Origin of the sequence: Streptococcus sp. 27098_8_75 (assembly GCF_041432475.1) — a bacterium.
GTDB lineage: Bacteria > Bacillota > Bacilli > Lactobacillales > Streptococcaceae > Streptococcus > Streptococcus gordonii.
Window position 1 is genome coordinate 57,672 of record NZ_JAPVZR010000002.1, and the last position, 115,343, is coordinate 173,014.

The 115,343-nt window shown below is 39.2% G+C and carries 113 protein-coding genes, 6 pseudogenes and 1 other annotated feature (2 of these 120 cut by a window edge); of the genes and pseudogenes, 8 read left to right on the top strand and 111 right to left on the bottom strand.

All coding sequences use genetic code 11. The annotated features are described in order from the left end of the window. The 34 genes and pseudogenes from O3640_RS03490 to O3640_RS03655 form a co-directional block, all read right to left on the bottom strand. Window positions 1-1,682: the 5' portion of an ABC-F family ATP-binding cassette domain-containing protein gene (locus O3640_RS03490; protein WP_195321699.1), read on the bottom strand. The gene continues 184 nt to the left of window position 1, outside the view; only the first 1,682 of its 1,866 coding nucleotides appear in the window; it begins with the start codon at window positions 1,680-1,682; its stop codon lies beyond the left edge, outside the window. Then, window positions 1,679-2,878, bottom strand: a complete 1,200-nt coding sequence (locus O3640_RS03495; RefSeq protein WP_008808691.1) for a CCA tRNA nucleotidyltransferase — start codon at window positions 2,876-2,878, stop codon at window positions 1,679-1,681. The genes O3640_RS03490 and O3640_RS03495 overlap by 4 nt, the downstream gene beginning before the upstream one ends. Further along, window positions 2,875-3,642 carry a 4-hydroxy-tetrahydrodipicolinate reductase gene (gene dapB, locus O3640_RS03500; protein ID WP_195321700.1) on the bottom strand — a complete coding sequence of 256 codons (768 nt, stop codon included), beginning with the start codon at window positions 3,640-3,642 and terminating at the stop codon, window positions 2,875-2,877. The genes O3640_RS03495 and dapB overlap by 4 nt, the downstream gene beginning before the upstream one ends. Window positions 3,643-3,672: 30 nt before the next feature. After that, window positions 3,673-4,524 carry a DegV family protein gene (locus O3640_RS03505; protein ID WP_008808693.1) on the bottom strand — a complete coding sequence of 284 codons (852 nt, stop codon included), beginning with the start codon at window positions 4,522-4,524 and terminating at the stop codon, window positions 3,673-3,675. Beyond that, on the bottom strand, window positions 4,525-4,899 hold the full coding sequence (locus O3640_RS03510) for a DUF1149 family protein (RefSeq protein WP_008808694.1): 375 nt from the start codon (window positions 4,897-4,899) through the stop codon (window positions 4,525-4,527). It lies immediately after the preceding gene. Window positions 4,900-5,050: 151 nt separating this feature from the next. Then, complete coding sequence (locus tag O3640_RS03515) at window positions 5,051-7,012, bottom strand: fructose-specific PTS transporter subunit EIIC (protein WP_008808695.1); 1,962 nt, start codon at window positions 7,010-7,012, stop codon at window positions 5,051-5,053. Next, complete coding sequence (gene pfkB / locus O3640_RS03520; RefSeq protein ID WP_195321702.1) at window positions 7,009-7,920, bottom strand: 1-phosphofructokinase; 912 nt, start codon at window positions 7,918-7,920, stop codon at window positions 7,009-7,011. Before pfkB ends, O3640_RS03515 begins: the two co-directional genes overlap by 4 nt. Beyond that, on the bottom strand, window positions 7,917-8,660 hold the full coding sequence (locus tag O3640_RS03525) for a DeoR/GlpR family DNA-binding transcription regulator (protein ID WP_060970480.1): 744 nt from the start codon (window positions 8,658-8,660) through the stop codon (window positions 7,917-7,919). The genes pfkB and O3640_RS03525 overlap by 4 nt, the downstream gene beginning before the upstream one ends. A 137-nt stretch (window positions 8,661-8,797) precedes the next feature. Beyond that, window positions 8,798-11,053: a CAP domain-containing protein gene (locus O3640_RS03530; protein ID WP_060970481.1), complete on the bottom strand. Its 2,256-nt coding sequence runs from the start codon at window positions 11,051-11,053 to the stop codon at window positions 8,798-8,800. A gap of 212 nt (window positions 11,054-11,265) precedes the next feature. Further along, on the bottom strand, window positions 11,266-12,186 hold the full coding sequence (locus tag O3640_RS03535) for an aspartate carbamoyltransferase catalytic subunit (protein ID WP_008808699.1): 921 nt from the start codon (window positions 12,184-12,186) through the stop codon (window positions 11,266-11,268). 103 nt (window positions 12,187-12,289) lie between these two features. Then, a complete protein-coding gene (locus tag O3640_RS03540; RefSeq protein ID WP_060970482.1) occupies window positions 12,290-13,573 on the bottom strand; it encodes a uracil-xanthine permease family protein in 1,284 nt (427 codons plus the stop codon). An 8-nt stretch (window positions 13,574-13,581) separates the two neighbouring features. Then, window positions 13,582-14,103, bottom strand: coding sequence for a bifunctional pyr operon transcriptional regulator/uracil phosphoribosyltransferase PyrR (pyrR, locus tag O3640_RS03545; RefSeq protein ID WP_046165616.1), 522 nt, complete (start codon window positions 14,101-14,103; stop codon window positions 13,582-13,584). Between the two features lie 885 nt (window positions 14,104-14,988). Further along, window positions 14,989-18,168, bottom strand: a complete 3,180-nt coding sequence (carB, locus tag O3640_RS03550) for a carbamoyl-phosphate synthase large subunit (protein WP_195321712.1) — start codon at window positions 18,166-18,168, stop codon at window positions 14,989-14,991. 23 nt (window positions 18,169-18,191) lie between these two features. After that, window positions 18,192-19,268 carry a carbamoyl phosphate synthase small subunit gene (locus O3640_RS03555; RefSeq protein WP_306552663.1) on the bottom strand — a complete coding sequence of 359 codons (1,077 nt, stop codon included), beginning with the start codon at window positions 19,266-19,268 and terminating at the stop codon, window positions 18,192-18,194. Between the two features lie 156 nt (window positions 19,269-19,424). Further along, window positions 19,425-19,589, bottom strand: a pseudogene (locus O3640_RS03560) (bifunctional pyr operon transcriptional regulator/uracil phosphoribosyltransferase); the annotation flags it as partial. Window positions 19,590-19,849: 260 nt separating this feature from the next. Then, window positions 19,850-20,482 (bottom strand): Pr6Pr family membrane protein, encoded by a 633-nt coding sequence (locus tag O3640_RS03565; RefSeq protein ID WP_195321717.1) that lies wholly within the window; start codon window positions 20,480-20,482, stop codon window positions 19,850-19,852. 7 nt (window positions 20,483-20,489) lie between these two features. Beyond that, the gene (locus O3640_RS03570) at window positions 20,490-20,828 is read right to left on the bottom strand and encodes a zinc ribbon domain-containing protein YjdM (protein WP_371586697.1); all 339 of its coding nucleotides are present in this window, start codon (window positions 20,826-20,828) and stop codon (window positions 20,490-20,492) included. Between the two features lie 64 nt (window positions 20,829-20,892). Beyond that, the gene (gene proC / locus O3640_RS03575) at window positions 20,893-21,699 is read right to left on the bottom strand and encodes a pyrroline-5-carboxylate reductase (RefSeq protein ID WP_195321719.1); all 807 of its coding nucleotides are present in this window, start codon (window positions 21,697-21,699) and stop codon (window positions 20,893-20,895) included. A gap of 2 nt (window positions 21,700-21,701) precedes the next feature. After that, window positions 21,702-22,964: a glutamate-5-semialdehyde dehydrogenase gene (locus O3640_RS03580; protein ID WP_195321725.1), complete on the bottom strand. Its 1,263-nt coding sequence runs from the start codon at window positions 22,962-22,964 to the stop codon at window positions 21,702-21,704. A gap of 21 nt (window positions 22,965-22,985) precedes the next feature. Beyond that, window positions 22,986-24,095 carry a glutamate 5-kinase gene (gene proB, locus O3640_RS03585; protein WP_195321727.1) on the bottom strand — a complete coding sequence of 370 codons (1,110 nt, stop codon included), beginning with the start codon at window positions 24,093-24,095 and terminating at the stop codon, window positions 22,986-22,988. Window positions 24,096-24,351: 256 nt separating this feature from the next. Continuing rightward, window positions 24,352-25,116 (bottom strand): (S)-acetoin forming diacetyl reductase, encoded by a 765-nt coding sequence (locus tag O3640_RS03590; protein WP_082307656.1) that lies wholly within the window; start codon window positions 25,114-25,116, stop codon window positions 24,352-24,354. Window positions 25,117-25,573: 457 nt separating this feature from the next. Beyond that, complete coding sequence (locus O3640_RS03595; RefSeq protein ID WP_008808712.1) at window positions 25,574-26,464, bottom strand: RluA family pseudouridine synthase; 891 nt, start codon at window positions 26,462-26,464, stop codon at window positions 25,574-25,576. After that, complete coding sequence (gene lspA, locus O3640_RS03600) at window positions 26,448-26,915, bottom strand: signal peptidase II (protein ID WP_045634858.1); 468 nt, start codon at window positions 26,913-26,915, stop codon at window positions 26,448-26,450. Before lspA ends, O3640_RS03595 begins: the two co-directional genes overlap by 17 nt. Further along, complete coding sequence (locus O3640_RS03605; protein WP_048779550.1) at window positions 26,912-27,820, bottom strand: LysR family transcriptional regulator; 909 nt, start codon at window positions 27,818-27,820, stop codon at window positions 26,912-26,914. Before O3640_RS03605 ends, lspA begins: the two co-directional genes overlap by 4 nt. Before the next feature lie 94 nt (window positions 27,821-27,914). Beyond that, window positions 27,915-28,838: a TDT family transporter gene (locus O3640_RS03610; protein WP_195321729.1), complete on the bottom strand. Its 924-nt coding sequence runs from the start codon at window positions 28,836-28,838 to the stop codon at window positions 27,915-27,917. Between the two features lie 45 nt (window positions 28,839-28,883). Further along, window positions 28,884-29,750, bottom strand: a complete 867-nt coding sequence (locus tag O3640_RS03615; protein WP_195321731.1) for a GNAT family N-acetyltransferase — start codon at window positions 29,748-29,750, stop codon at window positions 28,884-28,886. Between the two features lie 94 nt (window positions 29,751-29,844). Continuing rightward, window positions 29,845-30,801: an ABC transporter permease gene (locus O3640_RS03620; RefSeq protein ID WP_060970494.1), complete on the bottom strand. Its 957-nt coding sequence runs from the start codon at window positions 30,799-30,801 to the stop codon at window positions 29,845-29,847. 1 nt (window position 30,802) lies between these two features. After that, on the bottom strand, window positions 30,803-31,861 hold the full coding sequence (locus O3640_RS03625; protein ID WP_008808718.1) for an ABC transporter permease: 1,059 nt from the start codon (window positions 31,859-31,861) through the stop codon (window positions 30,803-30,805). After that, window positions 31,854-33,389 (bottom strand): ABC transporter ATP-binding protein, encoded by a 1,536-nt coding sequence (locus O3640_RS03630; RefSeq protein ID WP_008808719.1) that lies wholly within the window; start codon window positions 33,387-33,389, stop codon window positions 31,854-31,856. Before O3640_RS03630 ends, O3640_RS03625 begins: the two co-directional genes overlap by 8 nt. 139 nt (window positions 33,390-33,528) lie before the next feature. After that, complete coding sequence (locus O3640_RS03635) at window positions 33,529-34,587, bottom strand: BMP family protein (RefSeq protein WP_020992636.1); 1,059 nt, start codon at window positions 34,585-34,587, stop codon at window positions 33,529-33,531. A 70-nt stretch (window positions 34,588-34,657) separates the two neighbouring features. Beyond that, window positions 34,658-35,047 (bottom strand): cytidine deaminase, encoded by a 390-nt coding sequence (locus O3640_RS03640; RefSeq protein ID WP_008808721.1) that lies wholly within the window; start codon window positions 35,045-35,047, stop codon window positions 34,658-34,660. Continuing rightward, window positions 35,034-35,696: a deoxyribose-phosphate aldolase gene (gene deoC / locus O3640_RS03645; protein WP_008808722.1), complete on the bottom strand. Its 663-nt coding sequence runs from the start codon at window positions 35,694-35,696 to the stop codon at window positions 35,034-35,036. Before deoC ends, O3640_RS03640 begins: the two co-directional genes overlap by 14 nt. A gap of 17 nt (window positions 35,697-35,713) precedes the next feature. Further along, on the bottom strand, window positions 35,714-36,991 hold the full coding sequence (locus tag O3640_RS03650; protein ID WP_008808723.1) for a pyrimidine-nucleoside phosphorylase: 1,278 nt from the start codon (window positions 36,989-36,991) through the stop codon (window positions 35,714-35,716). Next, entirely contained in the window at window positions 36,988-37,581 is a 594-nt protein-coding gene (locus O3640_RS03655) for a class I SAM-dependent methyltransferase (RefSeq protein WP_008808724.1), read from the bottom strand. Before O3640_RS03655 ends, O3640_RS03650 begins: the two co-directional genes overlap by 4 nt. Window positions 37,582-37,686: 105 nt before the next feature. On the opposite strand from O3640_RS03655, the gene coaA reads away from it, so the two are divergent. The 3 genes from coaA (at window position 37,687) to O3640_RS03670 (ending at window position 40,634) form a co-directional block, all read left to right on the top strand. Then, window positions 37,687-38,607: a type I pantothenate kinase gene (gene coaA / locus O3640_RS03660; RefSeq protein WP_008808725.1), complete on the top strand. Its 921-nt coding sequence runs from the start codon at window positions 37,687-37,689 to the stop codon at window positions 38,605-38,607. 96 nt (window positions 38,608-38,703) lie between these two features. Continuing rightward, window positions 38,704-38,952 (top strand): 30S ribosomal protein S20, encoded by a 249-nt coding sequence (gene rpsT, locus O3640_RS03665; protein ID WP_008808726.1) that lies wholly within the window; start codon window positions 38,704-38,706, stop codon window positions 38,950-38,952. 230 nt (window positions 38,953-39,182) lie between these two features. After that, a complete protein-coding gene (locus O3640_RS03670) occupies window positions 39,183-40,634 on the top strand; it encodes an alpha-amylase (protein WP_371586705.1) in 1,452 nt (483 codons plus the stop codon). Window positions 40,635-40,781: 147 nt separating this feature from the next. Here the strand turns inward: O3640_RS03670 and O3640_RS03675 are convergent, their stop codons facing one another. The 28 genes from O3640_RS03675 to O3640_RS03810 form a co-directional block, all read right to left on the bottom strand. Beyond that, the gene (locus O3640_RS03675; protein ID WP_045502826.1) at window positions 40,782-42,188 is read right to left on the bottom strand and encodes a cell wall metabolism sensor histidine kinase WalK; all 1,407 of its coding nucleotides are present in this window, start codon (window positions 42,186-42,188) and stop codon (window positions 40,782-40,784) included. Then, window positions 42,178-42,852 carry a response regulator transcription factor gene (locus O3640_RS03680; protein ID WP_008808730.1) on the bottom strand — a complete coding sequence of 225 codons (675 nt, stop codon included), beginning with the start codon at window positions 42,850-42,852 and terminating at the stop codon, window positions 42,178-42,180. Before O3640_RS03680 ends, O3640_RS03675 begins: the two co-directional genes overlap by 11 nt. Window positions 42,853-42,982: 130 nt before the next feature. Continuing rightward, window positions 42,983-43,438 carry a hypothetical protein gene (locus tag O3640_RS03685; RefSeq protein WP_008808731.1) on the bottom strand — a complete coding sequence of 152 codons (456 nt, stop codon included), beginning with the start codon at window positions 43,436-43,438 and terminating at the stop codon, window positions 42,983-42,985. A 183-nt stretch (window positions 43,439-43,621) separates the two neighbouring features. Further along, a complete protein-coding gene (locus O3640_RS03690) occupies window positions 43,622-44,425 on the bottom strand; it encodes an SDR family oxidoreductase (protein WP_008808732.1) in 804 nt (267 codons plus the stop codon). Between the two features lie 14 nt (window positions 44,426-44,439). Next, window positions 44,440-44,766, bottom strand: a complete 327-nt coding sequence (locus O3640_RS03695; RefSeq protein ID WP_008808733.1) for a multidrug efflux SMR transporter — start codon at window positions 44,764-44,766, stop codon at window positions 44,440-44,442. A gap of 50 nt (window positions 44,767-44,816) precedes the next feature. Then, the gene (locus O3640_RS03700) at window positions 44,817-45,101 is read right to left on the bottom strand and encodes a helix-turn-helix domain-containing protein (RefSeq protein WP_020992641.1); all 285 of its coding nucleotides are present in this window, start codon (window positions 45,099-45,101) and stop codon (window positions 44,817-44,819) included. A gap of 182 nt (window positions 45,102-45,283) precedes the next feature. Beyond that, window positions 45,284-47,827, bottom strand: coding sequence for a M1 family metallopeptidase (locus tag O3640_RS03705; RefSeq protein WP_227221538.1), 2,544 nt, complete (start codon window positions 47,825-47,827; stop codon window positions 45,284-45,286). Window positions 47,828-47,938: 111 nt separating this feature from the next. Beyond that, entirely contained in the window at window positions 47,939-48,286 is a 348-nt protein-coding gene (locus O3640_RS03710; RefSeq protein ID WP_046165641.1) for a hypothetical protein, read from the bottom strand. Window positions 48,287-48,294: 8 nt separating this feature from the next. After that, window positions 48,295-48,591 carry a hypothetical protein gene (locus tag O3640_RS03715; RefSeq protein ID WP_002934030.1) on the bottom strand — a complete coding sequence of 99 codons (297 nt, stop codon included), beginning with the start codon at window positions 48,589-48,591 and terminating at the stop codon, window positions 48,295-48,297. A 10-nt stretch (window positions 48,592-48,601) separates the two neighbouring features. Beyond that, entirely contained in the window at window positions 48,602-50,008 is a 1,407-nt protein-coding gene (locus O3640_RS03720; RefSeq protein WP_045502803.1) for a hypothetical protein, read from the bottom strand. A gap of 1 nt (window position 50,009) precedes the next feature. Further along, complete coding sequence (locus tag O3640_RS03725; protein ID WP_045502800.1) at window positions 50,010-50,603, bottom strand: hypothetical protein; 594 nt, start codon at window positions 50,601-50,603, stop codon at window positions 50,010-50,012. Window positions 50,604-50,728: 125 nt separating this feature from the next. Further along, complete coding sequence (locus O3640_RS03730; RefSeq protein WP_080889729.1) at window positions 50,729-51,364, bottom strand: hypothetical protein; 636 nt, start codon at window positions 51,362-51,364, stop codon at window positions 50,729-50,731. A 78-nt stretch (window positions 51,365-51,442) separates the two neighbouring features. After that, window positions 51,443-52,063, bottom strand: coding sequence for a hypothetical protein (locus O3640_RS03735; RefSeq protein ID WP_268723199.1), 621 nt, complete (start codon window positions 52,061-52,063; stop codon window positions 51,443-51,445). A gap of 55 nt (window positions 52,064-52,118) precedes the next feature. Further along, the gene (locus O3640_RS03740) at window positions 52,119-52,739 is read right to left on the bottom strand and encodes a hypothetical protein (RefSeq protein WP_223344006.1); all 621 of its coding nucleotides are present in this window, start codon (window positions 52,737-52,739) and stop codon (window positions 52,119-52,121) included. A gap of 154 nt (window positions 52,740-52,893) precedes the next feature. Continuing rightward, a complete protein-coding gene (gene phoU / locus O3640_RS03745) occupies window positions 52,894-53,547 on the bottom strand; it encodes a phosphate signaling complex protein PhoU (protein WP_223344007.1) in 654 nt (217 codons plus the stop codon). Between the two features lie 21 nt (window positions 53,548-53,568). After that, entirely contained in the window at window positions 53,569-54,327 is a 759-nt protein-coding gene (gene pstB / locus O3640_RS03750) for a phosphate ABC transporter ATP-binding protein PstB (protein ID WP_008808746.1), read from the bottom strand. Between the two features lie 50 nt (window positions 54,328-54,377). Next, complete coding sequence (pstB, locus tag O3640_RS03755) at window positions 54,378-55,181, bottom strand: phosphate ABC transporter ATP-binding protein PstB (RefSeq protein WP_008808747.1); 804 nt, start codon at window positions 55,179-55,181, stop codon at window positions 54,378-54,380. Window positions 55,182-55,191: 10 nt separating this feature from the next. Then, on the bottom strand, window positions 55,192-56,076 hold the full coding sequence (gene pstA, locus O3640_RS03760; RefSeq protein WP_223344008.1) for a phosphate ABC transporter permease PstA: 885 nt from the start codon (window positions 56,074-56,076) through the stop codon (window positions 55,192-55,194). Next, window positions 56,066-56,983: a phosphate ABC transporter permease subunit PstC gene (pstC, locus tag O3640_RS03765; protein WP_008808749.1), complete on the bottom strand. Its 918-nt coding sequence runs from the start codon at window positions 56,981-56,983 to the stop codon at window positions 56,066-56,068. Before pstC ends, pstA begins: the two co-directional genes overlap by 11 nt. Continuing rightward, the gene (locus O3640_RS03770; protein ID WP_012000468.1) at window positions 56,980-57,861 is read right to left on the bottom strand and encodes a phosphate ABC transporter substrate-binding protein PstS family protein; all 882 of its coding nucleotides are present in this window, start codon (window positions 57,859-57,861) and stop codon (window positions 56,980-56,982) included. Before O3640_RS03770 ends, pstC begins: the two co-directional genes overlap by 4 nt. A 96-nt stretch (window positions 57,862-57,957) precedes the next feature. Beyond that, the gene (locus O3640_RS03775; protein WP_223344009.1) at window positions 57,958-59,262 is read right to left on the bottom strand and encodes an RsmF rRNA methyltransferase first C-terminal domain-containing protein; all 1,305 of its coding nucleotides are present in this window, start codon (window positions 59,260-59,262) and stop codon (window positions 57,958-57,960) included. Continuing rightward, entirely contained in the window at window positions 59,263-60,036 is a 774-nt protein-coding gene (locus O3640_RS03780) for an inositol monophosphatase family protein (protein WP_223344010.1), read from the bottom strand. After that, window positions 60,026-60,304, bottom strand: a complete 279-nt coding sequence (locus O3640_RS03785; protein WP_061601958.1) for a UPF0223 family protein — start codon at window positions 60,302-60,304, stop codon at window positions 60,026-60,028. Before O3640_RS03785 ends, O3640_RS03780 begins: the two co-directional genes overlap by 11 nt. 3 nt (window positions 60,305-60,307) lie before the next feature. Beyond that, a complete protein-coding gene (locus O3640_RS03790; protein ID WP_012000464.1) occupies window positions 60,308-60,709 on the bottom strand; it encodes a Spx/MgsR family RNA polymerase-binding regulatory protein in 402 nt (133 codons plus the stop codon). A gap of 89 nt (window positions 60,710-60,798) precedes the next feature. Continuing rightward, window positions 60,799-61,716: a bifunctional riboflavin kinase/FAD synthetase gene (locus O3640_RS03795; RefSeq protein WP_195321897.1), complete on the bottom strand. Its 918-nt coding sequence runs from the start codon at window positions 61,714-61,716 to the stop codon at window positions 60,799-60,801. A 22-nt stretch (window positions 61,717-61,738) separates the two neighbouring features. Continuing rightward, window positions 61,739-62,617: a tRNA pseudouridine(55) synthase TruB gene (gene truB, locus O3640_RS03800; RefSeq protein ID WP_061600353.1), complete on the bottom strand. Its 879-nt coding sequence runs from the start codon at window positions 62,615-62,617 to the stop codon at window positions 61,739-61,741. Window positions 62,618-62,639: 22 nt separating this feature from the next. Continuing rightward, window positions 62,640-63,893, bottom strand: a complete 1,254-nt coding sequence (locus O3640_RS03805; RefSeq protein ID WP_227221533.1) for a glutamyl-tRNA amidotransferase — start codon at window positions 63,891-63,893, stop codon at window positions 62,640-62,642. A gap of 25 nt (window positions 63,894-63,918) precedes the next feature. Continuing rightward, window positions 63,919-65,193: a DUF2130 domain-containing protein gene (locus tag O3640_RS03810; protein ID WP_061600349.1), complete on the bottom strand. Its 1,275-nt coding sequence runs from the start codon at window positions 65,191-65,193 to the stop codon at window positions 63,919-63,921. A 160-nt stretch (window positions 65,194-65,353) separates the two neighbouring features. Between O3640_RS03810 and O3640_RS03815 the strand changes: the two are divergent. After that, window positions 65,354-65,880: pseudogene (locus O3640_RS03815) on the top strand (hypothetical protein). Between the two features lie 38 nt (window positions 65,881-65,918). Further along, the gene (locus O3640_RS03820; protein WP_012000458.1) at window positions 65,919-66,431 is read left to right on the top strand and encodes a transcription repressor NadR; all 513 of its coding nucleotides are present in this window, start codon (window positions 65,919-65,921) and stop codon (window positions 66,429-66,431) included. A gap of 41 nt (window positions 66,432-66,472) precedes the next feature. On the opposite strand, the gene O3640_RS03825 is transcribed toward O3640_RS03820, so the two are convergent. The 7 genes and pseudogenes from O3640_RS03825 to uvrB all read right to left on the bottom strand — a co-directional run bounded on the left by O3640_RS03825 (window position 66,473) and on the right by uvrB (window position 71,895). Continuing rightward, on the bottom strand, window positions 66,473-66,940 hold the full coding sequence (locus O3640_RS03825) for an 8-oxo-dGTP diphosphatase (protein ID WP_195321862.1): 468 nt from the start codon (window positions 66,938-66,940) through the stop codon (window positions 66,473-66,475). A gap of 23 nt (window positions 66,941-66,963) precedes the next feature. Further along, window positions 66,964-67,407: a hypothetical protein gene (locus O3640_RS03830; RefSeq protein WP_061600346.1), complete on the bottom strand. Its 444-nt coding sequence runs from the start codon at window positions 67,405-67,407 to the stop codon at window positions 66,964-66,966. Then, a pseudogene (locus tag O3640_RS03835) lies at window positions 67,385-67,922 on the bottom strand (hypothetical protein). Before O3640_RS03835 ends, O3640_RS03830 begins: the two are co-directional and overlap by 23 nt. Next, window positions 67,912-68,457: pseudogene (locus O3640_RS03840) on the bottom strand (DUF1697 domain-containing protein). Before O3640_RS03840 ends, O3640_RS03835 begins: the two co-directional pseudogenes overlap by 11 nt. A 36-nt stretch (window positions 68,458-68,493) precedes the next feature. Then, window positions 68,494-68,991, bottom strand: a complete 498-nt coding sequence (locus tag O3640_RS03845; protein ID WP_061600342.1) for a GNAT family N-acetyltransferase — start codon at window positions 68,989-68,991, stop codon at window positions 68,494-68,496. Window positions 68,992-69,022: 31 nt separating this feature from the next. Beyond that, window positions 69,023-69,799 carry a hypothetical protein gene (locus tag O3640_RS03850; RefSeq protein WP_061600340.1) on the bottom strand — a complete coding sequence of 259 codons (777 nt, stop codon included), beginning with the start codon at window positions 69,797-69,799 and terminating at the stop codon, window positions 69,023-69,025. A gap of 107 nt (window positions 69,800-69,906) precedes the next feature. Next, on the bottom strand, window positions 69,907-71,895 hold the full coding sequence (gene uvrB / locus O3640_RS03855) for an excinuclease ABC subunit UvrB (RefSeq protein WP_002904675.1): 1,989 nt from the start codon (window positions 71,893-71,895) through the stop codon (window positions 69,907-69,909). Window positions 71,896-72,347: 452 nt separating this feature from the next. Here uvrB and O3640_RS03860 point away from each other — a divergent pair. Both O3640_RS03860 and O3640_RS03865 read left to right on the top strand, forming a co-directional pair. Continuing rightward, a pseudogene (locus O3640_RS03860) lies at window positions 72,348-73,733 on the top strand (amino acid ABC transporter substrate-binding protein/permease); the annotation flags it as partial. Further along, complete coding sequence (locus O3640_RS03865; protein WP_195321858.1) at window positions 73,733-74,473, top strand: amino acid ABC transporter ATP-binding protein; 741 nt, start codon at window positions 73,733-73,735, stop codon at window positions 74,471-74,473. The pseudogene O3640_RS03860 and the gene O3640_RS03865, both read left to right, overlap by 1 nt. Window positions 74,474-74,538: 65 nt before the next feature. Here the strand turns inward: O3640_RS03865 and O3640_RS03870 are convergent, their stop codons facing one another. The 6 genes from O3640_RS03870 to O3640_RS03895 form a co-directional block, all read right to left on the bottom strand. Continuing rightward, entirely contained in the window at window positions 74,539-74,919 is a 381-nt protein-coding gene (locus tag O3640_RS03870; protein ID WP_045634900.1) for a VOC family protein, read from the bottom strand. 134 nt (window positions 74,920-75,053) lie between these two features. Then, complete coding sequence (gene rplT / locus O3640_RS03875; RefSeq protein ID WP_000124830.1) at window positions 75,054-75,413, bottom strand: 50S ribosomal protein L20; 360 nt, start codon at window positions 75,411-75,413, stop codon at window positions 75,054-75,056. A gap of 50 nt (window positions 75,414-75,463) precedes the next feature. Beyond that, window positions 75,464-75,664 carry a 50S ribosomal protein L35 gene (rpmI, locus tag O3640_RS03880; protein ID WP_001125942.1) on the bottom strand — a complete coding sequence of 67 codons (201 nt, stop codon included), beginning with the start codon at window positions 75,662-75,664 and terminating at the stop codon, window positions 75,464-75,466. A gap of 34 nt (window positions 75,665-75,698) precedes the next feature. Beyond that, window positions 75,699-76,229, bottom strand: coding sequence for a translation initiation factor IF-3 (infC, locus tag O3640_RS03885; RefSeq protein WP_008808772.1), 531 nt, complete (start codon window positions 76,227-76,229; stop codon window positions 75,699-75,701). 115 nt (window positions 76,230-76,344) lie between these two features. Then, window positions 76,345-76,474, bottom strand: a sequence feature (ribosomal protein L20 leader region). Between the two features lie 26 nt (window positions 76,475-76,500). Then, a complete protein-coding gene (gene cmk, locus O3640_RS03890; protein ID WP_012000447.1) occupies window positions 76,501-77,178 on the bottom strand; it encodes a (d)CMP kinase in 678 nt (225 codons plus the stop codon). 9 nt (window positions 77,179-77,187) lie between these two features. Then, on the bottom strand, window positions 77,188-77,637 hold the full coding sequence (locus tag O3640_RS03895) for an SAG1386/EF1546 family surface-associated protein (protein WP_012000446.1): 450 nt from the start codon (window positions 77,635-77,637) through the stop codon (window positions 77,188-77,190). A 45-nt stretch (window positions 77,638-77,682) separates the two neighbouring features. Between O3640_RS03895 and O3640_RS03900 the strand changes: the two genes are divergently transcribed. Beyond that, window positions 77,683-77,880, top strand: a complete 198-nt coding sequence (locus O3640_RS03900) for a ferredoxin (RefSeq protein WP_282187224.1) — start codon at window positions 77,683-77,685, stop codon at window positions 77,878-77,880. Here O3640_RS03900 and O3640_RS03905 read toward each other — a convergent pair. From O3640_RS03905 to O3640_RS04080, 36 genes and pseudogenes are all read right to left on the bottom strand, one after another. Further along, complete coding sequence (locus O3640_RS03905) at window positions 77,877-78,365, bottom strand: EbsA family protein (protein WP_008808776.1); 489 nt, start codon at window positions 78,363-78,365, stop codon at window positions 77,877-77,879. The two genes, O3640_RS03900 and O3640_RS03905, sit on opposite strands and share 4 nt — an antisense overlap. A 149-nt stretch (window positions 78,366-78,514) precedes the next feature. Then, the gene (locus O3640_RS03910) at window positions 78,515-80,983 is read right to left on the bottom strand and encodes an LTA synthase family protein (protein WP_195321856.1); all 2,469 of its coding nucleotides are present in this window, start codon (window positions 80,981-80,983) and stop codon (window positions 78,515-78,517) included. Beyond that, window positions 80,980-82,728 carry a rhamnan synthesis F family protein gene (locus tag O3640_RS03915; protein ID WP_195321854.1) on the bottom strand — a complete coding sequence of 583 codons (1,749 nt, stop codon included), beginning with the start codon at window positions 82,726-82,728 and terminating at the stop codon, window positions 80,980-80,982. The genes O3640_RS03910 and O3640_RS03915 overlap by 4 nt, the downstream gene beginning before the upstream one ends. A 1-nt stretch (window position 82,729) precedes the next feature. After that, entirely contained in the window at window positions 82,730-84,079 is a 1,350-nt protein-coding gene (locus O3640_RS03920; RefSeq protein WP_195321853.1) for a glycosyltransferase family 2 protein, read from the bottom strand. 12 nt (window positions 84,080-84,091) lie between these two features. Further along, on the bottom strand, window positions 84,092-85,315 hold the full coding sequence (locus O3640_RS03925) for an ABC transporter ATP-binding protein (RefSeq protein ID WP_195321852.1): 1,224 nt from the start codon (window positions 85,313-85,315) through the stop codon (window positions 84,092-84,094). Further along, on the bottom strand, window positions 85,315-86,121 hold the full coding sequence (locus O3640_RS03930) for an ABC transporter permease (RefSeq protein ID WP_045502712.1): 807 nt from the start codon (window positions 86,119-86,121) through the stop codon (window positions 85,315-85,317). Before O3640_RS03930 ends, O3640_RS03925 begins: the two co-directional genes overlap by 1 nt. After that, on the bottom strand, window positions 86,121-87,062 hold the full coding sequence (locus O3640_RS03935; RefSeq protein ID WP_195321851.1) for a glycosyltransferase family 2 protein: 942 nt from the start codon (window positions 87,060-87,062) through the stop codon (window positions 86,121-86,123). Before O3640_RS03935 ends, O3640_RS03930 begins: the two co-directional genes overlap by 1 nt. Further along, on the bottom strand, window positions 87,059-88,207 hold the full coding sequence (gene cps2T / locus O3640_RS03940; protein ID WP_195321850.1) for a beta 1-4 rhamnosyltransferase Cps2T: 1,149 nt from the start codon (window positions 88,205-88,207) through the stop codon (window positions 87,059-87,061). Before cps2T ends, O3640_RS03935 begins: the two co-directional genes overlap by 4 nt. 191 nt (window positions 88,208-88,398) lie before the next feature. Continuing rightward, a complete protein-coding gene (rfbD, locus tag O3640_RS03945) occupies window positions 88,399-89,250 on the bottom strand; it encodes a dTDP-4-dehydrorhamnose reductase (protein WP_045502703.1) in 852 nt (283 codons plus the stop codon). A 68-nt stretch (window positions 89,251-89,318) separates the two neighbouring features. Then, the gene (locus tag O3640_RS03950; RefSeq protein ID WP_195321849.1) at window positions 89,319-90,245 is read right to left on the bottom strand and encodes a glycosyltransferase family 2 protein; all 927 of its coding nucleotides are present in this window, start codon (window positions 90,243-90,245) and stop codon (window positions 89,319-89,321) included. Window positions 90,246-90,301: 56 nt separating this feature from the next. Continuing rightward, complete coding sequence (locus O3640_RS03955; RefSeq protein ID WP_195321848.1) at window positions 90,302-92,050, bottom strand: hypothetical protein; 1,749 nt, start codon at window positions 92,048-92,050, stop codon at window positions 90,302-90,304. 165 nt (window positions 92,051-92,215) lie between these two features. Continuing rightward, window positions 92,216-93,691 carry a DUF2142 domain-containing protein gene (locus O3640_RS03960; protein WP_061601127.1) on the bottom strand — a complete coding sequence of 492 codons (1,476 nt, stop codon included), beginning with the start codon at window positions 93,689-93,691 and terminating at the stop codon, window positions 92,216-92,218. 9 nt (window positions 93,692-93,700) lie between these two features. Further along, entirely contained in the window at window positions 93,701-94,483 is a 783-nt protein-coding gene (locus O3640_RS03965) for a glycosyltransferase (protein ID WP_195321697.1), read from the bottom strand. Beyond that, a complete protein-coding gene (locus tag O3640_RS03970; RefSeq protein WP_020992645.1) occupies window positions 94,483-95,751 on the bottom strand; it encodes a lipopolysaccharide biosynthesis protein in 1,269 nt (422 codons plus the stop codon). The genes O3640_RS03965 and O3640_RS03970 overlap by 1 nt, the downstream gene beginning before the upstream one ends. Then, window positions 95,741-96,076: a DUF2304 domain-containing protein gene (locus tag O3640_RS03975; RefSeq protein WP_046165677.1), complete on the bottom strand. Its 336-nt coding sequence runs from the start codon at window positions 96,074-96,076 to the stop codon at window positions 95,741-95,743. Before O3640_RS03975 ends, O3640_RS03970 begins: the two co-directional genes overlap by 11 nt. A gap of 1 nt (window position 96,077) precedes the next feature. Next, window positions 96,078-96,788: a glycosyltransferase family 2 protein gene (locus tag O3640_RS03980; protein ID WP_096755264.1), complete on the bottom strand. Its 711-nt coding sequence runs from the start codon at window positions 96,786-96,788 to the stop codon at window positions 96,078-96,080. Window positions 96,789-97,070: 282 nt separating this feature from the next. Continuing rightward, window positions 97,071-98,090 carry a UDP-glucose 4-epimerase GalE gene (galE, locus tag O3640_RS03985; RefSeq protein WP_195321696.1) on the bottom strand — a complete coding sequence of 340 codons (1,020 nt, stop codon included), beginning with the start codon at window positions 98,088-98,090 and terminating at the stop codon, window positions 97,071-97,073. 40 nt (window positions 98,091-98,130) lie between these two features. After that, window positions 98,131-99,177 (bottom strand): dTDP-glucose 4,6-dehydratase, encoded by a 1,047-nt coding sequence (gene rfbB / locus O3640_RS03990; protein ID WP_012000428.1) that lies wholly within the window; start codon window positions 99,175-99,177, stop codon window positions 98,131-98,133. A 168-nt stretch (window positions 99,178-99,345) separates the two neighbouring features. Next, window positions 99,346-99,939, bottom strand: coding sequence for a dTDP-4-dehydrorhamnose 3,5-epimerase family protein (locus O3640_RS03995; RefSeq protein WP_045634914.1), 594 nt, complete (start codon window positions 99,937-99,939; stop codon window positions 99,346-99,348). A gap of 4 nt (window positions 99,940-99,943) precedes the next feature. Next, window positions 99,944-100,813: a glucose-1-phosphate thymidylyltransferase RfbA gene (gene rfbA / locus O3640_RS04000; RefSeq protein WP_045634915.1), complete on the bottom strand. Its 870-nt coding sequence runs from the start codon at window positions 100,811-100,813 to the stop codon at window positions 99,944-99,946. Between the two features lie 129 nt (window positions 100,814-100,942). Then, window positions 100,943-101,768, bottom strand: a pseudogene (tmpA, locus tag O3640_RS04005) (ZIP family manganese transporter TmpA). A gap of 22 nt (window positions 101,769-101,790) precedes the next feature. Then, window positions 101,791-102,261, bottom strand: a complete 471-nt coding sequence (locus tag O3640_RS04010) for an 8-oxo-dGTP diphosphatase (protein ID WP_125397013.1) — start codon at window positions 102,259-102,261, stop codon at window positions 101,791-101,793. A 1-nt stretch (window position 102,262) separates the two neighbouring features. Then, complete coding sequence (locus tag O3640_RS04015) at window positions 102,263-103,357, bottom strand: FAD-binding oxidoreductase (RefSeq protein WP_195321695.1); 1,095 nt, start codon at window positions 103,355-103,357, stop codon at window positions 102,263-102,265. Between the two features lie 11 nt (window positions 103,358-103,368). Beyond that, window positions 103,369-104,166 carry a Nif3-like dinuclear metal center hexameric protein gene (locus O3640_RS04020; protein WP_195321694.1) on the bottom strand — a complete coding sequence of 266 codons (798 nt, stop codon included), beginning with the start codon at window positions 104,164-104,166 and terminating at the stop codon, window positions 103,369-103,371. Then, window positions 104,153-104,842 carry a tRNA (adenine(22)-N(1))-methyltransferase TrmK gene (locus O3640_RS04025; protein WP_195321692.1) on the bottom strand — a complete coding sequence of 230 codons (690 nt, stop codon included), beginning with the start codon at window positions 104,840-104,842 and terminating at the stop codon, window positions 104,153-104,155. Before O3640_RS04025 ends, O3640_RS04020 begins: the two co-directional genes overlap by 14 nt. Before the next feature lie 141 nt (window positions 104,843-104,983). Then, window positions 104,984-105,772, bottom strand: a complete 789-nt coding sequence (gene yghU / locus O3640_RS04030; protein WP_195321691.1) for a glutathione-dependent disulfide-bond oxidoreductase — start codon at window positions 105,770-105,772, stop codon at window positions 104,984-104,986. A 67-nt stretch (window positions 105,773-105,839) separates the two neighbouring features. Further along, a complete protein-coding gene (locus O3640_RS04035; protein ID WP_195321689.1) occupies window positions 105,840-106,520 on the bottom strand; it encodes a DnaD domain-containing protein in 681 nt (226 codons plus the stop codon). Between the two features lie 8 nt (window positions 106,521-106,528). After that, window positions 106,529-107,470, bottom strand: a complete 942-nt coding sequence (gene metA, locus O3640_RS04040; RefSeq protein ID WP_195321687.1) for a homoserine O-succinyltransferase — start codon at window positions 107,468-107,470, stop codon at window positions 106,529-106,531. Window positions 107,471-107,568: 98 nt separating this feature from the next. After that, entirely contained in the window at window positions 107,569-108,081 is a 513-nt protein-coding gene (locus O3640_RS04045) for an adenine phosphoribosyltransferase (RefSeq protein ID WP_012000418.1), read from the bottom strand. An 85-nt stretch (window positions 108,082-108,166) separates the two neighbouring features. After that, window positions 108,167-110,386 (bottom strand): single-stranded-DNA-specific exonuclease RecJ, encoded by a 2,220-nt coding sequence (gene recJ, locus O3640_RS04050; RefSeq protein ID WP_195321686.1) that lies wholly within the window; start codon window positions 110,384-110,386, stop codon window positions 108,167-108,169. A 105-nt stretch (window positions 110,387-110,491) separates the two neighbouring features. Next, complete coding sequence (locus tag O3640_RS04055) at window positions 110,492-111,082, bottom strand: HD domain-containing protein (RefSeq protein WP_060970539.1); 591 nt, start codon at window positions 111,080-111,082, stop codon at window positions 110,492-110,494. Between the two features lie 37 nt (window positions 111,083-111,119). Further along, window positions 111,120-112,166: an acyltransferase gene (locus O3640_RS04060; protein WP_060970540.1), complete on the bottom strand. Its 1,047-nt coding sequence runs from the start codon at window positions 112,164-112,166 to the stop codon at window positions 111,120-111,122. 55 nt (window positions 112,167-112,221) lie between these two features. Next, the gene (locus O3640_RS04065) at window positions 112,222-112,926 is read right to left on the bottom strand and encodes a class I SAM-dependent methyltransferase (protein WP_060970541.1); all 705 of its coding nucleotides are present in this window, start codon (window positions 112,924-112,926) and stop codon (window positions 112,222-112,224) included. A gap of 39 nt (window positions 112,927-112,965) precedes the next feature. Next, complete coding sequence (locus O3640_RS04070) at window positions 112,966-113,721, bottom strand: SDR family oxidoreductase (RefSeq protein WP_195321684.1); 756 nt, start codon at window positions 113,719-113,721, stop codon at window positions 112,966-112,968. A gap of 104 nt (window positions 113,722-113,825) precedes the next feature. Next, window positions 113,826-114,755, bottom strand: coding sequence for a ribonuclease Z (rnz, locus tag O3640_RS04075; protein WP_195321676.1), 930 nt, complete (start codon window positions 114,753-114,755; stop codon window positions 113,826-113,828). 10 nt (window positions 114,756-114,765) lie between these two features. After that, on the bottom strand, window positions 114,766-115,343 hold the 3' portion of the coding sequence (locus tag O3640_RS04080) for a cystathionine beta-lyase (protein WP_268723196.1). 46 nt of this gene lie beyond the right edge of the window; the window shows 578 of its 624 coding nt (coding positions 47-624); the start codon falls outside the window, past its right edge — the gene reads right to left on this strand; its stop codon occupies window positions 114,766-114,768.

Below are 115,343 nucleotides of genomic sequence, written 5' to 3' on the forward strand. Positions count from 1 at the left end.
TCCTGCTTCTCAAAATAGGTCATGCGCTTTTTATCCTCACGCACTTTGGTAGATTTTTCCTTTTCAGTCTTTTGGGAAATAGCAGAGCTTTCTGCTAGAAAGGCTTTTTCATCTAAGTAATCGGTGTAATTTCCGAAAAACTCTCTGACACCTCCATCTTCAAAAGCTAAAATCTTGCTGGCTACCTTGTCTAGGAAATAACGGTCGTGGCTGACTGTAATAACTGGCCCGGCAAAGCCTTGTAGAAAGTTTTCTAACACCGTCAAAGTCGCAATATCCAAATCATTGGTCGGCTCGTCAAGAAGCAAGACATTGGGCTTTTCCAAGAGAAGCTTGAGCAGATAAAGTCGTTTTTTCTCTCCACCAGATAGCTTTTCAATCAAAGTCCCATGAGTAGATCGAGGAAAGAGAAACTGCTCCAAGAGTTCTGCAATGGAAGTCGTTCCACTGCCTATCTTGACTTCCTCAGCAACTTCTTGCAGATAATTAATGACACGCTTAGACTCATCCAAGCCCTCAATCTGCTGAGAGAAATAGGCTACTCGAACCGTCTCTCCGATAATGAGCTGACCAGCCTGAGGCCGAAGTTTTCCCGCAATCAGATTGAGCAAGGTTGACTTGCCGACTCCATTATCTCCGACAATCCCAATGCGGTCCTTGTTCTGGATTAAAAGATTAAACTGAGAGAGAATAGTCTTCTGGTCATAAGCAAAGTCCACGTTTTGAAACTCGATAACCTTCTTTCCGATACGGCTGGTTTCAAAGTTCATTTCCAGATTGCTGTCAATCGTCTGACCGGCCAAATCTTTCTTGAGATCATGGAAACGATTGATACGAGCCTGCTGCTTAGTTGCCCGAGCCTGAGGCTGACGCCGCATCCAAGAAAGCTCCTGCTTGTATAGCTGCTGCTTCTTATGGAGTAAGGCTGCATCCCGTTCATCCTGCTCTGCCTTGAGACGGACATAGTCTTGATAATTTCCCTGGTATTCAATCAAGCGACCGCCATCTAACTCAAAAATTCGAGTTGAAATATTATCCAAGAAATAGCGATCATGGGTGATGAAAAGCACGGTCTTCTTAGAATTTTTCAAGAAATGGGTCAGCCATTCAATGGTATCAATATCTAGGTGGTTGGTCGGCTCATCTAGCAAGAGCAAATCAGCATCGCCTAAGAGAACCTGGGCCAGCTGCACTCGGCGACGAAGGCCTCCTGATAACTGGCCAACCTTGAGAGATAGATTTGTCAGACCAAGCTTGGACAGGACCGTCTTGACCTGACTTTCGATCTCCCAAGCATGCAGCGAGTCCATCTCAGCCATAACCGCTTCTAGCCTAGACTGCTGACTTTCATCATAAGCCGTCAGGAGCAGCTCATAGTCTCGAATCAACTGCATTTCCCGTAAATCACTGGATAGAACAGTGTCAAGCACTGTCTGCTCTTCATCGAAATCAGGCTCCTGAGTCAGGTAAGCAATCTTATAGCCTGTCTTAGCAGAAAAAGGGCTGACATCTCCGTCAAAGCCCGACTTGCCCGACAAGACATCCAGCAGTGTTGTCTTTCCTGTTCCATTGACACCAATCAGACCAATCCGATCCAGGTCATGAATGATAAAGGAAATATCCCGAAAAACAGTCTTATCTCCTACTGATTTGGTTAGCTTGTCAACGATAAAATCGCTCATTTTCTCTCCTTGATATAGGCGTAAATAGCCTCTAGATCATTAGGCAAACGGCCGTCTACAATAGCGTATTCCAACTCTTTCAGAATTTGGCCAAGTTTTGGTCCGGGCTTAAAGCCAAAATCCTGTATCAGCATGCCACCATTGACCACCATTTCCTGCTTGTTATGAATAGTCAGACTGGCATCAAGATTTTGAATGGCAGAGAAATCAACTGGTAGACCTTGCGCCTGACGAAGTTCTTCTGCTTGTAGCAATAAGTCTATATCGTAATCATAGCAGTCACGCTTGGTCAAGTCCCGTTCTGAGCGAATCGTCACAATTTCAACAATATCTGCTACTCTTTTGGCAAATTCACGAGAGGTCTTCCAGTCTTTTAGAAAACCTTTGACATTTTGCACATCCAAGGCTAGCAAAAGTGCTGCCCAAGCCTGCTCGGACGCTGAAAAACGAAAATCTGAAGCCAACTCAAACAGTCGTTCCAAGTTAGCTCTACTTCCTTTCAAATCTGGCAAAAATTCTATTGCATTGCTTTTTAAGAGTGACTCTAATCCTTTGCGCCAATACGGAGCCAGCAGTAGCTTGTCAAACTCGATAAAAATTCGTTCAACTGAAATTTTTTCCAGCAAAGGAGCGCAATTCTTCATAGCTAGGAAAGTATCTTGCTCCAAATCAAAATCCAAGGCAGCCTGAAAACGAAAGCCCCGCATGATACGGAGAGCATCTTCATTAAAACGCTCTGCAGCTGTCCCAACGGCCCGCAAAATCCGATTTTCCAAGTCATTTAGCCCCTGGAAAAGATCGATGACTTGACCGTTTTCATCCAAAGCTAGGGCGTTGATTGTAAAATCTCGCCGCTTGAGATCTTCCACCAAAGAACGCACAAAAGAAACCTTACTAGGTCTGCGGTAGTCCACATAGACATCCTCAGTCCGGAAAGTTGTTACCTCATATTCACGGTTATTTTCCAGAACCAAGACGGTTCCATGCTCAATCCCCACATCAACCGTACGGTCAAAGATACGCTTGGTTTCCTCGGGATAGCTGGAGCTGGCAATATCCACATCGTGAATAGGTCGTTTCAAAAGGGCATCTCGAACAGAGCCCCCAACAAAATAAGCTTCAAAGCCAGCAGCTTTTATCTTCTCTAATACTGGCAAAGCCTCCTGAAATTCAGAAGGCAGAGTTTCTAATCTCATAGTAAATGTTCCAATCCATAGACTAATTCTGAGCGTTTGACAACTTCTTTAATGGCCAGATTAACCCCTGTCATAAAGGAAGCTCGGTCATAGGAATCATGTCGCAGGGTCAATCCCTCTCCCCGGCTGCCAAAGATTACTTCTTGGTGAGCAACCAGACCTGGCAAGCGAACCGAATGGATACGCATGCCATCGAAATCAGCTCCGCGAGCGCCAGCTATGGACTCTTCCTCATCAGTAGCTCCCTGTTGCTTGCTAGGTCTAACTTGGCTGATAAGCTCGGCTGTCTTGATGGCCGTCCCGCTCGGTGCATCCTTTTTCTGGTCGTGATGTAGCTCAATAATTTCTACATTAGGGAAATACTTGGCAGCCTGAGCTGCAAATTGCATCAGCAAAACGGCTCCCAATGCAAAATTCGGAGCAATCAATCCACCTAACTTCTTTTCCTTAGATAGTGTGATTAACTCTTCCAACTGCTCAGGAGTAAAACCTGTCGTTCCGACCACTGGACAAAATCCCTGTTCTAGAGCGAAGCGTGTATTTTCATAAGCTACTTTAGGGGTCGTAAAATCAACCCAGACATGGGCTTCCAGCCCAGTCAATTCTTCCTTTGCGTCGAAAACAGGAACTCCTGCCACTTCTTTTTCGTCCGTAAAAGGATCCAGTAACCCAACTAATTCTAGTTCAGGATCTTCTGTCACCATTTTGTAGGCTGCTTGGCCCATTTTACCTTTGAAGCCTGCAATGATTACTTTAATTCCCATCTGCATCTCCTTTTTTGATAGATTTGAGTATTAGTCAAACAGAGGAATGTAGCCTAATGCGATACTTCCTTCTCCAAGGTGTGTACCAATAACACTACCAAAAGTTGCTAGAGAAACCTCTGCACTAATGTTACTTTCGAGTAAAGATTGACGTAAGGTCTCTGCTTTGTCAACTGCGTTAGCATGAATAACGATAATTTCATATTTTCCTGAAGAAGTCCGTTCCTCAACAAGTTCAATAAGTCGTTTAGTTGCCTTCTTCTCCGTCCGAATTTTTTCAAAAACTTCAATCACTCCATGATGATTAAAATATAGAATTGGCTTAATACTTAGTAGATTTCCTAGAATAGCAGCACCATTTGAAAGGCGCCCCCCTTTAACAAGATGATTCAGATCATCAACCATGATAAAGGCGCTAGTCCCGTCAATCTGAACATTAATTCTTGTGAGGATTTCATTGAAATCTAGTCCTGCTTCTGCCCAGTTGAGTGCAGATTGAACCATGATTCCTAATGGGGCGCTGGTAATCTTGGAGTCTGGAAAAGCGATTTCTAACTGAGGAAATTCATCTTTTAAGAACTGAATGTTTTGATAAAAGCCAGAAATACCGCTAGAAAGAAAGAGTCCCAGAACGTGAGTATATCCGTTTCCCGCTAAAGTAGAAAGCAGATCTTCCAATTCAGCTATACTAGGCTGGCTTGTTTTGGGTAATTCAGCAGAGAGTGCCATTTTTTGATAGAATTCTTCTGCAGTCAGATTTTTCCCTTCAACGTATGTTTTCCCATCAATGAAAACTGGAATATCCAGAATAAATAGATTTTCCTTTTCTAAGACTTCCGATTTTAAGTAGGCTGAGGAATCTGTAATAACAGCTAGTTTCATTTAGAACTCCAAATTAATACCTGGTAAATCCAGGGCGATCTCTGTCACTTCATAAGTCAAGCGGTTAAGCATTGATAAGCAAGGTTTAGCTAATTGCTCTACTTCTTCTTGATCAAATTCACTTGGTTCGCCAATGATTCGACCTTGAATATGGTTAACTTGAGAAATCACTCCACTAATCACAAAGGCTTCAAAAACGATCATGTAATTCAAAATAACAACCAAAGAAGTTACTTGATTTTCTTGATCATGATTCAATAGTTGAAAATTGACATCGACTTTTGTTTCGGGTGTTCCGTTTTCTTTTTCCCATTCAAAATTACGTGCATCAAAGTGATATTGGCTGACGAATTCTTTTTCGCGTTGTAGTTCCATTGTTGTTCTCCTAAAAATTTGCGTTATGTAAATTATAGCATAATTTTCAATCACTGACTATAGTTTGCTTCTCTCTTGCTCATTCTCCTTTTCTTCATAATAAATAAAATTATCTACAAAAAAGGACCTCCGAAGAAGTCCAATATTATACTTATTTTGACAATGGTTTGCGTAAGAATCCAAAGATAATACCACTGACTACTGCACCAATCAAAACATATACTAGGTAAAGAATTGGGTTGTTTGTCAATCCAATAACGAAGATACCACCGTGAGGGGCCATGAGTTTGATTCCAGTAAGACCTACAAGAGCACCTGTAAGGGCTGAACCTACGATAAAGCTTGGAATAGCGCGGGCTGGGTCAGCAGCACCAAATGGAATCGCACCTTCTGTGATGAAAGAAAGTCCCATGACAATGTTTGTAATTCCAGAATTGCGTTCTTCCTCAGTGAATTTATTTTTAAAGAAGAGAGTAGCCACAAATACTGCTAGAGGTGGGACCATACCAGCAGCCATAACCGCTGCCATAACAGGTGATCCACCAGTTGAAACAGTACTTGCGAGTGTACTAGTACCAAATACGTAAGCAGCCTTATTAACTGGTCCACCCATATCGACCGCCATCATACCACCGACCAAGAGGCCAAGAAGGACAGCTGAACTTCCGCTCAAACTAGCAAGGAAATCGTTGAGGGCTGTATTGATTGCAGACATTGGAATATTAACAGCCAACATCAGGAATCCAGTAACTAATACCCCAAGAAGTGGCAAGAGCAAAATTGAACGGATACCTTCAAGTGAGCGAGGTAGACCTGCAAGTAATTTGCGAAGGACTAAAATCACCCCACCAGCTAAGAAACCACCGACCAGAGCTCCAAGAAAACCAGACGATACGCCTACCAAAGAAAGCGTCTTTTCACCACCTGCAGCGTAAGCAACGCCACCAAAGGATGCGCCACTGCTAGCAATCGCACCGGCTACGAAACCAGAAACCAGACCTGGTTTTTCAGCGATTGAGTAAGCAATGTAACCGGCCAATACTGGTAACATGAAGCCAAAGGCTGCTCCACCAATTGATTTAAACTGCGCTGCAATCTCATGATAGCTTCCTAGATTAGAAAGCTGATCTTTTGGTACACCTAAGATCTGATCCAGCAAGAAGGCGATAGCAATCATAATCCCGCCACCGATAACGAATGGCAACATTTGGGATACACCACTCATCAGGTGCTTATAGAAAGCGCCACCCAGACTAAGTTTTTCGTTGCTAGATTCTGCAACACCACCGGAATTAGTAGCCTTGTAAATCTCGGCCTTTCCTGAAAGAGCCAAATTGATCAGTTCTTCTGTCTTACGGATACCATCCGCGACTGGACGATTAATTAATGGTTTGCCATTAAAACGATCCATCTCTACTGCCTTGTCAGCAGCAATAATAACAGCCTTAGCATTTTTAATATCTTCAGCTGTTAGCTTATTTCCAACACCGCTGGCACCATTGGTTTCAACCTTGATGCCGACACCCATTTCAGCTGCGACCTTTTGTAAGGCCTCTTGAGCCATGTAGGTATGCGCAATCCCTGTAGTACATGCTGTTACAGCTACAAGGAAGTCTCCACCTTTATTTGCGGGTTCAACCACAGCAACTTCTTCCGCTTTTTCTGAAGCTTGGTCAAAGAGCTCGATCACTTGATCAGGCGAAGTCACTTGGCGCAATTTATCCGCAAAGCCATCTTTCATCAGGTATTGAGACAATTCTGCCAAGGCTGCCAAGTGAGTATCATTAGCACCTTCTGGAGCTGCAATCATGAAGAATAAATCAGTTGGTTGTCCATCTAGACTTTCATAATCGACACCCTTGTTTGACTTAGCAAATAGAACTGTTGCTTCTTTAACAGCAGAATTTTTGCTGTGAGGCATAGCGATTCCGTCACCCAAACCAGTGGAAGTTAGAGCTTCACGCGCCAAAATTCCCTCTTTAAAAGCTTCAAAGTCTGTTACATAACCGTGATCAACCAAGCTTTTAATCATCTCTTCGATGACAGCTGTTTTTTCAGTTGCCTGCAAATCCAGCAACATGACATCTTTTCTCAATAGGTCTTGAATTTTCATCGTTTTTCTACCTCAACTTTTTCATATATTTCTTTAATAAATTCAGCTGTAGCCAAGTCATCCGAGAAGGTAGTTGCAGTTCCACAAGCTACTCCCCATTTGAAGGCTTCTACTGCATCTTTAGATTTGACAAATTCACCTGTAAACCCAGCAACCATTGAGTCGCCAGCTCCCACTGAATTTTTGACTGTTCCCTTGATAGGTTTTGCGAAGTAAGCTCCCTCAGATGTGACAAGAAGTGCACCGTCCCCAGCCATAGAAATGATCACATGCTGTGCTCCTTTGTCTAAGATTTGACGAGCATATTTCTCGATTTCATCTAAACTTTCTAGTTTCACCCCAAAAATATCGCCTAGTTCGTGATTATTTGGTTTGACCAAAAGTGGCTCAAACTCCAAGGAATCAAGTAGTGTTTGTCCTTCGAAGTCACAGACTACTTGCGCTCCTGTTTTCCTGGTTAATCCGATCAGGTCTTTGTATATAGTATTTCCTAAATTTTTAGGACTACTTCCAGCAAAGACTACTGTATCATCAGAAGTTAGGGAAGCAAGAATACTCTTTAATTCCTCCAATTTCAGGCTAGAAATGTCAGGACCAGGTCCGTTAATTTCTGTTTCGGCATCTGCCTTTATCTTGACATTGATGCGTGTATCTTCCTCAACTTCTACGAAGCGACTGGAGATTCCTTCTTCTTCAAGTGTATCTGTGATAAATTTGCCAGTAAAGCCACCGATAAAACCAGTTGCTTTGTTATCAATACCTAATCGTTTTAGAACACGACTAACATTGATACCTTTTCCGCCGGCAAACTTGTCATCACTATCCATCCGATTGACACTTCCTATCAGGACCTTATCCAAACGGACAATATAGTCAATGGACGGGTTTAATGTTACAGTATAGATCATACTTCAATCACCTCCGTTTTTTCTTTAATTTTTTCCAACAAAATGGACGAAATTTTATTAGTAATTATTTTTGCTTTAGCAAGAGGAGCTACTTTGACAAAGGATACTTGGTCCAGTTTTGATGAGTCTGATAAGACATAAGTTTGTTTTGCGTTTTCCATAATGGCTCGCTTAACAGCTCCTTCTTCCATATCTGGTGTTGTATAGAAACTATCATCAATTCCATTCATTCCAATAAAAGCTTTATCAAAATTCAGTTGACCAATTTGATTGAGAGCTATACCTCCTATACTGGCATCTGTAGATCTTTTTACTATTCCACCCACGATAACTGTAGAAATATTTCGCTCTACAAGTTTTGATGCATGATGAATAGAATTGGTTACGATCGTTACTCTGTGGTTATGAATTGCTTGTATTAACAACTCATTTGTAGTACCAGCATCGATAAAAACCACATCATGATCCTGAATAAGGCTGGCAGCTTTTTCTGCAATTTTCTGCTTAAACTGAATGTTTTTGATAGATTTTTCTTGATTGCTTTCTTCTTCTTGTAAAAAATGAATGTTTTCTGCACCGCCATGAATCCGTCGTAGTTTCTGTTCGCTTTCTAATTCATCTAAATCGCGCCGGACGGTTGATTCTGAAGTTTTTAGAATATGAACTAAACGATCTAAGGAAACTGTTCGATGATCTTTTAACTGTTCTAAAATCACTTGTTTTCGTTCTGACTTTAGCATATCTCTCCCTCCTGAAACAGCTTACATTTATCATTATACACCAATATTTTCCAAAGTCAAGCATTTTCTTTCATTTTCTATCACAGAAGAATATAAAAAAGAGGATGAAATTAGATCTCAAACCTCTTTGTTAATTTTTAGGATTTTCTTCTAAATCGTTTAAGAGCAACACCAGCAAGTCCAAAGAATCCAGCTACCGCAGCTATAATTCCTATTTGCTCTGTTTTTACTCCTGTAGCAGATACGTTTTGTTTTGCTTTAGAAGACTTATCTTGTGTTTGGTGTATTGCTTCACCCTGATAGACGTTTTTAGCATCAACAGGCTGATCTTTAGCAGTTTCTTTAGCTGCATTCTTAGCTCTTAATTGATTGTGTTTAGCTTCTAATCTAGCATGAACTTCTTGATAGAGTTCCAAAAGACTCTCTTCAGCTTTGTATTTTGTTTCTTTTGCGGCAAGATCGGCTTTGGCTGATGCAACTGCCTTACGAGCCTTAGAAAGCTGTTGAGGAGCTTGAGCTAATTGTTTGGCTCTTTCTTGAACTTGTTTCAAGCGTACTTGAGAATCAATTAATTGCTTTCTTGCTTCAATTGTATTCGCTTTAGTAGATTGTAAAGCTGCTCTTAAAGATTCAAGTTTTGAACTTTCTGCAGCTAATTTCTCTCTTGCTAAATCTAAAGCCAATCGCTTAGGTTCTAACTCTGCTTCGTATCTTCTAGTTGCATTCTCAAGTGCTTGCTGTTTGTCAGCAGTGTTTCTTGCAGCAGCCGCTACACGATCTTGAGCATTCAGAAGCTGATATTGAGCGTTTGCTAAAAGTTGCGCTTGGTCACTTGTTTGTGACTGGAGATCATTTAGTTGACTATTTAAAATACCAGCTCTTACTTCGCGATTTGTTTTTTCAACTTTTAAGGCAGCAATTTCATTTTTTAAAGCAGCATATTTTTCATTTGTATTCGTCCGTGATTGGCGTGCACTAGCTAGTAAGTTTTCGTAATCAGCTAGGCTCATCAAGGTTCCGTTTTGCAAGCGTTGGTTCAAGTTTCCTACTTGATGGAAACCAACTGTTGCAGTTCCATTTGTTGAACTGTACTGATTAGGAACAGTGTTATAAGATGCAGAAATTGCAGTTGCCTTATTATCCAACATTTGCAAGTAATGACCAACTCTTGCGAATTCAGCAGCACCAATTTTCATATAAATATCATTGGCATCCAGCTGAGATTCGTCTGTTGGTAAGTTATAGCGTGCAGCGATCTCTTGATACAATGCTTTTTCACTGTACCAAAAATCAACTGATGCCTTAGGTGTAAAGCTGATAGCCACATTTTCATTTTTTATATACTTAAACATGTGGCGACCGTTTTGTTCGAAAAAGGCTGATTGAATTTGGCTGGCAACATTTGCATATGGATCAACATATAATGGAGGTAATCCTGCCTGTGCTCGATAGTTATTTATTGCTCGAATAACTTCTACAGCTTTTAAATTATTTTCAAGAGTCGCTGAGCTGGTAGAGTCGCTGCCAACTGTTAACCCATCTTCAGCTTGGGACCGTTTGTATAAAGCGAGTGCGTTAGCTGCAGCATCTCTAATTTCTTGAGTTGCTCCTTGGCTTTGCAAGTTTTGAAGGAGCTCTTGATAGGTATTAGCAGCTTGTGTTGTTGTTTCAGTTTGTGGGGTATTTGCCAATTCAGCTTCTTTTTGATTAATTGCAGTCTGAATCTGGTTGATTTCATTTTGGTTTGTCTGGATAGCTTTTTCAAGATTAGCTGTATTACTTGGTGAATTAGCAATATTTTGCTGAACGGCTACAAGATTAGCTTGCTTAGCTGTAAGTTCTTGATTCGCTTGTTCTTCTTCTGCTTTTGCCTGAGCTAGTTCTTGTTCTTCCCTAACGATAGGTGCTTTCGCTTCGTTATATTCTCTTTCGGCAACGTCTACCAAAGTTCGTTGTCCGACAACGACATTTTCCTGTTGTTGAACTGCTTGTTCTGAAGGAAGTTCTTGATTTTGCGAGTTGTCTAGTGAAGCTTGCTTTGCATTCACTTCTGCTTCAGCTTTATTTACTTCTGCTTTTGCTTCGGCCACAGCTTCTGGACTAGCTTCTTTGTTGATTTCTTTTGCTTGATTAAGCTGTGCTTGAGTGTTTTGGCTTGTCTCTTGAGCCTTTTCAAGTTCATCTTTAGCTTTTTCAACAACTTCTTTTTGGGCATCGACTTGTGCTTTCGCTAAATCTTTCTGAATCTCCGTCACTTCAAGATCATTTTGCTCTGATCGATGAGAAGGTTTTGTTAACTCATCAGCATTTACATGATTTCCTACAACTCCTGAAATCAAAGTAGTTGCTGCAATCCCCGTTGCAACAACAGATTTTCCTAATTTCTTTTCCATTTCTCTCTCCAAATCCTCCTAATTTTTATATTGATATTTATTCATACCACTTCGCTTGACTCATTCTATCATGTCTATGTGAAAAACAAAGATAAAATTCGTTTCGTTTTCATAGCTTTTTGATTACAATTTGATGACTATTTGCAAATGTAAGTTTTTTATAAAATAATCAAAAAATCAGACTAGATGCCTGATTTTTGGGATATTTCTTATCATTTTTGGCGACCTTTGAGAACAGCTTCTATAATTGCCATTCTGACAAAGACTCCATTCGTCATCTGTTCAACAATACGTGATTTTGGTGCTTCAACTAAATGGTCAGCGATTTCTACATCTCGGTTAACTGGAGCTGGATGCATTAGAATAGCTGTGTCTTTCATACGGTCGTAACGCTCTTGAGTCAGACCATGCAGTCTGTGGTAGTTTTCTTTAGAAAAGATGGATTCATAATCATGACGCTCGTGTTGAACACGCAAGAACATCATAACATCTACCTTGTCAATAACTTCATCGATTGTTACAAATTCACCATAGTGAGAGAATTCTTCACTTCTCCATTCTTCTGGTCCTGCAAAATAAAGCTCTGCTCCCAATCGTTTAAGAATCTGCATGTTAGATTTAGCTACACGTGAGTGATCTAAGTCACCAGCAATTGCAACTTTCAATCCTTCGAAGTGTCCAAATTCTTGGTAAATTGTCATCAAGTCTAGGAGACTTTGACTTGGGTGCTGACCTGAACCATCACCGCCGTTGACGATGGATGTAGTAATGGTTGGGCTTTCCACTAGCTCTTTGTAGTAGTCTACTTCTGGGTGGCGAATGACACAAATGTCAACTCCGAGTGCAGACATGGTCAAAATAGTATCATACAAGGTTTCACCTTTGTTGACTGAACTGGTTTTCACATCGAAATCCAATAGGTCGCAACCCAATTTCAATTCTGCTACTTCAAAGGCCTTGTGGGTTCTTGTTGAAGGTTCGAAGAAAAGATTGGCCACGATATGCTGTTCGTCATAGTTGGCTTTTGCTCCATTTTTAAATTCAATTCCTCGTTTGATTAAGGCCATTACTTCTTCGTTTGACAAAGTTTCCATTGAGACAAGATTTTTAAGAGCGATTTGGTTAGATGACATGATAAGATCTCCTTTGTGATAATAATTAGAGCTCTATTTCAATTTTTTCTGTAAGACAAGATTGAAATAAATGGTGAACAATTTTTAAAATCAGATGTCAGACCTAATTTTTAGGTTCTGGCAGGACAAGATAGAGGACGATTCCCAAGATAGTTGACAAGGCTACACCTGAGATTTGCAGACCCGACAGTTGCAAGGTCAGACCACCGATACCAGAAACCAATATGACACTGGCAATCAGTAGATTCTTTTTGTTATCAAAATTAGTCTGGGCTTCTATGAGAATTTTAAGTCCACTTGAGGCAATTACACCGAAGAGAGCAATGGATATTCCACCTAGAACTGGACTCGGGATTGATTGGAGCAAAGCGGAAACTTTTCCGACAAAACTCATGACGATGGCAAGAACTGCAGCACCAGCTATCACATAGACGCTGTAGATTTTATTGAGCGCCATGACTCCGATATTCTCTCCATAGCTAGTCACTGGCGGTGCTCCGAAAAGCCCCGCAATAATCTGAGCTAGCCCATCACCAGTCAAAGTTTTATCTAAGCCCGGATCTTTGAAGAAATCTTTTCCTGTCAAGCTATTTAATACCATGACGTGGCCAAAGTGTTCTGTCATAGTTACAAAGGCGATAGGTGCCATGGTTAAAATCGCACTAGGGTAAAATTTTACATCATAATCTAAGAAAGGAAGGCTCATTGGCGGAAGATGAAACCAAGATGCTTCACCAACCTTTGCAAATGAGACAATCTCTTGTCCAGTTATTGCACCAAGAATTAAACTAAAGAAGTATCCAACTATCAAACCTAGTAAGACAGGAATGATACCGATGATTTTTTTTCCATATATGTTAAAGAGAATGACTGCTAACAAGGTCACCATTCCAATAGTGAAATAAGTCAAATCATAAACCTTTTCACCATTAGCTCCTGTCTTATTCATAACGTCGCTAACAGCTGTGCCAGCTAAACTCAGACCGATGACCATGATAATTGGTCCTACAACTACAGGAGGTAGGATTTTATCAATCCAGGCGTTTCCAGCAAACTTAACAATCATGGCTACGATAAAATAGACCAAACCACCTGTGATAGCACCTTGTGCTACCGCTCCGATACCATCAGTTTTCATCAATAATTGCATGGCTGCTATATAAGCAAAGCTGGATCCCATATAGGCTGGTATCTTATACTTGGTAACTGTGAGGTGTGCTAGGGTTCCCAGGCCGCTTGAGAATAAGGCAACTGCTGGATCAATCCCTACTAAGATTGGGACTAGAACAGTCGCGCCAAACATAGCAAACAGATGCTGGAAGGATAAGCCTAAAAGCAAGCCAGGTTTTGGCATATCGTGAACATCATACTTTATTTCTTGATTCATATAGATTATTATTCCCCTTTTATTAAGATACGATCTTGACCATCAGTTTCGGTCATTTCTACAATGATTTCTTCTGTTCTACTAGTTGGAATATTTTTTCCAATATAGTCAGTTCTAATTGGTAATTCCCGATGGCCTCGGTCAACCAAGACTGCTAGGCTAACGCGCGAAGGTCTACCGTGGCTTACGAGATTGTCAATGGCCGCCCGAATGGTACGACCTGTGTAGAGAACATCGTCAATCAGAATCACTTGACGGTCAGTAATATCTACAGGAATCAAAGTCGTATCTTCTTCCTGACTCTTTTTATCATCTCTAAAAGGTTTTGTATCAATTTCAGCTACTGGAATATCAATTTGTTCCAATTGTGCTAATCGTTTTTGGATACGATGAGCCAAGTGAACTCCACGAGTTTTAATTCCCGCCAAGACTACTTGGTTCAATTCTTTATTGCGTTCGATGATTTCATAAGTAATCCGTGTGATCGCACGGTTCATTGTAATATCATCAACAACTTCTTTTGTTTTCATGAATACCCCCTAAACCAATAAAAAAGTCTCCTTTTTCAAGGAGACTACAGAATAATTTGCTGGGTGTGCAAACAAGACGCACCTGTATATGCTCAACCCAATTTCTACTTGCTCCTTGTCTACCTCTCTGGATAGAATTAAAGGATTATTTAATTGTTAATACTTTATCACAATTTCCAAACAATTTCAAGAATTAAATTCAAATTTTAAGCAAAAAATAGATTATTTATCCCAGAACTCCTTCTTTTTCTTGTTTTTTATGTCTGTCTATTTTTTATTAGCTCTAAGAGACTCCTTTTCATCAATGATTGGCAAAGACTTTTCATCTTTTGCTTCAGATCTTGACGTGGCTTTAGAAGGTTCTTCTTTTTTAAGTCCATCAGCTTTTTTTCTTTAGCTTCCTTGTTATTGTCAATGTTATCCCCCTGAACATCAGGAAAATGCTGCGCGATTGCTTTTGGAATTTTATTTTCATTTGATTCAAGCTCTGCTTTGGGGATATAATTGTCGCTGACATTGATAAAAGTCACAGTCTTATTTGGTTCCTGAAGTGCTTAAGTTATGATTTTATTCTTGTTCATATCCAAATTATCTAAAGAAGTAAATTGATTAATTCCATCCAGTTTTTCAGCTCATTTTCACCTAAGTTTAAATTCTTCAAGGAAGGCTGAGAGTGACTAGAAACCAAAATAAAGCAAAAAAGGAAGCAGGATACTTTCCCACTTCTTCTTTGATTTTAATTTTATATATTTGAATGGTTATTTATTATGGCTATTTAAGGACAGAATAAGCTTGGACAGTTGCATTTCTCAAGCTTAACCGTATGAGATTACTTTTCCGACTTTCAGACAGTCAAACGACAATCTGAAACACAAAAATCTAGCTCTATATCGCTTCTGTAGTGAAACTACGACTTTCCAGCACCTTCAGCATGGCATCAGCTGTGTCCAAGGCTGTGAAGAGTGGTACTCCATGCTCAATAGCTGAGCTACGGATAATTTGACCATGCTTGTCAGCTGTTCGCTTGGTTCCGACCGTGTTGATAATAGCCTGAACCTTTCCCTTGCGGATATAGGCTGGAATGGCTTTGTTATCATCACTGCCGATTTTTTCCACCAGACGGACGTGTAGGCCGTGATTTTCAAAATAGGAGGCTGTCCCCTTAGTTGCCCAGATACCATAGCCAATATTGGCAAAACGCTGTGCCAGCTGCAGGGCTTCTTCCTTGCTATCGTCTGCAATAGTAAAGACGACATTACCAAAGTTTGGCAGATGGAGATAGGAAGCCTCAAAGGCTTTGTAGAGTGCTTTTTCGAGCGTGCGATCACTGCCCATGACTTCGCCGGTAGACTTCATCTCTGGTCCCAAAAGACTGTCAACCTTCGCCAGCTTGGTAAAGGAGAAGACTGGTGCCTTGATATGAACCATGGAACTTTCTGGATGGAGACCATCTTCATAGCCCAGCTCTGCCAAAGTTTCCCCAAGAATTAAACGAGTCGCTACTTGTGCCATTGGAATATCAGTCACTTTGGACAAGAAAGGAACGGTCCGGCTAGCCCGTGGATTGACCTCAATGACATAGACCTGCTCATCTTTGATGACGAACTGAATATTCATCATGCCGATACAGTTCAGTCCCAGAGCCAAGCGTTTGGTATAGTCCGCAATGGTATCCTTAACTTTCTGCGATAGAGTTTGTGGCGGATAAGCCGCCATGGAATCCCCTGAGTGAACCCCTGCCCGCTCGATATGCTCCATAATCCCTGGAATCAAGACCTGTCGACCATCAGAAATGGCATCCACTTCGCACTCATCACCAACAATATAAGAATCAACCAAAACCGGATGGTCTGGACTGGCCTTGACCGCTGTCCGCATATAAGAACGTAGATCCGCTTCGTTTTCTACAATTTCCATGGCACGGCCACCCAAGACATAGGAAGGTCGCACCAGAACGGGGAAGCCAATCTTACGAGCAGCCTCTACTGCTTCCTCTTCATTAGTAGCCGTCTGACCCGGCGGCTGCGGAATATCCAGCTCCTTCAGGGCTTGCTCAAAGAGATCCCGATCCTCAGCCCGATCCAAGTCCGCCACTTGGGTACCTAGAATCTTAACACCAGCCTTGGACAGTGGCTCTGCCAGATTAATGGCTGTCTGCCCACCAAACTGAACGATAACGCCTTTAGGCTGCTCCAGCTCAATGACATTCATGACATCTTCAAAGGTCAGCGGCTCAAAGTAGAGCTTGTCAGAGACAGAAAAGTCAGTTGATACAGTCTCAGGATTGCTGTTCATGATAATCGCTTCGTAGCCAGCTGCCTGAATAGTCTTTACAGAATGAACAGTCGCGTAGTCAAACTCGACTCCCTGCCCGATTCGGATAGGACCTGAGCCCAGCACCAGAACAGATTCCTTGCTGGATTTGACCGATTCATTTTCAAAGCCATAGGTGGAGTAGAAATAAGGCGTCGCAGACTCGAACTCAGCAGCACAGGTATCCACCATCTTGTAAACCGGCACAATCTTCTGCTCCTGCCGGATGCGACGCACCTGCTCAGCTGTCATGCCCCACAAGGATGCAATCTTAGTATCCGCAAAGCCATTTTGCTTTGCCTTCTTAAGCACATAGCTATCTCCGATATGACTGACCAGCTCCTGCTCAATTTCGTAAATATGGAGCAGCTTATCTAGGAAAAAGACATCAATCTTGGTCAGCTCAGCAATTTCATCCGGACTATAACCACGGCGAATAGCCTCTGAGATATAGAAAAGTCGGTCATCTTGCGCCTTGACAATCTTCCTCATCAGCTCGTCATCACTTACTTTACTTAGAGCAGGCAGCTCGTTATGGTCCACACCAACTTCCAGAGAGCGGCAGGCCTTGAGCAGGCTCTCCTCAATATTGCGGCCGATAGCCATGACTTCGCCTGTCGCCTTCATCTGGGTTCCTAGACGGCGCTCACCCTGCTCAAATTTATCAAATGGAAAACGCGGAATCTTAGCGACTACATAGTCCAGAGCTGGCTCAAACATAGCATAAGTAGAGCCTGTCACTGGATTGATGATTTCATCTAATGTAAGCCCGACTGCGATCTTCGCCGCCAGCTTGGCAATCGGATAACCAGTCGCCTTAGAGGCTAGGGCTGATGAGCGGGAAACCCGTGGATTGACCTCGATGACATAGTACTTAAAGCTATGCGGGTCCAGAGCCAGCTGCACATTACAGCCGCCCTCAATCTTCAGCGCTCGAATAATCTTGAGACTGGCGTCCCGCAACATCTGGTATTCATAGTCTGAGATGGTCTGACTAGGTGCAAAAACGATAGAATCACCTGTGTGGATGCCGACTGGATCAAAGTTTTCCATATTACATACGACAAGCGCATTGTCTGCACCATCCCGCATGACTTCGTATTCGATTTCCTTAAAGCCCGCTATAGAACGCTCGATCAGACACTGAGTCACTGGAGAGAGTTTGAGGCCGTTTCCTGCGATTTCCTGTAGCTCTTCTTCATTGCTACAGATACCGCCGCCAGTTCCTCCAAGTGTAAATGCCGGACGGACAATGACTGGATAGCCGATGCCATCCGCAAATTCCAGCGCTTCATCAACTGTATTGACAATTTCTGACTCAGGGATGGGCTGGCCTAGCTCTTCCATCAGCTGCTTGAAGAGGTCTCGGTCTTCCGCTTGGTCAATAGCTGATAACTTAGTTCCCAAGAGTTCCACTCCCAGCTCTTCTAAAAGTCCTGACTTGGATAGTTCCATGGCCATATTGAGTCCGGTCTGGCCGCCCAAAGTAGGCAGAAGAGCATCTGGCCGCTCCTTGCGCAATATCCGCGCAACAAACTCCAGCGTGATAGGCTCGATATAAACCCTGTCCGCAATTTCCTTGTCCGTCATGATGGTTGCTGGGTTAGAATTAACCAAGACAACACTGTAACCCTCTTCTTTCAAGGACAGGCAAGCTTGAGTCCCAGCATAGTCAAACTCCGCAGCCTGGCCGATGACGATAGGACCAGAACCGATGACCATAATTTTCTGAATATCTTTACGTTTTGGCATAGTGCACCTCTCAATCTTGCTTCCTAGTAAGCCTGATGGGCATCCATCATTTCCATAAATTCATCAAAGAGATAATCTGCATCATGCGGTCCCGGCGCAGCATCTGGGTGGAACTGCACAGAAAAAGCAGGATAATCCCGATGGCGCACACCTTCGACAGACTTATCATTGATTTCTTCATGAGTCACAATCAGGCATTCCGGCAACCCCTCACGACTGACTGCATAGCCATGATTTTGACTAGTAAAGTCAACTCGGCCTGTCGCAATTTCACGAACTGCGTGGTTGAAGCCACGGTGGCCGAACTTCATCTTATGCGTCTTTGCACCGTTAGCCATGGAGAAGAGCTGATGCCCCATACAAATTCCGAAAATTGGAATCTTGCCTTGAACACCGCGAATCATGTCCAAAGCCTCAGGTACATCTTCTGGATTTCCCGGTCCATTTGACAACATAACCCCGTCAGGATTAAGCTGGAGAATTTCCTCAGCGCTTATATCATAAGGTACCACTGTCACGCTGCAATTGCGTTTGGCTAACTCCCGCAGGATAGAATGCTTGAGTCCAAAGTCCACCAATACCACGTTTCGACCAGTTCCCGGAGCAGGATAAGACTGCTTGGTAGAAACCTGCTTAATGTTATCAGTTGGCAGAACTATAGACTGAAGCTGGTCTTGTAAACGCTCAATACTACCATTCGCATTGGCAATGGTTGCCCGCATAGTTCCATATTGGCGTATAATCTTAGTTAGTGCCCTTGTATCAATCCCTGATATTCCTGGTATCTTCTTGATTTTGAGGAACTCATCCAAAGACAATTGCTGACGCCAATTGCTAGCACGTCGTGCATACTCATAGACTACCACTCCCTTGCAGGTCGGCAGAATAGATTCATAGTCGTCCCGATTGACACCATAATTTCCAACTAAGGGATAAGTAAAGGTCAAAATCTGTCCGTTATAAGACTGATCCGTAATTGATTCCTGATAGCCTGTCATGCCCGTGTTAAAGACGATTTCGCCTGTTACGAGAAGATCTGCTCCAAAAGCTTCCCCTTCGAAAATCATGCCATTTTCTAATATTAAAAGTCTCTTTGCCATTGTTCCCTCCTGTCTAAGATGCAGACTGCTTATGACCATCTACATAAGATATATAATAATAGGGAGTGAGATAGCTTGCTCCACTCCCGGCTTACTGTCCGAGATTATTGTCGTCCTTTCAGAACTGCTTCAATAATAGCCATTCTAACAAAGACACTGAGTCAGTCGCTTCTGAATGCGATAAGCCAAGTGAACCCCACGGGTCTTAATGCCAGCCAAAACAACTTGGTTTAGGTCCTTGCTGCACTCAATGATTTCATAGGTAATCCGCGTAATCGCACGATTCATGGTGATGTCATCAACAACTTCTTTTGTTTTCATTTATTCCTCCTCAAACAACAGAAAAAGCCTCCTCATACAAGGAGACCTCAGAAAAATCTAATCAGGCAAGCTAAAACAAGACGCACTTGCTTACACTCCACCCATCTTTTTACTCGCTCCTTGTCTATCTCTCTGGATAGAATTAAAGGATTATTTAATTGTTAATACTCTATCACAAATTAAAAACTAATTCAAGAAAAAAATGTATTTTTATGCATAGATAATAACAAAATTGTGTTTAATTTATCATTTGTCTCTTTTTAGGAAGTCTTCTTCTTTGAAAAAGAGAACGATTTCACACCGTAAAAGATAAATCCAAAGACCAAATAGGCTACAAAGATGATTAAGCATCTTTTAATGACATAAGGCCATTGGTGTTTAAAGACATTTAGGAAAAAGTAAGGAAATGGATTATCTTTAGCATTGGGAATATCAATCTTTAAGAAAAAACCATTAAAGAGAGCGAATGCCATATAAAGCAAAGGTAAACTAGTCCAAGAAATTGGATCAAACCAACGGTATTGACGTGCTTTGTCAAAAACTAAAGTATCCAAAAGAAAAGCAAGGGGAACTATATAATGACAAAGGAAATTCTCTAAACGATAAAAGTCTGTCGCAATTGGGGCCAGTAAAAGGTGGTAAACTACGCAAGTAATCATGATAGACATGGTCACACCACCCTTGATTCTAAGTACTCCCACTGACTGCCATTTATCATCTGCCCTTGTCATGAGATAGATAAGGTAGCCGGTAAAAAGCAAAACTAAAAGATTTGACAGGACTGTATAATACATGAGCATACCCCAACCATATTTAGATATTTCGAGATATACTCCGAGGAAGCTTAGAAAAAAGAGAATGATACGATATGCAAAAATCAATCTACGATTCATACTTACCTCAGATTTTCTTTACAAACTTTGACTTGAGCTTCATCGCACCGAAGCCGTCAATCTTACAGTCGATATTGTGGTCACCTTCTACAATGCGGATATTTTTCACACGTGTACCTTGTTTGAGATCTTTAGGTGCACCTTTGACTTTCAAGTCCTTGATTAGGGTAACAGTGTCACCATCAGCCAACTTATTGCCATTGGCATCAATAGCTACCACTCCTTCTTCTACCTCTTGAACGTCAGCTGGGTTCCATTCATAAGCACATTCTGGGCAAATTAAAAGTGCACCATCTTCATAGACATATTCTGAGTTACATTTTGGACAATTTGGTAAAGTGTTCATTATTTTCTCCCTTTTAAAATATACTGATTTATTATACTCTATTCTGCGACTTTTGACAAACTAGTTAGGATTTTTTCCCTAATTCCTGGGTCCTCTTGTAGGCAGCTTGAACGGCATCCATGACTGTTCCTCGAAAGGCATTTTCTTCCAGACTAGCTACCCCTGCAATGGTCGATCCGCCCGGACTGCAGACCTGGTCTTTGAGCTGGGCAGGATGTTTCCCACTGGCTTTGCTTAGCTTTGCAGCGCCTAAAAGAGTCTGATTGGCAAGCTCAAGCGATATATCGCGACTAAGTCCTGCACGGACACCCGCATCCGCTAAAGCCTCTATAAAGAGATAGACGAAGGCTGGTCCGCAGCCAGCAAGAGCTGTCGCTGCATCCAATTGCTTCTCCTCTAGTTTAACTAAAAGGCCAGCCGAAGACAGAAGCTCACGCAACAAGTCTTCATCCGCTTGATTCGCCTGCTGAGATAAGCTATAGGTAATAACACCCTCACCTACAGCTACTGGTGTATTAGGCATGATCCGAATCCAACGATGGTGGCTAGGTATTAATTTTTCCAATGTTTCCAAAGGCAGACCCGCAGCCATCGAAACCAGCAGAAGAGAATCCCGTTTTTCTAGAATCTCCCGATATTCAGCCAATAAGTCAGCAAATTGAGCTGGTTTGATACCCAGAAAAATCACCTCTGCCTGAGCAAAAACTTCTGCATTACTGACCGGCTGGCCACCAACTTCCGCAGCAATTTTTTCAGCTTTGTCTCGACTTCGATTAGCCAGTAGTAATTCGCTTCTATATCTTTCATCTTGGGCAATTAGGCGAGCTAAACTGCCACCCATATTTCCCAGACCGATAAATCCAATTTTCATCATTATTTCCTCACTTGACCAGTTCCTTGGATGACGTACTTATAGCTAGTCAACTCTTTCAGTCCCATAGGACCTCTGGCATGCAGTTTCTGAGTAGAAATCCCCATTTCACAGCCAAGTCCAAATTGACCACCATCAGTAAAGCGGGTTGAGGCATTGACATAAACTGCTGCGCTATCCACCTGCTCTGTGAAGTAAGCTGCCGCTGCATCGTTCTCCGTCACAATGGCATCCGAGTGATGAGTGCTGTGAGCCTCAATATGCTCCACCGCTTCTTCCAGCGAAGAAACCAGCTTGACAGCTAAGACATAATCCAAAAATTCGGTATCAAAATCTTCCGGTTTAGCTTGCGAGCCCGAGATATACTGAGCCGCTTTCTCATCCAAACGCAATTCAACAGACTTTTCTTGTACAGCATCACGATCTGTCACCAAAATCTTTTGTAAACGTGGCAAAAGGTCAGCTGCAATCTCTTGATGAACTAGTAGTACTTCCATGGCATTGCAGACAGAGGGGCGACTGGTCTTGGCATTCTCAATAATCGCCAAAGCCTTGTCCTGATCAGCATCCTTATCTACATAGACATGGACAATTCCAGTACCTGTTTCGATAACCGGCACTGTCGCATTTTCCACGACCGCCTGAATTAGTCCAGCACCTCCGCGAGGAATGAGCAAATCCAGATAGCCCTTGGCTTTCATCATAGCCTGGGCGGAAGCCCGACTGGTATCAGAAACCAACTGGATACAATCCGGCGAAATCTCCGTCTGAGCCAAGCCTTCTTTCAAAGCTGTGACAATAGCTAGCGCAGTCTGATAGGCATCCTTGCCACTTCTGAGGACGACTGCACTGCCACTCTTTAGAGCCAGAGCCGCAGCGTCTGAAGTGACATTAGGCCGACTTTCGTAGATAATCCCAATCACGCCCATAGCCACCCGCTGTTTACTGATGACAAGGCCGTTATCAAGCTCGGTCCTTTCCAAGACTTGCCCTACAGGATCCTCCAAGTCAATCAACTGGCGAATGCCCTCTGCCATAGCAGCAATCCGCTCCTCATCCAGATAGAGGCGGTCCAGCATCACATCTGAAATCTTACCTTTAGCAGCGTTCATATCCAATTCATTGGCTGCTAAAATATCCGCACGAGAAAGCCAGAGCTGCTTTGCCATTTCTTCTAGAGCATGGTTTTTTTCGGCAGTTGTGGCCGTATTGATCGTCTTCTTAACTTTCTGAACCTTTTCAAAAATCGCTTGTGTTGAGGTCATCGCTTCTCCTTTCCTCGTCTTCTAAAATTCTGCAAATAAATCATTCAACTCCGGCGTCAAAGAGATCCAGTCATCCCGATGAATGACAACACCTTTAGGCTTATTGGACTTGAGCATATCTTTAAGAGCTGACTTGCCAAAGCGCACGCGCCCTTTACCAAGAATAGCTCCACTGCCTTCTTCGTAAACTGTCACTGTATCCTGATAGGCAAAGTTCCCCGATACAGATACAAGACCGGACACCAACAAACTTTTTCCCTTATTTCTGAGAGCGTCGGCTGCTCCTTGGTCTACATAGATTTCCCCTTGACTTTTAGCATAGAAAGCTAGCCATTGCTTCTGCGTTTTTAGTCCCTTTTCCTGAGCTAAAAAGAGGCTGCCATCCTTGGTTTCCTCCGCAGCTTCCAGCAGAGCATCATTCTTGAGCGAGGAGCAGATATAGACCGGAACACCAGACATGGTCGCCAGAGTTGCAGCCTTAATCTTTGTCAGCATGCCACCAGTTCCGTTACTTGATCCAGCGCCACCTGCCATATCAATCAACTCAGAAGAAATCTTCTCAATCTTTTCAAGCCGGCGGGCATCTGGATTGATAGAGGGATTAGCCGTGTAGAGTCCATCGACATCTGTCAAGAGCACCAAGAGGTCTGCCTGAACCATGGCAGCCACTTGAGCACTCAGTGTATCATTATCCCCGACCTTGAGCTCCTCAATAGCCACCGAGTCATTTTCATTGATGATAGGAATAGCGCCACGATTCAGCAAGACAGACAAGGCCTGATGGGCATTTTTGTAACGCCGCTTATCTGCAAAATCATCCTGGGTCAAAAGAATCTGAGCAGATATGATTTGTTTCAAAAGAAGATTGGTTGTATATTCCTCCAAAAGCAAACCCTGTCCTACCGCAGCTGAAGCCTGTTTATCCGCCACTTTGGTCGGACGCTTTTTAAAGCCCAGAGAAGAAAAACCTGCCGCAATAGCTCCTGATGAGACCAAGATCAACTCATGTCCCGCCTCATGCAAAAGAGCCAACTGCCGAGTAATTTCCTTTACTTTGGCGCGTGACAGACTGCCATCTGCATTTGTCAATGACGAAGTTCCCACTTTAAATACGATTCGCTTTGCTTTCATTTCCTTTTCCTTCACTGCTAGATTGTCTTATTATACCATGATTTACGGAAAATAAAAACGACCGTGATTGAAGCGGTCGAGGGGTTGAAGGACGTTATTTTACTTGAACGGTATACAGCGAGCCTTAAATAACTGTTCGTCAATTTTAAAGCTATCTTTGATAAAATAGCTTCAACTAACTAAAATCTTTTCTATTAAGAACGTAAAAAACTGCGACCAATCGATCACAGTTTTGAACAAATCTTTTGAACATTTCTTAATGGAATTGCATGCCACCATCAACGATAATAGTTTGACCAGTAATGTAGTCTGAATCTGGCCCTGCTAGGAAGCTAACAGCTGCTGCAACATCTTCTGGTTCAGAGAGACGTTTCAGCGTGATATCTTTAGCGAATGTTTGCATCCCCCACTCATCATCTTTGCCAGCATTTTTACCAACTTCATGAGCGATATCAAACATCATTGGTGTCTTCACGATACCTGGCGCATAAGCATTAACTGTAATTCCAGAGTCGGCTAAATCACGCGCTAATGTTTGAGTGATTCCACGAACCGCAAATTTCGTACCACCGTAGACTGTCAAATTTGGATTTCCCACAACACCTGCCTGAGATGTAGCGTTGATAATCTTGCCTCCATGGCCAAGAGCCTTAAATTGTGCTTGAGCAGCTTGAGATCCCCAAATGACGCCACCTACGTTAATGGCAAAAGTACGTGTAAATTGTTCTTCTGTGATGGTATCAAGTGGTGTTGTTGGTGCTACACCAGCATTATTGACAACAACATTTAAATCCCCAAAATGATTAACGACTTTTTGGAAGGCGGCAGCTACCTCTGCTTGTTTAGACACATCTGCAACTACAGCAAAGGTCTTAGTAGCAGATAACTCTGCAACAGCCTTTTCAACAGTTTCCGCATTATAGTCCAATAGTCCGACTTTAAATCCATCTTGAACCAAGCGCTTTGCAATCGCAAAACCAATCCCTTGACCTGCACCTGTAACAATAGCAACTTTTGACATATGATTCCTCCTTGGTATCCATGATACCGCGACACGTTCATAGCTGAACAGCAAAGGGTTTACAAGTTAGTTATGGCAAAAAATTTCATTATGAAACTTCTGTCAGAGCTATGGTACGATTATACAACTATGTGAAAACTGTGTCAAATTTTTGCAGTTTTATAGATTATTGATAAATCCTATGATGTATCTTGTAGCAGGTATATTAGGAACTTGTAGCATTACTTTAATTTTTTTGGTTATGAAATTTGGGGATAAAGCACAGTTCCGATATGTCATAACTAAACTATCTTGATTAGGCTTGATTGGGCTAAACTCTAATTGATAGATATTCGGGTGATAGGGAAATTTAACTTGGCACATGATTAATTTCTCCTCTTTAATATAAAAAAACAGCCTCAAGCAGCTTCAAAAGCTCCTAGGGACTGTTTTGTATTTTAATAATGAATGAATCTGATTATTCTTGACGTAGCTTTTTCAAGGTTTCTTGGAAAATTGCTGGCACTTCAGCTGTAAATTCCAACACTTCACCAGTTCGAGGATGGGTAAAGCCCAGCGTTCGCGCGTGCAAAAATTGGCCATGTCCTTTTAAAGTCTTACGAGGTCCATAGACCTCATCTCCAGCTACAGGGTGTCCGATGTAGGCCATGTGAACGCGGATTTGATGAGTTCGTCCTGTTTCCAACTGAAGCTCAACCAAGCTATAGTCACCAAAACGTTCCAAGACTTGGAAACGCGTCAGAGCTGACTTGCCTTTGGCCGTCACAGCCTGCTTCTTGCGGTCTTTTTCGCTGCGGCCAATCGGTGCTTCAATCACTCCACGGTCATTAGGTAGATTTCCATGAACAATAGCCCAATACTTGCGTAGGGATTTCTTATCCTTGAGCTCATCAGCCAGAGCCACATGGGCTTGGTCATTTTTTGCAATCATGAGAAGCCCTGAAGTGTCCTTGTCGATCCGATGGACAATCCCGGGCCGGAGAACACCATTGATGCCAGACAGGTCTTTGATGTGATACATAAGAGCGTTGACTAGCGTACCGCTTGTATGACCTGCAGAAGGATGAACTACCATTCCCTGAGGTTTATTGACAACTGCCACGTCCTCATCTTGATAGACGATTTCTAATGGAATATCCTCAGGAACATACTCAACTTCCTCAACCTCTGGTAGTTCGTAAGAAATGACATCGCCCTCTTTAACAGTGTACTTAGCTTTTTTTACCAAGCCATTCACTAAAATCTTGCCTGTCTTAATTTGCTCGTTAGCTAGGCTTCTTGACAAATCAGTTAAATCAGCAACGGCTTTATCTAAACGCGCCCCAGCCTGCTCAACTTTCACTTCCATTAGTTTCTTCCTTTATGATGACTAGGAGCATGATTAAAACTCCAAAAGTTAGATAGGTATCCGCAACATTAAAGACTGCAAAATTGATAAAATCAACTTGGAACATATCGACAACAAATCCTTGGCGCAAGCGATCAATAAAATTACCTAAACCACCTGCAATAATCAAGGTCAACCCACTGATAAGCCAAAATGAACCTTTTATATTTTTTATCAAATACCAGATGGCTCCACCAATCACTAGGAGTGTGATAATTGTAAAGAGCCACTGCTGATTCTCTAAAATAGAAAAAGCAGCTCCTGTGTTTTGAAGATATGTTAGGCTCATGATTGAAGGAATGAATCCCTTAACCTCACCTAATTTAATATTAGAGACAATAGTCCACTTAACCAACTGATCTAAAACAATCAGCAAGACAATCGTAAGGGGAATGGTTATTTTTCTTCTCATACTTTTCTCTTCTTCTCAAAATATTCTTTCATAACAGCTACAAACGCCTCTCCAACTTGAGATAGTTCAACCTCAGACCGTTTGACATAAACCATTTTATTATCTAGAGCATCTTTGACAGGAATCACTGTAATGCCATTCACACTATTACTATCCAAGAAACCTGATCCAGTCGCATAGGCATCTGTTCTTTCTAAAATACCATTCAATGTGGCCCGGTCTGTCACATTGAACATCTGGGAACTAGCACTGGTATCGACCAAGTTTTCAGAATAATAGAGATACTCATCTTTTTCTTGAGTAAATCGAACGGTAGGTAGGTCAGTCAAATCATCCATAATCAATTCTTTTTTATTGGTCAACGGATGATCCTCCCGTAGATAGATATGCGTCTGGAAAGGAATGAGTTCAATAACCTCTAAACCAAGCTTGTCTATCTTTTGCATAATTCCCTTAGTGTTCTGATTGTTAAGATAGATGATTCCAATCTCACTATGACCTTGGGCTATTTCATCTAGAATCTGTACAGTAGTCGATTCAAATATCCGAAAATTCTTATATGCTGGATATAACTTTGAAAACTCTGTGATAAGAGGGGGTAAGAAATCATAGTGCTGACTAGCAATAGAAAACTCATCTTTTTCTTCCTCAGGATTAGCATACTGATTTTGGAAAATATCAAACCCCTTTACCAATTCTTGAGCCCGCTCATAGAACTCCATTCCACGACGAGTTAAAAAGGTCCCACTACTAGTTCTACGAAAAATTTTAAATCCAAGTTCTTTTTCCAAATCTCGAACAGAAATGGAAAGACTCGGCTGACTGACATACATTTTTTCAGCGGCCTCGCGAAAAGTACCACTATTTGCAATAGCAACCACGTATCGTAATTGTTGAATATTCATTTTATCTTCCTCATATAAAGTATTGATATTATACCATAAATTCACTCTTTCATAAAGAAATGGAGGGTCTCTAAACTAGAGATCCTCTTTTACACTATTCTGATAATGCAAATATGTCTTTTAAATACAGGAAAGTTACTCTTAGAACAACAACTAAAGCGATTAGCACTTCACATACATAAATAATTTGTCCAGCAATTCCTATATTATAATGCAGTAAGAAAGCTTTTAGGGCTGTTGCTGAAATCACTAAAGGAAAAGTAAAGGCGGAAAATCCTGCAGAAAAAGGTCTTCTCAAAAGACTTGGAAGTTGATATAGGATAAAGAAATAAAGTATCTGCCCAAAAACGATAAGGAATAAGAGCAAAAGATTGTTTGGATTTGGGAAACTAGCTACATAAGCTGCTGTTATCAATGAAACCGGAGCACAAAACGTCGTCATATTCGGCAGAATCGCTTCTGTTAGTCCAATCTTAAAAGTCTTATAAAAAACAATTGGCAAAACTAGAATGGAAGCAAGAAGACAATACCAAAAAATTATCTGTCCTAGCCAGTATTGATGAGATACAAAAATTGTCAAAGGAGCTACACCAATTCCTACAAACAGAACAGTCCAAGAAGGATAAATATTTTCCCGCTTGAAGGGAATAACAAATGAACAAATGTAATAAACCATCAATAGAATTAGACCAAGCAAACTAATCCACCAAAGGAACAAAGCCAAGAACATGGTCCAAGCTCCTAAAAATGTCCAACTTGCCAGATAACTTGAAATCAACATCCCTTGCATGAAAAAAGTCGGAAAGACAGAAGCAATAAGAGGATCTCTTAACTGATTTCTGACCAACTTTCTGTATGAGACCATGCCAAATACAAGGTGAATAAAAAAGAGAACTGCTAGTCCTGCAAAAAAATAACGTAAGATTTGGCTCCAACTTCCTACCAAGTTTCCAATGGCTAACAAACCTAAAACGAGACCGGATTGGACCAATAAGGGTTCTCTTCTCTTTATCTTCATAATTTCTTCTCCAAAATGGCTAAAGTTAAACTAACCATGACCTTTTTATAAATTATCTTTTCTTTCCAGGTAAACTATTTCCGACTTTTTCTCAAAACCCAACCTTTGATATAATCTCAAGGCACCAGTGTTTACAACTTCAACAACTATTTGACAAAGTCGACCATTGATTTTGTGTAAATCGTTTAGAATATATTTGACCAGATAGGATCCTAATCCTTGGCCTTGATATCCTCTTTCCACAGCCAAACCAAATAAGTAATTGGTTCCTAAGCTGACATCTACCGAACAAGATGCACGAACTCGTCCATCCTTGCGTAAAACATATAAGCGACAAGTTTCATCAAGTACAGCCTCTCTGGCATACTTTTCTGCACAAGTCAATGTACTACCAAACTCTTGCGATTGAAAATTTGCGATATCACTAATTAAACTTAGGTCTGCTAAAGCAACTTCTATGTCTGAAACATCTTCCAAATAGAATTGACGAGAATCTTGTTCCAGCCAAATCTCATTCTCATCTATGTTAGCAGAATATTTATTCCAAAAATCTGGATGTCGATCTAAAAAATTAGTTTCTGAAACATAATGGATATTAATAAGCTGATAACGCTTAGCGGTCTTCTTAAATTCATTTACTAGAGCCTTAGCTATGCCTTGACAGCGATAAGCAGGAGCAACGTAAATAGACACTTCTGCTTCATGTGGTTCATCAGCATATATTGATAAAAAGCCAACCAAAGCCTCGTCTACAAACGCTAAGATAAAAGCAGGCATTTTGGGATTGTCATTATAATTGCTGTCTAAATATGGAATTCTATATGTATGATCTACTTGGTTACATTCTTTTACTATCGAAAATGCATCATTCTTTTCTTTGTCAGACAATTGAACTCTTACTTGTATATTCATCTTACACTCCTAAATTGTTATGGACATTATACCACATAATACAATTTTACTCTCCATAAAACAAAAAAAGAAACAGGAAATTTCCTGTTTCGCTTTATTTTGATTTGATATAGTTAATACCGTCTGCCTTAGGAGCAACAGCTTTTCCGAAGAAGAGTGCTAGGACAAGAATTGTCAAAACGTAAGGCGCAATCTGCAAGTAAACCGCTGGAACATGAGATAGGAATGGTAATTGACTTCCGATAACTGCTAAACTTTGAGATAATCCAAAGAAAAGACTTGAAAGCATTGCTCCAATTGGATCCCATTTACCAAAGATCATAGCCGCTAGAGCAATGAAACCTGGTCCAATGATTGTTGTTGCAGCAAAGTTAACTGAGATTGATTGTGCGTAGATCGCTCCACCGACACCACCGAGGAATCCAGAAATTATTACTCCCCAATAGCGCATCAGATAAACATTAATTCCCAGTGTATCTGCAGCTTGTGGATGTTCACCAACAGAGCGAAGACGAAGACCAAATTTCGTCTTAAACATGATGAACCAAGCGACAAATGCAAAACCTACAGCCAAGTAACCCATCAGACTGGTGTGCTTGAAGAAGATATCACCAATAACAGGAATATCAGACAGAATTGGGAAATTAAATTTACCAAAAGAAACTCGAATGTTATCAGTTTGACCTTTCCCGTAAAGAGCCTTTACTAAGAAAATTGCCAAGGCAGGTGCCATCAAATTTAAGACCGTTCCGCTGACAACGTGGTCTGCACGGAAGTTGATAGTAGCAACTGCATGGATAAGTGAGAAAATAAGTCCGACTATTCCACCGACCAAAAGGGCTAGCCAAGGCGTTAAACTTCCAAAAGTACTTTCAAACGTTAGGTTGAAAACAACACCTGAGAAAGCACCCATTACCATGATACCTTCAAGTCCCACGTTAACAACACCTGAATGTTCAGAGAAGGCACCACCAATACTAGTGAAGACCAAAGGAGCTGCATAAATAAGCATTGATGACACTAATAAATTTAGCATTGAGACAAAATTCATCTTATTTACCTCCCTTTTCTTGTTTGCGTGGTTTGATAAAACGTTCAATAATGTAATGAACACTTACAAAGAAGATGATAGATGCTGTTACGATGCTGACCAATTCAGAAGGAATAGTTGCAACATTCATACCTGGAGCTCCAACCTGAAGTACTGCAAACAGGAAGGCTGCAAAAGGAATTCCTACAGGAGAATTACTTGCAAGAAGACTAACTGCCATACCATTGAAGCCAACGCTTAATGAGCTACCTTGAACATAAACGTTTTGGAATGTACCAAGTCCTTCTACTACACCTCCGACACCAGCAAGGGCACCAGAAATAATCATTGAAAGGATAATTGTACGTTTTGCTGACATACCAGCATACTCACTTGCATGTGGATTGATACCAACTGAACGAATTTCAAAACCAAGTGTCGTTTTCTTAAGAAGGAACCATACAAGAACAACTGCAATAATTGCAAAGAAGATTCCGATGTTCATCCGCGAATTATTGGTCAAAGCACGTAACCACTCTGTCTGATAGGTAGCATTAGGACCTACAGTGATACTAGAATCCACACTCTGCATGACAGATTTCGGGAAACTATGGATAAAGGCATTACCAACATATAGAACGATATAGTTCATCATGATCGTTACGATGACCTCTGATGTTCCAAGGTAAGCACGTAAAATACCAGGAATCGCACCAATAATACCACCCGCTACAATACCAAGGAATACAGTCATGATGAGCATAAGTGGACGCGGTAAATTTGGAAATGATAGAGCAAACCAACCGGCAGTAATCCATCCTGCCAAAGCTTGCCCAGGCAAACCAACGTTGAAGAAGCCAGCTCGACTAGCCACTGCAAAACCAAGGGCAATTAAGATCAACGGTCCCATTGCACGAGAGATTTCTCCCAAACTTCTTAGAGTACCAAAGGCTGTTTTGAAAAGTTCTTCATACCCCCAAATAGCATCGTAGCCAAAAATCCACATGATAATCGCACCGAGTAAAATCCCAAGAACGACAGAAATCAAAGGAACGGCAATCTGCTGTGTTTTCTTAGACATTAGAATCTCCCTTCTTTAATTCTCCTCCGGCCATCAAAATACCAAGTTCTTGTTTATTGGTTTCAGCTGGCGTTACGATACCTTGAATTTTACCGTCATGAATAACAGCAATTCTATCAGATAAATTGAGAATTTCATCCAATTCAAAGCTGACAACAAGAACTGCTTTTCCTTTATCACGCTCACCAATTAAACGTTTATGGATATACTCAATCGCACCAACGTCTAATCCACGTGTAGGCTGGCTAACAATTAGAAGGTCTGGATCACGGTCTACTTCACGAGCAATAATTGCCTTTTGCTGGTTTCCTCCAGATAAAGCAGATGCAGGAACATAATCATTTGCTGCACGAACATCGAACTCTTCCATCAGTTTACGAGCATAATTATGAATATTAGTATAATTCAAAATACCATTCTTGCTCAGTGGTTCTTTATAGTAAGTTTGTAAAGCAATATTTTCAGAAATAGTCATATCAAGGACCAAACCATCACGGTGGCGGTCTTCAGGAACGTGACTGACCTTCATTTCCGTAATCTTACGAGGAGGCAAGCCAACTACGTCCTTACCTTTGATATTAATAGTTCCTGACTTAACTTTACGCAAACCAGTAATCGCTTGAATTAATTCACTTTGTCCATTTCCGTCAATTCCAGCAATACCAACAATTTCACCTGCACGAACATCAAGTGATAAATTCTTGACAGCTGGAATACCACGGTTTTCATTAACAACTAAATCTTTGATTGAAAGAATGACTTCTTTTGGTTGAGGAGGATTTTTTTCTGTTGTAAATGAAACAGAACGTCCTACCATCATTTCAGCTAGATCTTGGTTTGTAGCACCAGCAATCTCAACCGTTTCAATACTCTTACCACGACGAATAACTGTAACACGATCAGAAACCGCACGAATTTCATCCAACTTGTGCGTAATCAAAATGATCGATTTACCCTCTTTGACAAGGTTCTTCATAATAATCATCAATTCGTCAATTTCAGCAGGTGTTAATACAGCAGTTGGTTCGTCAAAAATAAGGATGTCAGCACCACGATATAAAGTTTTTAGGATTTCAACCCGTTGTTGAGCGCCGACTGAAATGTCTTCGACTTTTGCAGAAGGATCTACGGCAAGACCATATTTTTCAGATAATTCTTTTATCTCTTGGATTGCTTTTTTGATGTCTAGAACACCATTCTTAGTAATTTCACTTCCTAAAATAATATTCTCGGCAACTGTAAATGCTTCGACCAGCATAAAGTGTTGGTGCACCATTCCAATACCTAAAGAGGCAGCTTTTGATGGTGAGTCTAGTTTAACAACTTGCCCATTTACTGCAATTTCACCACTAGTAGGCTCAAGCAATCCTGCCAACATATTCATCAAAGTAGATTTACCTGCTCCGTTTTCTCCTAAAAGAGCATGAATTTCACCACGACGAAGATGAAGGTTAATTTTGTCATTTGCAACAAATTGTCCAAAGATTTTGGTAATCTCCCGCATTTCGATGACATTTTCATGTGTCATTGTGATCCCATCCTTTCAAAACTTTTATTTCAATAGAACCTACTAAGAGTTAGTAAGCTCTATTGAGACAAAACCTTTTGTCTCAATCTCAAAGAAGCGATCTCTCTAAGATCGCTTCCTGAGAGTCAATGTTTGAATTTTATTCTGCAGGAACTTTGATGCTTCCGTCAAGAATTTTAGCTTTAGCATCTTCTACTGCTTTTTTAGCATCATCTGACAAAGCTTTAGTTGTCAAATCAACACCACCATCTTTCAAACCATAAACTGTTGTTTTACCACCAGGGAATTGGTTTTTAGATGCTTTGGTTGCGATGTCTTTAACTGTTCCACCAACTTTTTTCAAGGTAGAAGCAAGAACGAAGTTAGATTCTTTACCATCTTTAGATTTAAATTTTCCTTCGGCTTCTTGGTCACGGTCCACACCAATAACCCAAACTTTTTCGCTTTCGTTTCTTGTTTCATTGATTGATTTCGCTTCGTTGAAGACACCAGCACCTGTACCACCAGCTACTTGATAAATGATATCAGCACCTGCTGTATATTGTGCAGCGGCGATTGTTTTACCTTTAGCAGCATCACCAAATGATTCTGCATATTGAACATCAATCTTGATAGATGGGTCTACTGATTTAACACCAGCTTCGAAACCTTTTTCAAAACGAGTCAATACGGCACCTTTAATACCACCTACAAATCCAACAACTTTTGTTTTAGTTGTTTTCGCTGCAGCTACACCTGCAAGATAAGCTGCTTCGTTATCTGCAAACAAAGCAGAAGCGACATTGTCTTGACCTTTGATTTCATCATCAATGATGACATAGTTGATGTCTGAGTGGTCTTTGGCAGCAGCTTCTACAGCGTTACGAAGAGCAAATCCAATACCAAAAATTGCTTTATAACCACTTGATGCAGCTTGCTCAAGGTTATTAGCATACTCTGATTCGTTTGTTGATTGGAAGTAAGTGAAACCATGATCTTTTGAAAGACCGTTTTCTTTACCCCATTCTTGCAAACCTTCCCATGCTGATTGGTTGAATGACTTGTCATCAACACCACCAGTATCGGTTACGATAGCAGCTTTCAGATCTGTTTTAGCATCTGAATTGCTATTTGAGCGAGACGCACGGTTACCACATGCAGCAAGTCCTACTGCTGCGACAGCTACTAGACCAAGGCCTAGCCATTTTTTCTTGTTCATTTCTGAACCTCCTAAATAAGATATGCAACAATGTTGCAAAATTGTGTGGTCTGATGACCCAGACTACCAACTATTTTAAGTCGGTAAAAGAATATGGAAGTAATTCCCCGACCGTCATCACGACCGTCGATTTATCTTTAGCGACTAATGTCACTTTTAGATCTTTATTAAAAAATTCTGCCATCACTTGACGGCATGCTCCACATGGAGAAATTGGCTTTTCTGTCTGCCCATAGACAATCAGCTCTTCAAACTCAAGTGCTCCTTCAGAAACTGCTTTAAATATTGCTGTTCGTTCACCACAGTTTGTCAAACCAAAACTAGCATTCTCAACATTAACTCCAGTGAAGACACGGCCATCTTTAGCAACTAGTACAGCACCAATTGGAAAGTGAGAATATGGAACATACGCATTTTTGCTTGTCTCTACGGCCAAATCGATTAAATCAGTAGTTGCCACTAGCTGTTTCCCCTTTCATGATAGCAACACCTGATGAAGCACCAATCCGAGTAGCTCCAGCTTTAATGAAAGCTTGAGCATCATCATAAGAACGAGCGCCTCCAGATGCTTTAACTCCCATATCAGGACCAACTGTTTGTCTCATCAAAGCTACATCTTCTACAGTAGCACCACCAGTTGAAAAGCCAGTCGATGTTTTTACAAAGTCGGCTCCAGCTTTTTGGGAAATTTGACAGGCCAGAACTTTTTCTTGATCAGTCAAAAGGCAAGTTTCAATAATGACCTTCACAAGTTTCTCACCACTTGCTTCTACTACTGCTTGAATATCTTTTTCAAGCAAATCCAAGTTACCAGACTTGAGAGCGCCAATATTGATTACCATATCGATTTCATCAGCCCCATTTTCAATCGCATTTTTTGTTTCAAATGCCTTTACTTCAGGAGTGGTTGCCCCCAAAGGGAAACCTATAACTGTACAAACTTTTACATCAGATCCTCTTAATTCTTCAGCTGCAAGCTTTACCCAAGTTGGATTAACGCAGACGCTTGCAAAATCATATTCTTTGGCTTCTTCAATTATTTTTTCAATTTGCTCTTTTGTTGCTTCCGGCTTTAAAAGAGTATGGTCAATGTATTTGTTCAATTTCATTTTTTTCTCCTTTAAACTCAAGAAATGACCTCAATGATTTCGCTTACTTTTTTCCGTTCGACATCTATTCTAACATTTTTTTTGAATTCTGTAATCATTTCCTCAGAGATTTTTTGGTTAGCATAGATTTTAGCAACTACTTCACCTGATTGAACAGCTTCGCCAACTTTTTTCTCAAAAACAATTCCAGTTTCATAATCTAAGTTGTCAGATTTAACTGCTCGACCAGCACCTAAACGCATAGCAAATAAACCGAATTCCATAGCTGGTAGTTCAGAAATGAAACCAGACTTATCTGCAGTGACGTCTACTATATACTGAGCTGAAGATGGCCTATAAAGGTCTTCCAAGTCACCGCCCTGTGCTTGAATCATAGCTTCAAACTTTCTGAGAGCAGAGCCATTCATTATGTGCTCGCGAACTTCCTCTACAGTTTTCTCTACATTTGCTAAGCTAAGCATAATCTGAGCCAACTCACAGATAAAATGGGTTACATCTTCTCTGCCTTTTCCTTGAAGGATCTCTAAAGCCTCAAGAATCTCCAAACGATTACCAATGCTTGTTCCCACTGGTTGGCTCATATCTGTAATAACAGCTACTGTTCGTCTGCCTACAGCTTTACCTAACTCAACCATGGTCTGAGCAAGGCGACGCGCATCTTCGATATTCTTCATAAAGGCGCCTTCACCAACTGTCACATCAAGCAAAATACTATCAGCTCCAGCAGCAATCTTCTTACTCATAACAGAGCTCGCAATTAGAGGAATTGTGTCAACTGTTGCAGTCACATCACGAAGAGCATAAAGCAACTTATCAGCTTTCACGAGTTGATCTGACTGACCAATTACAGAAAGCCCGATATCTTGAACTTGTTTGATAAATTCTTCTTGACTGCGCTCAACTTGGAATCCTTTTACAGATTCTAGTTTGTCAATCGTTCCACCCGTATGACCTAGACCTCGACCACTCATCTTTGCAACTGGTACACCAAAGCTAGCAACCAAAGGAACAAGAATCAAAGTGACCTTATCACCAACACCACCAGTAGAATGCTTATCCACTTTAATACCAGAGATTTCTGATAAGTCAATTTGTTGACCTGTTCCTACCATTGTCATAGTCAAGTCTGAAATTTCTCTGGTTGTCATTCCCTTAAAGTAAATAGCCATTGCAAAAGCAGACATTTGATAATCGGGCACTGTACCAGCAACATAACCATCAATCAACCATTGAATTTCTTCTTTTGTTAATTCAAAACCATCACGTTTTTTTTGAATAATGTCGACAGCTCTCATTCTAGTTTCTCACTCCTTAAAATATAGTAGCCTTTATCTTTTTTGACAACTTCACAATTTCCAAAAACTTCTTCCATTTTGGCTTTAGCGCTTGGCGCCCCCTGCTTCTTCTGTATGACGATAGTTAGGTCACCACCTAGCGTCAAATGCTCAAGGCTACCTGCAATAACTTGATGAACTACTTGCTTCCCAGCTCTAATAGGAGGATTACTAATTATATGGTCAAAAACTCCAGTTACTTGATCATAGATATTAGATTGAAAGATTTCCGCTGAAACCCCATTAAGTTCGGCGTTTTTTCGGGCTAAATCCAAAGCACGCAGATTAATATCCACTAAGGTAGCTTTCACAGCTTGCGACTTTACTAATGTTAAACCTAATGGACCATAACCACAGCCCAGATCCAAAATAGTATCCCCTATAGAAAAATCTATGGTAGACAGGAGGACCTGACTACCATAATCGATCATCTTCTTGCTAAAGACGCCAGCATCCGTAAGGAAGGTCATTGGTTGACCTAATAAATTCAGTTGTAATTTATGGATATCGTGCTTAGCATCCGGATTTTCTGCAAAATACATCTTTGACATAAATTAATTTTATCACAATTTTACCTAAAATGTAAACCGTTTACAATATTTTCTACAATTTTTTTAACAATATGGTATACTAATCAAGTTGATAGGAGAAAAAATATGACAAACGAATTCCTTCATTTCGATAGAATTAGCCGAGAAAGATGGCAACAATTACATAGAAAAACAACACCGCCATTAACTGAAGAAGAATTAAATTCAATAAAAAGTTTTAATGATGAAATTAGTTTGCAAGATGTTATGGATATCTATTTACCATTAACTAATCTGATTCAAATTTATAAGAGAGCCAAAGAAGATCTTGCTTTTTCAAAGGGAATTTTTCTGCAAAAAAACTTAAAAAAACAACCTTTTATCATTGGTGTTTCTGGAAGCGTAGCTGTTGGAAAGTCGACAACAAGCCGCCTTCTCCAAATTTTACTTTCTAGAACTTTTGAGAATGCAAAAGTTGAACTCGTAACAACAGACGGTTTTTTATATCCGAACTCAATCTTACAGAAACATGACCTTTTAAATAGAAAAGGCTTCCCTGAAAGTTATAACATGGAACTTCTTCTAAATTTCTTAGATCACCTAAAAAACGGACAAACTTATCAGGTTCCTGTCTACTCTCATGAAATCTATGATATTGTTCCAAATCAGACACAGACAATCCAAGTTGCTGATTTCGTCATTGTTGAAGGGATTAATGTTTTTCAAAATCCTCAAAATGAACGTCTCTATATAACAGATTTCTTTGATTTTTCTATTTATGTAGACGCTGAGGTTGAGAATATCGAGAAATGGTATCTTGATCGTTTTGGTAAATTATTGGACTTGGCTAGACAGGATTCAAAGAACTACTACCATCGCTTCACCCAAGAACCAGTTGAAGATGTTATGAAAATGGCTCGCAACATATGGAAATCTATTAATTTAGTTAACTTAAAAGATTATATTGAGCCAACTCGCAATCGCGCTGAATTAATCCTTCATAAAGCTCATAACCATGAAATAGATGAGATTTACTTAAAGAAATAACTATAATCGATTGAAATCAAGTGATATTTTTTTAAAAGAATAATTAAGGCTTGTCAAATGCGAACTTTTCATATATAATTAGATAGTTAGTATACATTGGAGGTGAAAAACTTGGCAAACATTAAATCAGCTATCAAACGCGCTGAATTGAACGTTAAACACAACGAAAAAAACTCAGCTCAAAAATCAGCTATGCGTACTGCAATCAAAGCTTTTGAAGCAAACCCAACTGAAGAACTTTACCGCGCTGCTAGCTCAGCTATCGATAAAGCAGAAACTAAAGGTTTGATCCACAAGAACAAAGCTAGCCGTGATAAAGCACGTCTTGCAGCAAAACTTGGTTAATCAACTAACTGCATACAAAATGAGCTCTTCGGAGCTTTTTTTGCGCCTTAATTCATTAGGATGCGATTTTGCCAATTCTAAACGATCATAATTGTACAGTATTTGAGATAAGGTTCAAAAAATAGTGACGCAAACTTTTGCGTCCTCCTTCTATTTTTGATAAAATAGCGGTAAATCTGACATGAATACATTCTATGAGTCAGAAGAATTGATTAAATAAGGAACTTAATATGAAAAACCAAACTTTAATGCAGTATTTTGAATGGTATCTTCCAGACGATGGCCAGCATTGGAATCGTTTAGCAATGGATGCGCCAAATTTGGTGGCCAAAGGGATTAAAAAAATATGGATGCCTCCGGCTTTTAAAGCAACTGGCTCAAATGATGTCGGCTATGGTATTTACGATTTATTTGATTTAGGAGAATTTGACCAAAAGGGGACAATTCGTACTAAGTACGGTTTCAAAGACGAATATCTTCAAGCGATCCAAACACTAAAAGACAATGACATCGATCCAATTGCTGATGTCGTTTTAAACCATAAGGCTGCAGCCGACGGAACTGAAACATTTACGGTTATTGAAGTAGATCCAAATGACCGTACTACTGCTATTTCCGAGCCCTTTATGATTAAAGGATGGACTCACTTTACTTTTCCAGGAAGAAACAAGCAATATAATGACTTTGAATGGCATTGGTATCATTTCACTGGAACTGACTTTGATGCAAAAAGTCGACGTTCTGGTATTTATTTAATTCAAGGTGATAATAAAGGTTGGGCGAATGACGAGCTGGTAGACAGTGAAAATGGAAACTATGACTATCTAATGTATGCTGATCTAGACTTCAAACATCCAGATGTTATTAAAAACCTATACGATTGGGCTAAATGGTTTATCGAAACTACCGGTATACGTGGCTTTCGCTTGGATGCAGTTAAGCATATAGATTCCTTCTTTATGGCCAACTTTATTCGAGATATTTTGCAAGAATATGGTGATGATTTCTACGTTTTCGGAGAGTTTTGGAATAATGATGAAGCTGCTAATAATGACTACTTAGAAAATATTGACTATCGCTTCGACCTTGTCGATGTTAAATTGCATACTAATCTTTTTGAAGCGAGTCAAAAAGGTGAAGAATATGACTTGCGTACTATTTTTGATCATACTTTAGTGAAAAATCACCCGGAATCAGCAGTGACATTTGTAGAAAATCACGATACTCAGCGTGGTCAAGCACTTGAATCTACTGTGGAAGAATGGTTCAAACCAGCAGCTTATGCCCTTATTTTACTTCGAGAGTCTGGACTACCATGTATTTTCTATGGAGACTACTATGGCATAAGTGGTGAATTTGCTCAGCAAGATTTCCGAGAAGAGATTGACAAACTATTAGACCTTCGTCTAAACCTAGCTTATGGTGAAGAGACCGACTATTTTGATGACCCAAATTGTATCGGATGGACAAGGGCTGGTCAAGAAGGTAGTCAGCCTATCGCTGTTCTAATTTCAAATGCTACTGCTACTTCAAAACGGATGTATTTTGGCCAAGATTGGTCAGGTCACGAGTGTTCGGACTACCTTGGTAATTGCCAAACAATTGTCACTATCGATGAAGAAGGCTGGGGAGAGTTCCCTGTTGAAGAACAATCTGTTAGCGTTTGGTCTATTAAAAATTAAAAATCAGCTCAAAGAGCTGATTTTTCAATATAACAATAAAGCTTGGCTTTATTAAGCCAAGCTTTTTAGAATCACTATATATCTGTTAATCCTATTTTGATAAAGACAATGATGTCTATCCAATAGCTTCTCTTTAGAATAAAACCTTCAATCTTTTTTCCCATCACTCAATCGTCCAACTCGTTTCTTACTTTCTGATTTGATGGAAATTTTGACTTCAAAAATGGTACCTTTAGGTCTATTATCTTTAACAGTAATTGTACCCTTTAGAGCATCGGCTATTTGTTTTGCGAGAGATAGACCTAGACCAAAACCACCCTTTTGTCTTGTTCTGGCCTTATCAACCCTATAAAAACGATCAAAAATTTTCTTTTTGTCTTCATTATTGATTCCAGGGCCGTTATCGGACACTCGTAAGTAAAGAGAACGGTCTTTTGACCATACTATAAACTTAATGATCCCATCTTCTTCTGTATATTTCACAGCATTATCAAATAGAATGGTCATCAGCTGTTTTAGAAGTGTTCTATCTGTCTTGATGTTGTGGTTGATATGATTTTCGTAGATAAATACTTTCTCATTTTCATCCGCAATGATTTCATAGTTGGCAAATGTTGTAGTGAAAAATTCTGGTTCAACTTCAGCAATTTCAGCCTTAATGCCATCATCTCTTCTTGCAAGATTCAATAGATTAGTTGTTAGCATCCGCATATTCCGAACTTCTTCCAGACTGGAGGCAATATTTTCGCTTGATTCCATAATGGTAGCTTCGGGTTTTCGGAAAAGAGTTTCCAAGCGGTTTTGCAAAACGGCTAAAGGAGTACGCAACTCATGGCTTGCATTTTCAACAAAAGATTTTTGTTTCTGCATACTGTCCATCAGAGGCTTCACACTGACACGAGCCAAATAGATACTAGCAATAATTGAGATTAACCAAAAGCTAATCATAACAATGATAATAATCTGTTCATGATTCTGACTGGTTTGCTCCAATTGATTGACATTGATCAAAACTGCCGCATATTTTACTTTGTTCAAAAGATTCCCAGATAAGAATTCGCTTGGATTAATTTCAAAAACCAACATACGATAGAGTTCTTCTTGACCATAGTTGTTTTTCAAAGTAGTCTGAATAATTTTACCTACATCCTTTTTCTTGATTGAAATCTTTTTTAAACTAAGAAAATGATCTGCAGTAGTCAATGGTTTCAAGTCTTCATCAAACAAGACTGCTTCAGTGTTCGAATTCACCTTCAGATTATCCATTGGTCCAGGGTCTGGTGCGTCTTGTGGTCCAGATACATCATCAGATGACTGACCCTCATCAATCGTTGGTTGCATATTGGCTGCACGAGCCAAAGCAAGGTGGAGGACAGATCTGGGATTCTGACTTAAACTTTTTAAATTATCGTCAACTGTTGTATAAAGCCCTGAGCGCATAATCTGAATGATTAAAAGAGTCATGGCCGAGAAAATAAGTGTGAATACACCAAAATAGCGAATGAAATATGAAAAATCATCCGCATAAAAAGTTCGTCTAAGTTTATTCAGCATTCTTCAAAATGTAACCGACACTGCGAAGGGTTTGCATATTGTTCGCAAAAGTCGTTCCTTTCAATTTTTTCCGAATTTTTGAGACATAGACTTCAACGACAGAAATGGTAGTATCACTGTCAAAGCCCCAGAGTCGATCAAAAATCTGAGTTTTAGGTAGAATTACGTTTTGGTTCTGCAAGAAATAAACTAATAAATCAAATTCTTTTCCTAGTAATTCTACTTCTTTTCCGTTCACCAATGTGGTATTGGTAGAGAGGTTTACTGTTACATCACCATATGATAAGGTATTTTCATTAAATTTTCCTGAACGCTTGAGTAAGGCTTGGATCCGCATCTTTAATTCTTCTAAATAAAACGGCTTGGTTAGATAGTCATCTGCACCCAATTCAAAACCATGCCCTTTATCATCTAAACTTTCTTTAGCAGTCATGATGAGAACAGGAGTTGAGACTCCTTTTTCACGCAAGTCTTTTAAAACTTGAAAGCCATCTTTTTCAGGGAGCATCAGATCAAGTAAAATCAAATCATAAACACCGCTTTCGGCTTCATAGAGTCCTTCTTCACCATCAAAAACCTGCATGACATCCGCAAAGTCATCTAAGAAATCAAATACAGAGTTCGACAACCCTAAGTCATCTTCTACTAGTAAAATCTTAATCATCTTGTTCTCCTCCTGCTATAAGATACTGATCTGCTTCATCTAAGATTATGTAAAATAAAGAATTTTTGTCCCATTTTTTTGGATCTTAGTATAATTCTTTAATTATTATATCATGACTTTAACAAATGGATTAAGATTTTGTAGCGTTTTCTTCATTATTTTGATTAGAATTGCTTTCCTTATCCTTTGTACTTCCATCTGCATTGGCTGGCTTCTTCTTAGAATTGCTACCGCCTTCTTGATTATTATTTCCTTGCGGTGGCTGTCCTCCTGGCCCTCCAGGTCCACCGTTACCACCAGGACCACCTTGTCCATCTTGACCATTCATTTGAGGTGGCATACCATTTCCATTATTTTGACCCTGTCCTTGAGGCGGTTGTCCACCGGGACCTTGCATATTATTGCCGTCTTGATTATTTTGCTGCGTTTTCGATGCTTGAACGGTTGACTGCTGATTTGTTGCTTTTTGCGTCAAAGAACCGAATGTATAGCCACCAAGCAAGCCGACTACTAAAGAACCTGTCGCTACTACCGATAGCCACCACTTGGTGCTTTTTTCTACAACAATCATTTTCTCTTTATTCATTCTAAGTTTTTTCTTCTTTCTGTTTTAAGTTTCTGTGATAAAGTAAAGAAGTTTTACTTCATGAATTCACCACATCCTTTCTTTAGGTTACATACATTTTAATTATTTTTTCTTAAAGTGACCTAAATTTTTTCTTAAAGAATACTAAATGATGAGAAAATTCTTAGAAAAATAATAGAAAATTTATCCAAAATATTTTTTTAAAATACGACCGTATCGTCTCAGTAAAAGATAATCCGCTATTGCTGGGGATAGCAGGTTCAATGTTGTAAAAATCTTTGTACCTTGTCCCATCAAAATCACTCTTTTACGAGATTTTATACCTTTAAGTAAAGCTTGGATTACTTGATTTGTACTTGATATAGAGATCCCCATCTCTCTCCAAACTGGATGATAAGGCTTTTCTGATGGTGTATCTGCTGCATTGGAGCAAAAATAAGTTAGATGCATCTTTTTCTTCTCCTGTTTTAATTCTCGATTCATTGATTCGATAAAAGAAAAAAGTCCGGCGCGGCTCGCCACATCTACACTATAATAGGGAAAGGCCAGCCTACCATCTGCAAAACCTCCTGAATGCACAATGGTTGCTCCTTTTTGATTTTTTAACAAAGGTAAAAAATGTTTGCTGACAAGAATAGCCCCTATTAGGTTAATCGTCATAGTCTGATTGATCTCCTCCTCAGAGTGAGATAATAAAGATTTTCGAACATCAAATCCCGTTGCATTAATAACAATATCTATATTATCCGACCACTTTTGAACTTCAGACACTGCAACTTTAATAGAAGTTTCATTTGTTATATCTACCGAGCAAATCGGAATGTTGGAAGCAATATCCTCAGAAAAAGCAGCTAATTTATTCATATTGCGACCTAAAAGAAATAAATGAGCACCCGCTTGAAAAAAAGCTTGTGTGTAGGCTTGTCCCAAATTACCACTAGCACCAATAATAACGACCTTTTTATTTTTAAAATAATTGTCACACATAACATACCCCCTCATTAGTGAACCTTTTGGGATAAGTTTAATATTACGAGTCCCACAATAACCAAAGCAATTCCCAAGAGGCTTGCGAACGTTACTTTTTCATGAAAAAGCAAAATAGATAGTACTGTTGTTCCAACCAAACCAACACCCGACCAAATAGCATACACTAGATTTAGTTGCATGCCTTTCAAAGACAAGGATAAAAAGAAAAAACACAAGCCATACAAAACTAAAGCAAGAATCCCAAAAAGCATTTTCGAAAAACCTTGCGACAGTTTTAACAGACTTGTGGCTGCTATTTCAGATACAATAGCAAGAGTTAAATAAACATAAGACATCATTGTCCTCCTAGAATCAATAGAATTGAAAAGCTAGTAGGTAAACAATTGATTTAGCGATGAGTGGAAGCGAAGCAAGTCCAAAGTGTGCAAGCATTATCTAAAATCATAGACTTGATCTTTGAATTCTTGTAAACAGGAATCTTTGTTCGTCCACATAACTCATCTAAAGAGATCTGATAAAAATCAGCTAAGCGAATCAAACTATGACTATCTATAATTGTTTTATCATTTTCCCAATTTGAGATAGTTTGACGAGTTGTTCCCAGATATTCTGAAATTTGATTCTGACTATAGCCCTTTTGTTCTCTAAGTAATTTTAATTGTTTTCCTAACATCTGCATTTCCTCTTTATATTATTCCTTTCTTCACGAATTGGCTAGACGAAATTCTTTAACATCCTATACAATTCTAGGTAAAATTTCTTTGACATTGCTATTATAACATGATTTTTAGGATGGACACTTTATACTGACTTCCAAAAAAACAGCAGATTGCAAGATCCGCTGTTTTTTATCTATTACTTACTTGCTTTCAAAGCCTTTTCTACTGCTTCTTTTTCTCGTGTAATTAAGTCAACACGAGCTGCAATTTCTTTGATACCCATGCTGATATTACGACTGATAGCCATATCTGATAATTGAGGTTCGAAGAAAGCTTTGTATTCAGCGAGCCTTTCTGCTGTCTTAAAGGCATTAGCTGGATAGATGACAAACTTATCAAAGCTCATATCACCTCCCAGGGCCGCCTTAATCCAGTCCCAATTTTCACGAGCCCAAGTCCAAACAGTAGCTTGAGTAAAATCGTGGTTGAGTAAAGGGAAATACCAGCTCATAGCTAAATCTTGTGGCTTGACAATGTCTTTATTCTTTAAAGCTTCTAAAATTTGATCGAGCGTTTCCTTATCATTAGTGTAGGCCAGAGCCGAAGCCAATTGTCTCTTGAAACTTCCATCAACTGTCGATACATAATTCTTCAAATATTGCTCCGTCAGTTCCTTGCTCTCATGATGTTTGATTTGGTTAATCAGGATGTGCAAACGGATAGCTGCAGGAAGTTTTTCCAGATCATCTTGATGAGCTTCAAAGATGCAGTTAGCTTCTTGAGTCGCTCTTTCATCATTGGCAGCAATCAAGTTTCCAATAACGATTTGACGGACTAATTCATCCTCATCGCTTTCTCCATCTTTAGCTTCAAAGCCTAGGCGATCAAAGTTGAATCGGCTAAGTTTGATAACTAAGTCATTATAAGCTTTTTCACTCTCGCTACCTTCTTCAACAAAGATTTTCAAACCACTCAGAACAGCTTTAACCCCAGAAACAACCAAGTAAGAGCTTTCTTCTGTCAGTTTTTCAATTACTGGAACTAATTCAGCAAATGAAATGTGACCAGCTTCTGCTAAGAGACGGCGTTCCTGCACTACTTGGAGCTTGCTAGTGCTGTCTAACTCCGTAATCGTATCTAGAACCTGATCTAACAAGACACCTTGATAATCTGTGATATAGTGGGCTGTGTTCTCTGTATTGAAGCGCAAAGCTCCTTGGTTCTGAGCGGCCAAAGCAGAATAGTTTGGAATTTCAAGTGTTTCAGTTTCCAGTGTATCAGGCAAACCATTCCAATTGCTATTTAACGGCAGAACCCAAGTCCGCTTCTTGTCTTCATGTTCACCGATAAAGAATTGCTTCTGAGTCAACTTCAAGGTGTCATTTTCTACACGAGCTGATAAAACAGGATAGCCAGGTTGCTCCAACCAAGAGTTCATAAAGGATGCTACATCGCGACCAGAAGCATCTCCAAGAGCGTTCCAGAGATCACGTCCAATTGTATTTCCATACTGGTGTTTAGCAAAGTAGGCGTTTAAACCTTTGGCAAAGGCCTCATCACCCAACCAGCGGCGAAGCATATGCATGAGACGGCTTCCTTTGGCGTATACGATTGCTGGGTCAAATAAGGTATTAATCTCATCAGGATGATTCACCTCTACATGGACAGATTGAACTCCGTCTGTAGCATCTCGTTTCAAAGCAAGTGGAACTCCAGTTGTCTGGAAATTCTCAAAGATGTTCCAAGTCGGCTCAATGGCATTGACGCAGACATATTCCATCATATTAGCAAAGCTTTCATTAAGCCAAAGGTCATCCCACCACTTCATAGTGACAAGGTTTCCGAACCATTGGTGGGCCAACTCATGAGCAACAACAAGAGCTACATCTTGGCGACTCGATACCGTAGAGTTTTCATCAACCAAGAGGTAAATCTCGCGATAAGTAACCAGACCCCAGTTTTCCATAGCACCAGATGAAAAGTCAGGCAAAGCTACATGAAGAGACTGTGGGATAGGATATTTAACTCCATAATAATCCTCATAAAACTCAATAGAACGAACAGCAATGTCCAAAGCAAACTCTAAATTACTAGCCGGATGTGCCTTTGTCGCATAGACACCAACCAAGGTTCCATTTTTAGTCTTGGCAGTTACTCCTTGCATATCACCTGCAGCGAAAGCTAGTAGATAAGATGACATACGTGGAGTTCTTTCAAACTTCCAAATACCAGTTGCTTTACGATTTTCAATGTCAATTTCTGGCATATTAGATAGAGCCAACTCGCCTTCTGCCTGGTCAAACTTCAAAGCCAAGTCAAAGGTTGCCTTAGCTTCTGGCTCATCCACGCTTGGAAAAGCTTCACGAGCAAAGTGACTCTCAAATTGTGTAGAAATGATTTCTTTTTTTACACCATCCACTGAGTAGTAAGATGGGTAAATGCCAGTCATATTATCCGTAATCTTACCAGTATAAGTTACTGTTACTTCAACTTGACCTGTGGCATCTAACTCGATATAAAGAGCTTCGTTCGCATTATCGACTGTAAAAGGAAGTGTTTGACCGGCTACTTCGACGGTTTCGATTACTAGGTCCTTTTGGTGCAGGGAAATCTTACTTGACTTAGCCTCCCCAATAATGGTCACCTTCCCTGAAAAGATCTTATCTACACGATTGAGATCTAGAAATAGATCGTAGTGTTCAGGAACAAAAGTGTCAATAAAGTGTGCAACTGCTTGCATGTTTTTCTCCTCATCTAAGATACAGGAAATCCTGTTCATTAAATACTTTTTGAAACCATTTTACCACATTTTAAAGCAAAGAAAAAGACAAGGATGACCTGTCTTTGTAATTCACGAGAAACTCAAAACATTAGTTTTTTCTTTTTTTTCTTTTTCGAGTTCTGCTATGCTTTGATTGTAGATGCGGTTTTCTTTCTGGTAGGTCTCTTGCAGACGATCCTCAAATCGTCGAATTTGTCTTTCAAATTCATCCCTATTATCTTCTAGCTGATGCAGTTCATAAGTAGGGATAGAGTCGGGATTGTTACGACAGAAAGAAAATATCCATTCGCTCATTTCCTCTGAAACATTTTTAGCCTCTCGTCTCATATCTTGGTAATCCCATTCATACTCACTAACTTTCTTACGAAAGGCTATGTGATCATCATCGAGACGATCGATCTTTTTTTGAATATCCATAGAGCCTCCTATAAGATAGGGCTGGTCAAACTAGGCTTAGGAACAGCACCTAGTACCTCCTTGATTGAATCTGCTGCTCCACCTGTGAAAGCTCCAGATAAGTCAGCAGGTACTTGAGTGGAGGCAAAAGTTTTCATAGCCTCAGCTTGACTATCTAGCCAACTCTGCAATGCTTGACTTTCTTCAAGAAGGACAGCTCTTTTAGCTGATATCAAAGCTCGAATGGCAGTACGTTCCTGAATCTTTAAATATTCTTTTTTTATACGTTCGGCTTCAGCTCGATCTTCTGTATTTGGTTCAATCATGCGTTTCCTCCTATTTATTTGTAAAAATCTGGGCACCTTTTTGATCAATCGCTACGATATTATCAGCAGCCTTGTTTAAATTACCAGCAATTTCTGTCATTTTAGTCGTATATGCACTTGCTGAGGCGAGAGTTGAGGCTTCTGTCCCCCCATTCCAAGCTTCGGATAAATTTAGTTCAGACAAGAGCTCCTCAACTTCACCAGATGAAAGGTTGTGAGCTAATGTATAAGCTGCTTTACTTAGTTCTGATATATGGTCCTCTACTTTTGATTTTGCACTTGCTAACTTATCTTTAATCTCTTGCTCATAGACCTCGGCTTGAAGCTGAGCAGTTTGAGCACTTGTACGAACGAGTTCCTCTCTTAAACTAATTTTTTTGTCGCCAGAGCTGGTTCTTAAAGAAGCGTGCAATTCATCAATGTATTTCCTATTTATGGCGATTAAATCCTGCTTAGAAGGCTCAGGAGCGAAGTCTCCATATTCCTTTAGATACTCACTAACATAGTATTCAGGAGTTACCTTGTCCATCTCTAATCCATAATTATAAATTGAATTTGTAAACTTAGGATTTCTTGCTTTATATTCTGCTATCTTTCTGACTTGCTTTTCTGTCATGCCAGTGGCGAAAAGATTTCTTTTGTAGTAGTAATCTACATCTAACTTATTTCCCTTCATTACTGGAGTTCTTGGTGAATGTCCGTCCTCTCCTTCAAGAACTTCAAATCTCATAGTTTGTCCATAGGGAACATAACCACTATTCCCGTCTAAGAAAACAACATCACCTCGACTATCTCTATAGATAGTGGCGTTTTTATTGAGATAAGCTACTTGTTCTTTTGAAATACCGCCTGTATCAACAGCTTTTTTAGCCGCAAAATCCATAAAATTTGTCACTTTGATTGTACGGTTCTGTTTAAGGCCGTACTTTGAGGCTGTATAAGCTACCCCAGGCCCAGCTTGACTGTGCCCAGACATATTAGAAATAATTCCGTTATGGGATTTTATTTTTTCTTCGGTAATTTGATAAAACATATCAATATCATCTGATTGGGGCGTCAGCATTCCTGGAAATATACCAAATCCTCCACTAGCAAAGAATGCTTTTTCAGTTGAATCAACAATATTCCGATTCTTTTTCCAAAAATATGGTTGATTCCCAAAATCTTTAAAATTTTCACCTGGAACTTGAGTACCTGCGACTACAATAGCTGTTTCTTGATAATTAGGATTCTCCCCTTTTTCATTATCGACAGGTACAACTGCCATTGCTTGAGTTGTACTATCTTGTCTATAAACAATTTGGTAAAAGTCTGGAGAAGATCTCGTTCCAACATTTATAATTTCTCCTTCATTCTTTTTTACGTTTCCCTTAAGACCTAACTGTAATTTTTGAATTTCCTGATCAGATAGTGTCATATCATTCTTCCTCTTTACTTAACTTAATATTGTAAATAATTTTAGCTTCTGGACTGCCTTTTTCATCCTTTACGACCTCTTTTAATTGACCATCTTTTAATAATAGCTCAATATTTATATCTATACTTTCTGCATCTCTTAGTTTAGCTTCTTTAGGTAATTTCTTTGCATTCGAAACATCAATTCTCTCGTCATCTGAATCAAATAATTCAATTACCTCGTTACCATCCCAGTCAAAATCAACGATTAAGTCAGTAACAATACCAAAACTATTTGGGACATATTTTTTTATTTGCGTACCCAAAGTAGCCTTATTCCCATATTTATCATAAATTGTCGGACGTACATAGGCATTCAACATAGAAGAATCCTCATCTCCAGTCACATAAATTGGAGAAAATTCAATTTTTTCAATACCTGAATATTTCTCCTTAATATAAGTGCCAATTTGCTCTTCTAAGAGTCGAAAGCCTCGCTGATAAAGCTTGATAGTTTTGGGGCTAAAGTTAGGTTTTGTCAATTTGTTATACATATAGATTCCTCCAAAAATTAAAACTATAAGAACTGCACCGATTGAAAAAATTTTTTTCTTCATCAGTCTCCTCCTTTTGTATTTTGTGAAAACTGTGTAACAGCAACTATATACCTGTATTATAACATAAATGCCATTTTATTAACTTTCCATTTTGATTTCAGTGCAGATTTATGACCTTATCTTTTTCAGTTTTGCCATTCCCTCTCATCCCCTTTTTTTATTTCATCATTATATACCACATCTAAATCAGCGCTTCCTTTTGAATTTTTTTTAACCCCTTCAATCTGTTTATCTTGAATCAAAGCTTCAAGATTCTCATCTACTTTACGACTCACCGTAAGTTTAGCTTCTAGTGGCAGATGTTGAAAACCAGATACATCAATTAACTTTTCATCGCTAGTTCTTAATTCAATGACTTCCTCATCCCAGCCATTAAAATCCATTCTTACATCCCAAACATTATTATAAGTTGGATAAGTAATCTCTCCTATTGTTCCACCAAAATATGCCTTATTTTGATTCTTATCATAAACAGAAAAAACAATATTAGCGCTGAACATAGTCTGTCCGTTTCCTCCTTGAACAAAAATTGGCGAAAACTCAATTTTACTGACTCCTGAATAGTGCTCTTTGATGTAAGTCGCCAGTTGTTCTTCCAACAAACGAAATCCACGTTTGTAAAGTTTCACTCCTTTGTCGTCTAAAACATCACTAACATTATATGGAGAGTTTTGGTGTTCAATCCATTTTGTCATACAATATACTCCTCCTGAAATTAAAACTGCAAGAACTGTTATGATTGCAAAAATTTTTCTCTTCATCATTAATATTCCTCATCCTTTAGAATATCGTTTAGATCATTGTTCCCATTCAGAATAGCAGCATCATTTTTTCAAAGTCTAATGATATTTCCAATATTCTCCTCTTTTGATTTCTAAATTATAGATTAACTCAGCTTTAGGACTTCCTTCTTTGTTTTTTCTTACATTTTTTAATTTTTTAGTATCAATCAGAGCTGCAATATTTTTATCAATCGGTTTAATAGCTGTTTTTATCTTAGCTTCATATGGTAAGATTTTAGCGTTACTTACATCTATTTCAACCCCTAATCCTTTTGCAGAATTTCCTAATTCAATAATTTCATTATCATTATTGTCAAAATCTAGCCTAAGATCACTACTTAATCCATAAGCCGGATATCCGTTTTTCCCAAACTGTCCTCCTAAAACAGCTCTATTTCCTTCTTCATCATAAATTACTGGCAGAACGTCCGCTGTGAATGGAGGATTGTCCTTACCACCTTGGATGAAAATCGGAGAGAATTCTATTTTAGAAATTCCTGAGTAGTTTTCTTTGATGTAGATCCCAATCTGTTCTTCTAATAAACGAAAACCATGTTTAATGATTTTTTCTTCCTTACGGTCTAAACCTGTTGAACTGTGAAATTGAGTCATATAAACAAAGCCAGCTGAAAATAAAATAATAAGTGCGCTAAAAATTAGTAGGATTTTTTTCTTCATAGATATTTTCCTCCGGGTAGTATCATTAAGAATAGCAGCATCATTTTTTCAAAGTCTAATGATATTTCCAATATTCTCCTCTTTTGATCTCCAAATTATAGACTATCTCAGCTTTCGGGCTTCCTTCTTTGTTTTTTCTGACATTATTTAATTTTTTAGTACCTACCAGAGCCGCAATATTTTCATCTGTCCCATCTAACTCAGCTTTAATTTTCGCTTTTTCTGGTAAAGTTTTAGCATTACTTACATCTACTTCAATCCCTAATCCCTTTGCAGAATCTTCTAATTCTATAATTTCATTATCATTATGATCGAAATCTAATCTAAGATCTGTAAGCAAACCATAAGAAGGATAACCAGTTTTCCCGATTTGGCCTCCTAAAACTGCTCTATTTCCCTCCTCATCATAGATTACTGGAAGGACGTCCGCTGTGAATGGAGGGTTGTCCTTACCACCTTGGATGAAAATAGGCGAGAATTCTATTTTAGAGATTCCTGAGTAGTTTTCTTTGATATATGTTCCAATCTGTTCTTCCAACAAACGAAAACCATGTTTGATGATTTTTTCTTCCTTCTGATCTAAACCTGTTGAACTGTGAAATTGAGTCATATAAACAAAGCCAGCTGAAAGCGAAATAAGCAAGATACTGATAATGGCTAAAATTTTTTTCTTCATTCTTGTCTCCTAAATTATTTGCTATGAAAATATTGCCTTTCGTGTATATTCTACTAGTGTATCATAGTCAAGCTTAAGATCCAATGAAAAACAGACCTCTTACATAGCTTCATATATAAAAAAAGATGCGACATGAATCGCATCTTTTATAACATTACATTTCAACAATTTTACCTGTTTCAAAGTAGACAACCCATTCGCAAATGTTCTTTGCGTAGTCGCCAATACGTTCCAAATAATTGATTACTTGGAAATAATCACGACCAGTTACGATGGATTCAGGATTCTTGCGAATTTCTTCTGTAGCTAACTCCTGAATATTTTCGAAATAATGATTAATCTTTTCATCTAAAGCAGCCACTTCATAAGCTTGATCTACACTTCCATTAAGGTAAAGATCCAAGGCTGATTCAACAAAGTTTTTCACATCACGACCCATCTTCTTGATTTCTTCCTCGACAGACTGAATGCGAATTTCACCTTTCATGCGAATGGTTGCCTTAGCAATAGATACAGCATGATCACCCATTCTTTCCAAGTCTGAGCTTGCTTTTAGTACAGTAATAACTGTCCGTAAGTCCTGTGAAACTGGTTGCTGCAAAGCGATGATCTCTAAGGATTTCTTTTCCAATTTCACTTCGTACTCATTGACTTCAGCGTCTTCCTCGATAACTTCCTTAGCCATATCTCGATCATGTGTTACAAAAGCACGGACCGTCCGATTGATTTGCGAAAGTACTTCATTTCCCATCGCATAAAATTGATTATGCAATTTCTCTAAATCATCTTCAAATTGTACACGAAGCATACCTGTCTTTATCCTTTCTTCTTATCCAAATTTACCAGTAATATAATCTTCTGTCTCTTTATGAGCAGGTTCTAGGAACATTTGCTTGGTCGAATTAAACTCTATCAAATCTCCACCTAGGAAAAAGGCTGTTTTATCTGAAATCCGTGAAGCCTGTTGCATAGATCTTGTAACCAAGAGCATGGTATACTGATCTTTCAAACCGTAGAGGGTTTCTTCAATTTTCCCTGCTGAAATAGGGTCTAAGGCCGAAGTTGGCTCATCCAGAAGAATAATTTTAGGGCTTGTAGCAAGTACACGAGCTACGCAGACACGCTGCTGCTGCCCACCAGAGAGACCGATAGCCGAATCATGGAGACGGTCCTTCACTTCATCCCAGATAGAAGCGCCTTTTAAAGAATTCTCAACAGCTTCATCCAAGATATGCTTATCTTTAACTCCATTTATTCTCAATCCATAGACCACATTCTCATAGATAGTCATTGGGAAAGGGTTGGGTTGTTGAAAGACCATTCCAATTTCTTTTCGTAGCTCAACAGTATCAGTTCTGGGACCATAAATGTTGTGCTCATTATAGAGAACCGTTCCTGTAGTCGTCACCTCCGGATTAAGATCACCCATACGATTAATAGCTTTTAAGAGGGTTGATTTCCCAGAACCGGATGGTCCAATCAAAGCTGTAATTTCATTTGGCAAAAAATCTAGAGTAACACTATTCAGAGCCTTCTTTTTATTGTAATAAACCGACAAGTCCTTGACTTGTAAAATAGGTTCTGTCATTTTTTCTATCCTTAACTTTTATACATTGTTATTATCAACATGGAATTCCCTTATCCAAAATGACCAGACACATAATCATTCGTAGACTGAAGTTTTGCATTTTGGAAGATATTGGTCGTCTTGTCGTATTCAATCAGATCTCCCAAATAGAAAAATCCTGTATAGTCACTTGCGCGTGCTGCCTGTTGCATATTGTGGGTCACAATGATGATGGTATAGTTATTTTTGAGTTCAAACATAGTTTCTTCCAGCTGCATGGTCGCGATAGGATCCAAGGCTGAAGCAGGCTCATCCATCAGCAAAATATCAGGTTTGACGGAGATAGCTCGAGCAATACACAAGCGCTGTTGTTGTCCACCTGAGAGTGTCAGAGCCGACTTGTGTAAATCGTCCTTGACCTGATCCCAAAGAGCAGCCTGCTTAAGTGATGTTTCTACAATTTCGTCCAAGACTTTCTTATCCTTAACCCCTGCCCTCTCATGAGCAAAGGTGATGTTTCGATAAATGGACTTAGCAAAAGGATTGGGTCTTTGGAAGACCATACCAATGTGTTTCCGCATTTCATAAACATTAATTTCAGGACGGTTGACATCAATCCCTTCATAGAGGATTTCTCCTGTCACGCTTGCAATATCGATGGTATCATTCATTCGATTAAGACTGCGTAGATAGGTTGATTTCCCGGAACCTGATGGACCGATTAAAGCGGTAATCTTATTTTTTTCAAACTGCATATCAATGCCCTTGATGGATTCTTTTTTACCATAGTAAACGTGTAAATCCTTGGTTTCTAAGGCCACTTTTTCTTGAGGAAAAGTAATGATATGTTTTTCATTCCAATTATATTCTGTCATTTCTTCTCCTTTATGCAGAGGTTAGTTTCTTATGTAAATAGCTACCGAGCTTGCGAGCACCAAAGTTGAAAATCAATATGAAAACCAAAAGGACAGCTGCTGATCCAGCAGATACAGCTGTTGCATCCGGAATGGTCCCCTCACTGTTGACTTTCCAGATATGAACCGCAAGAGTCTCTGCCTGACGGAAAATAGAGATTGGACTAGTGATACTGAAGATGTTCCAGTTGGACCAATCCAAAGCTGGAGCGGATTGACCAGCGGTATAGATCAAGGCTGCAGCTTCACCAAAGATACGTCCTGAAGCCAGGACAATCCCTGTCACAATCCCTGGGAGAGCTTCTGGAATAACTACGTGAATCACTGTCTCCCAGCGAGAAATCCCTAAAGCCAGTCCTGCTTCCCGCTGTGTATGGTGAACATGGCGCAAGCTATCTTCAACGTTACGTGTCATCTGTGGTAAGTTGAATACGGTCAAAGCCAGGGCACCAGAAATGATTGAAAATCCATATTCAAACTGTACAACGAAGATTAAATAACCAAAAAGTCCGACAACGACTGATGGCAAAGAAGACAGAATCTCAATACAGGTTCTGATAAAATTGGTCACAGGACCTTTTTTAGCGTACTCAGAAAGATAGACACCAGCCCCCATAGAAAGAGGAACAGAGATAATCAGAGTAATCACCAAAAGAAAGAAGGAATTGTATAACTGAATCCCAATACCACCACCAGCTTGATAAGAAGATGATTTGCCAGTCAAGAAAGACCATGAGATATGTGGCAATCCTCTTACCAAGATATAAAGAATCAAGGAGGCAAGAATGGTCACAATGATGCCTGCTATGGTATAGAGAATGCTTGTTGCTAATTTATCTAATTTCTTAGCGTGCATAGTTTTTCTTACCCCTTTCTTTCGTAATCAATTTAATCACACTGTTGAAAGCCAAGCTCATAATCAAGAGAACTAAAGCCAATGACCAAAGAACATTATTATCAACTGTACCCATTACGGTATTTCCGATTCCCATGGTCAAGACAGATGTCAGAGTTGCTGCTGGTGTTGTTAAAGAAGTTGGAACTACAGCAGAGTTTCCTACAACCATTTGAATAGCAAGTGCTTCACCAAATGCGCGCGCCATCCCAAATACTACAGCTGTAAAAATACCTGGACGTGCTGCTTTCAAGGTTACTCGCCAAATGGTCTGCCAGCGAGTAGCGCCCATGGCCAAACTAGCTTCACGATAGTGACGCGGTACAGCACGTAAGCTATCTGTTGTCATAAAGGTAACGGTCGGCAGAATCATAACGAATAAAACGAAGATACCTGACAAGATACCAAAACCAGTTCCACCAAAAATAGAACGAACAAAGGGCACAACTACTTGCAAACCAATAAATCCATATACAACAGATGGAATACCAACTAACAGTTCAATCGCTGGTTGCAGGATACGAGCTCCTTTTGGAGATACCTCTGTCATGAAGACTGCCGCTCCAATTGCAAAAGGCGTTGCAATCACAGCGGACAGGATGGTCACGATGAAAGATCCCAAAATCATTGGTAAGGCACCAAATTCCTTGCCGGAAGGATTCCATGTTGAGCCAAAGAGGAACTCAAAGACATTAACTCCGTTGACAAAGAAAGTAGAAAGACCTTTTTGAGCAACGAAGATCAAGATCATGGCAACGATAATGACAATCAAAGATAAACAAGCAAAAGTCAGATACTTACCAAACTTCTCCAAACGAGAATTCTTAGAAGATGATAGCAATTTCTTAGCTAGTTCTTCACGTTTCATTTCTTATCTCCTTCTATCTTTGTGACATTTCCGTCAGCATCCTTGCTAACTTTCATATCATTGATGGAAATATAGCCCATTCCCTTAACAACGCCTTCTTGGACTTCATCAGACAGCATATAATCCAGGAATTCTTTTGCTAGGCCTTTGGGCTTACCAAGTGTATACATATGCTCATAAGACCAAAGAGGCCAAGCATTTGTGGCTACATTTTTTGTAGTCGGTTTATTTCCATTCAAACTAATCGTTTTTACTGAATTATCCAAATAAGCAAAAGCTAGATAGGAAATTGCACCTGGTGTTTGGGAAACAATAGACTTGACCATTCCATTTGAATCTTGCTCTTGACTTTGAACAGCTGAAGTACCATCCATAATCACACTATCAAAGGTTGCGCGTGAGCCTGAGCTGGCTGCTCTGTTGATAATGGAGATTTCTAAATCCTTTCCACCGACTTGCTTCCAGTTAGTGTATTCACCTGAAAAGATTTTTTTCAGTTGCTCAGTTGTAAGGTTATCAACACTGACTTCTTTATTAACAATTACAGCGAGTCCAGCGACAGCAACCTTATGATCAACAAGAGCTGAAGCATCAATTCCCTCTTTTTCTTCAGCAAAAACGTCAGAATTTCCGATTTCAACCGCCCCAGATTGAACCTGGGACAAGCCAGTACCAGAACCACCGCCCTGTACATTGACTGTCTTTCCGAGATTGTTGGAGCTAAATTCATCAGCTGCAGCCTCAACCAAGGGCTGTAATGCAGTTGAACCTACGGCTGTCATGGATTCTCCACGATCAATCCAAGAAGCACAGGCTGATAAAGTAAAACTACTAAAAATGGTTATCAGCCCTAAAGCTATTTTCTTACTCGTTCTCAAATTATATCTCCTTTTAGTTTGGACAGAAAAGCCTGCAATTTCGCATTTTCTCCTCATTTCCAACTATATCATATATATAGATTTTTGAAAAGATTTTTACCTAAAGCGAAGCCCTTTAGGAAAATAGTTTTTTAATGTTTGATTAGCTAATTTTGCAAAACCTAATCCATTTCCATGAATAATCAATTGATACCAACCATTAGGAAGAGATTCCTTAATTTGAAGAGTTTCTCCTCCTACATAGACTTCAAAGTCTTGTTGACTTAATTCTAGTTTATTCTTAACTTCACTAGGTTGCAAGGCTAAACCTAAAGCAAAGCTTGGTTCAAAGCGCTTCTTCTTAAAAGTACCTAAATGAAGGCCGTTACGAGCTATTTTTATTTTTGACAAATCAGGAAGACCAAGTGGCAATAGATAAAGTTGATCGCCAAAAGTTTGTAAATCACCTTTAAGCTCTACTTTTAAATGTTCATTTTGGAAAGTCTGCCAAAGGCTTCTCTGGTCAGCAGTTAAATTTGATCGAGCAGGCTTCAACTTTGGTAATTTGTGTTCGCCAACAAATCGAAACTTAGCGACAAATTGCCCTTCTCCTTTGAAACGATGAGGATACATACGAGCTGTTTCGGGATAGTCTATTCCAGGAGTCATTCCATTAATCTTTGAAAGGTCAACCAATTCCAAAGGGAATTCGTCTAGTAGCCAAGCCACAATTTCTTCATTTTCTTCTGGAGCCCAGGTACAAGTTGAATAGACAAGCTCCCCGCCATTCGCCAACATCTTAACTGCATCTTCTAAGATTTCTCTTTGTAGAGCAGCGCATTGAGCTGGATAGTCAAGTGACCAATAGTCCATGGCATCAGGTTGCTTGCGAAACATTCCCTCCCCAGAACATGGTGCATCTAAAACAATTAAGTCAAAAAATGATGAAAATACTTTTGCCAAGCGCTCCGCTGACTCATTGGTGACAAGGACATTTCTTGCTCCAAATCGTTCGATATTTTCTACTAAAATCTTAGAGCGTTTATTGTTGATTTCATTTGAAACCAATAGGCCTGTATTATTTAGATAGGATAGCAAATGAGTGGATTTTCCACCTGGTGCTGCAGCTAGATCTAGAACCTTCATGCCCTCACGAGGATGAGCGATTTGAGCAACCATTTGAGCGGCTGGCTCTTGCGAATAAACTAAGCCTGTCACGTGTTCAGGGGATTTTCCAGATACCTTACCATAATAGCCCCAATTAGTTTCAGAAATAGGATTAGAAAATGTGAGCTGCCCTTCTTTCAAGGGATTGGTCCGAAATGCTGAAATAGGCTCTTGATCAAAAGTTGAGAAAAAAGAAGCGGCTTCTTTTCCTAAAAGTCGCTGGTATTTTTCTTCAAAGCCAGTCGGAAACCGCATTTAATTCTCTCCTCTTTGATAGATATATTTTTGTAATTCTGTTATTTTATCTCGAGGGCACATCATAATCCCTTGTCTCGTCTTAAAATCAGGTTTTTTCCCATCAAGAGTCATTACTTGATAACCTAGCTTTTCCCCTAAAATTGATGCTGCAGCATAGTCCCAAGGGTAGAGATAGGTGATATAGGTTAGTAAACGCCCCTGTAGAATACGACTGAAGCTAATAGCTGCACTTCCATAGGCACGTGCTCCAAGACAGTCCTTTGTCAGGTCTGCTACTCCCCAGTCATTTCTTTCTAGCATTCCAGCATTAGAAGCAATCAAAAAACGTTTCAAAGGGTGATTGCGAAATGGTTTCAAGACCTTATCATTGCATTTGACTTCAAACTGTCCACCGCCGTGATACATTTCATCTCTCATAACGTCATAGATAATTCCAAATTGACCGATACCGTTCTCATAGTATGCAACCATCACTGCAAAGTCATATCCCTGCGCTACGAAATTCGCCGTGCCATCAATCGGATCAATCACCCAGACTGAGCCAACTTCTATATCTTCCTTGAGTTGACCTTCTTCAGCGAAAATAGCATCATTCGGGTAATGCTTCAAGATTTCAGATACCAATAAAGCTTGAACATTTTTATCCATCTGGGTTACTAAGTCAGTTGCACAAGTCTTTTCTTCTACTTCCAAGCCTTCTTCCATATGTTCCAGTATATAGGCACCAGCTTTATAAACCAAATCTTTAGCAAAAGCAAATTTATTTTCCAAGAGAAATCATTCCTTTCTCTGTATTTTTAGCTGCTTGAACCGCACGATAAAGAGAATAGCCACTAACTGCTTCAAACTCACGACCGATTCTTTTCTCTTCAGCCTTGCTGGGAACAACTTCCTTAAAGACAGTATAAGAGCCCAGTAACTGCTGAGCAGAGACTTTTGACTCATAGGCCTTTTCAACATCATTCAAAAAAGAAAGCACTGAAGCAAGCTCTTCAGTGCTCCACGATAGATCTAGTGGGTAACTATAGTTCTTATTCATATATTATTCAATTTCAGCTCGTAAAGTAGCTTCTCTAAGTTCCTGTTGACGATAACTGCGAGGTAAAAATGCTCGAATTTCATCTTCGTTAAAACCAATCTGCATCCGTTTGGCATCCAAAATAATTGGACGACGCAACAAAGAAGGGTTTTCCTCAATCAATTTTATTAATTCTGATATAGATAAACTCTCAACATCCAAGTTTAACTTTTGAAAAATTTTTGATCGAGTTGAGATAATATCGTCCGTTCCATTTTCTGTCAGTGATAGGATGTGTTGTAACTCCTGAGCTGATAGAGGACTGGTCATGATATTATGTTCCACGAAAGGAACTTCATGGTTTAACAGCCAAGCACGCGCCTTACGGCAAGACGTACAACTCGGTGATAAAAATAATGTAATCATGCGCTTCTCTTCTTATTTCTTAATAACTTCCTCTATTATACTAAAAATATAAGCGCTTGACTAGACCTTTTTATATCCAGATACTTCTTTTATGCTTTCCAGGAACGTGCAATGGCTTCATCTGATTTTAACTGATTGAGTAAACTTTCAATTCCATCAAACTTCACCATATCCCGAATTTTATCAAGCCAGTATATTTTAATCGTATCACCATAAATATCTCTTGAAAAATCAAAAATGTTTGCTTCAAAACGAAGTTCATCACCTTCAAAAGTGACATTCTTTCCAACGCTTGCCATTCCTTTGTAACGTTTACCATTATGTTCAACTTCGACGACATAAACACCGTCTCCCGGCAAAAAGACTCGATCAAGTGGTGCTAAATTAGCTGTTGGATAACCAATAGTCCGACCACGAGCATTTCCGTGGACTACAATTCCCCTAGTTGATAATGGATAGCCTAGTAATTTTGAAGCCTCAGCAACACGACCCTCTTTAATGGCTTGACGTATCCGAGTAGAGGAAATTTTCTTATCATCTTCATTTACCGATGAAACGATAACAATCTGGCCATCAAAATACTGACTAAGTTCCTCGGCTTCTTTTTTGTCTGATCCAAAATGATAGTCAAAGCCAGCTACAACTACTTTAGCTTTCAGCCTTTTAACGTACTTTTCAAAAAAATCTTCTGCTTTATTTCCTGCAAAACAGCTAGTAAAATCAATCAAATAGAGATAGTCAACTCCTTGTGCTTCAAGTAGTTGCTCTCTTTCTTCAGGACTGTTGAGATGAAGTAATAAATCAGGCTGGTAACGCACAAAGGCTAGCTTGGGAGATTCTGGAAAAGTAAGCACAGCAATCTTCAGTTTTTTTTCTGCTGCAATCTGACGTGCCTCGGCAAAAAGGGCTTGGTGCCCCCTATGTAAACCATCAAAATAACCTAAAACTAAGACAGTATCCTGAGTTTGTTGGATATCTTTTTCATTTGAAATATGGATTGTTTTCATTCTTATATTTTATCATAAATAATCAGAGAAAGACCTTACGGGGCTTATACTGATTCACTCGTTTTTCTAAAATAGCTATCAATTTCTCATTATGGAAAGCAGCTAGCTCAGTTTCATCTGATATCAAGCTAATAAAACGGCCATTTCTCACATCTTCAACCTGCTCGTCTGATAACTCGACTTTCAGTAAATCCCCGATCCCCAGTTCTAGTGGCTGGAGAAAAGAATAATCCTCCTCTGCTACTCGCTCTGCTATTTGATCCAAGCTTAAGGCGTCGGCCAGATTCATACCTGCAGCACTAGTTCGTATTAAATGAGACATATGAGCAGCATAGCCCAGCTTCTCTCCCAGGTCAACAGACAAGGTACGGATATAAGTTCCCTTGCTACATTTCACACAAAAAGTGAATCGTGCGAGATGGCCCTCATAAGAGATCGGACTTGTCCGTTCAAATTGATAAATAGTCACCTGGCGTTCTGGACGCTCCACTTCCTGACCTGCTCGCGCATACTCATAGAGCTTGCGACCATTGACCTTGACTGCCGAATACATAGGAGGAATCTGAGTAATAGGCCCAGTCAGACTTGAAATCGCTTCATCGACAATGGTTTCATCCAAGGGCGACAAAACAGGTGTTTCTGCAACCACCTCACCACTAGCATCCTCAGTCGTTGTTGAATAGCCAAGGGTTATCTCACCCTCATAGACTTTGCCCTCATCCTGCATAAACTCGACCAAACGCGTCGCCTTACCAACCGCAATAGGCAAAACCCCTACCACATCTGGATCCAAGGTCCCACCATGACCGATTTTCTTGGTTTTTAAAATTTTGCGCAGCTTAAAAACCGCATCATGCGAGGTCATGCCCGCTTCTTTTTTAAAGTTGATAATTCCGTTCATGTGTTGCTTTCTAATTTCCCTTTCACTTATATTCCCCATTGTTTAAATCAATTTTTTTAATATCATATAAATCCTCAGAGTAAAATGGTTCCCCCGACTCAATTGGTAAAATATATTCAAAATTTTCATCCTTTTCAAGCCGTTTATACTTTCCATTAACAACCGAAAAGTAGTCAGCGTTTATGTTGTAATATCCATCCGGAAGGCTTGAAAAATCAATATCATCTAGTTCCAATAGGTTGCTTTTGCTAAGTGTTAAATGCAAGCAAAGAGCTCCCTCCTTCATAAAGTCTTTAACAGAAAGAGTCGCATATCCTCTAAAAGCTTGTTTTTCTTTACTGAATGAATTTTGATTTTGAAGAGCCTTTTCTTTTATTAATGGAGTTATTCTATATGAACTTGATATTTTAAAACCAGGGCTAGCTAATGGCTGTTCTTTATCATCAATAACGACTAAATCATAGCCTTTCTTTTGTATCGCACTTTCTACAGCTGATTTAAAATCATTCAGAACCGTCTGAGCTTCTTGGCTCGATACAGAAAGCCTCAAGAATTCTTTAAAACCATAATTCTCATTAATGAAACTGACCTCTGTTAATTTTTGACGAATATACTTAGCACCTACTTGAATAGTTATTCCGTTATCCGATACATCAAAAATACTAATATCTGAAACGTTGCTTTCTATTTCTACGCTTTTAAGAGCGACATCATAATTCATTTTCCTAGAAGAATAAAACTCTTTTAATTGTTGAACTTTAGCATTATTTCTAAAGTGGATTTGAATTGTACTTCCTATAAATGGAGAAAAAATCCCAATCAAAAATATAATAAGTAACTTACGCCTTAATTTTGGATTATAGTCTTCCTTCTGATAAATCCAATCTAAATACGGAAATAAAAATAATGAAAAAATGAAACTCCAAAGGTCAAGATCTTTTATAAAGTCAAAGGAAACGATCATCTTAAATCTTAGCAAAAACATTAGAAAAATTGCTAAAAAAACATTCCCGATCAATAGAAAAGCACCAATACGTTTTGATTTATTATTTGCTCCTCGCACATAAGATATACCTACGATAAGATTGGCTATAAAGCTAATTCCATAACCGAATATAGTTGGAATAAATCCAAAAATAGCAAAGATTAAATTGTATCTTGAGTCAGTATCGCCTACGCCTTCAATATTTAAAAGACCATATAGGAGATTAAGAAAAAATACAACTAATGGTAAATAAGCAATATAAATATCCGAGAATTTCAAAGATTTTTTCATATAAACTCCTGTTTTTAAGGTAATCTCACCCTCCCTTCAATGCTTCAAACTTCGCTTTCATGGTTGGATTTTTTCTGGTCAACTTTTTAACTGAGACATCGTCTAATTTGTTGTTGGCAAGGCGAAGTTGATTTTCAGATGTGGTTAGGAACTTTTTGACCTCTTCCATACGCTTAATAGCCTTGTCAATTTCATCGATGGCTTTACCAAAGTTGGTCGAAGCTGAGTTGTAGTTCCTGGCAAAGGCTACTTTGAAGGCATCCAAATCTTCCTCAAAATGGGTAATATCAATATTCTGCTCCCGAACCAAAGCTAGCTCTTGCTTGTATTTTAGGGAATTAAGCGCAGCATTACGCAAGAGTCCAATCAACTGGATAAAGAACTGTGGTCGGACAACATACATCTTTTCATACTCGTGGCTGACGTCAACAATCCCTGTGTTAAAGTAGTCGTTATCGGACTCAAGCATGGTCACCAAAACAGCATATTCACAGTTTTTCTCGCGACGGTCCTTGTCTAATTCTTTGTAGAAATCTGCATTCTTGTGCTTCTTCTCCGTCCCATCCGCTTCATTTTTCATCTCAAACATGATGGAAATGATTTCCACTCCATTTTCATCACATTCACGGAAGATAAAGTCGCCTTTAGACCCACGCGCAGAAACCTTATTATCCTTCTCAAAGTAGGCATTTGGAAAGGCAAAACTGCGGACCTTGTTAAATTCACTCTCTGCATACTGTTCCAGACTTTCACCGATAGCTTTTGTGGATTGTTGGGCTTTGAAATTCTTATAGAACTCGACCTGTTCACTAGCTGCCTTGAGCTGCGCTTCGTAATTTTGCTTAACAGAAGCCAAAGATAACTCATTTTCCTTTTCCTGCAAGAGGAGCTTGTTTTTGACCTGATCGCGCTCTTTTTCAAGGTTAGAAAGAGTCTTTTGCAGTTGATTTTCATGCTCTAAACGTAAGGTAGCCAATTGGTTTTCCAAGGCCTGTACTTCCTTGTCCTTGGCCAATAAAGCCTCATGGCTTGTCTGCTCTATTTCTTTCCTAGCGAGTTCTTTTTCTGTATCAAAGTTTTGGATTTGACTCTGCAATTGAGCGATTTCTTGGTCTTTTTGAGCTAGTTTAGACTGTTGCTCATTCATGGCCTTCTGCTCAGCCAAGGCCAGTTCCTGCTTCATCCGATCATGCAGTTCCTTATCAAACTCAGCAGTTCTCACTTGTGATAAGAGTTCTGCATACTGACTTTCATTTACTGTAAAGACTTCCCCACAGTTGGGACATTTGATTTCGTTCATGGATTATCCTCTTTCATGAAAATTCTCCATTATATTATACCATTCCTTGTTATAAATGAAAAACTCGGGCTAATTCTCTAAGGCTTGCTTCAAATTCCCCTTGACTTGTTTGATAAAACAGTGTACTATACTACTGTATATACACATAAAGGAGATTATAATGAAAATTAAATCTAAAAATCAATTTTTAACCATAACCGCTTTGCTCACAGCCTTAGCATTGCCATTCCTATGGTTATGCCCTTGAAAATTGTCATCCCCCCTGCTTCTTATACGTTGGGGAGCCACGTCGCCATCTTTCTGGCTATGTTTATCTCGCCTCTAATGACTGTGATTGTCATTTTAGGATCTACTTATGGTTTTTTGATAGCTGGTTATCCATTTGTAATTGTCCTACGTGCTTTCTCTCATATTGTATTCGGTACCCTTGGGGCTATCTACTTGAAGAAAGCTCCCGAAACCTTAAATAATCCAATTAAGAAGTGGATTTTCAATATTGTAATGGCCATTATCCACGCATTAGGGGAAGTGGTGGTCTGCGTTATTTTTTACAGCTCCACTGCTTATCCAAGTGGTAATCTTTTCTATTTATTGTTTATCTTGGTTGGCTTTGGTACTATTATTCACAGTATCGTAGACTTTCTGATTTCCGATTTTATTTTCCAAGCTTTGAAAAAAATTAGATAAGCCTTGCAACTTATTCCTATTTGTCTTAAAATGAAGCTATGACAAAGCAAAGAAAAGAAAAATTATTAGAACTTTTAAAACAATCTAGTGTTGCTATCAATGGTCAAGCTTTGGCTGAGCATTTCCATGTTACCAGGCAGATTATTGTTCAAGATATTGCCTTGCTTAGAGCTGATGGTGCTCCTATCCTATCCACTAATCGTGGATATCTATATAAAGGAGCTGACGACATTCCTACTTTTCATCGGCTATTCAAGATTAAACATGGCGTAGAAGATATGGAAGCTGAACTATTAGCCATTGTTGATAATGGTGGTCGAGTCCAGAATATTCTGATTGAGCATCCAGTTTATGGTGAAATACAGACTTACCTGAAGCTGACCTGTCGCCGTGATGTCCAACATTTTCTTCAACAGGTCGAAGGATCTCAATTCCGTCCTTTATCTGAGCTGACAGATGGAGTTCACTATCACCTGATCCAAGCTGACTCTCAACAGGATCTGGATTATGTTGAGACTGCTTTGAGGGATTTGGGGTTTTTGTTGGAGTAAACAAGAAAAAGACTGATTAGGATTTAACCTAGTCAGTCTTTTTAGTACATACTTTTACGCCAACCACCTTCTATCCGCTCGTGATAGTAATATTCCGAAAGCTCCTCATCTTCCATCATACGCAGAAGTTCCAGCATATCATAGGCTAAGTCTAGCTTTGGAAGAGCATCCTTGTCTACCCAAGAAATCTCGCCCTCTTCTGTCGAGTGAATCTGACCAGAAAATTCAGTCGCTTTATAACAAAAGACGATATAGCGAATCCCATCATCTGTATGCCAGTTCTTTACCCCGACCAATTTTGGATGACGAATGGTTAAACCTGTTTCTTCTAAAATCTCACGCACAACCGCATCATGGAGAGATTCGCCCTTCTCGATATGGCCACCCGGAAAGGCATAGCCAGACCAATGATTACGCTCAGGAGAGCGGTATTGCATAACCACACGTTCATTCTCGAGATCTTCTATAAGGCAAATATTAGTTAAAATTGTTTCTTGGGCACGTGACATTGATTCGCTCGCTTTCTAAATTATTAAAACATATCTCCGTTGTATTTTACTTCTGACTTCATGATAAATGGATTGATCAATTCATGGTGTTCATAGGTACTATGGACCACAAAACCTCTAACAATGATGATTTCTTTATCTTGTATATGATAGTCTATATTGATGGGAATGGCTGGATTCTGGATGATTGACAAAACAAAGAACGCTGCAAACCAAAGATAAAGTGCCAGCAGTGCACTGAATAATTGAAAAATAAGGTGGTACCATTGAAAATTTCTTGTTCTAAAAAAGACGATCCAAGGATGGATAAAGAAGGTCAAACAAAGAATGAAAAACCAACTATTCCACAAAACCGGAGTAAAGGATAGACCAAAAGCTAACAAAATCAAATGAAGAATGACGAAGGTTAGCAAGGCCAGATAGAGTGTTTTAAATGAAAACAATTTAATTAAATTTTCTTTGGTCATGTTTTTCCCTCTTTTTTTTCATTATATTTTAAAATCAATATCGTTAACGCTGAAATGAAGAAAAAGATTAGGTAGGTAGCAATCGGAAACCAGACATAGCGAGAATCCAAAGTGATTAAAGGTGGTAAAAACCCTTTTCCGTGTTTCAATCTAATCCCTACAAAACAATGAAAAAGAAAAATCAGGCCATTTAGATAGAGAAAAAATTCGGAAACGTCTTTCAGCGAGTTAAGCTCCTCTCCTCTCAGGCTTCCAAACCAAGAATAGAATGGGAAAGTAATCAAAAGAAACAAATTTAGATACAAGGGGCTAATATAACTAAACTCACGAAGCGGAGCAGGGATACCCTCATTACCAAATGTTAAATATCCCACGCCAAGACCAACCATTATAAAGAATATATAACCTAAAAGAGCTTCTATTATCCAATGCTTTTCCAACCAAAGAATAAACTTGTTCCCCTGAACTTTTACTTTTCTTTTGTTTTTATTTTTCTTTTTGGTTTTACTTCTCATTCACCAACTCTATAATCTTCTGGAAAGTCTTGCCGTTTCGGATGGTCAGTTGCTTGTAGAAACTAGACTTTAGCAGTTTCTTATGATAGTTGGACTTGAGGTAGTCTGCTTGGTCAGCATTGCTATAAAAGAAAGCTATCTGACCAAAATGCAGCTACTCCTTGTCATTCGCCCAACTGCCTGCTAGCTCTTGAACGCTTTCCCTGTCTACTTCTGGCAGATAAAAGAGAACATCTCGCCGAAAGGCTGTTTGATCCTGCCACCAAGCAGGAAGATTGGCTATTTCTTTTTCAAGCATGGTAGAGCTGACAAGGACAAAAGGAAGAGGAAAATCGTAAGACCGACTGAAATAAGCCGACAATATCTCTCGAATCCTCTCCTCCTGCTCCTCGCTATCAAAGAAAAGATTACCGCTATTGATGTAGGAAACTGGATTTTCAAAACCCAACCCAGCCAAATCCTTCTTCAAATCAGCCATAACGACCTTATTTTTCCCGCCAACATTAATGCCACGGAGTAAAAGTGCATAACGCATATAATGCTCCTTACAAATATATCTATTATTTCCAAACTAACTGTTAGAGTTTTTCGAGTAAATCATCCGTTTTTCTTTCACGGCTTTTCCTAAGTCAATGACTTTTTCCTCACCGTCAAAAACAAAACCCATTTTTTCATAAAAGGCGATGGCACGTTTGTTATCTTCTAAAACCCATAATATAATCTCTTGATAACCATCCAAGGCAGCAAAAGCCGCCTGCATTAACTGCTGTCCTACACCCTTGCCATAATAATCTTTTAAGACATACAAGGCGAAAATTTCACCAGCTATCCTAGCTGGATCTCGAAAATCACCGTAGCTAACAAAGCCGACCACTTTAGCATCATCCAAAGCGATCAAGGTATTTTCAGGATACTTTTGACTATATAATCGGCACTTATCCAAAGTCATCTGCTCTTGAAATTCCGCAGGCAAAATCTCATCATAAGCTTCACGCCATGTCTGCCAATGAACTCTGGATTTCCCTTCTATCTCCTCAGCTGTTTCCATTGTTTTGATAGTGATGTCCATTTGTTTTTCTCCTTGAATAAATCTATCTCAATTATTCCGCTTGAAAACCATTTCTATCTAATTTCCCATTTTCTCCCCAAACAACTACATAAACATTTTTGGGTAAGCTAGTAAAATCAATATAGTCAGTTAGACTCGCTCCTTCAGGAATATCATCTTCCAGAAAGAGATACAGATTCAATTGAGCCCCATACTTTTCTGACAATTGAATCATATCTTTTCTCAATTTCTTTATTTCATCTGCTGAAGCATCATACTTCTCTGTCTTGGGATTATACTTTAGTTCTTTTTTAATTTGAACCAAATCACGATAAAACCCTTTTTGGTCATCAGTTACATCGTAATCTAAATCTGTTTTCAGCTCCTTAAATTTCACTGGCTTTAGAACAGACTCTTTATCAAAATATAAGGTATTCAACATAGGATGGGAATTTGTATCTAAGACATAAGAAAAGATAAGATTTGTTAGTATCGAAGATGGTTTATCATCACTATTAGCATAATAGGAATAAGTCCTATCTTCTAACTTCTCTGTTAAAATTTTCTCTGCACCTTCTGCCAATTGAACTTTTACATAATATTGATAAGTAACACGACTAACCAAAGTTGGAATCTCTATTTTCTTAACCTTCAATCCTAAATCATCTTCAAAAGCTGTGTTCACAACATATTCAATATGCTGCTTTTCCTCTTTTGTAACAAGTTTTGTCGGCAAAAATGCCCAAAGCAATTGAACTATCGGTATCATGCCTATCACAAAAATTGAAATAAAGAAAATAAGTATTAGTTTAATTAGATCCTTTTTCACTTCAATTCCCCCACTTAAACTTCTCTAACTTATTTTTTACATAGCGACTCATTGACTAGAGATGTAATTAAGCGCTTAGTTTGCAACTTTGGTACAGATTATATTTTTCAATCCATCGCCTTGATTTCCAGAATCATATCGCGAATCTGTGCGGCCAGTTCGAAGTCCAGAAGTCCGGCAGCTTCTTGCATCTGACCTTCCAGTTTCTTAATCATGTCCTTGCGCTCCTGCTTGTTGAGGCTTTCGATTTCGACAGTTTCTTCCTTGTCTGGCAGGGCTGCCTTGGTCACGCTTATCAGGTCACGGATTTCTTTCTTAATAGTCTGCGGTACAATGCCGTGCTCTTCATTATAAGCCATCTGGATTGCCCGGCGGCGGGCAGTTTCATCGATAGCGCGCTGCATGGACTGGGTCATGGTATCGGCATACATGATAACATGCCCTTCGCTGTTGCGGGCTGCCCGGCCAATAGTCTGGATAAGACCCCGTTCGTTGCGGAGGAAACCTTCCTTGTCTGCATCAAGAATGGCAACCAAACTTACCTCAGGAACGTCGATTCCCTCGCGTAGCAGGTTAATCCCAACCAAAACGTCAAAGACACCCAAGCGCAAATCACGGATAATCTCAGTCCGCTCCAATGTCTTGATATCCGAGTGCATATACTTGACCTTGACTCCCATTTCCTTGAAGTAGTCCGTCAAATCTTCCGCCATCTTCTTGGTCAGGGTTGTGATAAAGGTGCGTTCGTTCTTTTCAACACGTGCATTGATTTCACCCAAAAGATCATCAATCTGTCCCATAGTTGGGCGGACTTCCACCTCTGGATCCAGAAGCCCTGTCGGTCGGATAATCTGCTCAATAACAGTATCCGTCTGTTCATTTTCATAGTCGCCCGGCGTAGCCGATACATAGACAATCTGGTGAACATGGCTTTCAAATTCTTCTCGGCGCAGCGGACGGTTGTCCAAGGCAGACGGCAAGCGGAAACCATAATTAACCAACATCTCCTTACGAGAGCGGTCGCCATTGTACATACCGCGAATCTGTCCCATGGTCATGTGACTCTCGTCAATCATAATCAAGAAGTCATCAGGGAAAAAGTCCAAAAGGGTATAAGGCGGCTCTCCTTCGCTCCGACCATCCATGTGGCGAGAATAGTTCTCAACACCATTCGTATAACCCATTTCGCGCAGCATTTCGATATCGTACTCTGTGCGCTGTTTCAAGCGCTGGGCTTCCAGAAGCTTGCCTTCCTTCTCAAAGATAGCTAGCTGCTCCTCCAGCTCCGCCTGAATCTTAGCAATGGCTACTTCCATGTGGTCTTCATTGGTCACGAAGTGGGTGGCTGGGAAGATGGCCAAATGGTCCACCTCGCCCAAGACTCGACCTGTCAAGGCTTCAACCTCACGAATCCGGTCAATCTCATCTCCAAAAAACTCCACCCGAAAAGCATGCTCATCCCTAGAAGCTGGGAAAATCTCTACCACATCACCACGAACCCGGAATTTCCCCCGCTGAAAATCAATGTCATTGCGCTCAAACTGGATATCTACCAAGTCATTGAGTAGCTTATCACGAGAAATCTCTAGTCCAGGACGCAGGCTAACCACACTATCGGAGTATTCCTTAGGTGAACCCAGACCATAGATACAAGAGACAGAAGCCACGACAATCACATCATTGCGCTCTAGAAGGGCAGATGTCGCTGAGTGACGGAGCTTATCAATCTCGTCATTGACCGAGCTATCCTTTTCGATATAAGTATCGCTGGAAGGCACATAGGCCTCAGGCTGGTAGTAATCATAGTAGGAAACGAAGTATTCCACCGCGTTATTGGGGAAGAACTCCTTGAACTCACCATACAGCTGGCCGGCTAGCGTTTTATTATGGGCGATAACCAGAGTCGGCTTGTTGACTTGAGCGATAACCTGACTCATGGTATAAGTCTTACCAGTACCAGTCGCCCCCATGAGAATCTGGGCCTTCTCGCCCCCCTCGATGTTATCCACCAGCTGCTCGATAGCCTGGGGCTGATCTCCTGAAGGCTCATACTTGGAAACCAATTCAAATTTATTATCTGTTATTCTGTTAATCATCTTTCATTCCTCAAATTGTGCTTCTATCATTTTACCATATTTGCCCTATTTTCTCTGGATTTGGATGTGAGCTAGTGGTCTGCAACTCTATCATCATTCTTTTTTTATCCTACATTTCATTGACAGACAAGAATAAAGTTCGTTCTAAACTATGCAAATTGTATTTTTGAAACATAGGTAACAAATCTTATTAAAATAACAAAACTGTTAATTGCTTGAAAATGATAACTAGAATAGGGCAATCAATAAATAAGGCATGTTTCTAAAAATCTATAACCCCAATCATCTTATGTCATATAACCTAACATTGACTCGTTAAAAATTTGCTATCCTTGCGAATTTCTGATATAATCATACAATATTCTAAAAAGGAGACTAGTATGAAACAAAAAATTATAGCACTTTTACTAACATTCTCTGCGCTACTTACTTTTGCTAGTAGCGTTGTTCATGCGGAAGATAAAGCAACACCTGTGAAATCAAAATATGTTATTTCCAGTGATTCCTCTTTCGCACCTTTCGTTTTTCAAGACAACAACAATCAATATACAGGTATTGATATGGACTTGATCAAAGCCATTGCTAAAGATCAGGGCTTCAATATTACCATTAAAAATCCTGGTTTTGATGTAGCACTAAACGATGTACAAACCGGTCATGCCGATGGTATGATTGCGGGAATGACTGTAACTGATGCACGAAAAAAGACTTTCGATTTCTCAGATTCCTACTATTCAGCAAACTCAATCTTAGCTGTAGCTAAATCCAGCACCATCTCTTCTTATGAAGACTTAAAAGGGAAAACGGTCGGTGTTAAAAACGGGACGTCCTCTCAAACTTTCTTAACAGATAATCAAAAAAAATATGGTTACAAAATTAAGACATTTTCTGATGGCGCTTCTCTCTATGATAGTCTGAATTCTGGTTCAGTAGCAGCTATCATGGATGATGAACCTGTTATTAGATATGCCATTAAGCAAGGGAAAAAGTTTAAAACACCTATCAAAGGAACTCCTAGTGGTAAATTGGCTTTCGCTGTTAAAAAAGGTAGCAATCCTGAATTGATCAAAATGTTCAACAATGGACTAGCTAACTTGAAAAAGAATGGAACTTACGATAAGATTCTTGAAAAATACCTAGCCGATAATTCTTCTGAATCAGAAGTTGATGAATCAACTATTTTGGGACTCTTAAAGAATAATTATCCTCAACTTCTTAAAGGTTTTGGTGTAACTATCGCTTTAGCGCTTCTTTCTTTTGCTATTGCTTTAGTAATTGGTATTATCTTTGGAATGTTTAGTGTCAGCCCTTATAAACCACTACGTTGGATCTCTGAAATCTTTGTCGACGTCATTCGTGGTGTTCCACTTATGATTCTTGCTGCCTTTATCTTCTGGGGTATACCGAACTTGATTGAATCAATTACAAACCAGCAAAGTCCTATTAACGATTTTGTGGCTGGTACCATTGCTCTCTCTCTTAATTCAGGCGCATATATTGCTGAAATTGTGCGTGGCGGTATCCAAGCAGTACCTGTAGGACAGATGGAAGCAAGCCGGAGTTTGGGTATTTCCTATTCTAAGACTATGAGAAAAATCATCTTACCACAGGCAACTAAAATCATGCTTCCAAACTTTGTCAACCAATTTGTAATTGCGCTTAAAGATACTACAATCGTATCAGCAATCGGACTTGTAGAGCTCTTCCAAACAGGTAAGAACATCATCGCTCGTAACTATCAAAGTTTCCGTATGTACGCTATTCTCGCTGTTTTATATCTTTTGATTATTACTTTCCTTACTAGATTAGCTAAACGCTTAGAAAAGAGGATCCAATAATGGCAAAATTAAAAATTGATGTAAATGACCTTCACAAATACTATGGAGAAAATGAAGTCCTTAAAGGTATTACTGCTAAGTTTTATGAAGGGGACGTCGTTTGTATTATCGGTCCTTCTGGATCAGGAAAGTCAACTTTTCTTCGTAGTCTTAACCTACTTGAAGAAGTTACTAGTGGTACCATCACTGTTGATGGTTTTGATCTAACCGACAAAAACACTAATGTAGACTTAGTTCGTGAAAATATCGGAATGGTTTTCCAACACTTCAACCTATTTCCACATATGACTGTTCTTGAAAATATCACCTTCGCTCCTGTTCAGCATAAGCGTATGAGCCAAGCTGAAGCGGATGCCCTGGGAATGGAATTGCTAGAAAAGGTTGGACTCGTTGACAAAGCCGATGCTAGCCCTAATAGCCTTTCTGGTGGCCAAAAACAACGTGTCGCTATCGCTCGTGGCTTAGCTATGAACCCCGATATTATGCTCTTTGATGAGCCTACTTCTGCTCTTGACCCAGAAATGGTCGGTGACGTTCTAAATGTTATGAAAGAATTGGCAGAGCAAGGTATGACAATGATTATAGTAACTCACGAAATGGGCTTTGCACGTCAAGTAGCTAATCGTGTTATCTTTACAGCAGATGGTGAATTCCTTGAAGATGGAAAACCTGACCAAATCTTCGACAATCCTCAGCATCCACGCTTACAAGATTTCCTAGACAAAGTTCTTAATGTATAAAACAACTCCGGCAAAAAATATTGCCGGAGTTGTTTTATTTTTTGAAATATAAAACTATATCCCTTTTATTTCTCACGGATCACTTCGACCTTGTAGCCATCAGGATCTTTAACAAAGTAATAGTTTGGTGGATTACCTGGAAGCCCCTTTGGTTCTGTAACCTCATAACCTTTAGCACTGTGTTCTTGATGGAGAGCCTCAAGATCTGGTGTGCTAAGTGCAATGTGAGCGAATCCATCACCTACGACATAAGGACCGTGATCATAATTATAAGTTAATTCTAATTCATAGTCGTCACCATCAAGTCCTAGATAGACAATGGTGAAGGCATAATCTGGAAAATCCTTACGACGTAATTCTTTAAATCCAAAAGCATCTTGATAGAATGCGATTGATTTTTCAAGACTCTCAACTCGCAAGCAAGTGTGTAACATTTTTGAAGCCATAAATATAATTCCTCCTTTTGTATATTATAACATTTTCAAGACTAAGTTCCTATTTATCGATTTTATAAAGCGTCATGTTTTTTTAAATACTAATATTTTAAAAAGAAAAAAGGTCCCTGAGGACCAATTTGATATTATTTACCAAGTTTTGCTTTAGCTGCATCTGCAAGAGCTGTGAAAGCTGCTGCATCGTTAACAGCCAAGTCAGCCAACATTTTACGGTTAACTTCAATCTCAGCCAATTTCAAACCATGCATCAATTGTGAGTATGAAAGTCCGTTCAAACGAGCTGCCGCATTGATACGAGTGATCCATAATTTACGGAAGTCACGTTTTTTCTGACGACGGTCACGGTATGCATAGTAGTAAGAGTTCATTACTTGCTCTTTTGCAGTACGGAACAAGATGTGTTTTGCTCCATAGTAACCTTTAGCTAATTTAAGAATACGTTTACGACGTTTGCGCGATACAACGCCACCTTTAACACGTGCCATGTTTTATTTCCTCCAATATTTCCTAGAATTGTTCAGTGATTAACTTGCTCTTATTTCAAGCGAGTAAGCATTGCTTTGATACGTTTGAAATCTCCTGAATGCACCATAGATGCTTTACGAAGATGACGACGTTGTTTCTTAGTCTTTCCGTGGAAACGGTGTGAAGTGTAAGCACGGAAACGTTTCAAGCCACCAGAACCTGTACGTTTGAAACGTTTAGCTGATGCGCGGTGTGTTTTTTGTTTTGGCATGATAAATTTCTCCTTTTTTTAACTTTTGACAAAATTATTTTTTGTCTGGAAGCGGTGCTAACTGCATAAACATTTGACGTCCATCCATCTTAGCTCTTTGCTCAATAATGGCAACATCTTGAGTTGCTTCAGCAAATTCCGCTAAAACTTTAGCCCCAATCTCTTTATGGGTAATCATCCGCCCTTTGAAGCGAATGGAAACTTTAACTTTATTTCCTTTTTCAAGGAACTTGCGTGCATTGCGAAGTTTAGTATCAAAGTCTCCCTTATCGATGGTCGGACTAAGACGCACTTCTTTTACAGTTACAACGCTTTGTTTTTTACGTTGTTCCTTTTGTTTTTTCTGATACTCAAATTTGAACTTCCCATAGTCCATAATTTTCGCAACAGGCGGCTTAGCTTGTGGTTGAATCAAAACTAAGTCCACATTAGCATCGTCAGCAAGTGCTTGCGCTTCACTAAGTGGCTTAATTCCCAATTGCTCACCTTCAAGACCAATTAAACGAACTTCACGTACACGGATTTCATCATTGATGAATAAGTCTTGCTTTGCTATAGTTTTCACCTCTTTTTTATTTTTCTACTCTTCCAAATCTGAATCAAAATTCTAGAACTCAATGTTTACGTCATGAACCAACTAGCATTTAATTCCTAAATTAGACCAAACTTAGTTAAGTATTCGAGAAAAACAAGAGCGGACTTGCTAACGCAAGCCCGCACTACATGATAGTATTTCATTACTGAAACTTAATCCGTAGAGCCAGACAACGTTAGTCGCAAGGCGAGAAGCTCTCACTTCTGCTTTTCTCAACTCTACTATCATACCAAGTTTCTTATTACTTGTCAAGAATTTTTTTTGCTTTTTCCTCAATAAATGCTACTACATCAGAAATACTTACTCCTGTTGTATCAAATGTGATGGAGTCATCGGCCGGACGTAAAGGAGAAACACTACGGTGACTATCTTTATAATCTCGGTCAGCAATCTCCTTCTTCAAGACTTCAAGATCTGCAGAAATCCCTCTTTCTAGATTCTCTTTATAGCGACGTTCAGCTCGTTCATCAACTGAAGCTACTAAGAAAATCTTGAGCTCGGCATCTGGTAGCACGACCGTGCCAATATCACGACCATCCATGACAATACCACCTTGACTTGCAATTTGTTGCTGAAGAGATACTAATTTTTCCCGAACTTCTGGAATAGCAGAAACCCAAGAAACATTATTGGTAACATCATTTTCGCGAATAGGATTAGTCACATCTACATCCCCAACAAAAACTAATTGTTGACCAGACTCAGAACGACCAAAACTCACAGAATAGTCATCCAACAGTCTAATAATATCTTCTGTATCTGCAGCAGTCAGCTGATGTTGCAAAGCTAGGTAAGTTGCTGCACGATACATAGCCCCTGTATCAAGATAAGTATAACCCAAATCTTTAGCAATTATTTTTGCAACCGTGGACTTCCCACTGGAAGCTGGACCATCAATTGCGATTTGAATCTGTTTCATAGTATCCTCCTAACGAGTTTTAACAACATCGCCTGGATTAGCATACCATGATCCAGTTGTCATATGAGAAGGGTTTAAGCGCTCTAATTCAGCAATAGAAATTCCAGCTCTAGCAGCAATGGCTGCTTCTCCTTCTCCAGCTTGAACAGTAATAGTTCCTTCAGATGAAGCTGTTGTGCTTTCAGAACTAGTTTCAGAGCTTGCAGCAGGTGCAGAACTAGCTACTTGACTACTAGCAGGTGCACTAGTATCAAGAAAACCTTCTTTAGCGGCTTTTTTCCCACCGCCACCAACAGAAAGATAAATCATTCCTGCAACAATCACAATGACCATGATGAAGAAAATAACCGCTAAAATAGTTAGTACTCTATTCGCTAAAACATCACTCGATTTTTTTGTTCTTTTCAAATCTTTTTCTCCATTATCGTAAATATCTTCTTCCCATGGTTCTTTTGCCATGACTTCCTCCTTGAATTTTTTCAAAAATCTTATTACAATATGACTATGAAAGTAACACTCATCCCAGAACGATGCATTGCTTGTGGGCTCTGCCAAACCTATTCTGAACTTTTTGATTACCATGACAATGGTATTGTCAAATTTTCCCACAATGATGAGCTCCTAGAAACTCATATTGAAGAATCAGATGATGTTCTTGAAGCAATCAAAAATTGTCCAACACACGCTCTAAAAAAAGATTAAGAGTGTTTATCCTGATTAGCATAATAGGTTTCAAAGTAATCAATGTGTGTCAAGTTATCAACTAATTCGACTTCACCTTTAAAATGCTTATTTAAAGCTAAATCATTCACAAAATACTTTTTAGGCCACTTTCTCATACAAAAAGTTCGGCCTTTTTCTTTGCCATCAAAATATAGTGTGATCGATGTTTTCGTTACAGCCACTTTTCGAATGGTTGATATGTCGATTTTTGATGGCGTAAAGGGATTAGCTGTTATGATGCGTAAAATCCCATTATCATAAATGGTAAAATAACGATGAACTCCTACACCAAGTAAAACCATAAATAAAAACAGGAAAAACAAGACTAAAGTAGGAACATCCGAACTCTCATACATCAAAGACAGTCCAATAAAGATTGGAATGACAGATAAAGACCAATAAATAACTAAGATTGAAAGATCTGGTTGCCAGTGATATCGAAGTTGTCCAAAAATCTTTATCATATCCTCATCCTCCTCTAACTAGTTTAGCACATTTTGAGAAAAAATGGGAGTATAAATCATCCTATAAAATGATTATTTTATAAGAAATTTTCAAAATAAAAAGTGGTGAAATAACAACCTTTAGGATTGCTTTCAACCACTTTTATAAACTATTGAGGGACTTTGAAAAAGTCTTTTGATAAATATCCTTTACCAGCAACCATATCGTATTCAATCATTCGCATATCGTTAGCTATTTCTTGAGCCTCAGCATCCAGATCAGATTTATCTACACTTGCCTTATGTAATACTTCGGTTTGTAATGCATAGTATGGTGAGACTTTAGAATTTGTTTGCTCCATGACTAAAGCTGAGAAATCACTGGAATTAACTAGTGGGTAATTCAGTTTTGGTGTTTCATAGTTGCTCCAAACAAAATAATCTGTCAGGTATTGGTTTTCTTCCTGGTTCTTAAAAATCGATGTTGGATACAATCCTGGTAAATGGTCGCCGTAAAAGACAACTGTGATTTTCTTATTGATTTTTGACAGTTGATCAAGGAAGTTTTTGGTTGCTACATCAGTTTGAAAAAGCAAGCGACTATAGAAGGTTAGCTTTGAATTTTCTTCGTCTGTAAAACCCTCTCCTTTTCCTTCCATTGTTTCAGGATTCGCTTCAAGCCAAGGAGAATGATTTTGCATCGTCATTACAGAAAAGAATTGATTATCTCCTTCTTTAATGTTATCTAAGACAATTTGATAAGTTGAAGCATCGCTAGGACTGACTCCTTCTTTTTGATAACTAATTCCTTTTGTTTCTACGGTGATAAAACGATCATAATTCAAGTGATTATAGATATAGTTTCTTGAATAGTTTGCGGCACCTGCTAAGTGAAGAGCGATTCTGTTTTTGCTTTCGTATAAGTCACTTATAACCGGAGTTTTATTCATCTTAGGGAAAACTTCGGTGTAAAGTATCGAAACACTTTGAGAAATATTATAAAATGGCAAACCAGTTAAAGTCTGGAATTCCATATTAGCTGTTCCGCCTCCATAACCATCCGATCTCATGAGTCCACTAGTTGATTTAGTTTTGATCTCTTCAATATTCGGAATCGGATTTTCAGTCAGAGTGACCCCTTGTATGCGTCTTGGATCAGCAAAACTCTCACTCAATACATAAATAACTGTATGATCTTTTAAGTTGTCTGTTCGAGCTTGATTGATCTCCTCTGCCTTTTTAGCATACTTCTCTTCTATTTCTTTTATCTTAGACGCCTTATAGCCTTCTGGTTTAGCCATTACCTCTGTCGTCAATTGATTTATCCAGACGTAAGCTAATGAACGATAGCGGGCATTATTTGCATTACCAAGCCAGGTAATATCTTGTAAGTTATTCAGAACTGTAATGACAGGTATATTTCTTTTGACCTTACCATTTTCCTTCTGAGCAAACACCTGAAAAATCCCAATCAAACACAAGAAAACACAAACTAGTCTTACAAACCTACGACTGAATTTTTGAATCATTTTTCCTTTGAATAGGAAATAGTTAAGAATTAAAAATCCAATGATCAGTATAGTTAGCCATTTTAATGCTTCATTCATGTAAGAGGTATCCACAAAACTAAGCAATGTACTTGGTGAAGAAAGCCAAATCATATCACTTGGTAAGACAGGCTCACCTCGCATGCTAAACTTGATTGAATTCGCAATTACAAATAAGCTCATTCCTCCAATCAAGATGACTGTTGTCAAAAAATACCGGTTAATGAGCAGGTATAAGAACAAGAAGATCAAAAAGAGAATAATAATCTGAAGACTAGTCGCTCCAGGCAACTGGTAGTATTCTAAAAAAGGTGTTCCCTTGCCAAGTCCCATTTGAATCAAATAGTTAAAGACAACTGCAGCTGTCATACTAGTTGCCACCGCTAAAGAATAGGAACTTCTATTTTTAAGTAAGTGACTTAAACCTCTTACGAAATGGTAGGAAATAAATGTTGCTAGCAGAGAAAATACTGCTACTATCACTGTTACAAGCCAGAAATGGTGTTCTGTAAACAATTCACTGCCATATTTATGATTCAAAGCCATGAACCATTCAGTTTGGTAAAGTGCTTGAGGAAATTTACTATCTGTCAAAAGGAAAGATAGTAAAATTTGTGACAGAACAAGGAATTCAACATTGGATGACAACTGAATCCTGTTCAGACGAAAAGATACTATCTTTAAGGTTCTAAAGATCAGTGTTAAAATAGCTATCGTAGGTACTAACCACAATAAAACTGGAAAGAAATTTCTTTGAGAAAATACATGCTCAAACCAATTCCAACTTTTATAACTCTCATTATTGATATTTAAAGCATCTTCAACTAAATTTGACAAGAAGGAATACAAAATATAGATATAAGCTAAGCGAATCAGAGATACAAATTTAAAACGATAACAAGACAGTAAAATTGGAATGCCACCTAACCCAATGAGGTAAAAAATTCTTTCTTGCTTAATTAGAATTCTTACTGGAGCAGTTGGATCAGTCTCTCTAACTAACTGGCTTTGAATTAAGAACAAATTGATAAAAAAGAATAAAATAGGCAGGATAAACAATAAAAAACGTTCTATTTTAACTGCTTTTTTCATGACTTGCCCTTCCCTAACAATCGTTTTAAGATGTATTTGATAGCTCTTGCAGGTCCAATAAAGATGTATTTCATCGCCCCCTTGATTCCACCAATCTGGTTAAAATCTACAAAGGTATGAGGCTGTAAATCTTCTCGATTATTTAGTTGCTTGTTATCTATAAAAGCTGTTAGACCGAGTTGATTATAAGAAATCTTAAAGTCATACTGCTTGTCCCAAGCAATATAAACCAAAAGTCTTTCTATCGCATGAAGAATGGAATTTTGTGGAAGTGGCTCACTCGGAACATCCTCCTCCGTCATGTTTAAATCAAATAAAGGAGACAATGCGTCATATTTAAACCAAACGAAGGTTCCATAGCTCATGACAAAGGTATTCATTTGCTTAAAGTCAACTTCTTTTTGACAGTTCATGCGCTCCCACAGTTTATTCATCTCAGGAGAAATCAGGGCTTCATTCCAGGCGACTACAATCCTGTTAAAGCGGAAGAAGCTAGGAATGTCAGCTATGACTAGCCCTAAGCAATCATCTTGTCCTAATTGACTAACTATCTGATCTGCTGGATGAACAAGCATGTTAATTAGCTCTTTACGCCAACTTTCTCCCGCCCAATAATCAGCTTCTTTAGATTTTTTTGTATGAAAATGTCCAATATAGTCATACTGAGATAGATGTCTCTTTAATTTAAGCATAGGAAGAACATCTCGCCCAACATTTCCTGTTACAAAAACTTCTGCTTTTGCTTGTTTTCCCTCTAAAATGCCAAGTATCTCGTTCTTTTTCTTTTCGCTATCTGTTGTAATGAATAAGTCATAAGAGAAATGGAAAGATTCAAATGCATGAAGGAATTCAGCTAGTAAATCCACATAAAAAACATGAAGGTGGACAGCTATTTTCTTGTCAGGTATAGAAATTGGAAGAGACAAATCTAAAATTTTCCTTCCAAGCAAGTAAGGATAGTCAGGCAAATCAATACGAGACATATGTTTGACAATTAAATCAACAGGATAGTCCGTTGTATTTTCAATGTCGTTTAAAATATAAGGCGTCAATCCTTCATTTGCAGCTATTGTTTTTACTTTGATAAACGGCACTCTATTTTTTAGGATAGAGGTTGGATTATAGTAAGAAAAATCCGGATAGAGCATACCTGAAGCATCAGCCTGGATTGTATTAAAAACGGTCTGATAGTGAAAACCTGCCTGCACTAAATTAGTTGTAACCTGGGTTTCATAATGATCTATGACATCTTGAACTTCTGTAAAATCCTGAATGTTTTGCCAGAATAGTTGAAAAGCTTCTGAATTGACTACATTTTGCTTAAAAGATAGATAATAACTTTGGATGTGCTCATTAAAATCTTTGTCTTTACGATAATTCGTCATTCCCCAGAAATCAACGTTTCTATCAACTTCAAAATCTTGGTATATATGCTCTAAATCCCACAAAGGTCCAAAGCATGTATCATTCATTAAAGTGACTGAATCATATTTTTTTAATTCTTCAAAGCCGACCTTTTTCATTCCATCTCGCCAAGCAGCAAAATCAAAACCGATGTTCTTTCTCAAAAGAACTTCATCAACTAGTTCTTTCTTCAGTTCATCTTCCTGATCTTGACTTATCTTGCTGTTTGAAATGAAAATCACCTTCCTAAAGAGGGGACGCATTTTTTCAAGCTGATAAAGTACATGTTCACTAATCTGATTGAACTTATTAAAGTGAACATATAAAAGTAATCGTTCCATTTTATTTCCTTATTCTTAAGAATTTCAAGATTTTCGTTGGGATTGTCCAACGTCTTGAATTGATAACAGTCTTGTAAGCTTTTTTCGTAGCCTCTAATTCAGCTTCAAGCTCTTTAACCTTATTACTACTATCCAACATTTCAGCCGCAAATACTTTTCCAATATAATCGGGAGCAGAGGCATCATCCACAGAAATCATCTTATAGCTCAATTGATAGATTGCTTCTTCTTCAACTTCATAGATCAACTGAGGATCAGGTTCGTTAAAGAAATACAAGCCGTCAGCAATAACACCGTTCGTATAGATAGGTGATGATGCATTCCCATCAGGCCCTCTCAATTCTACTTCAGAATAGTAACTTGGACGTTCCGAAAGATCTACACGAATAACAGACGTTCCTTTAGGAATTTCAAATGTTAAGCTGTCTTCTTTTTGAAGTAGTTTGGCAAAAGTGCGCTCTTCTGAATAAGCATTTTCACCATCCCCAAAATAAACTGTAACAGACTCCATCCCAATATGAGACAGAGAATCCATAGGCTTGGATAGACGAATTTCGTAAGTATTATTTCGTTCAAGAAGAATCTTAGTCATCTCTTTAAAATCTGCGTTGGGATATTTATCAAGATACTCTAGTTGTGTTTCTAACAACTTTTGAAAACGACGTTCTAATTTTCTAAAATCACAAGGTCGTGAATCTGACCCTTGGTTAATTGTATACGCAACCGTCGCTTCGCCTAGGAAAGCTAAAGAAGTTCGTTGGAAGAGCTCCATTTGCAGATTAAAGGTGTCATCTGATGTAGTTAAATCCAACTCTTGATTTACTTCTAGCATTAGGTCCCTATCAACTAACCAGGTAGATGCCATGGTAAACCCTCGGGTGGCCAACATTTTTTCATAAGTATCCGCAAGTGGGATTGTTTTGTTAGCAAAGCCTGCTTTGGAAACAAAGTCTCCCTTTTCATCATAGATATCAAAATCTGTATTAGACCATTTACAGTCAGGCTTACTCTCCAATAAGTCTACTTGCTTTTGAAGCTTTAGAGAATCCAGCCAGAAGTCATCACCATCACATCGAGCAATGAAGTTCCCTCGTGCCTCTTTACAAATAGTAACCCATGTTTTAGCAATCCCTTGATTTTCATCATGATAAAAGGCACGAATCAAATCAGGAAAATTTGCTTGATAGTCTTGTATTATTTTGCGAGAGCCATCACTTGAGGCATCATCCACCAAAATAATTTCAAAGGGAAAACTCGTTTTTTGAGTTAAAAAACTATCAATAGTTTTTTTCAACCACGGTTCTTTGTTAAAAACAGTACAAATAATCGAAACAAAAGGCGTCGTTTCCATATCTCCCTCAGTCTAGTCCGTTATTGACCATGTTCCATTGCGCTGGATTAAGCCACTTGCTGAATCCATAGCAGACTTATCATCCAAATCTATATCATCTCGATTGATGAAAATCAGTGGAGTTTGAGTAGCATCTGAGAAGGCCAGCATCTGCCCCTCAGCATCCCGCACCGTCACTTCTAATTTCATTTTCAAATCATTCACTGTTGGAAGTGAACAAGTGTAATGAACTCTTTTGTGGCCAGCACCAGTCATTAATTGGTTCATCGAATTGTCGTTATAAATCCAAATATTCCGATCGATATCTGTTAAAGAAAGAGCAATATAAGTTTGAATATCCTCTCGAACATCAAAATCAATCTGGAACTGAATTGGATCTTGCGGGCGTAACTTGTTCGAACTTAACAACTGTAGTTGAAAGTTTTCAACCAAAACTTGTTCATCCGATGAAGCTTGTCCATCTCCAGTCGCTTCTCCTCCATGTTGCAAAGGTGCTGTATTATCAAAACTATATTGGTTGGCTACATTTTCTGGACTACCAATTGCTTTAACCAAACCATTTTCAATCAAAACAGCCTTATTGCAATACTTCTTAACTGCTCCCATATCGTGGGTAACAAGAATGGTCGTTTTCCCTGATTTCTTCCGTTCTTGGAAGTAATCATTACATTTACGCTGAAAAGCCTCATCTCCAACTGCAAGAACCTCATCCAAAATCAAGATATCACCTTGCGCTTTAATGGCAACCGAGAAAGCAAGACGAACCTGCATTCCAGAAGAGTAATTCTTGAGCTTTTGGTTCATAAAATCATGCAACTCAGCAAAGTCCACAATATCATCATACATGGCGTTAATTTCAGCTGTTGAGAAGCCCAGCATTGCACCATTCATATAAACATTTTCACGACCTGTTAGTTCAGGATTAAAACCAACTCCAAGCTCAATGAAAGAAACTAACTTTCCATCGATTGTAACGGAACCTTTTTCAGGTACGTAAATTTCAGAAATAATTTTTAAGAGAGTAGACTTCCCAGAACCATTTCTACCCAAGATTCCGAAAAAGTCTCCTTTTTCCACTTCAAAGGAAATATCATTAAGGACGTGCTGTTCTTTATAACCTTTAATTCCTTTAAAGCGATTGACCATAGCAGTACGAAGACTGTTAGTTGACTCCGTAGGTAACTTAAAGAACTTGCTGACATGGTCTACTTTTACTGCAATTTGTTTATCTGTCATTAGAGAATCTCCGCAAATTTCTTAGCATGTTTGTTAAAGTAAGCAAAGCCAGCTAGGAAAATAAGAATTGGCAATACATAAGGAACAAGAACCAAAAACTTATTTTCAACCAAAAGCCAGACAGGTGTATTGGCCTTATCAATCAAGAAATAACGCATGTCTTGGATAATCTGAGCCAGAGGATTCATCATAACTAATTTGGCTGCCCATGGGTTGCGGTCCGCAATAAATGTAATAGGATAAATAATTGGTGTCGCATATAAGCCAGCTTGTAGCACTACTTCCCAGATTTGAGATAAATCACGGAAGCGGACAAAGAAAGTTGATAAAATCAGAGCACAACCAGTTGCCATCAAAAACAACTCAAGGAAGAGAGGGATCACCATCAAAGCCGACCAGCTGAAGGTCACTCCATTAAAGAGTGAGAAAATCAAGACAACGACTAAATTGATAGCGAAATTAATGGCTGCGCCTGAAATAGCTGACAAGACAATAATATGCTTTGAAAAATTTAGCTTACGCAAAAGATCGCCCCGACTAACAACCGATACCATCCCCATAGAAGTCGCTTCTGAGAAAAATCCCCAAATAACATTGGCTAATAACAAAGCAACTGGGAAATGAGGAACGTCTCCACCTAAGCGCAAGAAACGGATGAAGACGATATACATAATACTAAAGGTCATCAATGGCTTCAAAATAGACCAAAGATAGCCGATTGCTGATCCTTGATAGCGTAATTTAAAGTCCGTTTTAATTAACTCTCGTAATAAAATTCGATTTTTCTGACTAAAAACATCAAACATTATTTTTTACCTCTATATGCAAACTTTGTCAATATCAAGGCTGTAAAAACACAAGTGTGAAAAGCACGATTCTTACGGTAGCCATATTTGCGTATACGTGCTAATCGTTCCCTAAACGGCACGTCCATGATAGTCACAAAGTTTTCAATTAATTCTTTATTTTCAGGGCTCAAAGACAGATCTAATAAATTTTTTGCTTGCTCTTGACTAGCCTTGATAAGTTGCCAATACTTAGCAAAAAGCACATGGGGCCGAACCCAGTTTTTCACCCTTTTTCTAAGAGTACGTGCCCCCAATACGTTACTGCTATGCTGACGATAAAGCTCTGTTGGCTTATCAATATAGACAAGTTTTCCAAAGGCAGAAGCCAGCAAGGCTAAGTACCAGTCATGCATAAGAAGGTCATGGGCTTCTTGCCCTGTCCATAACTCAGCCAAGGCGTGATTGATCATGGCTACTCCACCTGTTACAGTATTTTCTGTCAACTCTTGTACCAGTTCTGTATTTGCATGATCTGACTGAGTACGAATCATACTTTCGTGCTGAACAGTCAGGTTTTCATCCACTACTTTTAAATCTGTATAAAGCAATAATGGCTTATCCTGAGGGTATTTCTCAGCTTCTGCCACTTGAAGCGCAATCTTATCAGGCAGCCAGACATCATCTTGGTCACTAAAGCAGTAAAGGTCTGCTTTCTCATATTTTAAGAGAGTGTGAAAACTCTTTATGACTCCAAAATTTTCAATCTGATTTTCATTGATAAAGTGAATACGTGGATCCTGAGCTACCAATCCTTGAATAACTGCAACAGTTCCATCCGATGAGCCATCGTCTCGGATAAAAAGTTGCCAATTTTGATAGGTTTGTTGCTGGATACTTTCAACCTGCTCTTTCAGGTATTGCTCACCATTGTAGGTGGACAACAAGATATTTACTTTCATGATAAGAATAACTCCTCATATTCACCGACAATCTTTTCCCAAGTATAATTATCTTTCATGTTTTGCTTAGCAACTAGACCCCAATCGGAAAAATCGTTTTGACTGTCCACTTGATTTATCAAACCAGCTAAGCTGTTTTTTTCCTTTTTCCAATAAAGAGCCGTTTCTTTGGCTACTTGCCGATTAAAATCTACACCTAAAACTAGGTTGAGATCCGTTTGAGCCAAAGCCTCAAGTAGGCCTGGGTTGGTTCCTCCAACTTCATGACCATGGAGATAAGCAAAAGCATGATTGCGAATATATTTCAATAATTCCTGGTCATAGACTGTCCCAACAAACTTAATTCTCTTGTCTTGATCAAAGGCAGTTTTCTGTCGCAATTCATCAAAATAGGAATTACCCTCATGATTGCAAATGATAACCAAATCTCGTTTGGTATTTGAAGCCATAAATTCTCGGATAATAGTCTCATAGTTGTTTTCCGGCACAAAACGACCAACAATCAGATAATACTCTTTCTCTTTGCTCTGCCATTTTCCGAAGAAATTTCGAACTTTCTCATCTTGATCAGTCAAGCTAGAAAGCTTAAGATCTGTACCATAAGCAATAAAAGTCGTCTTAGACCATGGATAGGCATTCTGGATGTAGGATTCAATACCTTGATTATCGCATATAACCAAATCTGCATGTTTTGTCATCAACTTTTCGGAGTACTTAAGGTAACCTTGAACAGGCTTAGGCCACTTGGCCCGTTTCCACTCAAGACCGTCTGGATTGATAAAAAATGTCCCGCCTGCTTGATGAATCATTTTGGCAAAAGGTGCAATAAAGGCACCAATCGTATTTCCTAAAATGTAGAAAATGGGTGATTCAATGTTTTGTTCTTTAACCATTTTTAAAGCATAGCGAATAGCCATCATATCATAGGCAATCACTCTAGCTGGACCTAGTTTAGGTGCTTTAATACTAAAACAATCAACACCTTTATACCTGGTATGCTGTCCCGTCTCATGCTCTGACAAACAAGCAACATGATATTGCAATTGAGAAGATACTTGATGTTCAACTAATTTTTCTACAAAGGTTTCAAAACCTCCGTATTTTGCAGGAAGACCTCGACTTCCAATAATAAAGATATGTTGCATATTCTTCTCCGATTCAAATTTATTGCAATCCAATCTATTATACCATTTTATCGACTTTTATGTGAGCTTGGACCTGAAAAAATGATAGATCAGTAGGATATTCTAATTTTAGAAGAGCATCCTTTGATAAATTTATGACTTTCTTTCATCATTATAAAAAAGACTGAAACACCTGTTTCAGCCTCTTCTTCTTATTTCTTTTCTTGTTTATAGAATTCTTTCAGGGCATCTTGCCAGCTTGGAATAACAAAGCCAGTCGCCTTTGCCTTAGTCAAGCTCATAGTTGAATTGAGTGGCCGTTTTGCTTTAGCAGGGAATTGGCTTGAGTCCACCGGTTTAACTTCTACATTCGTATCCTTGAGAATCTCAACTGCAAAGTCATACCAAGTAGTGTCTTCTGCAGCGTCATTAGACAGATGGTAATAGCCGAATTCCTTTTGATTTTCAGCCAAGTAGGTCATGAATTCAGCTAAGGTACGAGTCCAAGTCGGACGGCCATGCTGGTCGTTAACAACTGTCAAAGTCGGGTGAGTCTTAGCTAGATTTTGCATTGTAAAGACAAAGTTTTTACCATAATTACCAAAGACCCAAGCTGTACGAATAATGTAGAAACGACTAGAATACTTCTCTACCAACTCTTCTCCCATACGCTTGGTACGGCCGTATTCTGTTTTAGGATCTGGTTGATCATCTACTTCCCATTCTTCACCGACAGGCTTTTGGCCATCAAAGACATAGTCCGTAGAAATATAAACTAATGTCGCTCCGTGTGCTTCAGCCGCTTTTGCTACATTTTCAGTTCCAGTCACATTGATGGCATAATTAAGCTCTTTTCCTTCATCCTCTGCTGCATCAACTGCTGTATAAGCGGCACAGTGATATACCAAGGTTGGTTTAACTTCTGCAAAGACCTTTTCAACCATTTCAGCATTCGTAATATCCATTTCGGCAACGTCAACTGCAACATAATCCTCATTGCGCTCATCTAAAAGATGACGAAGTTCTGTTCCCAGCTGACCATTTGAACCTGTGATTAAAATCATGTATTATTCCTCTCCTGTCATAAACATTCAATGAAAATATTATAACAAAAAAAGCAGAAAAAATCTGCTTATTTACTCTTCTCTTTGATGATGTAGACAGGCCGTTTTTTAGTTTCTGTAAAGACTTTGCCAATATATTTCCCCAAAATTCCAATGGTTAGTAACTGAAAACCACCAATAAAGAGGATAACTGTCATGAGTGAAGGCCAACCTGATGTAGGATCACCGAATACTAGAGTTCTTACAACGATAAAAACAACCAAAATAAATGCAAGCATCCAAGAAAGCAAACCTCCCAAGAAAGCAATATGCAAAGGAGCTTCTGAAAAGTTGACTATCCCTTCTAAAGAATAGTTAAAAAGCTGCCAAAAATTCCAAGACGTCTTTCCTGCCACGCGCTCAACGTTTTTATATTCTAAATACTCCGTTTTAAAACCTACCCAGGCAAAAATTCCTTTAGAGAAACGATTGTATTCAGAAACCTCCAAAATAGCATCTACCATAGGTCGACGCATAAGGCGAAAATCACGCGCACCATCCACCATTTCTACCTGGCTAATTTTGTTAATCAGCTTATAAAAAAGATTTGCAAAGAAACTCCTAATAGGTGGCTCACCATCACGACTCGTTCGACGAGTCCCCACGCAGTCTAGATCTTTCTGTTCGTCTAATATGGTTTTCATTTCAACTAAAAGCTCTGGTGGGTCCTGTAAATCTACATCCATGACCGTTACAAGTTCTCCTCTTGCGTGCTGAAGACCAGCATATAAAGCCGCCTCTTTTCCAAAGTTCCTAGAAAATGAAATAAAATGAGCATTGGGATCCATCATATTTAGTTCGTGCAAAACTTCCAAGGTTCTGTCTTGAGAACCATCATTGACGAAAATATACTCTATGTTATCACGAAGTCTTGGTTTTATTTTTTCCATTTCCGCATAGAAAAGCGGAAGGCTTTCTTCCTCGTTGTAACAAGGAACAATTACTGAAATGGTCATAGTCACTCCTTTAAGTGTTAATTGTATAATAAATTATTTTACCTGTAAAGTTTGATTTAATTTTTTAAATCTGCTTTTCTATTCTTTCTTCTTTTAATTTGATAAAAAACGAAAATGATAAATACCCAGAACAGGCCTTCAACCAAGAAAAAGAAATGCTGGAGGAAAGTCTTATGATGACTAATTTTAACATGGCCGCTAGAAAAAACTCTTAAAAAAATCTTCCCATTACGTAAAGCCATTTTCTGAGTCTTGGGTCTATGGATTTTCTGATTCTTCTCTTGTTCTTCTTGACTCAACTGACGATACTTCAAAGCAGGTTGAGTACCTGAAGCACCATTAGTATAGTCAGCAATATATCCCTTATACCAAGGTCTAGGGACAAAGAAACTTGCATTTTTTTCAGTTAAGATAACATCAAATTCTAAAGAATTGTAAGAAGACTTTATATTTTCTATTTTTGCTCCTTCTACATCATCAAATTGAGTAATCGAACTGTCACGTATAGCAACTGGATCAACATCTAAATTATAATATTCATCACCAATAGTATTTGAAAACTGTTCTCTATCTCCTTTATAATAACTAAGCATTCTTTGATTTATCTCTGATATATAGTTCTTATGATCTGTCCTCAGGTTAATAACTGGAGAATAAGAAATTAAAACTGTCCCAAGATATACCAATGTTGATAGACTTGCAAAGCTGATAGACCAAATGTGACTAAAGTCGTTAACTAAAATCCAAATCAAAAGAAAAGGAACGAAAAAGAGCAGACGACCAGTATATTGGATAGCTCCCAAAAAACCAAATTTTAACAAACTATTCCAAGGTAAAACTGCTGTTGTAGAAATCGCCATAATGGCTATTAGTATTAATAGTTTCTGGCTGGCTTCACTTAAATATTTAAAACGATATACTAGATAAAAAAATAATATAATCGCTAGGATATCGATTCTTAAAAACAAAGATGTAAATGGTGCAAATAACCCGCTAAATTTGAACTGTAAAATATTTGGAACATTAAACATTCGAGCGTTTTCAACAGGAAAATCACGAGCTGTCCAATTAAAATAGAAAATTTGTGAACTAACCTGTTCCAGATATTGAACTAGGTAGCCAATAGAAAGTAAAATACCTATGAGAACAGACACAAGAAAAGAGATTATTTTTTTTACAGTTAATTTACGAACACATAGTAAAACAAAAATTATTGAATAGATAGCCAAAATCAAGGTAGATAAAATATGTGTTTGAATAAGTAAGGCAATGGTAATTCCTAATAAAGCTGGGCTATATTTATTTAAAAACAGAACCTTGTATATGGTATAAAAAAGAATAGGCACTAATGGCATGACCATTGTCATACCATATCCAAACAAAGGAAAGTAGAGAGGAACTAACAAAGCTCCACACAAGCTTTTAGTGGAATCTTGACTGATTTTTTTGAAGCAATAAAAACTTGTCAAAGAAGTGGAAAAAACCAACAAGAATGCGAAGAAATCAAAAGCCAAATCAGCTTGCTGAACTAGCATAAATAAGAGAGCAGGTAAATAAAATTGCCAATTACCATAAAACATTGGAACCGCATATCCTGTACCAAAAGCAAATATATGATTCAAATTAGGTAATAGATCAAAATGATTGATAGACTGTGACAATCCGACTATTCGAGTTAAATGAAAAACATGGTCAAACTCACGGCTCTGAGTGTTAATTGCCACATGGGAAACGAGAACAAACAATAATGAATAGAAAAATAGAATCAAAGGATATCTATACTTTTTTATTGAATCTAAAATCATATTTTCCCCCAAAACCAAGCAAAATAACTGATAATCATTCTTTATTCAAGGATAAAAATTTAAGTTATACCAAGTATAGCAACATGTTTAAAGACCGTCAAGATGACTGATATTAAAACAGACAGGACTTAGATTCCCGTCTGTTTTTATTTAAATATAAAAATATTAAACTACCGCATAAATGATTGCTAAAGTATGGATCATGGATAAGCCAACAATAATAACACTGCTTTCTACAATCCAATGATCAGTTATAAAATCAAATTTTAATTGATTTTTAGAACAGCTAACAATTACTGGGAGCATTAGAGCTAAGACTCCCAAATAATATCTTCCCTGAACACCTAAGACAGTATATGATCCTACAGGAGTCCATGTCAGGTAGAGAGTCAAAGAAATCAAACCAATAATTGCCAACGAAACCAGCACTGCTCCAATTTTTGAAATCAAAGGAATTTTAAAACGTCCAACATTAGCTAAAGCAATTAAAGTGTAAAAGACATAAATTGGAATAAGAACCTCATTCATTGATAGATCCAACCAACCAAAATTAAATAGTTGATCAAGATGACTAATGGACAAAAGCATTTCCTTAAAAACAACTGGTAGGTAATCTTGTGGATGATGGACCAGGTTCATTAATTGACCACGTAAGTCAGCACCTTCTAATTGAAAATTAGCTAATTTCACTTGTTGGCTGAGTAAAAACCAAAATACAGTTACTGCTCCTACACAAAGAACAGCAGAAATAACCTTGCCATAAAAGAATCTACCATTAAACTTAGATTTTGGAATAAAAAGCAATAATCCAATTAGCAGAACATAAGGGAGCTTCATCGTGGCTAGAAGGCAACAAATGATGACATAAAGAATCAAATCTCTATTTCTTACCTTCTTCTCGCTATCACTAACCCAACTAATAAAGAGTGATACGATAATATAAGCCAATCCGAGTGATACACTGTCCTGATTATATGAGCCAGCTAGTACTAAATTCATTGGAATAAACGCAACCATCATTATAAGTTGCTTAGCTTTACCTGATAATCGAATGGCAATATAAGCCAAAACTGCATAAGCTAATGCGTTAAATATTCTCCCTAAATAATACGAGATACCTACACTCAAATGTAATAATTTACCAATTCCAAAGCCAATTGCCTGAGGAATATAACCAATGAACCAATATGAATTAGTAGCCCGGTAATCAGTAGTACGACCGAAATCAACTTTCTTATCTGTCTGACCTTCATTGAAAAGATTTGTTTTAGTTAATGGAGACTTTATTTGATCATAAATATCAAAAAAATCTTCTGAAATAAGAGGTTTACTATTATCTAGATTCAAATCTCCCTCAACGATATGAATCGTTCTAGCTAAATGAACTGGTTCGTCAGGAGTATTCAAAACCGGAGTTATCAAAGAAGTCAAAACTCCCGAAAAGACAAGGGCATAAAATATTGCAATATTTTTTTTAGGTAAAAATAATAAAAATACTGCAATAAGAAGAACAACTGCCAATCCTATCTTTGGGACATCCAAAAGATGTTTTGTATAAATTACAAACATAAAAGCGGATAAGACCAAAAAAGTAAAAATATATTTTATGTTAGCCTGATAGGCATCTTTCATGAATTTCATATTAATCTCCTAGTGGTTAGTATCCTGACTCTTGACATAAAACTTCATAATTACTCTTGAAAACCACTTTGGCCAAAATAGATTATACATATACAAATCTTCTTTTGTGCGAGTATTATCTGAAATAGTCTTGGTTGTCTCAGATTCTTGATGAATCCGATGGCACATTAATGCTTCCGGAATATAAAGGAAGCTTCCTTTGTATTCATTAATTTTATACCAAGCATACCAATCAAGACTTACTCTCATATCTTCATCAAACTGGAAATCTTTTAATTTTTCAAGATTGTATGAAACCGCAGGACAACAGATGGGATTTCCAAAAGCTAAGACGCGCTTTCTCCAAAAACGTGAGGTTGGAAAAATTGATAAGGTACCAAGCATAAGGCGCTTAATTTTTAAATTCGTATTCGCATCAATTTTACTTCCATTTTTTTCTTCAAAATAATCAGTGAAAGTAATCAATCCATCTTGGTGAGCCTCAAAAGCTTCCAGAGTTTTTTCAAGAAATTTAGGCTCGTAATAATCATCCTGATGGGCAATGGTAGCATATTTTGTAGATACAAACGATAATGCTTGATTCCAATCTATTCCAATCCCACCACCAGTTTTATGATGAACTGGAATATCATACTTCCCACAAATTTCATAAATTGAGGTCAAAGGTGTGGAGGTATAACAAATTATCTTTGAAGTAAGAGTTTGATTTTTTAAAGACTGAATACACGCTTCTAGATACTGACTTTCACCATAGGCACAAATCACCCAGGTATGTTGAGAATTTAAGGACATCAAAGCTTTCCTTTCCATTTTCTTACCTTGATATAAGTTAAGTAACTTCCGATTGAATAAATAAGCATTACAAACAGAAAACTATACGAAGCTCCAAGTAGACCTTTTGACATTACAAAAGGATTTGTAATAGCAATTGAAACGATAAACATAAGTAGGTATACCAGTATGAGTTTTCGTTGCATTCTAAAAATAGTGAGGATATCTCCAAGAACAATTCCAACTGAATAAAGGATCCCAGAGAAAACTAGAATTGTCAAAGTCAGAGCATCGCCAGCAAGATCCACACCAAAAACTATACTTAAAATAGGAGTTCCAATTAAAAAAGCTAACATCGTTAAAATAGCTCCACCTCCAAGCAAGTAGATACCGATCTGCTTCACTGTTCGATCAAACTTTGCAAACTCTTTTCTTTGCCATTGAATAGCTAAGCTTGTCGTTAATGGTCGAAGAATAAGAATAAACAAACTCATGAAGAACACTGGCATGAACAAAATATTGTAATTCCTTTGAAGCCCTTCTGCTAATTTTCCAAGTTGAATAGCTTTATCAATTGCTATCTTAGGTTCATTAAAGATATAAGCTAAAAGGAAACCGCTAATAAATAAAGGAATACAGCCTTTTAAAATCAAAAAGGCGTCTTTGACCTGCAACCTGATGGTACTCTTGTCAAAAGAAACTTTATCAAAGGATAGTGACTTGGGAAAATCATAAATCCAAACAAATACAAAATTAAAAAGAAACAAGATTAAAAGAGAAACTTCTAAAGATTTGAGAACAACTAGAGAGATAAGAAGAATAAAAATACTTGCACCGTATCTGATTGTCATGGATTTACCAGCAATATCTAACCTCTCATGTTGCTGGAAGAGCCCCTGAAATAAATCAGATATAGCCTCACACATCCGAAACAGAACATATAAAACCACTACTGCTAGCTTTGATGTATCTGAAAAATCAAAATGAACTAGAAATAGATATGGAAATAAGGTAATTAGCATAAGAGTAATAGAAAATACTCTTGCAATCGTATAGCTGGTAAAACTATGTTTAAAAGTCACATCAGTTCCCTGATAGGTTCTAACTTGAAAAAGTCCAAGAACAACTAATATACCAGCAATACCATATGCTAAACTGAATACATCAGCCATTTTTGCAGAAGAAAGTCTAGAAACAATCATCATAAAAATAGCTGAGGAACCAGCAAACATTAGATTCCCCAGTAAATTCCAAAAATATATTTCTTTTGCTGACACTTTATTCTTCATCTTGATCACTTTTTTCCTTTAAAGCAATTTTTTGCGCCAATTGACGAATCTGAACTGACTGTTTCGAAAGATGTCTAGTTAAAGAAAAAGTTAAATAAAGCAGTAAGCAGATAGCAACAAAGAATATTAAGTTACTAGCCACTTGTACTCCCATTAGATGTGCAAAAAAAGTTAGAATGTCTGGAAACCAGACAAAAGGCAGAGAAATGATAGATAAAACAATCCATGAAATAACATTTTTCATCTCTACTTGCTTTTTAGCAACTAAACGAAGAATATTAAACAAAAATGCCAAAATGAGAATAGTAATTAAAAAAATAAGCATATTATTTCTTATATCCTCCACTAATCTTTGCAACCAGTATTGCTATAGATACTTTAATCATATAATACACAGACTTAGTCAAGGTAATCGAAGATGTACCATGTTCTCTTTCATTCATTAGAACAGGCATCTCTTCCACTTTAAAACCAGCCTCTAATAAGGAAACTATAGTTTCTGGTTCAGGATAATCACTAGGATAGTGCTCAGCAAATAATTCAATGACTGATTTATTAACAAGTCGTAATCCTGATGTTGGATCTGTGATCTTCTTTCCAGTCAATAATTTAATTAATTTTTCAAAAAAAGTGATTCCAATTCTTCTAGCGAAAGAAGACTGAAATCCTTGATTCTCAATAAATCGAGATCCTATTACCATGTCAACTTTATCTTTTTTTATACGTTCAAGCATCATCTTAATATATTGAGGATTATGTTGACCATCTCCATCTACTTGAACAGCATATTGATAATTATTTTGAACAGCATAGAGGTATCCTGTTTGAACCGCACCACCGATTCCTAAATTAATTGGCAAATCAATAACGTTAAATTTATTTTCACGACAAATTTCCAAAGTATTATCTGTAGAACAATCATTGATAATTAAGTAATCAAATTCTGGTGTATGTGTTTTTATCATCTTGATTGTTTTTTGAATATTACCACTTTCATTAAAGGCTGGGATAATAATCAATAATTCCGAAGACTTCACTAACTCACATTCTCCTTAAAAGTCATATAGACTCATTATACTATAACCAAGCCCTTATTTCTACTGTTTCCATACAAGAAGGAGAGAAATCATAGAATGAAAAAGAAAGATACCTTAGCTAATGGTATGTTCATGTGCTATAGTCAAAATTAATTCACCATAATATCCGTGAAAAAGATCATCTTTATTATATTAAGAAAGCTCTAAAATATTCAACTATTACAAAAAGCCTAACACATATTTGTGCTAGGCTTATCTAAAATTTCTAAATTCCAATAATAACTATTCGTCAAATCCATTGGGATGTTTGCTCTGCCAACGCCAAGCATCTTGGCACATCCTCGAGATATCAAATTGAGCTTCCCAACCAAGTTCTGCTTTGGCTTTAGCAGGATTAGCATATGAAGTTGCAATATCACCAGGTCTGCGTTCAACAATCTTATAAGGAATTGGTTTGCCAACAGCTTTTTCCATACTATGAATGATTTCTAAAACCGAATAGCCTTTACCAGTCCCTAAGTTATATATATTCAAACCTTGATTGCCATCAAATTTTTTCAAAGCAGCAACATGACCTTTAGCTAGATCAACCACGTGAATATAATCTCGAACACCAGTACCGTCTACAGTTGGATAATCATTACCAAATACCTGTACTTGCTCTAGTCTTCCAACAGCAACTTGAGTTACATATGGAAGCAAGTTGTTAGGAATTCCATTTGGATTTTCTCCCAAATCACCACTTTCATGAGCACCAATTGGGTTGAAATAACGAAGCAATACAATATTCCAAGTAGAATCTGCTTTGTAAATATCTGTCAGAATTTCTTCAAGCATTAATTTCGTTCGACCATATGGATTAGTAACTGAAACAGGGAAGTCTTCTAAGATTGGAACTGTATGAGGATCTCCATAAACTGTTGCAGATGAACTAAAGATAATGTTTTTACAATTTACTTCTTCCATCACTCTCAAAAGAGTTAAGGTACCTGCAACATTATTTTCGTAATAGGTTAGAGGAATTTGGCTAGATTCTCCTACTGCTTTTAAACCAGCAAAATGAATCACTCCAGTAGGTTTAAAGTCCTTAAAGACTTTTAATAAAGCTTCTTTATCACAAATGTCCGCTTCATACAAAGTAATGGACTGTCCAACGATTTTTTCGACAGCCTCTAGACTCTTTTTGCTGCTGTTACTAAAATTATCCACAACAACTAGCTCATGTCCAGCTTTTATAAGTTCGACTACTGTGTGAGTGCCAATATAACCTGCACCACCTGTTACTAAAATTTTATGTTTCATGATATAACTGCTCCTTTAAGAATCATTAAACAGCTTAAAATTATTTAATGACCTCTTGTGTTTTAGCATAATTAGCTTCTACTGCTTCTTTTTCAGATTTCCACCAGTCTTGGTTGTCTGTGTACCACTTGATTGTCTCTTTGAGACCTGCTTCAAAGTTAGTAAACTCTGGCTTCCATCCTAGCTCATTACGGAGCTTGCTAGCATCAATGGCATAGCGGAGGTCGTGACCAGCTCGATCTGTCACATGGTCATAGGCATCAGCTGGCTGTCCCATTTCCTTGAGAATAAGCTCCAGTACTTCCTTGTTATTCTTCTCACCATCAGCACCGATCAAGTAAGTTTCGCCAATTTGTCCTTTGGTCAGAATTGTCCAAACGCCTGATGAATGGTCATTGGTATGGATCCAGTCACGAACGTTTTTACCTTCGCCATAAAGTTTTGGCTTGATACCGCTCAAGATATTGGTGATTTGGCGCGGAATGAACTTCTCGATGTGCTGGTAAGGACCATAGTTGTTTGAACAGTTCGAAATCGTCGCTTTGACACCAAATGAACGCACCCAAGCTTTAACAATTAAATCTGAAGCTGCTTTAGTTGATGAGTAAGGTGAGCTTGGATTGTACTTGGTTTCAGCCGTAAATTTCTCACCTGGTCCTTCGCCATGACCTGGCAAATCTTCACGCAAAGGCAAATCCCCATAGACTTCGTCAGTCGATACATGGTGGAAACGAATGTCGTATTTACGAGCTGCTTCCAAAAGTGTGTAAGTTCCGATAAAGTTGGTGTGGATAAATGGACTTGGATCATTGAGCGAGTTATCATTGTGGCTTTCTGCTGCATAGTGAACGATAGCATCAGCTTCAGCTGCCAGCTTATCTACCAAGGCTGCATCAGCAATATCTCCAACAACCAACTCAACTCGGTCGCCTAAAATTTCTTCAATATTGGCACGATTACCCGCGTAGGTCAGCTTGTCCAGTACTGTCACATGGACATCTGGAAAGTTATTGTAAACATAGTGGACAAAGTTAGAACCGATAAATCCAGCTCCACCAGTCACGATAATTTTTTTGTATTCAGTCATTTCTATTCCTTATTTTTTATAATTGCCTTTCATGTAACAGGATAGACAATCTATCACATGCTTGATACCTCTTTGGCAATTTTTTCTTTAATTCATTTCGCTCAAATTATAGCTGAGCGAAGGTATTATATTTCAGTATAAATTAATATATCAAAAAAAGAATTTTTCCTACAAATCTTCTTTTCTTAAAGGTTTGACATCCTTAAGTAGTGGATGGTTCTTGTCTGCTTCAGAGACTTCTGCAGCTTCTAGGTTTTCCCACTGGATTCCCAGAGCTGGGTCTGCATAGTTGACAAAGGCATACTTCGGTTTGAGTTCCAAAGCCCAATAGTCATTCACTAAGTAACTATAAGAAACAGTATCAGAAAGGACTTGGAAGCCGTTGGCTACACCACGTGGCACAAAAATTCCCTTGCTAGCATCGATTACTGTCTGATAGGTATTACCAAAGGTCTCCCCCTCACGCAGGTCAACCCAAGAACCTAGAACCTTACCGTCATCTGCGACAGAGATGTACTTGTCCCATGGCTCAGCATGAAGGCCACGCAAGACATTTTTACGAGAAAAGCTAACATTATTTTGTAATTTTCCTTCTGCAAAGAAGCTTTCAGGAAAGCCTAGCGGCAGCATTTTTTCCTTTTGGAAATTTTCCTTAAACCAGCCTCGGTTGTCTCCGCGAACAGGGATATCGAACTCCAGCATACCTGGAATTCCAGGAACCTCACGCGCTGCTAATTCCTTATCAAAAAATTGTTCACTCATTTTCTTATTCTTCTCCAATCAGGCGCAAGAGATAGTGGCCGTATTCATTCTTTTTCAATGACTGCGCCAATTCATGCACTTGCTCTTTAGTGATATAGCCCATACGATAGGCAATTTCTTCCAGATTTGCCACCTGAACATTCTGCATCCGCTGAACTGTTTCGATATATTGAGCGGCTTCTAAGAGACTTTCGTGAGTTCCTGTATCCAACCAGGCAAAACCACGTCCCATGAGCTCAACAGACAAATCACCACGATCTAAGTATGCCTTGTTAACATCTGTGATTTCCAGTTCCCCGCGAGGACTTGGTTTGATGTTTTTAGCAATTTCAACAACATCGTTATCGTAGAAATAGAGTCCAGTCACTGCATAGTTAGAGCGAGGTTGTTCCGGTTTTTCTTCGATGGAGATAGCGTTCATATTTTCATCAAATTCTACAACACCAAAACGTTCTGGATCCTTAACATGGTAGCCAAAAACAGTTGCCCCTTTTTCTTTAGCAGCTGCTTTCTGAAGCATCTTACTTAAACCAGGTCCATGGTAAATATTATCCCCAAGAATCAGCGCCACACGGTCATCTCCAATGAAATCGGCCCCAATGATAAAGGCTTGTGCCAATCCATCTGGACTAGGCTGCTCTGCATAAGAGAGCTTAATACCAAATTCAGAGCCATCACCCAGCAGATCCTCAAATCGAGGAAGATCAGTTGGAGTTGAGATAATCAAGATATCTTTAATTCCAGCCAACATCAGTGTTGATAAAGGATAATAGATCATTGGCTTATCGTAAATTGGCATGAGTTGTTTAGATGCCGCACGTGTCAATGGGTATAAGCGAGTCCCAGATCCACCTGCAAGAATAATACCTTTCATATGTGTTTCCTCTCTGTTATATATTGCTTTTATTCTACCATTTTTACAAGCGAATGTCACTTTTTAAGATATTAACTGTTTCCAAGCAAAAAGTCTCTGAATCTAACAACTCAGAAACTCTAGAGTCCTTTATCCTAAAGCAACATCTAAAATCATCATAAGAACAAAGCCCACCATGATACCTAAAGTCGCCACATCTGTATTGCCATTGGTCTGCGAATCCGGTATCAGCTCCTCTACCACCACGAAAATCATAGCTCCTGCCGCAAAGGAGAGGGCATAAGGCAGAATAGCTGTCATGGCCATAACAGCAACTGCCCCCAGAACAGCACCAATTGGCTCCACAATAGCAGACATGGAGCCCCAGTAAAAAGCTTTAAGGCGAGACTTGCCGTCCGTCCGAATTGGAATGGACAGAGCCGCTCCTTCTGGGACGTTTTGCAGGCCAATTCCCCAAAGCTAGGCCAATCGCGCCGACAAAGGCTTCCGGGCTAGGATTGGCGGCCAAAGCACCAAAGGCTACTCCGACTGCTAAACCTTCTGGAAAATTGTGAATGGTAATGGCTAAGAAAAACAGAGCAGCCTTGGACAGCTTCTTGCGGCTATGTTCAGGAACACTCTCTGCCTCTGAGATATCTTTGCTCAAATGCAAGTGAGGCACCACCGCATCAATCAGCCGTAGGAAAAAACCTCCCACTAAAAAACCAATTGCTGCAGGCAGCCAGGACAGCTCGCCATAAGAACTTTGCGCATATTCAATCGACGGTGCCAGAAGCGACCAAAAGGAAGCTGCAATCATGACGCCTGCCGCAAAGCCCATCATAATATCTAGCAGCTTACGGCTGACCTTTTTAAAGAAAAATACAACAGCCGAGCCTACAATGGTACATCCCCATGTAAAAAGCCCAGCCAAGAATGCCTGCATGACCACATGTTGCGATCGTAACCAGTCCATAATTTCCCCTTATTCTCTAAAATCAATCATACAAAATCGTCTTAGTTTCCCCTATACAGTGCTTTTCCTCATTCCAGTAATGAATCCTCTCGAAAGAGCCTTTCCGCCAGTAGAGAGGCAAACGTTCTCGTATGTCGTCCTGCATATCTATTTGGTCAAGTTCCGAAATCTTCCACCATTTGGGCTCCCCTTCATGATCGTTTCCCCTAACTTGCCCCTCAAAGGCAGTACAAAGAAAATCGTAATACACATACCGTTCTTTTTTTCTCGAATTAGTGAAGCCTGAAATCCCCTTCAATTCCAAGTTTAGAGCAGTCAACCCTGTTTCTTCTTTTAATTCGCGCCTTGCAGCTTCAAAAAAAGATTCTGGAAACTCCACCTTCCCGCCTGGTTGTATCCACCCTTTAAAGTTATCATGCTGGCGATTAAGCAGTAAAATTTCATCATCTTTTTTCACACAAATATTGACCCAATTCAAAATAGTTTCTTTCATATCAAACCTTCTTCACATACCGCTCGATAGGATAGTCAGCTGTATTCAGCAGTCCTGCTTCTCCTAGAGCGATCTGGGCCAATTGGCGTCCGATAAGCGGACCAGTTGTCAGACCAGAAGAACCAAGTCCACTAGCAGCGTAGACATTTAGCAAATCTGGCACAGCTCCAAAGAAAGGAGCAAAGTCACTGGTATAGGCCCGTGTTCCCACGCGTTCACCTAGAATCTCTGCTTTAGACAACCTTGGCAAATAAGTTTCCGCTTCTTGCTGCAACTGATCCAGTACCGTCTTATCTACCGTTAAATCAAAGCCCTGATCATTTTCATGGCTAGCACCGACGCTGACCTTGCCTGCCAGAAAGGGAATGATATCCAGCTCGCCCTCAGGCATAACCACAGGGTAGTCATCCGTCTGCTCAGCCAGTTTAAAATCACGTAGCTGTCCCTTTTGCGGTCGAACATCTGTCTCATAGCCAAGTGGCTGCAAGATTTCTCCCAGCCAAGCCCCTACAGCTAAGACGACACAATCAAAGCTGCGTCCGTCCACAAGAAGTTGCTCTCCTTCTACTGTCAATCTTACCTTTTTCTCAACCAACTCTGCCTTGCTGGCTTTCAGAAGCGTCTCCGTCAAGAGTGCTCCCTCCACACGGGCACCTCCGGAAGCATAGAGAAGCCGCTCAAAGCCTTGCAAGTCTGGAAATTTCTCCTGGGCCTCCTGACGACTGAGAAGACTCAACTCTCCTATTAAGAGCGACTCTTCCCGACGATTAGAAGCTAAATCATAAAGCTCCTGCAGCTTGCTCTCGTCCTTTTTCAGCAGATAAACACCTGTCTGTTGGTAAAAGTCTGTCTGAATACCTGCCACTTTCAGATCCGCAATCAAGTCCTGATAAAAATCAGCGCCTAGACGCGCAATCCTGTACCAAGCTTTGTTGCGACGCTTAGAAAACCAAGGACTGATAATGCCAGCGGCTGCCTTGGTTGCCTGCCCCTTGCCGTCATCAAAGACAGTCACTTCCACATCTGGGGATTTGGACAGATAGTAAGCCGCTGTTGAACCGACAATCCCCGCTCCAATCACTGCTATTTTTTTCATGTCGCTTCCTCTCAAATATGTCGGAAAGGATTGGTCGAAGCCTGACTAGCCAAAATCTCAAGCTCCCATCCCTCTTCAGCCTTCCAAGTATCAAGCTTTTCTTTTATTTTTTCCGTAAAAAGAACCTCGATATGATGTCCAGGATCCAGCGCCAAAAGCCCTTCTGTCAGCATTTCCTGAGCTGTATGATAGTAAATATCACCTGTAATGTAGACCTGCGCTCCCTTGGCGATAGCCTCTGGATAAAAGGACTGGCCACTGCCTCCACAGATAGCCACACGCTCAATCACGCGTTCAAGATCCGCTTCTTCATAAGCGACCAGACGCAAGCTATCTACTCCAAAACTTGCCTTGACCTTAGCCGCAAAGTCCCCAAAGGTCTGAGGAGCAATCTTCCCTACGCGGCCAATACCGTAATCTGGCCCCGTCTGACTAAGATAACTTGTCTCCTCAATCTCAAGAAGCTGGCAGAACCAGTCATTAAGACCGTCCTCCACAATATCAATATTAGTATGACTGACATAGACAGCAATATCATGCTTGATAAGGTCTAAAATGATTTGATTTTGCGCCTTATCTGCCACTAGGTCCTTGAGCGGGCGAAAAATAGGCGCATGCTTAACGATAATCAGTCCAGCACCTGCCTCAATGGCCTCCGACACCGTCTGCTCGCGAATATCCAGAGCCACTAACACCTTGTCCACTTCCTTGTCCAAAGTCCCGATTTGCAGACCAGAAATGTCGCCCTCCATGGACAGTTCTTGCGGACAGTATGCTTCATAACGGGCGATGATTTTACTTGCTAACATGGAGCACCTCCTTGATACTTTCGATTTTTTTGGACATAGCAGAGCGTTCTAGCTCATTTTTTTCTGGGATATGGGCTAGAGCTCCTTCTAGTTTTTTCAGTTCTTTCTGCCATCTTAGCTGAAAAGCAGGTGACTGTTCCTTCATCAGAAAAGGACCAAAACGCTTTTCTTGCTCTGTCAAAGTTTGCTGGCCAGCTGCTGCTACCAAGATTTCGTAAAACTTACCAGCTTCTTCTAAGATATCCTCAGCCAGCAAGTGAAAGCCGTTAGATACCAGCCAGCTACGAAGCTCATCCTCTCGGTTATTGGGCTGCAAAATCAAGCGGGAAATAGACCCAAGCTTAGCTCTGCCATTTTCCAAAATCTCCGAAATCAAGCGACCACCCATACCAGCAATAACGATAGTATCAATCTGATCTTCCGCTTCAAAAGCAGCTAGGCCATTTGCCAAGCGAACCTCAATCTGCTTCGTCAGTCCATGCTCTGCCACATTTTTCTGGGCAGACTGAAAAGGCCCCTCTACCACTTCTCCGGCTAGAGCCTTCTCAATCCGTCCTTCCTGAATCAGGTAAATAGGCAGATAGGCATGATCGCTCCCAACATCCAGCAACTTTGCCCCATCCGGAACAAAAGCAGCTACTCGCTCCAAGCGTTGGGAAATAATCTTTTTTTGCATTACATACTCTTTTCTAAACATTCTTTTATTCAGTATATCATTTTTAAAGGTATAAAAAAAGCAACGAAAGAAAAATCAGCCTGTTGATAAACTGATTTCATCTCGCCACTTGATGATGGTATATTCCTACCAAACACTTATTTATTTAAGTTCTTGATACTCAGCAGCTAAACCATGCTGGACTGCTGGACGAGCTGCAATTTTCTCCGCCCAAGCAGATAGTTGTTTGTAGGATGCAGCATCCAAGAACTCCGCAGCGCCTGGATAGAGCTTATCCTGCACCAACTGCCCATACCAAGACCAGATAGCAATATCAGCAATACTGTATTCATCCCCTGCAATATAAGCTTTCTTGGCCAATTCTTTATCCAACAGATCCAGCTGTCGCTTGGCTTCCATGGTAAAGCGATTGATAGGATATTCTATCTTTTCTGGAGCATAGTTAAAGAAATGACCAAATCCACCTCCCAAGAAGGGCGCAGCACCCGTCTGCCAGAAGAGCCAGTTGAGCACCTCAGTTCGACCTGGCAAATCGGACGGAATCAACATTCCAAACCTCTCTGCCAGATAAAGCAGGATATTCGCAGACTCAAAGACAGGAATCGGCTTATCAGCAGACTGATCCAACAAGGCCGGAATCTTGGAGTTGGGATTGATTTTCACAAAGTCTGATCCAAACTGATCTCCATCCATAATACTAATCTTATAGAGATCATAGTTTGCCTCTACCACCCCTGCTGCCAGCAGTTCCTCTAGCATAATCGTCACCTTAACCCCGTTTGGGGTTCCGAGTGAATAAAGCTGAAAAGGCTCTTTACCGACAGGAAGCGTCTGATCAAAACGTGCACCTGCAGTAGGCTGATTGATACCTGAAAATTTTCCTTGGTCGCTGTCAGCAGCAGACCAGACTTTTGGCAATTGATAGGTCATACTTTTCTCCTTTTTTATAAAACCAAGGGCCTGTCATATCTAACAGGCCGCTGTATATCTAATAAAGTCAGTTCTTCCATAAATCCATTGCTCTAAGGAAATCATCTGAAACTGTAACATTCTGTGGATTAAATGCTTCACGTTCCTCTCTTTTGGCTTCAACTTGTGCTAAAGTCGTAATACCTTCTCGTCTCCAATTTCGTAAAATTGCTTGGATATACTTCCAGTTAGCCTTCCCATTGAAAACTGCTTCTCGAAGAGCAGCTTTTACTAAGTCAGGATTTGTTTTATCTTCCTGAATAGTTTTAGTCAAATCCTCAATCTCAAAAGGAGTCAAAAGACGGCCTAATTCCTGTTGAAAAGTTTCGACTAAATCTTTTAAAACATTTTGAGATGCTTTTGCAGTTGGCTGTTGACTAAGATTAGTTCCCAGCAGTTCATCCAACTTCTCTAAGGCTGGAGAGGCATCAAAAATCGCTTCAATCTCTCCATTTAATTCAATGGTTTTATACTGCAATAAGCCTTGTTCGGTCAAATGAGACATAATGCGATTGACCTCAGACACCGTTTTGCCAATGCTCTCAGCAATCTGGCTCGGTTCTATCTCTTCCAATGCTGTTGTATTCTGCAAATAAAAGAATTGCCAAACAAGGAAATCTTCACTAGACGAGAAAATCTCTTGAAAATGAAAGTACAAGGCACTTGGTAATACTAAATTGCCTTGTTGAAAGGCTGATAAATAAGTCATAGTCCCTCTTATAAATAAGCAAAATAGGAAGCGTCATTTTCTGGATTCTCCCAATCAAATGGCGTTTCTTGGTACACTGCATAGTTAATCCAGTTATTGAAAAATAAAGCCGCGGCTGAACTCCAACGCAAGGCTGGTGTCTCATGGACATCATCGTTTTTAAAATAATTCTCTGGAATATGTGGATTCTTCCCTGCCTTCAAGTCTCGGAAATACTCTCTGGATAGAGTATCACGATCGTATTCCATATGACCGAAACTATACACCTCTCGCAAGTCTCGGCTAGCCAACACAGAGAGACCCGTATCTTCTCCATATGAGAGAATTTCCAGATTGGTCAGATTGACAATATCTTCCTTCAGAACTTCAGTATGGCGGGAATGAGGCGCATAAAACTCATCGTCAAAGCCCCGGAAAAGCAGATTGTTGCTGTCAGCAGACTGGCTATAGACACCTGATAATTTGCGCGACATCTGGTACTTGTCAACGCCATAGCGGGCGTAAAGTCCAGCCTGAGCTCCCCAGCAAATATGCAGAGTTGAAAAAACATGGCTCTTGGACCATTCAATCACCTGCTGGAACTCTTCCCAGTAATCCACCGCTTCAAAAGGCAGATGCTCTACTGGTGCCCCAGTGATAATCAAGCCGTCAAAATAGCGATTTTGAATCTCATCAAAAGTCTTATAGAAAGTCTCCATGTGCTCTGCACGAGTGGTTTTAGATTGGTGCGAACTCATATAGAGGAAGTCAATAGTCAACTGCAGCGGAGTATTAGCCAAATGACGAAGTATCTGAGTCTCTGTCACCATTTTCTGAGGCATGAGATTGAGTACCAGAATATTCAGAGGGCGGATATCCTGATGGTCCGCCCTATCGTCATCCATTACAAAGATATTCTCAGAACTTAAAATTTCAACAGCTGGTAATTTTTTATCAATCTTAATTGGCATGAAAATATCTCCTATCTCTAATATATTTATTATACTGAAAGGAGATATAGTTTTCAATTATATTTTATCTTTACCTAGGTATAGCCTGAAACTATGTATTAATAATGCATCAATACTTTATAGTCATATTCACCAATAACTTCACGACCTTTTAATTCATCCAATTCGATAAGGAAGGCACATCCTGCAACGATACCACCAAGGCGCTCAATCATTTCAATAGTTGCTTTAACAGTTCCACCTGTTGCCAATAAATCATCAACAATCAATACACGCTGACCTGGCTTGATAGCATCTGCGTGCATGGTCAAAGTATCTACACCATACTCTTTTTCATAGTCAGCTGAGATAACTTCGCGAGGAAGTTTGCCAGGCTTGCGGACTGGAGCAAAGCCGATTCCTAACTCAAAAGCAACTGGACAGCCCACGATAAAGCCACGAGCTTCAGGTCCAACTACCATATCAATCTTCTTATCCGTAGCATACTGGACAATCTCACGAACAGCATAACTGTATGCATTCCCATCAGCCATCAAAGGGCTAATATCGCGGAAGGTAACACCTTCTTTTGGATAATTCTCAATTGTTGCAATATAGTCTTTTAAATTCATAATGTTCTTTCTATATAAAAAATTTTTACTCTCTATTATACCATTTTTTTATTTAAATGTGCTTGAAATATTATTTGTTAACTTTTTATTTCTCCATCAAATAATCATAAATCTCCTGCACAGTGCCCAGAGCCATGAGTTCTTGTTCTTTTACCAGGCGCTTAAGGTCTTGATAAATGTGACTGCTGTCAATTTCTTTCTTTTCAGCTTCCTTATTGACCGTCATGACGCCTTCTGTGATGCTGACAAATCCCAACTCCTCAAAAATCTGAATCATTTTGACCAAGAGAATCGAGTCAATTTTCAGGTAAGTTGCCAGATCATTAAGCTTATAGCGAACGTCAAATTCGGGGAACTGATAGATTGTCTTGTAGAGTTTGGCAAACTGCTCACGGCTACCGTAACCTGTCAGATAGTATGGCTTGGCAATCTCATTTTTAAAGTAAATCGCTTCGAAATCTTGAGTCTGAAGAATCTTCTTCAAGGCCTGTAAATCATCAGGCAGGTCATAAACCACAACTGCTCTGCTATTTACCAAATCCGGCAATTCCTCTGTGAAACGCAAAACTGGAACCTTGTCAGGTAGCGTCGCATTTTTGCTACGGATATTGAAAAGCTGGACACCGTCCACACGGGCATCTACCAGCATGAGCTGGAGACTGGTCTGTCCATTCCATTTATTGACAGAGAGGCTGACGGCTAGCTCTAGATTTTTGGTCTGGGCAAACTCTGTCGCCAGGCTTCCTTGCCCAAAAGCTACAACTTCAAAAGATGCATCTTCCTGAGAGATTTTTAGCTTGAGATGGCTATTGCCAGCCCCCATAGTCCGAGCATTGTCCACTTTAAAGTCCTTAAGGTAAAAAAGAGGCTTCTTATTGTCCATGCCAAAAGGCGCCAATTTTTCAAAGCTTTTGAGTGTATCAAGGGTCAGTTCTGGCAGGTATAGCTCCTCATCTAAATACAGGGCTGTTTTGCCAGTCAAATCCAAATCATTATCTAAGATGTAGGCTGTTAGGATATCAGATAGCTCCGCCAGCTTATCTGCTTCGAGAGTCATCCCAGCTGCTCCAGCATGGCCACCAAAGGCTACAAAGAGATCACGATGACTGTCCAAGGCCTCAAAAATATTGACCGCTTCAATACTTCGGGCGCTGCCCTTAGCGATGCCATCCTCAATATTAAGCACTATGACTGGCTGGTGCAGCTCTTCCAGCAAGCGCCCAGCGACAATTCCTAGCACACCAGGGTTCCAACCTTCCTTGGCTAGCACCTGCACTGGTCTCCCAGTGTCCAGCATGGTTTGCGCCTCTTCATAAATCTGCTGGACAATTTCCTTACGCTCGTCATTTTTCTGGTTAATCATGAGCGCAATGTCACGAGCTTCTTCATCGTCAAATCCTGTTAAAAGCTCAACCGCTGGATTGGGATCATCCAGCCTTCCCAAGGCATTGAGTCGGGGAGCAAGCTGGAAACCAACCGTTTCTTCGTCTAGCTCATCTGGCTGAATGCCTGCAATTTTGAAGAGTTCCTGAAGTCCTACTCTCTGGGTATTTTTGAGAACATAAAGGCCATATTTAACCAGAATCCGATTTTCCCCCGTCAGACTGACCATATCGGCAATGGTACCGATAGCAACTAAGTCCAAAAGTTCGACTTGGACTTCTTCCAGCAAGGCAGTTGCTAGCTTAAAAGCTACCCCACAGCCAGCCAAATGCTTGAAAGGATAATCTGCTCCGCTATGTTCCGGATGGACAATCGCATAGGCGTTTGGCAGCTCCTCAGGCATGGAGTGGTGATCCGTCACGATGACATCCACGCCTAGAGACTGGGCAAGCTCGATAGCTTCAAGGCCCGCCACTCCATTATCTACTGTAATAATGAGCGATATTCCTTGATTTTCAATAAAATACTTGTAAACACTGCTATTAGGACCATAGCCATCCGTAAAACGATTGGGCAGATAGGCCTGACATTCAGCCCCCAGCTGCTCCAAGGCCTCCTTGACAATTGATGCCGAGGTCATCCCATCAGCATCATAATCGCCATAGATCAAAATCTGCTCATAATTCTCAATCGCTGTGCGAATCCGCTCCACTGCTCGCTCCATATCATGCAGATCATAAGGGTCGTGAAGCTGGTCTAAACTAGGCTCCAAAAATTCCTGCAGAGCTTCTTCAGTCTGCACACCTCTTTGGTAAAGGAGACTAGCAGCGGCAGGTTCTAATCCAGCTTTCTTAGCCTTTTTTAAAAAATTCTCGTCTGTAAAATTAGTGGCAAACTGCCAGTCGTATTTTGAGCTAATCATGATGAGTGAAACACTTTCTCCGTTCAATCTTGTCTGAATATTATAACATGAAAAGACTGGTTCAACCAGTCTCAAACTTTCTATCTACGAGCAAGGTCCTCAGCCTCACTCATCTAGGTAAAGCCCCATAGCAACACTTTGGTCAATAACTTCCTGGGCTAATTCCCAAAGAGTTTCAGAGGTCTCTTGGATAAAGGATTTCTTAGCGATGACCTGCGACTTGGTCAGGCCATGAGGGTTGTCATGGGGCTGAGCAACTTCCAAGTGATTGAGAAGGGGAACCAGAGCATCCAGCACTCGGGCATATTTAGCCTCTATGCTAATGCCGGTTTCAAATTCCTGCCAAAGCCCTAAAAAGGATTCCCGCTGATCTGACGGTAGCTTGTCCAAGCTGATTTTCAAGGACTCCATCTCTCTATCGTAAGAATCGCTCTTGCCCACGTCGTCAAAGATAAAGGTATCGCCAGCATATATTTCGCCCAAATCATGAATCAGTAACATAGACATGACCTTTTCTAGATTGACTTCTTCAGGGATATATTCTCGAAAAACTAGTGCCATAAGCGCACCCTGCCAACTATGCTCTGCAGAATTCTCGAAACGATAGGCATCCAAGGTCCTATTGTTGCGATGAGTGGCTTTCAGTTTTTCCAGCTCATTGGTAAAAGCCAGCTGCTGTTGTAGACGTTCAAGCATGATAAGACCTCCAAAAAATCTTGTTACCTTAACACGTTTAGACTCTATTGATTTTTTTCTTTGAAAATACTGTCTTAGGGATTTTTAAAATAATTTCTGAAGTCAAATGAGTCAAAACTATAGTAAGTACAAATACAATTTGACCCTTATGCCATTTAGAAAAATTTGTCTCTTTCAAAAGATAAAAGGAAATTTCTATAAAAATCGGATGTAAAAAGAAATAGAGTACACTTAATTCCTTAAGATGGTATAGATTCCATTTCCTTCCAATCCTTGTCCTTAAAACACCATTGACCAGAAAAAGTGAGAAAGGAAGTAAGGCTAGAAAGAAATTTTTATCGATTCCCTGATTGACAAAAACTAACAAACCATCTAGAGCAAGTAAGATTGAAGCCAGCAGAAATTTTTTCCCTACATCTTTCTTAAAGAAATTACTATTCCAATAATCATAAAGCAAATAACCAAAGAGAATGAAGATTGGCGCGTAAAATAGACCATTACGGGTTGAGAAGAAAATACGTGCATAAACATCATATAAACGAGTCGGCCAAGTATTAGCAAAGTAAGTGTAGTAAGTCTCAATTGAGCCAAGTAAGTAGAGGAGCAAGGAAACAAGAATCGCCCATTTAGGTCCTAATTTTTTGTATAAATGATGGACAATCCAAAGTCCCAGCAAAAAAGCAGGAATATACCAAAGCTGGTAACAAAGTCCAATATATAAAAATCCAGCGATTAAGGCAAATGGGGCATAATACTTCTCAACTGGAAGAGACCAAAAATAGATAAGTGCGTACGGAAGATAAAGAATACTCCAAAAAATATACTGTTTTAAAATCCTACTTACGTAAGTTCTCATACTCTTCTTTTTTGCAAGACTTGATTTAAGCATAAAAGCTGATGATATGAGAAAAAAAGGCACAGCCATTCGCCCAAACATACTCTTTTGAGTGAAATGCAAAATTTCATTAGGAAAGAGACGTTGACAATGCACCAAAATAACTAAGATAGATGCTACATATTGAAAAAGGCTGAGCATGGCATAATTAACTGATTGCTCTTGCTCTTTAACTTCTTTTTCCACCATCTAGTTTTCTCCAAACAAGGTCAAAAATTCATTCATACACAAAAAATCTAAGCTATTATTTTTTCACGAGCCAGTAATGCTGAAAAGCTGCAATATCGCGATAGGGTGACTGGTTATTAACAGCAAGTTCCATTTCTAGCATATTTTCACGCCATCCTGGATCAGTTTTTACATCATTGGGCTGTAAGCCATAAAAAATTCGAATTCCTTGAAAATCTAAAATCTCGAAAGGATAAGGCTTGATGACATCTACTATCTCATAATAGGTAGCCTGCCCCATACTATGCGTCAGATAATCTTTTCCAAGCAAGAGTTCTCGAGCTTTCTTAATATCATTTTCAAAAATTACTGTATGCATAATGCGGCCCACGTGATTATGTTTAACAATCGATAGCTTCCCTCCCTTTTTGAGCAAGCGAGAGAAAGCCATGAGGTATGGATCAATATCCTCTACATACTCTAAAACATTATGGCAAATTATAAGGTCAAAGGATTCATCTTTAAAAATTTCTAGCACTTCTAGACTTCCCTGCAACTGCTCATAAGAATTCGTTCTTTTCCGATGAATAATCATTTCCATATTCGGTTCCAGCGCAGTGACCTGATTTTTTTCAGCAAGGTGGTTGGCCACAATCCCAAACCCACTACCAAAATCAAGAACTTTTAGCCCTTCAACATTCTTCAACTGATCAAACAGAATGTCATAATAGATTTTACCCCAAGGCTCTTCTAAATGATTTTTATAAGCTTGTAAATCCATTTTTTCATTTTCCTTTTCTAAAAAGTTGAAATTTAACTTTTATTTATAATTAAACATCTTAACCGCCAATTTATCAGCTATTCTTGGAAACAGGGTATAAAATTTATGAGCAAGATTGAGAATTCCAGGAAGATTAATTTCTCGCTTTTTTTTGCCAAAAACGTTGACGATTTTGCCAGCTACAAAGTCAGGCTCAAGAATATACTTATCAACAGCTTTAACATAGGATCCATCAGGATCGGCTAGATCGAAAAAGGCTGTTTTGATAGGCCCAGGATTAACCGTCGTAACATAAACACCAAAAGGTAGGAGTTCCAAGCGCAGGGCGTTGGAAAAACCAATGGCAGCAAACTTAGTCGCTGAGTAAAGACTTGACTTGCTGCTTGCGATAAGGCCAGCCATGCTGACGATATTGATGATATGTCCTTGTCCAGCCTTTTTCATACGACTACCAAAAAGTCTAGACAGGTTCATCAGAGCAAAAGTATTGACCTCAAACATAGCCTCGATGTCGCTTGAGCTGATTTTGTCAAATTCCTCAAAAATCCCATAGCCAGCGTTATTGACTAGAACATCAACATGGCCATACTGACTGTCAATCCGCTCAGCAAATCTCTCCAAAGCTGAGCTATCTGTAATATCCAGCTCCACAAGGTCAATATTTTCGCTTTCTCCATATAGTTTTTCAAGCTTTTCCTTGCTACGTCCTACCAAAATCAATTTATCCTTAGACAAAAGCTTAACCATTTCCTGTGCTAGCCCTCCACTAGCCCCTGTGATGATGATTGTTCTCATTCTTTCTCCTTTTTTTACATTATAACATAAATAAGGCAGGAAAATCTCCCGCCCCTTTGTCAATATTGTAATTTTTTCTTGTATTAAAAGTCCTTTTAATACACTTAAATTTCAACTTCTTCCAAGTCCTTAACCACATGAACATTTTCAAAAACTGTACTAGCATCATGTCGCATAACGCTTATATCTTTCGACAAGAACCGAGCACTGATGTGATTAAGAAGAAGTTGTTTAACTCCAGCTTCTTTGGCTACTTCAGCTGCCTGCATATTGGTAGAATGCCCATGCTTACGGGCCATCTTTTCATCTCCCTTACCATAGGTTGCTTCATGAACCAGAACATCTGCCGCCACAGCTAAGCGTACACTAGAATCTGTTTTCCTTGTGTCCCCTAAAATAGTAATTGTTTTCCCAGGACGAGGGGCTGAGATATAGTCTGCTGCGATAATCTTTGTACCATCTTCTAGGACGATGTCTTGACCATTCTTGACTTTACCAAAGAGAGGGCCAAAGGGAACCCCCGCTGCTCGTAGCTTATCTGCATCCAGCGTGCCTTCCAAATCTTTCTGCATCACCCGATAACCAACGCAAAAAATCGTGTGATCCAGCTTATCTGCATAAACAGTGAACTTGTCCGTTTCCAAAATCTTGCCTAGACTATTTTCATCAAACTCATGAAAATCAATCCGATAAGGCAGACGAGAACCAGAAACTCGAAGACTGGACATAACAAAGTTCTTAATACCTTTAGGGCCATAGATCTCTATATCCGTCTGCTCTTCATTAGCTTGAAAAGAACGACTGGATAGAAAGCCAGGCAAGCCAAAAATATGATCTCCATGCAGATGCGTGATGAAAATCTTGCTAATTTTGCGAGGTTTAATCGTTGTCTCCAAGATCTGGTGCTGGGTCCCTTCACCACAATCGAACATCCAGACCTCATTGATTTCTTCCAAGAGCTTGAGGACAAGACTGGATACATTGCGGGCCTTTGACGGCTGACCAGCTCCAGTTCCTAAAAATTGTAATTGCATATTTTTCTTTCTAAATGATATAAATCATGGCAGAACGATTCTGCGAGTGATAATATTTTCTGCCAGCATAGGACTGAGCCAGATCACTGACTTCATCTTGATTGTATCCAAAAAGTCTTTGGCGACCATCCGCCAGCTGCTCCCAATCGGTCAAGGAAGTCAGTTGCTTACATTCCACGACTTGAGATTCAGCTTTGAGAGGTGTCATTTTTATTCTCCCAGCTTCTTCGTAGACCAAGTACTGTGGAAAGACTTGCGCGATTTCAAAGAGCAAATCAGCTGTTACAGGCTCAGGATTTTCAGGAAAGACCATGCCGACTTCCTTCTTCTCGTAGCAAAATCCATAGGACTTGCCAGAAAGGTTAAGTCTGACAAATGGTTTATTTTCTACAAAGCTAGGCTCCGCATTCCATAAGTCCAAAGCCTGACTGATTTCTAAGAAGTACTCTGTCGCGGCTTCCGGACTTTTCTTTTGATAAAGCTCAGCAAAGTAAGCATTGATAACGCTGGGCGGTGGCGTGATGAAGATACGCTTCTGCTCCTCTGTCAGCCCAGCCAATACATGTTCTAAGTAGACCCTGTCTAGGC

What these genes read in the sequence shown, in the direction of transcription:
- pfkB (WP_195321702.1), bottom strand. Translation starts at nt 7,920, where the DNA reads ATGATCTATACTGTAACATTAAACCCGTCCATTGACTATATTGTCCGT.
- rfbB (WP_012000428.1), bottom strand. Translation starts at nt 99,177, where the DNA reads ATGACTGAATACAAAAAAATTATCGTGACTGGTGGAGCTGGATTTATC.
- O3640_RS03620 (WP_060970494.1), bottom strand. Translation starts at nt 30,801, where the DNA reads ATGAATTTTGTCTCAATGCTAAATTTATTAGTGTCATCAATGCTTATT.
- O3640_RS03925 (WP_195321852.1), bottom strand. Translation starts at nt 85,315, where the DNA reads ATGACAGATAAACAAATTGCAGTAAAAGTAGACCATGTCAGCAAGTTC.
- O3640_RS03655 (WP_008808724.1), bottom strand. Translation starts at nt 37,581, where the DNA reads ATGTCAAAGATGTATTTTGCAGAAAATCCGGATGCTAAGCACGATATC.
- O3640_RS03900 (WP_282187224.1), top strand. Translation starts at nt 77,683, where the DNA reads ATGAAAGTAACACTCATCCCAGAACGATGCATTGCTTGTGGGCTCTGC.
- O3640_RS03580 (WP_195321725.1), bottom strand. Translation starts at nt 22,964, where the DNA reads ATGACCTCAACACAAGCGATTTTTGAAAAGGTTCAGAAAGTTAAGAAG.
- rpmI (WP_001125942.1), bottom strand. Translation starts at nt 75,664, where the DNA reads ATGCCAAAACAAAAAACACACCGCGCATCAGCTAAACGTTTCAAACGT.
- O3640_RS03845 (WP_061600342.1), bottom strand. Translation starts at nt 68,991, where the DNA reads ATGGACATCACTATCAAAACAATGGAAACAGCTGAGGAGATAGAAGGG.
- O3640_RS03615 (WP_195321731.1), bottom strand. Translation starts at nt 29,750, where the DNA reads ATGAATATACAAGTAAGAGTTCAATTGTCTGACAAAGAAAAGAATGAT.
- O3640_RS03935 (WP_195321851.1), bottom strand. Translation starts at nt 87,062, where the DNA reads ATGAAAGTAAATATCTTGTTGTCCACCTACAATGGTGAGCAATACCTG.
- O3640_RS04035 (WP_195321689.1), bottom strand. Translation starts at nt 106,520, where the DNA reads ATGACTTATTTATCAGCCTTTCAACAAGGCAATTTAGTATTACCAAGT.
- pstB (WP_008808746.1), bottom strand. Translation starts at nt 54,327, where the DNA reads ATGACAGAACCTATTTTACAAGTCAAGGACTTGTCGGTTTATTACAAT.
- O3640_RS03830 (WP_061600346.1), bottom strand. Translation starts at nt 67,407, where the DNA reads ATGACCAAAGAAAATTTAATTAAATTGTTTTCATTTAAAACACTCTAT.
- metA (WP_195321687.1), bottom strand. Translation starts at nt 107,470, where the DNA reads ATGCCAATTAAGATTGATAAAAAATTACCAGCTGTTGAAATTTTAAGT.
- O3640_RS04060 (WP_060970540.1), bottom strand. Translation starts at nt 112,166, where the DNA reads ATGGTGGAAAAAGAAGTTAAAGAGCAAGAGCAATCAGTTAATTATGCC.
- O3640_RS04045 (WP_012000418.1), bottom strand. Translation starts at nt 108,081, where the DNA reads ATGAATTTAAAAGACTATATTGCAACAATTGAGAATTATCCAAAAGAA.
- O3640_RS03955 (WP_195321848.1), bottom strand. Translation starts at nt 92,050, where the DNA reads ATGATTTTAGATTCAATAAAAAAGTATAGATATCCTTTGATTCTATTT.
- O3640_RS03650 (WP_008808723.1), bottom strand. Translation starts at nt 36,991, where the DNA reads ATGAGAGCTGTCGACATTATTCAAAAAAAACGTGATGGTTTTGAATTA.
- O3640_RS03920 (WP_195321853.1), bottom strand. Translation starts at nt 84,079, where the DNA reads ATGGAAACGACGCCTTTTGTTTCGATTATTTGTACTGTTTTTAACAAA.
- O3640_RS03630 (WP_008808719.1), bottom strand. Translation starts at nt 33,389, where the DNA reads ATGACACATGAAAATGTCATCGAAATGCGGGAGATTACCAAAATCTTT.
- rplT (WP_000124830.1), bottom strand. Translation starts at nt 75,413, where the DNA reads ATGGCACGTGTTAAAGGTGGCGTTGTATCGCGCAAACGTCGTAAACGT.
- O3640_RS03725 (WP_045502800.1), bottom strand. Translation starts at nt 50,603, where the DNA reads ATGAAGAAAAAAATTTTTTCAATCGGTGCAGTTCTTATAGTTTTAATT.
- O3640_RS03595 (WP_008808712.1), bottom strand. Translation starts at nt 26,464, where the DNA reads ATGGAAGTGAAAGTTGAGCAGGCTGGGGCGCGTTTAGATAAAGCCGTT.
- proB (WP_195321727.1), bottom strand. Translation starts at nt 24,095, where the DNA reads ATGAAAGCAAAGCGAATCGTATTTAAAGTGGGAACTTCGTCATTGACA.
- O3640_RS04020 (WP_195321694.1), bottom strand. Translation starts at nt 104,166, where the DNA reads ATGTTAGCAAGTAAAATCATCGCCCGTTATGAAGCATACTGTCCGCAA.
- O3640_RS03570 (WP_371586697.1), bottom strand. Translation starts at nt 20,828, where the DNA reads ATGAACACTTTACCAAATTGTCCAAAATGTAACTCAGAATATGTCTAT.
- pstA (WP_223344008.1), bottom strand. Translation starts at nt 56,076, where the DNA reads ATGCACGCTAAGAAATTAGATAAATTAGCAACAAGCATTCTCTATACC.
- O3640_RS03910 (WP_195321856.1), bottom strand. Translation starts at nt 80,983, where the DNA reads ATGAAAAAAGCAGTTAAAATAGAACGTTTTTTATTGTTTATCCTGCCT.
- truB (WP_061600353.1), bottom strand. Translation starts at nt 62,617, where the DNA reads ATGAACGGAATTATCAACTTTAAAAAAGAAGCGGGCATGACCTCGCAT.
- pyrR (WP_046165616.1), bottom strand. Translation starts at nt 14,103, where the DNA reads ATGAAAACAAAAGAAGTTGTTGATGATATTACAATGAACCGTGCGATC.
- carB (WP_195321712.1), bottom strand. Translation starts at nt 18,168, where the DNA reads ATGCCAAAACGTAAAGATATTCAGAAAATTATGGTCATCGGTTCTGGT.
- O3640_RS03735 (WP_268723199.1), bottom strand. Translation starts at nt 52,063, where the DNA reads ATGAAGAAAAAAATCCTACTAATTTTTAGCGCACTTATTATTTTATTT.
- O3640_RS03810 (WP_061600349.1), bottom strand. Translation starts at nt 65,193, where the DNA reads ATGAACGAAATCAAATGTCCCAACTGTGGGGAAGTCTTTACAGTAAAT.
- rfbA (WP_045634915.1), bottom strand. Translation starts at nt 100,813, where the DNA reads ATGAAAGGTATTATTCTTGCAGGTGGATCTGGGACTCGCTTATACCCA.
- O3640_RS03975 (WP_046165677.1), bottom strand. Translation starts at nt 96,076, where the DNA reads ATGCTTATTTTTTTAATTACTATTCTCATTTTGGCATTTTTGTTTAAT.
- O3640_RS03785 (WP_061601958.1), bottom strand. Translation starts at nt 60,304, where the DNA reads ATGAATAAGAACTATAGTTACCCACTAGATCTATCGTGGAGCACTGAA.
- O3640_RS03530 (WP_060970481.1), bottom strand. Translation starts at nt 11,053, where the DNA reads ATGGAAAAGAAATTAGGAAAATCTGTTGTTGCAACGGGGATTGCAGCA.
- O3640_RS03995 (WP_045634914.1), bottom strand. Translation starts at nt 99,939, where the DNA reads ATGAGTGAACAATTTTTTGATAAGGAATTAGCAGCGCGTGAGGTTCCT.
- O3640_RS03525 (WP_060970480.1), bottom strand. Translation starts at nt 8,660, where the DNA reads ATGCTAAAGTCAGAACGAAAACAAGTGATTTTAGAACAGTTAAAAGAT.
- O3640_RS03680 (WP_008808730.1), bottom strand. Translation starts at nt 42,852, where the DNA reads ATGATTAAGATTTTACTAGTAGAAGATGACTTAGGGTTGTCGAACTCT.
- O3640_RS03710 (WP_046165641.1), bottom strand. Translation starts at nt 48,286, where the DNA reads ATGGATATTCAAAAAAAGATCGATCGTCTCGATGATGATCACATAGCC.
- O3640_RS03540 (WP_060970482.1), bottom strand. Translation starts at nt 13,573, where the DNA reads ATGAATCAAGAAATAAAGTATGATGTTCACGATATGCCAAAACCTGGC.
- O3640_RS03970 (WP_020992645.1), bottom strand. Translation starts at nt 95,751, where the DNA reads ATGAAGAATAAAGTGTCAGCAAAAGAAATATATTTTTGGAATTTACTG.
- O3640_RS03555 (WP_306552663.1), bottom strand. Translation starts at nt 19,268, where the DNA reads ATGGCAAAGAGACTTTTAATATTAGAAAATGGCATGATTTTCGAAGGG.
- O3640_RS04055 (WP_060970539.1), bottom strand. Translation starts at nt 111,082, where the DNA reads ATGCTTGAACGTCTACAACAGCAGCTGGCTTTTACCAATGAGCTGGAA.
- O3640_RS03795 (WP_195321897.1), bottom strand. Translation starts at nt 61,716, where the DNA reads ATGAAAACAATCCATATTTCAAATGAAAAAGATATCCAACAAACTCAG.
- O3640_RS03720 (WP_045502803.1), bottom strand. Translation starts at nt 50,008, where the DNA reads ATGACACTATCTGATCAGGAAATTCAAAAATTACAGTTAGGTCTTAAG.
- O3640_RS03505 (WP_008808693.1), bottom strand. Translation starts at nt 4,524, where the DNA reads ATGAAACTAGCTGTTATTACAGATTCCTCAGCCTACTTAAAATCGGAA.
- O3640_RS03820 (WP_012000458.1), top strand. Translation starts at nt 65,919, where the DNA reads ATGACAAAGCAAAGAAAAGAAAAATTATTAGAACTTTTAAAACAATCT.
- O3640_RS03790 (WP_012000464.1), bottom strand. Translation starts at nt 60,709, where the DNA reads ATGATTACATTATTTTTATCACCGAGTTGTACGTCTTGCCGTAAGGCG.
- O3640_RS03590 (WP_082307656.1), bottom strand. Translation starts at nt 25,116, where the DNA reads ATGTCAAAAGTTGCTATTGTTACAGGTGCAGGTCAAGGGATTGGTTTT.
- dapB (WP_195321700.1), bottom strand. Translation starts at nt 3,642, where the DNA reads ATGGGAATTAAAGTAATCATTGCAGGCTTCAAAGGTAAAATGGGCCAA.
- O3640_RS03870 (WP_045634900.1), bottom strand. Translation starts at nt 74,919, where the DNA reads ATGGCTTCAAAAATGTTACACACTTGCTTGCGAGTTGAGAGTCTTGAA.
- O3640_RS03730 (WP_080889729.1), bottom strand. Translation starts at nt 51,364, where the DNA reads ATGAAGAGAAAAATTTTTGCAATCATAACAGTTCTTGCAGTTTTAATT.
- O3640_RS03915 (WP_195321854.1), bottom strand. Translation starts at nt 82,728, where the DNA reads ATGGAACGATTACTTTTATATGTTCACTTTAATAAGTTCAATCAGATT.
- O3640_RS03965 (WP_195321697.1), bottom strand. Translation starts at nt 94,483, where the DNA reads ATGTCCTTAAATTCTCAACATACCTGGGTGATTTGTGCCTATGGTGAA.
- O3640_RS03740 (WP_223344006.1), bottom strand. Translation starts at nt 52,739, where the DNA reads ATGAAGAAAAAAATTTTAGCCATTATCAGTATCTTGCTTATTTCGCTT.
- cps2T (WP_195321850.1), bottom strand. Translation starts at nt 88,207, where the DNA reads ATGCAACATATCTTTATTATTGGAAGTCGAGGTCTTCCTGCAAAATAC.
- deoC (WP_008808722.1), bottom strand. Translation starts at nt 35,696, where the DNA reads ATGAAATTGAACAAATACATTGACCATACTCTTTTAAAGCCGGAAGCA.
- O3640_RS03960 (WP_061601127.1), bottom strand. Translation starts at nt 93,691, where the DNA reads ATGAAATTCATGAAAGATGCCTATCAGGCTAACATAAAATATATTTTT.
- O3640_RS04070 (WP_195321684.1), bottom strand. Translation starts at nt 113,721, where the DNA reads ATGAGAACAATCATCATCACAGGGGCTAGTGGAGGGCTAGCACAGGAA.
- O3640_RS03605 (WP_048779550.1), bottom strand. Translation starts at nt 27,820, where the DNA reads ATGAATATTCAACAATTACGATACGTGGTTGCTATTGCAAATAGTGGT.
- O3640_RS04015 (WP_195321695.1), bottom strand. Translation starts at nt 103,357, where the DNA reads ATGAAAAAAATAGCAGTGATTGGAGCGGGGATTGTCGGTTCAACAGCG.
- phoU (WP_223344007.1), bottom strand. Translation starts at nt 53,547, where the DNA reads ATGCTTCGTGTACAATTTGAAGATGATTTAGAGAAATTGCATAATCAA.
- O3640_RS03715 (WP_002934030.1), bottom strand. Translation starts at nt 48,591, where the DNA reads ATGATTGAACCAAATACAGAAGATCGAGCTGAAGCCGAACGTATAAAA.
- rnz (WP_195321676.1), bottom strand. Translation starts at nt 114,755, where the DNA reads ATGCAATTACAATTTTTAGGAACTGGAGCTGGTCAGCCGTCAAAGGCC.
- O3640_RS03825 (WP_195321862.1), bottom strand. Translation starts at nt 66,940, where the DNA reads ATGTCACGTGCCCAAGAAACAATTTTAACTAATATTTGCCTTATAGAA.
- O3640_RS03695 (WP_008808733.1), bottom strand. Translation starts at nt 44,766, where the DNA reads ATGATGTCTTATGTTTATTTAACTCTTGCTATTGTATCTGAAATAGCA.
- O3640_RS03950 (WP_195321849.1), bottom strand. Translation starts at nt 90,245, where the DNA reads ATGACCATTTCAGTAATTGTTCCTTGTTACAACGAGGAAGAAAGCCTT.
- O3640_RS03670 (WP_371586705.1), top strand. Translation starts at nt 39,183, where the DNA reads ATGAAAAACCAAACTTTAATGCAGTATTTTGAATGGTATCTTCCAGAC.
- O3640_RS03625 (WP_008808718.1), bottom strand. Translation starts at nt 31,861, where the DNA reads ATGTCTAAGAAAACACAGCAGATTGCCGTTCCTTTGATTTCTGTCGTT.
- O3640_RS04025 (WP_195321692.1), bottom strand. Translation starts at nt 104,842, where the DNA reads ATGCAAAAAAAGATTATTTCCCAACGCTTGGAGCGAGTAGCTGCTTTT.
- O3640_RS03535 (WP_008808699.1), bottom strand. Translation starts at nt 12,186, where the DNA reads ATGTCATCTAACCAAATCGCTCTTAAAAATCTTGTCTCAATGGAAACT.
- proC (WP_195321719.1), bottom strand. Translation starts at nt 21,699, where the DNA reads ATGAAAATTGGATTTATCGGTCTGGGAAATATGGGTGGCAGTTTAGCT.
- O3640_RS03495 (WP_008808691.1), bottom strand. Translation starts at nt 2,878, where the DNA reads ATGAGATTAGAAACTCTGCCTTCTGAATTTCAGGAGGCTTTGCCAGTA.
- galE (WP_195321696.1), bottom strand. Translation starts at nt 98,090, where the DNA reads ATGAAACATAAAATTTTAGTAACAGGTGGTGCAGGTTATATTGGCACT.
- O3640_RS03865 (WP_195321858.1), top strand. Translation starts at nt 73,733, where the DNA reads ATGGCAAAATTAAAAATTGATGTAAATGACCTTCACAAATACTATGGA.
- O3640_RS03895 (WP_012000446.1), bottom strand. Translation starts at nt 77,637, where the DNA reads ATGGCAAAAGAACCATGGGAAGAAGATATTTACGATAATGGAGAAAAA.
- O3640_RS03905 (WP_008808776.1), bottom strand. Translation starts at nt 78,365, where the DNA reads ATGATAAAGATTTTTGGACAACTTCGATATCACTGGCAACCAGATCTT.
- O3640_RS04065 (WP_060970541.1), bottom strand. Translation starts at nt 112,926, where the DNA reads ATGGATTTACAAGCTTATAAAAATCATTTAGAAGAGCCTTGGGGTAAA.
- pstB (WP_008808747.1), bottom strand. Translation starts at nt 55,181, where the DNA reads ATGACAGAATATAATTGGAATGAAAAACATATCATTACTTTTCCTCAA.
- O3640_RS03700 (WP_020992641.1), bottom strand. Translation starts at nt 45,101, where the DNA reads ATGTTAGGAAAACAATTAAAATTACTTAGAGAACAAAAGGGCTATAGT.
- recJ (WP_195321686.1), bottom strand. Translation starts at nt 110,386, where the DNA reads ATGATTAGCTCAAAATACGACTGGCAGTTTGCCACTAATTTTACAGAC.
- rfbD (WP_045502703.1), bottom strand. Translation starts at nt 89,250, where the DNA reads ATGATTTTAATCACAGGTTCAAATGGTCAGCTGGGAACAGAACTTCGT.
- O3640_RS03510 (WP_008808694.1), bottom strand. Translation starts at nt 4,899, where the DNA reads ATGGAACTACAACGCGAAAAAGAATTCGTCAGCCAATATCACTTTGAT.
- yghU (WP_195321691.1), bottom strand. Translation starts at nt 105,772, where the DNA reads ATGACCTATCAATTGCCAAAAGTCTGGTCTGCTGCTGACAGCGACCAA.
- cmk (WP_012000447.1), bottom strand. Translation starts at nt 77,178, where the DNA reads ATGAAACAGATTCAAATCGCAATTGATGGTCCAGCTTCCAGTGGGAAG.
- O3640_RS03565 (WP_195321717.1), bottom strand. Translation starts at nt 20,482, where the DNA reads ATGAATCGTAGATTGATTTTTGCATATCGTATCATTCTCTTTTTTCTA.
- O3640_RS03690 (WP_008808732.1), bottom strand. Translation starts at nt 44,425, where the DNA reads ATGTGTGACAATTATTTTAAAAATAAAAAGGTCGTTATTATTGGTGCT.
- coaA (WP_008808725.1), top strand. Translation starts at nt 37,687, where the DNA reads ATGACAAACGAATTCCTTCATTTCGATAGAATTAGCCGAGAAAGATGG.
- O3640_RS03805 (WP_227221533.1), bottom strand. Translation starts at nt 63,893, where the DNA reads ATGAAAAAATCTTTGAAATTCTCGGATATTTATATTGCTTATTTACCA.
- O3640_RS03685 (WP_008808731.1), bottom strand. Translation starts at nt 43,438, where the DNA reads ATGAATAAAGAGAAAATGATTGTTGTAGAAAAAAGCACCAAGTGGTGG.
- O3640_RS03930 (WP_045502712.1), bottom strand. Translation starts at nt 86,121, where the DNA reads ATGTTTGATGTTTTTAGTCAGAAAAATCGAATTTTATTACGAGAGTTA.
- lspA (WP_045634858.1), bottom strand. Translation starts at nt 26,915, where the DNA reads ATGAGAAGAAAAATAACCATTCCCCTTACGATTGTCTTGCTGATTGTT.
- O3640_RS03675 (WP_045502826.1), bottom strand. Translation starts at nt 42,188, where the DNA reads ATGCTGAATAAACTTAGACGAACTTTTTATGCGGATGATTTTTCATAT.
- pstC (WP_008808749.1), bottom strand. Translation starts at nt 56,983, where the DNA reads ATGAAACGTGAAGAACTAGCTAAGAAATTGCTATCATCTTCTAAGAAT.
- uvrB (WP_002904675.1), bottom strand. Translation starts at nt 71,895, where the DNA reads ATGATTAACAGAATAACAGATAATAAATTTGAATTGGTTTCCAAGTAT.
- O3640_RS03775 (WP_223344009.1), bottom strand. Translation starts at nt 59,262, where the DNA reads ATGCGGTTTCCGACTGGCTTTGAAGAAAAATACCAGCGACTTTTAGGA.
- O3640_RS03635 (WP_020992636.1), bottom strand. Translation starts at nt 34,587, where the DNA reads ATGAACAAGAAAAAATGGCTAGGCCTTGGTCTAGTAGCTGTCGCAGCA.
- O3640_RS03610 (WP_195321729.1), bottom strand. Translation starts at nt 28,838, where the DNA reads ATGAAGATAAAGAGAAGAGAACCCTTATTGGTCCAATCCGGTCTCGTT.
- O3640_RS03515 (WP_008808695.1), bottom strand. Translation starts at nt 7,012, where the DNA reads ATGAAAATTCAAGACCTATTGAGAAAAGATGTCATGTTGCTGGATTTG.
- O3640_RS03705 (WP_227221538.1), bottom strand. Translation starts at nt 47,827, where the DNA reads ATGCAAGCAGTTGCACACTTTATTGACACTTTTGTTCCTGAACACTAC.
- O3640_RS04010 (WP_125397013.1), bottom strand. Translation starts at nt 102,261, where the DNA reads ATGAAAGAAACTATTTTGAATTGGGTCAATATTTGTGTGAAAAAAGAT.